This window comes from Parafrankia colletiae (assembly GCF_001854655.1).
Classification (GTDB): Bacteria; Actinomycetota; Actinomycetes; order Frankiales; family Frankiaceae; genus Parafrankia; species Parafrankia colletiae.
On sequence record NZ_MBLM01000163.1, the window covers coordinates 230,686 to 332,137 of the forward strand.

Here is a 101,452-nt window from a genome sequence, read left to right on the forward strand (position 1 = left end):
GCGCCGCCGCCGRCTCCGGCAGATCCATCAGACGGGCACCGGCACGCAGGTCACGCACACTGAGTCCACCCGTGCGCAGCGGCGTGACCGGCACGGACCCCCAGGCCGTCAGCAGCGTGGTCACCGCCCGTACCAGCGCTTCGGCGGCCAGCGCCGCGGCCGGGTCGGCAGCACCCGCACCCACCTCACGGCCGGTGACCTCGGGTGGTTCGGGATGCAGCTCGCCAGCCGGGCGATCTCCGCGCAGCAGCAGGCCCACCTCCCGCGGCAGCTCGACGGTGGCGGCGTCGATCCCGACCAGCAGCCCGCGGGCGAGCAGCTCCTCGACCGGGCTGCGCGCCGCGGCCACGTCGAGGAGCCGCTCGGCGTCGTTCGTCGCGCCGAGCGCCGGACCACCCGCAAGACGTCCGGCGACCTCCCGGGCACGCGGCGAGCACCCGTCGAGCAGCGCGGCGACCCGAGCGGGCTCGGCGAGCACGGCGGACACCATCTCGATGAGGCCTTCGCGCCGGCCCTGCTCGGCGGCCACCGACGTGTCGGCGAAGACGGCCATGGGCAGCCCCACGGCGGCGGCCACCCGCACGAGCTGGGAAAGCTGATACACCCCCAGGCACTTCCGTGCCGGTCGACCGAGGCCGAGCGGGCGGTCCCCCAACAGGTCGACAGCGACACCGACCAGCCGGATCGCCTCGTCCGGACCCCAGATCACGGCACGCTCACGCAGGGAGTCGACCGCGGTGCGCACCTCGAGACCGCCGCAGAACACAGCCAGCTCACGGTAGGACGCGGGRCTGGGCAGCACGGTGAGTGCCTGGACGATCTCGAGGGTGAACGCGTCCAGCCGTTCCAGCGCTCGGGCGACACTCCCCCGGATCTCCAGCCGGGCCGCGAGGATGTCGAAATCGGGCGGCGGTGGGGTGGCGAGGTCCGGCCGGAGGCTGAACAGCCGGGCCAGAGCGTCGTCCGGCAGCGCGCGCAGCCAGGCGGCCAGCGAGGACGAGGACATCCTGATGACGGTAGCCGCCCCACCGGGCCCGGTCAGGCCGGACGTGGCCGGGCAGGCCCGGTCAGGTCCATCCAGATCGGTCAGCGCAGATCCTGGACGGTGTCGACCACGACCGAGAGGTGGTTGTCGCGGGCCCAGCCCGCCAGCCGGGACAGGATGTCCTGATCGCCGGGCAGGGCCAGCGCACGGCCCACCGAGACCCCCACCACGAGCATCGTGCAGACCAGGAGCGCCTTGCAGACGGTCGACAGCGGCCGGCGCCGATGGTGGCGCGGCCGGGGCGCGGAGCCGGGCTGGGGGGCGGGGCGGGGCGGGGCGATCTCGCCCCACTCCTCGCCGAAACGGCGCGGAGGCTGCCGCGGCGCCGCGGGCGGGCGGGCGGCGACGCGCTCCTGGTGGCCGGTGGTGCCCACGCTCTCCAGCCCCGATGTCCGCGCGGCGGGAGGAGGCGTCGGCACCCGACCAGGGACGGGGGTGGAGTGGCGAGCACCAGGAGCTGGCTCGGTCGCCATGTCCGCCGGGTCGAAACCCGCGCGGCGGGCCGGTCCGCGAGCCGGACCGGGCCGAGGCCCCGGCGGCGGCTGACGCGTCGTCCAGGTCGGCTGCGGCTGCGGCTGGTGCGGCTGCGGCTGCGGCTGCGGCTGGTGCGCCGGCTGACCACGCAGGTCGCCGAAGGACACCAGGCGCCCTCCGGCCTGGCGGGGTCGCCCGACGACCACCGGGCGACCGGGCACCGGGCGGGCAGGCGAACCGGCCCGGCCGTCGTCAGGGCCGGAGAACGTGTCCTGGCCGTGAGTGACCACACCCGTCCCTTTCGTGCCGGACAACCGAATCCCAGGGTAGCGTGGTCGGTTCGCCAACAGGCGTTGTGGTGGACCGTCAGCGGCCGGGGATCCGGCACACCCGCTCCAGGGCCAGCCCGCCGGYGATCAGCACGGCCGTGGCCCCGAGGCCGAGGCCGGCGGCCAGGGCGTCACCGCCGGCAGTCCCGAACTCGTCGGTGCGGGGGGCCGTGTAGGCGAGCAGGGCGGTCCAGCCACCGGCCAGCGCCGCGCCGACCACGGACGTCGCCTTCGCGAGCGCGGCCAGGCGGGCGACGGTCAGCGGCAGGATCGGGCGGGTCCCGGGCCGGCCGGCGAGACGTCGCTTCGTCAGCGATGCCACCTGCAGCTCGATCAGCCCCACCAGCAGGACGGACAGGGACGTCGTCGGGGGCACCTGCGGCAGCGACTGGTACCTCCACCACAGCAGCAGGTAGACCAGCGCGCCGGCCACGACGGCGACCAGGAGAAGGTCACGTACGTGGGTGGGTCTCACCGCCGCGGTCCCGGTGTGTTCCCGGCCGGCAGGTCGAGGGCGGTCCGCCGCGGGGCGGCGGTGCCCGGCACCGCGAGCAGCCGCGCCACCAGGTCCGCCACCGGGCCATGCCCGACCAGCGAGGCCTGCGGCTCGACGTCCAGCCAGGGCACACAGACGAACAGACGCTCGTGGGCGCGCGGGTGCGGCAGCAGGATGTCGGGGTCGTCGCTGCGGGTGTCGCCGCAGGCGATGATGTCCACGTCGAGGGTCCGCGGGCCCCACCGGACGGTGCGCACCCGCGCGGCAGCCTCCTCCGCGGCCCGCGCCGCCGCCAGCAGCGACGCCGGTTCGGCGGCACCGACCAGGACGACGGCGTTGAGGTAGTCGTCCTGGTCGGGCCCACCGACCGGCTCGGTCTCGTAGACGGGTGAGGTGGCATGCACGCCGAGCGTGGCGTCGAGCTGCGCGACCGCGCCGCGCAGGAAGGCGAGCCGGTCCCCGATGTTGGAGCCGATCGCCACGACGGCATGGCCGCCGCCCGCCGGGCTCATCCGGCGAGATCCTGCCGGGAGCGGGCGACGGTCACCGCGATGTCAGTGAAGGGAAGCGGCACGGGTGCGGCCGGCTTGTGCACGGTCACCTCGGCCGTGTCGACCCGGGGGTCCGCCAGGCAGACCCGGACCAGCCGGTGCGCCAGGGTCTCGATCAGGTCGACGGGCTCGCCGGCCACGACGTCCGCCAGGGCCTGGGCGAGCTCGCCGTAGTGCACGGTCAGCGTGAGGTCGTCGGTCGCCGCGGCGGGGCCGGTGTCCAGCCAGAGGGTGGCGTCGATGACGAAGAACTGGCCGAGTTCGCGTTCCGCGGGCAGCACGCCGTGCCGCCCGTGCACCCGCAGCCCGGTCAGCGTGACCCGGTCGCGTCCGGCCCCGGCTACCGCCGTCACCGGGGCGGTCCGACCGGACAGGCCCTCGGGCGGGCCGGGCGGGCGGGGCCGGCGGCGTGCCACGCCCGGTGCACCCGGACGGCGTCCACCGCGGGGCGTACCGCGTGCACCCGCACCGCCCACACTCCGGCCGAGGCCAGCAGCACGGTCGTGGCCTGGGTCGCGGCATCCCGGTCGTCCGGCGGCCGGGGCGGTTCACCGGGGCCGCTCAGCACCGAGCCGAGGAACGACTTGCGGGAGGTGCCGACGAGCAACGGACGGCCGAGGGCGGCGAGTGCGTCCAGGTTCGCCAGCAGAGCCCAGTTGTGTGCCGCGGTCTTGGCGAACCCGATGCCCGGGTCGATGATCACCTTGTCCTCCGCCACGCCGGCGGCCAGGACCACCTCGAGCCGGGCGGACAGCTCGGTCACCACCTCGGTGACCACATCGTCGTAGACCGCCAGGGCGCCCATGTCCGCGCTGGACCCGCGCGAGTGCATCAGGACGTAGTGGACGCCCCGTTCGGCGACGATGCGCAGCAGGTCGGCGTTCGTCCCGCAGGAGACGTCGTTGACCAGCAGAGCACCGGAGTCGACCGCGGCCGCGGCGACTGACGCGCGGCTCGTGTCGATGCTGATCGGCACGCCCGAGGAGGCCAGCTTGGCGACGACGGGCAGCACCCGGCGCAGCTCCTCGCTGGCGAACACCCGGGGCGCTCCAGGGCGCGTCGACTCGCCGCCGACGTCCACGATGTCGGCCCCCTGATCGATCATGAGCTGACCGGCCCGGACGGCGTCGGCCGGGTCGGGATAGGCGCCGCCGTCCGAGAACGAGTCGGGGGTGACGTTGACGACGCCCATGATCTTGGTCGGGGCGTCGGTCGCGAACAGGTCCGCGGGGGATGCGCTCATGAGCGGGCGGCCCCGTTCCCTGCCGGGCCGGCCGGCGCCGGTGCGGGCAGTCTGCGGTAGCTGTAGCCGTAGACCGGCCGGAAACCGCGGCGGGCATAGAGCACCCGGGCGGCGATGCTGTCCCGCTCGACCTGCAGGTACGCGTGGTTGGCCCCGCCGGCGCCCGCCCACCGGGCGAGCTCGGCGAGTACCCGGCCCGCCGCGCCACGGCCACGCACGCCGGGCAGCGTGGCCATGCTGTAGATGCCCAGCCAGTCATCGTCGAGGACGCCGCGGCCGACGCCGGCCGGCACGCCGTCGACGTGGAGGGTGACGTAGCGCTGGGGCAGCGTCATCGCCCGGAGCACGGCGAGTGAACCGGCGCGCTGCGCGGCGAAGGTGGTGAGAACCCGCCCGGCGACGGCGAGCCAGCGCTCGTCGGGCAGGTCGGCGTGGGTCACCTCGACCTGCCCGTTCCCGGGACGGGCCACGAGCAGGCCTGCCACGGGTGCGACGCAGACGTCCGTGGGGCCGGCGTCGTCGTACCCGGCGGCGTCGAGGGCGTCCAGCAGGCCGGCGGGACGGGCGACGGGGGTGACCTGAAAGGTCGGTGGCAGGCCCACGGCCTCGTAGAAGGATCGGACCACGCGAAGACCATCGGCGAGGTCCGGGACGTCGTTCCGGGCCCACACCGAGTTCCCTCGGCGCGAGGAGCCGGCCGACTCCCGAAGCACCCAGCCCGCATGGGCCTCCTCCCGAAGGGGCGGCCAGGCGCGGTGCGCGAGGTCCTCGAGCCGGCAGGCAAGCGCCACATCGCCCACGGGCAGCTCCCGCCGGGGCGCCACCAGCGCGTCTTCTCCGGCGAGGCGCGCCGGATCAGCGACCACGGAAGCTCCGCGAACACCCCGCGGACACATCGACCACGGAACTGAGGCTACCGATCGCCTCCCCCGGCCGCGCGGATGCGCCCGGCCCGCCGCCGTCGCCGTCGCGAACCGCCGATCCGTCCGGGGACGACCGACATCCATACAACCCACCCACACTCGGAAACGGGAGTTCACCGCTGTCATCGACCGTCCGGCAGCGTCGTCCACCGTCCGGCAGCGGCATCGACCGGCCGGTCAGCAGCACCCCTAAACGAAGATAAACGTTACATATGCCTCAGGCGGTAAAGAAGATCCAGTGGGTAGGGATCCCACTGGAAGATCCTTCGCCGTTCCACCGCCGACCAAAATCTCATAACCRGAACACCATTGACACAACCACCGACGGGCCACATTGCTGTGACGCAAGCCCGTCACTGTCCGACATCCACRCCTCGTAGCATCGGCTGGTGCACCCGACAACCGCATCCGCCGTCCGCACGTGTCATTCGCACGAGCATCGGCATACGCACGGGGGGCCGAGGCGCCTCGCGATCACCGTGGTCCGCCCCGTGGCCGTCCAGCGGCCCGCCGGCCGCGGCGCTTTCCCGCCCCTAGCGTGAAAGCGCAAGGTCACGAACGCGCCTCGTGACACACAGGAAGGATCAGGGCATGCCGCAGTCGGACGGACCCCCGCCGCTGGCCGTGCCGGGTTTCGACGAGATCTTCATTCCCCCGGCCCGCACGCCCCCGGACGACCGGCCCGAGGACTATCCCGCCCAGCCTCCGGAGCGCCAGGCCCCGGACGACCTCACCTGGGCAGCCGGTGCCGGTGCCGCGGAACCGAACGGCACCGATCGTCGGCAGTTCCAGCTGTCCGCGGGTGCTGCCGTCGTCAGCGCGCTGCTCGCCCAGAGCCCGATCATGGAGGTGGCTGACGTGCTCGCGGCCAGCCCGGTACAGCTAGCCCTCGAGCGCGCGAACGAGGCGTTGGGCGAGCTCATGAACACACACGAGGTCGTGCCGCCCGCCCACGTGCGGGCCAGGACGGCCCGGCTGCGGCGCGGCCTGGAGCGGCTCGGGCGCCGCTCGATGGGCACCGCGGACTCGCAACAGCTGCTCGTACTCGCCGGCCGCGTCGCGGTGCTCGGCGCCGACGCGGCCTTCAAGCAGGGCGACGTCGGCTCCGCCCGCGATCTCGCCGCCGAGGGCTACCTGGCCGGCGTCGAGGCCGGCGACGGTCCACTGTGCGGCTCGGCGCGCGAGGTCGGCGCGGTCAACGAGTTCTACGTCGGGCGGCCCGGCGAGGCGCTGCGGCTCGCCCGGGACGGGATGCGCCACGTCGGCAGCGGGCCCGTCCGGGCCAGGCTGGTCTGCCAGGAGGCGCGGGCGCTCGCCGCGATGGGTGATCTGCGCGGCGCGGCGGGCAGCCTGGACCGGGCCTATGACCTGGCGGACGCCATCCCGGTGGACCAGTGGGGCCGTCCCGGGCCGAGCTTCGACACGTTCCACCCGGTCGAGGTCTCCTACAACGCGACGACGGCGCTGTGCCTGCTCGGCCGCCCCCGCGCCGCCGAGGAGCATGCCGACCTGGCCATGCCGCAGCTCGACGGGATGGACGCGCCGGGCTTCCGCTCCGTCATCCGGTTCGATCTGGCGCTCGCGATGGCGCGCCAGGGCCGGCTCGAGCTGGACCGGGTCTGTGAGCTCGCGACCGACGCGATCGGCATCTCCTGGGGCCGCACGGTCGCCTCGGTCTCCAGCCGGGCGGACCAGCTGCTGACCGCCACCTCCCCGCACAGCGAGGTGCGGGGAGTCCGGGAGCTGGCGGCGCTGGTCCGGGAGTGGCAACGCTCGGCGTCGCGCCAACGGCCCGGCCCGGGAACCGCGGTTCCCCCGCCGCCGCTGGATCTCTAGCCGCCCGTGACCGATCATGGCCACCGAACCCGCGGCTGCCGGGCCCGGCCCCGCCGGCCGTTTCACCGCGGCGCGCTCCCGGCAGGCGCTTGCCCGGCTCTGCGCCAGCGTCGGCCTTGACGATCGGGACGCCGAACCGATCAAGCTGACCGTCAACGCGGTGTACAGGCTGCCTCGCGAGGCGGCGGTCGTACGCATCGCCAGTTCCACCGCGATGAACCACCGGGTGGCGAAGGTCGTCCAGGTGGCGCGGTGGCTGGCCGAGCACGGGATGCCCGCGGTGCGGCTCCTCCCCGGCGTACCCGCACCTGTCGTGGTCGACGGCTGGCACGCCACGGTCTGGCGGGACGCCGCTCCGCCCGCGGCCGTCACCCGGCCGGCGGCGCATCCTGCCCGCAGCCTGGCGGACGTCCTGCTGCGCCTGCATGCGCTCGCGCCACCCGAGCCACCGCTGCCCGCCTGGGATCCGCTCGACGACGTCCGGCGGCGCCTCTCGGACGCCGAGGGCCTGCCGGCCGCGGACCGTGCCTTCCTGGAGGGCCTCACGCTCCGGGTCTCCGACGCGCTCAGGAGCGTCCGGTACGTGCTGCCGCGGGCCGTCATCCACGGGGACGCACATCTGGGAAACCTGATCCACACCGCTCCGGACAGCGTCGTGATCTGCGATTTCGACGCGACCTGCCTGGGTCCGGCCGAGTGGGATCTGGTGCCGGTCGCACTGGGAGCCGTGCGCTTCGGCCGGCCGCCGCAGCCGCAGGAGGAACTTGCCCGCGCCTACGGTTTCGACGTCACGGCCTGGGACGGGTTCCCGGTGCTGCGCGCGGTCCGCGAGCTGAAGCTCGTGACGAGCGTGGCGCCCGTCCTCGCCAGCAGCCCGAGCGCCGCGGCGCAGTTCGCGGTCCGTCTCCGGAGCCTGCGCGCCGGGGCCGCCGACCGGACGGTCTGGGCCCCCTACCGCTGACCGACGGCGGCAGCGGCATCGGTGGTGGCAGCATCGGCGGTATGGACCCCGAACGTCTGCGGACCCTGCTGCACGCCGTGTCCGACGGTGAGGTCACCCCGGAGGCCGCCGCCGCCGAGCTGGCCGCCGGCCCGATGGGAACCGACGGCTCGGGCTTCCGTGATCTCGGGTATGCGCGGGTCGACACGCACCGGGGCATCCGAACCGGTGATCCGGAGGTGGTCTTCGGAGCGGGCAAGACCGCGGCGGAGACCGTCGGCATCGTGGACGCCCTGCGCCGGGCCTCGGGCGAGGCGCGGCCCACCATGGTCACCCGGGCGGACGGCGCCACCGTGGCTGCGCTGCGGGCACGCTGGCCTGACGCCTGGGTTAGTTCCGGTGCCGACCCGGGCGCGGGCGGGCGTCCTGCGACGGTCGTGGTCGGCGAGCTACCTGAGCCGCGCGGTCTGGTCGCGGTGGTCGCCGCCGGCACCTCGGACGCCCACATCGCCGAGGAGGCGGCGATGACCGCCGCAGCCGCGGGCGCCGGGGTGGAGATCGTCCGGGACGTCGGCGTCGCCGGGCTGCACCGGGTGCTGGCGGCCCGGCCGGTCCTGGACCGCGCGGACTGCCTGGTCGTCGTGGCCGGGATGGAAGGTGCCCTGCCGAGCGTGATCGGCGGCCTGGTCGGGACGCCGCTGGTGGCGGTACCGACCAGCGTCGGATACGGAGCGAGCTTCGGTGGGCTCGCCGCGCTCCTCGGCATGCTCACCTCGTGCGCTCCGGGCATAGCGGTGTGCAACATCGACAACGGCTTCGGCGCGGGACTGTTCGCCGCCCGGGTGGCCCGCCGCGCGTAGTCCTCTCGTGCCCTGGTGACGCCCCGTGCCGTGCCGAGGTCCATCGAGTCGTGTCATCCTGGGTGAGGACCCATCACCGACCGCCCGAACGGAGGAGCGGGGCTGGACATTGTGCCGGGGCAGGGTCGACCGTGTGACGTCGCCACACGGCGGTCGTTCATCTCAGGCAGGATCATGAGAACGCGATCATGAGCAGGACTGACGATATCGGCGGCGGGGGCCGCCCGTCGCYGTTCGGCGGCATGTCCGTCGAGGTGACCGGCTCGCACGAGGCCGTGCGGCCGGACGAGCCGACCACCGGCCACCAGGGCTGGCTCTCCGGCGCGCCCGTGGACGCGATCGACGTGGGCGGCATCGACGTCGGGGGGATCGACGTCGGGGGGATCGACGTCGGGGGGCCAGGCACCTTCGACGGGCCAGGCACCTTCGACAGCCGGCCGAACCGGGTCACCCCGCCACCGCCACCGCCCGCGGCTGACCCGGCCGCAGCCTCGTGGCTGGCACACTGGCCGGTCAGCGATCCCCCGGCGCCTCCCGCGGCCCCTGCAGCCCCGCTCCCGCCGGCCTGGCCCGCACCGCCGCCGGTATCCCGGCCACCCGTGTCCCAGCCGCCGGTGCCGCCGCCGTCCGAGTCGGGGGGTGACACCTGGCCGTCGATCCGGCCAGGGGCGGGTGAGGCGGATCCTCCCGCGCCGCAGTCGCCCCGGCCGAACCGGATGATCGACGGTGTCCCCACCCGGACGTTCGATCCGCTGCTCGACCACGGCCTCTCCCCGGCAGCGGGGCCGGCGACCGGTGAGTACCGGCCGTCGACGCAGTACCCGGCACCACCGCCGCCACCGCTACCGCCGCCGGGCTCGGCGACCGGCCCGTACCGCTCCGGCCGGGTCGCGTCCTGGCTCCGCGACCCGCCAGCCGACGTTCCAGCCGACGTCCCGGAGGGCGTTCCGCCGGCGGAACCCGCCGGGTACGAGCGGGAGCGCGAGCAGGGCGAGGGTCCCGGCTGGGAGCCGGACGACCGGCCCTGGGAGCAGGAGCCGGGCCGTGAGCGGTCGTTCACGCCCTTCGAGGAGCGGCCGGAGCATCCGTACCCCGACCCGTACGACCCCTACGACCCGTACGACCCGTACGACCCGTACGACCCGTACGACCCGCAGCAGGCGGCCGGGCTGTCCACCGGGGCGCTGCTGCCCGCGGTGCCGGACACCGCCTCCCGCGGCTGGCGGCGGCTGGTCTACCAGGTGTCCGCCGGGGCGCTGAACCCCGGCCCGTCCCCGGACGAGGCCCGGTACCGACGCCTGCTGAGCCGGATCCGGACCCCGCTGGACGACTGCCACCGCATCGCGGTCCTGTCCCTCAAGGGCGGCGTCGGGAAGACCACGACCACGGTTTCGCTCGGATCGACACTGGCCAGCCTGCGCGGCGACCGGGTCGTCGCGATCGACGCGAACCCGGACCGGGGCACCCTGGGGGCCCGGGTGGAGAGCACCACCCGGCACACTGTCCGGGACCTGCTCGAGGCCGCCGACCAGCTGCACCGCTATGTGGACGTCCGGCGCTACCTGTCACAGGCCGAGTCGCGGCTGGAGGTGCTGGCCTCGGCGAGCGACCCGGAGATCTCGGACGCCTTCACCGACGAGGACTACCGGGCCGTCGACGACATCCTGCAGCGRCACTACTCGATCCTGCTGACCGACTGCGGGACGGGCATGGTGCACAGCGCGATGCGCGGCGTGCTCGACCTCGCCGACACACTGGTGATCGTCAGCAGCGCGAGCGCGGACGGCGGGGCCAGCGCCAGCGGCACGCTCGACTGGCTGGACGCCCACGGCTACCACCCGCACGTCAGCGAGGCCATCACCGTGATGACGATGTTCCCGCAGCACGGTGAGGCGGTGGACGTCGACGCGCTGGAGGACCATTTCGCGGCACGGACCCGCCAGGTCGTCCGGGTGCCGTTCGACCCTCATCTCGCCGCCGGCGGCCCGATCATGCTCGACGAGCTGCGTCGGGAGACCCGCCGGGCCTACGAGGAGATCGCGGGAGCGGTGGCCGAGCGCTTCCAGTAGGGCCCGCGGCTCACTTCGAGAGGGCAGCGACGGCGGCGGCGACGCCGGGGCGGCGCAGCTGCCGGGCCACCGTGGAGCGGCCGTCCACGATCCGGCTGAACAGGCCGAAGGTGCCGGGGAAGGCCGCCATCATGGCGTGCATGAGCGCCGGGCGACGGGCGAAGGCCGCCAGCACCGTCCGGCTGGCGGCGATCTCCGTGCCGAAGACGTCCAGGATCAGCCCGGGATAGCGGTCGAGGGCGGCGCGGTCGCCGGCCGCGGCCGCGGCGGCGGCGGCGCCGGCGAGCCGGCCGGAGCGCAGCGCGAAGGAGATGCCCTCTCTGGTCCACGGGTCGAGCAGCCCGGCGGCATCGCCGGCGACCAGGACCTGGCCGCGCCGCAGCGGCGAACCGTCGGCGCGCACGCGGGTCAGATGCCCGGAGTCGTGCAGCCGGGGCATGGCCGCGAGCCCGAGCCGCTCGACGAGCGCCTGGTAGTAGGCCCGCAGCGCCGGGCCTTCGGCGCGGGAGCCGATGACGCCCACGGTGAGCACCCGCCCTTTCGGGAACACCCAGCCGTAGGAGCCGGGCAGCGGCCCCCAGTCGAGCAGCATCCGCCCGGCCCAGGTCTCGGCCATCGCGGCCGGCACCTCGAACTCGCCTTCGAGCCCGAGGTCGACCTGGTCGCAGTGGACGCCGACGTAGCTGCCGGCCCGGCCCGACGTGCCGTCGGCGCCGACCACGACCCGGGCCCGCACCGCCGGAGCGGATCGAACGCCCACCGTCACCGCCCGCGCGTCCTCGCGCAGGCTGGTGACATGGGCCATGGTGCGGATCTGGGCGCCGACGGCCTTCGCCGCGCCGAGCAGCGCGGCATCCAGCTCGGAGCGCATGACCATCGACAGCAGTGGCTGGCCGTCGTGGCGCCGGCGGGTCACCGTGCGGCGGCCGTCCAGCGTCATGGTGAGTGCGTCGACCCGGGACCGTACGAGCGGGGCGAGATCGATCCGGGCGTGCTCCATCGACAGGCCGACCAGGCCGCCGCCGCAGGTCTTGTACCGGGGGACGTCCATCCGCTCCAGCACGCAGACGCTGGCGCCGGCTTCGGCCGCCGAGCGCGCGGCGGCCGCGCCCGCCGGCCCGGYGCCGAGGACGACCACGTCGTAGTCCTCGGTGTCCGGGCCGGGTTGGTGGCCCTCGGAGGCCACGATCGGACGGGCACGGATCTCGGGGGACACGTCGAACCTAACGGAGCGTAAGCGTGCGCCCGACGACGCCGGCGCGTACTCGCCGCTCCTGGGAGGTGAGCGCGCGCGGGTCGGCGAGGGCCTCCCGCAGCACCGACCAGAGCTGGGCGGCCGGCTTCTCGCAGGAGTCGGCGTCCGCGTCGGGCTCCAGATCCCACACCGGTACTACGAGGCCGTCCGCACGGAAGGACCCGACGAAGCGGGATCCGTCACCGACAGTGAGCTTGTCGGCGGCGGACACCCGGGCCAACGCGTCGAGGACGGCCTCTTCCGAGACGTCCGAGACGTCCGGGCCGGCCGAGCCCAGCGGTAGCGCCCAGCGCAGGTGGACCCGGTCACCGGGGCTGCACCAGTAGGCGGCCGGCACGGACCCCAGTCGCGCGGTCGGGACCACGGTGGCGTTCGCTCGGTCCAGGCTCGCGGTCACCTCCGCGCTGGGCTCGACGCCGTCGGACGACGGCACCCACCAGGCAAAACCCGGGTGGACGGTGATCTCCAGCGGTGCCGGGTCGAGCAGGTCGGGGAGGCGGGGCAGCGCCGCCAGCCCACCGGAGAGGCGTTCCACCGCGGCGGGAGCGGAGGCCGGCGGGCCGTCCACCACCGATCCGGGCTTCGCGTCGAGGGCCGCGAGCAGCGCGCCGGCCAGGTCGGCCGCGGGGTCGAGGCCGCTCACCAGGGTCTGCATGGCGAGCAGGATCTCGCCGTCGTCGCGGACGACCGCGGCCGCGGCCTGCGGCAGCAGGGTGCCGAGAATGATCCGCCGGTCGGCGTGATCGGGATTGTCCGCCAGGTGGGTCGCCGACAGGGTCAGCGGCGCGGTCGCGCTGGGGACGAACTCGCGCAGCGCCACCAGGTCGGGTTCGTCCACCCGGCCGGCGAAGGGCCGCAGGACCGGGGCGGGGCGGCTGCGCTCCCCGTGGCATGCCTTGTACCGCCGGCCGGAGCCGCACGGGCAGGGCTGACGGGGCCCGACGGACGGCACCGGGTCGGAGCTGGTGCCGGACCTGGCGTCGGATCTGGTTTCGTGACGGCTGGGCGTCGTACGGCGAGCGATCGGTGGGCCTCCGCGGTCGGGCCCGCGGGACGCGGGGCGCCGCGGGGCGGATCTGTAGGAGGGTAAGGCTAGGCCATCGGCCCGCGGCTCCGCGTTCGACATGCGCCGCCACCGCCCGACCGTCGGCGGTGTGCGCAGTGATAACCCTTCCCCACCCGGGAGTTTTCCCTTCGATCGGGACACGGAGCCGTTCCGCGACACCCAGTGGCCGCCGGGACGCGCACGATGGCGGGATGGTTCCCGGACTCGGGCGGGTCGGCAGTCGGCTCGTCGCCGGACAGCACAGAACGGTTTGCCCGTGGCAAAGGTCGTCGTCGCAGGCGGAGGGATCTCAGGCATCGCGTGCGCGCGGGAGCTGCGGGTCCGCGGGATCGACGCCGAGGTCCGCGACCGCGGCCGGGTGGTCGGCGGGCGGATGGCGTCACGGTGGATCGACGGCCGGATCGTCGACTCCGGAGCCTCGTACTTCACCGCCCGCGACCCCGAGTTCCTCGAGGTCGTCGAGGACTGGCTGGCTCGCGGCCTTGTCCGCCCGTGGACGTCCCGGTTCCCGGTGGTCGACGGTCCGTCGGTGACGATCAGCCCGGCGTCGCCGGGGCCGCTGCGCTACGCGGCGCCCCGCGGGATCCGCTCGCTGGTGGTCGACCTGGCGAGCCGCGGTGGTGTTCCGGTGGCGCAGTCAGCGCCCATCCGCATGGTGCGGCCCGGCCCGGTGGTCGACGGGGAGGCGGTGGACGCCGCGGTCCTGGCGATGCCCGATCCGCAGGCGCTGCGGCACCTGGCCCCCGAGCTCGGCGCCGAGCGTGCGGTGCTGCTCGGACGGGAGTGGATGCCGGTGCTCGCCCTCCTCGCCGGCTGGGGTACCCGGGGGTGGTCGCCGATCGACGGCGCCTTCGTGCACGAGGACCCGACCATCGCGTGGATCGCCGACGACGGGCGCCGGCGCGGGGACAACGCCCCGGTGCTGGTGGCCCACTCCACCAGCGACTTCGCGGTCGGCCGGCTCGCCGACCCGCCCGCCGCGGCGGCGGAGCTCACCGGTGCCCTGCGCCGCCTGCTCGCCATCCCCACCGAACCGGACTGGACCTACGTCCAGCGCTGGACGTTCGCCCGCCCTGCGTTACCGCGGGAGGAGACGTTCTTCTTCGGAGACGCCCGGGTGGGCCTGGCCGGTGACAGCTGGGGCAGGCCGCGGGTCGAGACGGCGTGGCGATCGGGCATCGATCTCGCCCGGGCCATCGTCAGCGCACTGGCCTGACCGCACGCGTTCCCGCGCGTGCGGTCAGAAGAGCGTCCTATACCCACCAGATCGACGCCGATATCACAATGGACCACCACCAGGTAGCTGTCGGCCGCCGTCGGCGCTACCGACGGAAACGGCTCCGGTTGATGCCGGAGCCGCGGGGTACACCCACCGACATGGAGATCAAACTCGGCCTGTCGCTCCCCCGGGATGAAATCTCCATTCCGATTGTCCGCCGAATATGCGCGCAGGCGCTGGAAGTCCTCGGGGTTTCCCAGGACTGCATCGATGATGTCGAGATCGCGCTGACCGAGGCGTGCGCGAACGTCCTGATTCATGCGACTGCGGACGACGAGTACGAGGTCTYGGTCGGCGTCGACAACACGGTGGCCGTGATCGAGGTCGTCGACCACGGAAGCGGCCTCACTGGTTCCTTCGACAGTGACGACGGTTCCTCGGGCAGTGACGGCGACGATGCCAACGGGCCCGACGACCCGGCCGGCCGGAAACCCGACTGGGAAGAACCTGAAGGGCCCGACCCGTCCATGCTCGGCCCTACCGAGCTGCTACCGGAACGGGGGCGCGGAATTCTTATGATGCGCGCACTGATGGACAACGTTCGGTTCGACGCCGTCGATGGCCCGCATCCGGGCACGCGGGTACATCTGGAGAAGCTTCTGACCTGGAACAAGGATCACCCCGGCCGACGCCTTCACCACGTACCCACTCGTCACGGTCCCTGGTCGGCACGGCCCCGGCAGCCACCCGACCAGCCGTAGCCCGGCCTCGTCCCTGCTCGGCGTCCCGGCTCGGAGTTTCGGGCGCTGTCCCATGGTTGTGCGCCGGTCCGGCCGGTAGGTTGAGGCCGGTTACACCGAGGTCGGACGGCGTGGGTCGAGGACGGTGGTGCGGAGATGGCGGCAGTTCCCGCCGGCGAGGCAGGTAGCGGGCGCCCGCCCAGGGTCGGCGTGGTGACGTTCCCGGGCTCGCTGGATGACCGGGATGCCGCCGCGGCCGTACGGCTCGCCGGCGCCGAGCCCGTCCCGCTCTGGCACGGTGACGAAGACCTGCACGGGGTCGACGCGATCGTGCTGCCCGGCGGTTTCTCCTACGGCGACTACCTGCGGGCGGGCGCGATCGCCCGGTTCTCACCGGTCGTCGGCGCCGTCGTCGCCGCGGCCGGGGCGGGCCTCCCGGTGCTCGGGATCTGCAACGGGTTCCAGGTCCTGTGCGAGGCCGGGCTGCTGCCCGGTGCGCTGACCCGCAACGCCGGGCTGCACTTCGTGTGCCGTGACCAGCGGCTGCGGGTGGAGACCGGCGACACTGCCTGGACCGGCTCGTTCACCGCCGGTGAGGAGATCGTCATCCCGGTGAAGCACGGTGAGGGCCGTTACGTCATCGACGCGCCGGCGCTGGCCGAGCTGACCGCCCAGGACCGGGTGGTGGTGCGCTACGCGGGGGGAAACCCGAACGGGTCGGTGGACGACATCGCCGGGGTGTGCAGTGAGAACCGGCGGGTGGTCGGGCTGATGCCCCATCCGGAGCACGCGGTGGAGGACCTGACCGGACCGGGTACGGACGGCCTGCGGATGTTCACCTCGGTGCTGGACGGCCTGCTCCGCGCGGCCGCCTGACCCGCATGGGTGGCCGAGCGTGACCGTACGTCCCAGCGCGCCGCGCGCGGCCGCGGTGGCCGCTCTCGCTGCCGTCGTCGCCCTGCTGTTGGCGATCGCGGGCTGCGCGGAGTCGACCGACGGCCAGCTCGGCTCGCTCACCGTGGCCGACGCCGGGTTCACCGAGAGCAAGATCCTCGCTGACATGTACGGCGAGCTCCTCGGCCAGGCCGGCTACCAGGTGGAGCGGACATCGGTCCAGAACACCGAGATCGCGCAGTCCGCGCTGGAGGACGGGCGGATCGACGCGATGCCGCAGTACGTGGCGACCTACGCGGGCCTGCTCAACTCCCAGCTGGGCCCAGGCCGCTCCGCCGGCGACGATACCGCCGCGGAGGCCACCGGCCCCGCCGGGTCGATCGTCTCCTCGGATCTCGACTCGACCCTGCGCCTGCTCCGCGGCCTCGCGGACGAGGTGGGACTGAGCGTCCTCGAACCGGCCGACGCCGTCGACCAGAACGCGTTCGCCGTCAGCCGGACCTTCGCCGAGAGGCACCATCTGACGTCCCTGTCGGATCTGGGGGCCAGCGGTCTCCCGGTCCGGCTCGCGGCCGGCGCCGAATGCGCCAACCGTCCCTTCTGCGAGCCCGGCCTGGTGCGGGTCTACGGCATCAGGATCTCGGGGATCATCGAGACCGGGGTGGCGACCGCCCAGACCAAGGCCGCCGTGCGGGACGACATCGCGCAGCTCGGCCTGGTGCTCACCACCGACGCCACGGTCGCCGACTACGACCTGGTCGTGCTGACGGACGACCGGAAGCTGCAGAACGCCGACAACCTCGTGCCGATCGTGCACTCCGGCTCGCTCACCCCCGAGATCGCAGACGCGCTGAACGCGCTGGCCCCGGTGCTCACCACCGCCGACCTCGCCGAGCTGAACAAGAAGGTCGACGCCGAGCGGCAGAAGTCCGAGGACGTCGCGCGCGACTACCTCACAGACAGGGGCCTGCTGGGCGCCTGACCCGGCCGGCCCGCTCATCAGCCAGGATGGGACCGTGACCGGAACCCCTTCCGCCCCCACCACCGGCCCCGCCGGGYAGGCCGCCCAGCAGCCCTACCGCGAGCTGGGCCTGACCGACGACGAGTACGAGCGGATCCTCGCGACGCTCGGCCGCGTCCCGACCGGCGCCGAACTGGCCATGTACTCGGTCATGTGGAGCGAGCACTGCTCGTACAAGTCCTCCAAGGTCCACCTCCGCCAGTTCCGGGACACCCCGGCCACCGACCGGCTTCTGGTCGGCATGGGCGAGAACGCGGGCGTGGTGGACGTCGGCGAGGGCCTGGCCGTCACGTTCAAGGTCGAGTCGCACAACCATCCGAGCTTCGTGGAGCCGTACCAGGGCGCGGCCACCGGCGTCGGCGGCATCGTCCGCGACATTCTGACGATGGGCGCCCGACCGATCGGCGTCCTCGACCCGCTGCGGTTCGGGGCGGCCGACGCGCCCGACACCGCCCGGGTGCTGCCGGGTGTGGTCGCCGGCATCGGCGGCTACGGCAACTGCCTGGGCCTGCCGAACATCGGCGGCGAGGTCGTCTTCGACCCGGTGTACGGCGGGAACCCGCTCGTCAACGCGCTGTGTGTCGGCGTGATGCCGGTCGGCCGGGTCCAGACCTCGGCGGCCACCGGAGTGGGCAACGCCGTGGTCCTCCTCGGCGCGAAGACCGGGCGGGACGGCATCGGCGGCGTGTCCGTCCTGGCGTCGGCGACGTTCGAGGCGGACGGCGGCCCGGCACGGCGCCCGTCGGTCCAGGTCGGGGACCCCTTCACCGAGAAGATCCTGATCGAGTGCTGCCTCGAGCTGTTCGACCGCGGCCTCGTCACCGGCATCCAGGACCTCGGCGGCGCCGGCCTGACCTGCGCGCTGACCGAGACGACCGCGGCCGGCATCGCCACCGGCCAGCCGGGCGGCATGGAGGTCGACCTCGACCTCGTCCCGCTCCGTGAGGCGTCGATGGAGGCCCATGAGGTCCTCGCCAGCGAGTCGCAGGAGCGGATGCTGGCCATCGTCACCCCCGACGTCCTGCCGGAGGTTCTGGCCCTCGCCGAGCGCTGGGGCGTGATCGCCACCCGGATCGGCACCGTCACCGACAGCGGCCGGCTGATCGTGCGTTGGCACGGCGAGACCGTGGTGGACGTCCCGCCCGGCTCACTGGCCGACGACGGGCCCGTCTACGAGCGTCCGCTRCGCCGGCCGGCAGATCTGGACCTGCTGCACGCGGACGTCCCGACCGCCCTGGAACGGCCGCGGACGGGCGATGCGCTGCGCGCGACACTGCTGCGCCTGATCGCCTCCCCGAACCTGTGCTCGCGGGCGTGGGTGACCGAGCAGTACGACCGGTACGTGCAGGCCAACACGGTGCTGGCTCAGCCCGAGGACGCCGGTGTGCTGCGGCTCTCCGACTCCGGGCTCGGCATCGCGCTGGCCACCGACGGCAACGGGCGCTACGCCCGGCTCGACCCGTTCGCCGGGGCCCAGCTGGCACTCGCCGAGGCGTGCCGCAACGTCGCCGCCGCCGGCGCCGAGCCGATCGCCGTCACCAACTGCCTGAACTTCGGCTCCCCCGAGGACCCGGAGGTCATGTGGCAGTTCGCGCAGGCCTGCGCCGGCCTCGCCGACGCCTGCCGGCGGCTCGGGCTGCCGGTCACCGGCGGCAACGTGTCGTTCTACAACCAGACCGGGTCGACGCCGATCCACCCGACGCCGGTCGTCGGCGTGCTCGGCCTGTTCGGCGACGTGCGCCGCCGGACGTCCATCGGCTTCACCGGCGACGGCGACACCCTGGTGCTGCTCGGTGAGACCCGGGACGAGTTCGGCGGCTCCGAGTGGTCCTGGGTCACCCACGGCCACCTCGGCGGGACGCCGCCCGCGGTCGATCTGGCCCGGGAGAAGACGCTGGCCGAGGTGCTCGTCGCCGGGGCGCAGGACGGGCTGTTCACCGCGGCCCACGACCTCTCCGAGGGCGGGCTCGCCCAGGCGCTGGTCGAGTCCTGCCTACGGGGCGGCCACGGCGCACGGATCGACCTGCCCGCCGGCGCCGACGCGTTCGTCGAGCTGTTCAGCGAGTCCGCCGGGCGCGCGGTGGTGGCGGTGCCCGGCGGGCGCCGCGACGAGCTGGCACGGCTCTGCGCCGCCCGGGACCTGCCGTGGCGGCCCCTCGGCACCGTCACCGGCAGCAGTCTCGACGTGGCGGGCCAGTTCACCGTTCCGCTGGACGAGCTGCGAACCGCCCACGAGGGCACCCTGCCCCGCCTGTTCGGCCACACCGGCTGACCCACCCGGACGCCGGGCCCCCGCCCCGGACGCCGGGCCCGGGCGTCAGGAGTGGCCGTAGGGCTCGGTGTCGGTGCCGTCGTCGGTGCGTCCGGCGGGGGCGTCCGCCACCGAGCCAGGCCCGTGCGCCCACGCGGCCACGCCGACCAGTTCGACGTCCGTCGGCATCAGGTCGGACGGGTCCTCGTCGAACGGCACCGGTTCCGGGTGCGCCGACGGCGCGACCAGCGCCTCGGAATGTGCGCCGCAGCCGTGGTCGATCGAGGTGACCCGGCTGTCGTCCGGCGCCAGCTCGTTGGCGCAGACGCCGAACACGCGCCCCAGCACACCGACGAGCCGCACGTGGAACCCACAGGTCAGGCAGGACGCGGGCGCGACCTTGGCGATGGAGGCGTCCGGGCCGGCGTCGCCGCCGTACCACCGCTGCGCCGTGTCCTCCCGGCCGGTCAGGGAGAGGATCCGGGGCCGGCCGAGCCCCAGTTCCATCCAGACGTCGGCGTCGTCGAACTCCAGCGCGTCGCCGGCCCGCAGCGTGAGGCGGGGATCGTCGACGGCGGTGGGCAGCAGGTCACCCACCCCGACGTCACCCGGCCGCAGGCGCTCCGACCACGGGACCCAGGCGGGTGCGAGGACCGCGCCCTCGCCCGGCATCAGGACCACGTCGTTGACGGTCACCTTCCGCAGGCGGGGCGCCCGCGCGACGGCCACCGTCCAGGTCCAGCCGACGTAGGCCGGGGACAGGCAGGCGAAGCGGTGCAGGACCAGCCGGTCCGCCTCCGCCTCGACGCCCAGGTGCTCACCGACCTCCGCCGGGTCGCCGGCCTCCTCTTCGGCCGCGGCCCGGGCGAGGTCCACCGCGGCGGCGCACACGGCGTCCGGCGCCGGCTCGCGCGCCGTACGGGTCGCCCGGCCGGCCCGTGCTCTCGGCGCCACCGGCTCCGGCTCCGGTGTCGCCGTCTCCGGCGGCACGATCTCCGGCGACGGTGTCTCCGGCGTCACGCGCGCGGTCACCTCATCGGGCGGGGGTGCGGGCGGGCTGGGAGTCGGGTCGGCAGCCGGCTCGGCGGCTGCCCCGGCTGCCCCGGCTGCCGGGGAGGTGCGCCGCGGCGAGCGGCGGCGGGGGGGTCGCGGTGGTGCGGGCTCGGTGACCACCGGGGGCGTGGCCTCACTGTGATCCGTCGCGGCATCGGCTGACGGCTCGCCGATACCACGCGACGACCCGCGGGACGCACGAGCCCCAGCCGACTCGGAACGAACGTCTAGTGCTTCCACGGCACGTATTCTCACTCACCGATGGCCGCCCCGCCCGATGTGGTCGTGGTCTCGGGCGGTAGGGGCGAGCAGACTCGGCAGCGTGAAGTCGGGAAGCGCACTCGCCGGGGGCCTCAACCGCCTGCGAGGGACCATTCGTCGCGACGGGGCGCAACAGTCCGGGCTTTCCTCGTTGACCGAGTTGTCGTTCGTCAACGCGGCGGGTGACGCACTCGTCACGGTGGCGCTGGCAGGTTCGCTGTTCTTCGCGGTGCCGACCGGGGAGGCCCGCTCCAAGGTCGCGCTCTACCTGCTGATCACAATGGTTCCGTTCGCGCTGCTGGCGCCGGTTGTCGGCCCGCTGCTCGACCGGGTCGCCCACGGCCGGCGGACCGCTCTCGCCGCCATCTGCCTGGGGCGGTGCCTGCTGGCCTGGCAGCTCGCCGGAGCGCTGGACGGGCTCGCCGTCTATCCACTCGCCCTGGGGCTTCTGGTTCTTTCCCGTGCCTTCGGGGTGGCCCGCAGCGCGGTCATCCCACGGGTCACCCCGCCGGAAATGACCCTGGTCAAGGTCAACTCGCGCATCTCGCTCGTCAACATCGTCGCCGGCGCGATCGTCGCGCCACTCGGCCTGGGGCTGGCCAACATCCCCTTCGTCGGCTATCCCTGGGTGCTGCGGGCGTGCGCGCTGGTCTACATGGTCGGCGTGCTGCTCGCCTTCAACCTGCCCGGCCACGTCGACTCCGCGGCCGGCGAGCGGACGCTGCGCGAGCTGACCGGGCCGCGCCGCCGCGGCAGCCTGCGCACCCGGGTCGCGGCAGTGCTCGGCGCCCTCCCGGTCGCACTGCGGGCAACGCTCGTCCTGCGCGGTCTGGTGGGCTTTCTCACCTTCTACCTCGCCTTCCTGCTGCGGACGAGCGGCGGGAACAACCTCTGGCTCGGCGCGCTCGCCGCGACAGCCGGTCTGGGCAGCGGCATCGGCGTCCTGATCGGCGGCCGGCTGGGGCGCCGGCGCCCCGAGGGCATCCTGATGCTGAGCCTGCTGCTGCCGACGGCCGGCTGCCTGCTGGCCGCAGTGACCTACACCCGGCTCACGTCGCTGGTGGCAGCGCTGCTGGCCATGACAGCGGGCTCGATGGGCAAGCTGGCGCTGGACGCGATCATCCAGCGCGACATCGTGGAGGACACCCGTGGTTCCGCCTTCGCGCGGTCGGAGACGGCCCTCCAGCTCGGCTGGGTGACGGGCGGGGCCTTCGGGCTGATCGAGATGCCGGGAGCACTCGGGTTCGCGCTCGCCGCCGCGGTTGTCGGGCTCACCCTCGCGTTTCAGTCCCGCGCCCTGCACCGGGCCCGCGAGCAGGCACGCGACCGGCACCAGCAGACGGCCTGGCCCGGCGCCGCTGGCGTCCCGACGGCCTCTGCCGCCTACACCCCGGACCCACGGGCCGACGTCCCGGTCGGATGGCGRGTGCCGGGTCCGGTGCCGGGTCCGGATGCGGATGCGGATGGGACGGGGGCCTTCCACGGTGCCGCGGCACCGGCCGCGGCAGACCCGGCACAGCCACCGGCACGGCCACCGGCACGACCGCCGGCGCTGCGGCCGACAGTGCCGGACCTGACGATCCCGGCGGCACCGGAGTCGTATGGACCGGAGTCTTATGGAGCAGTGCGGAACGTGCCGGAATTCACTGACCAGGGATCACAGGCGCCGACGTCTGAGATCATTCGACGCCGCGGACGCCGCGGGCGGCGGGATCGCTGAGCGATACGGCCGCCGAGGGCGGAAACGGGCCAATGACAGTAGCCCGGACCGACGGTCGGCGCAGCAGAAACGGAAATAGCGTAGTTATAAAATAACTCAACGTGTGCGGAACCACGGAGGGTCGACCGCGATGCTAGGGTCCGTCAACTAGTCCGGTTTGCACCATCCTCCAGGCATCGTGGCGTTACCTCGCCGTCCGGCACGGTCGCCTGAATGCGGACCGGCGCCCCATCGACACGACGGCGGAACGAGGACACGTCCAGACCATGATCTTGAGTGGGTCATGACCCGCACCCTCATCGTCACCGCGGTGAACGCCGAGGCGGACGCAGTGTGCGCAGGTCTGATGGGGAGCTGGTCACGCGGCCGCTCGCGCACCCCGTCCGGCCCCGGAGGGCTGGTCTCGCCGGACTGGGACCGGCAGCTGCTGACCACTTCCACCCTCGGCCCCTACGTGGGTCGCCGGCGGGGCCCGGTGACCGTTCTCGCCGCCGGGCCGGCCGGTCCCGCGGCGGCGGCCGGCACCGCCGTCGCGCTGTCCGTGGCCAGCGCGGCCGGCGAGCCGTTCGGGCTGGTCATCGCCATGGGTGTCGCCGGCGGGTTCCGCGGCTGGGCCGAGATCGGTGATCTCGTCATCGCCGACCGGCTGGTCGCCGCCGACCTCGGCGCCGAGTCCGGCCTGGACGAGCCGGCGGAGGCCGCCCCCCCGGTCCGGATCAGCGAGATGGACCGCAACCTGGGCTTCTACCCGCCTGGTGCACCCTCCCCGCAGACCGGGCCCCCGACCGGGCCGGTCGCCGCCGGGGCGTTCCTGACCATGGACGAGCTCGGCCTCGGCTCGTCGACCCTGCAGCCCGACGCCGGGCTGGTCCGGCGGATGACGACCGTCCTGGGTGTCACCGGGCGGCGCATCGTCAGCGGCACCGTCGTCAGCGTCTCCACCGTGACCGGGACGGAGCGGCGGGCCGCCGCGCTCACCTCCCGGCTGGACCCGGTCGCCGAGGCGATGGAGGGCTACGCCGTCGGGGTCGCCGCTGGCGCGTTCGGGGTCCCGGTGACGGAGATCCGGGCGATCAGCAACCTGGTGGGCCGCCGGGACCGGGCGTCCTGGAACATGCAGTCCGCGCTCGGCAGCCTGCGCACCGCGGCCGCGGCGCTGGTCGCGCACCCGGAGGGCCTGGTCCCCGTCCCGCAGGCCGAGAAGGGGCCGGCACACTAGGTCCGTGGACACGCTCAGCCTCGCGATCTCGCCCTGCCCGAACGACACCTTCGCCTTCCACGCGCTGGTGCACGGGCTGGTACCGGGAGCGCCGCCGGTGTCGACGACGTTCGCCGACATCGACGTGCTGAACGCACGGGCCGCCGAGGGTGTCGACGACCTCGTCAAGGTGTCCTACGCCGCCCTGCCGTGGCTGCTCGGCCGGTACAGCCTGCTCGCCGCGGGCAGCGCGCTCGGCCGCGGCTGCGGCCCGCTCGTCCTGACCGCGGGGCGCACCGACCTGCGCGGGGCGTCGGTCGCCATCCCCGGCACGCGCACCACGGCGTACCTGCTGTTCCGACTGTGGGCGGAGAAGGTCGGCGTCGGGTCGGTGGAGGTTCTGCCGTTCGACCAGATCATGCCGGCGGTCCGCGACGGCGGGTACGACGCCGGGCTGGTGATCCACGAGTCGCGGTTCACCTACCCCTCCTACGGCCTGACGGCCGTGGCCGACCTCGGGGACTGGTGGGAGGGGCACACCGGCCTCCCCATCCCGCTCGGCGCCATCCTGGCCCGCCGCGGGCTCGACGCGGCGGGCCTGTCGGACGCCGTCCGGGCGAGCGTGGCCGCGGCGTTCGCCGACCGGTCCGCGAGCGCGCCGTTCGTGATCGAGCACGCGCAGGAGATGGCACCCGACGTCGTGAACGCCCACATCGAGCTGTACGTGAACGACTTCACGCTCGACCTCGGGGACGAGGGCCGCGCCGCTGTCGGCGAGCTGCTCGGGCGGGCCGCCACCGCCGGCCTCGTCCCCGCGCTGGCGCCCGGCGCGCTCGACAGCTGGCCACCGCGCGTCTGATCCTGGACGTCTGCCCCGGTGGGCGGCCGGGTGTCACACTTGCGTCCATGCCGGAGCTTCCCGAGGTCGAGAAGCTGCACGAGGCCATCACCGGCGTGCTGCGGGAGGCGGAACGCTCTGCCCACGGCCTGGCCACCGGCGACCTCAAGGCGGAGAAGAAGCGCGGGCTGAACGTGCACGGCCGGACCGGGCTACCCTGCCCCCGCTGCGGGGACACCATCCGGGAGGTGTCGTTCTCCGACCGGTCGCTGCAGTACTGCCCCACCTGCCAGACCGACGGGCGCCCCCTCGCGGACAGGCGGATGTCAAGACTGCTGAAGTGAGCGTGACRCCGCAGCCGTCCCCCGGCGTACCGGGTGGCAGGATGGCGCTGTGAGTCCCGAGCAGATACCAACAGTCACCGTGACGGAACTTCCCGTCCAGCTGCCCGCCGAGGGCGGCCCCATGCTCGTCGACGTGCGCGAGCCCAACGAGTGGGCCGCCGGCCACATCGACGGCGCGGTCCACATCCCGATGGGTGAGATCCTCGCCCGCATCGGCGAGGTCCCCCGGGAGCGGGACGTCGTCGTCGTCTGCCGCTCCGGCGCGCGGTCCGCCAGGGTCACGGCGCACCTCGCGCGGGAGGGCTGGCAGGCCCGCAACCTGGTCGACGGCATGCTCGGCTGGCAGGCCGCCGGGCGCCCGATGGTGAGCGACAGCCCGGTCGCCCCCACCGTCATCTGACCGGCCGCTGTCCAGCCGGGCCGGCTACTCCTCCACCCGTACGACGTAGTCCTCGATCACGGGGTTCGCGAGCAGGGTCGAGGCGAGATGGTCGATGCGGGCGAGTGCGTCCGCATCGACCTCGCCGTCCAGCTCCAGCTCGAACCGCTTGCCCTGGCSCACGCCGCTGATCCCGTTCACGCCGAGCCGGGGCAGCGCCGTCAGCACGGCCTGGCCCTGCGGGTCGAGGATCTCCGGCTTGAGCATCACATCCACCACAACCCTGGTCACACTCGCGGACCCTACCGGCTTCCGGTGGCCCGCCGAGCCCGCTGGTTACGCTCACCGGGTGTCCCCCTGGAGAACATCCACCCTGGTCGTCGGTTTTGACCTGGACATGACGCTGCTGGACGCCCGCCACGGGATCGTCGCGGCCTTCGCCGCCCTGACCGCCGAGACCGGCGTGGCGATCGACGGCGAGGCCGCCGTGGCCCGTCTCGGGCCCCCGGTGGAAGACGAGATGGCGCGCTGGTTCCCGGCGGACGAGGTGGCCCGGCGTGTGGTCCGTTACCGCGAGCTGTACAGCACGCACGCGCTGCCCCTGTCCGTCGCGATGCCGCACGCCGTCRAGGCCGTGGAGGCCGTCCGGCACGCCGGCGGCCGGGTGGTGGTGGTGACGGCGAAGAGCCGCCCGCTGGCCGTGGCCAGCCTGGAACAGATCGGCCTCGCCGCGGACGAGGTGGCGGGCTGGTTGTTTGCCGAGGCCAAGGGTGCGGCGCTCCGCGAGCACGGGGTCGACATCTTCGTCGGCGACCACCTCGGGGACGTCCACGGGGCGCGATCGGGCGGCGCGCTGGCGGTCGCGGTGCCCACCGGTCCGTGCACGGCCGCCGAACTGGCCGCTGCCGGCGCGGACGTCGTCCTGGACGATCTCGCCGCCTTCCCCGCCTGGCTCGCCGACGAGGTGCTGCGCCGGCGGCTCGACCTGTTGGCGCAGCGGCTGCGCGAACTCGGCTCGGTGCTCGTCGCGTTCTCCGGCGGAGCCGATTCGGCGCTGTTGCTGGCGGCGGCCGTCCGCGCCCTCGGTGCCGGTTCCGTGGTCGCCGCCACGGCGGTGTCTCCCTCGTTGCCCGCCGCGGAACTCGAGGCCGCGCGTCGGTTCGCCGTCGACCTGGGTGTCCGGCACGTCCTGCCGGCGACGGACGAGATGAGCAGCGCCCAGTACCGCGCGAACGGCGCGGACCGCTGTTACTTCTGCAAGGCGGAGCTGCTCGACACGCTCGGCCCGCTCGCCGCCGAGCTCGGCCTGGGCCATGTGGTGACCGGCACGAACGCCGACGACGCCGTCGCCGGCTTCCGGCCGGGCATCAGCGCGGCGTCGAGCCGGGGGGCGCGTACCCCCCTGCTCGACGCCGGTCTGACGAAGTCGCAGGTCCGGGCAGCCTCTCGCCAGTGGGGTCTGTCCACCTGGGACAAGCCGGCAGCGGCCTGCCTGGCCAGTCGGATCGCCTACGGGGTGCAGGTCAGCCCCGCCCGGCTGGCCAGGGTGGAACAGGCCGAGGCGGCCCTGCGCGTGGCCGCCGCCGACGCCGGTTTCCACCTCCGCGACCTGCGTGTCCGGGACCTCGGCGGCCTCGCCCGCATCGAGGTCGACCCCGAGCACGCCCCGCGCCTGGCAGCCCGCCCCGAGGTGACGTCGGTGGTGCTGGACTGCGGCTTCGCGCGCGTCGAGGTCGACCCCCGGGGATTCCGCTCCGGATCGATGAACGAGCTGCTCCCGTCACCCGGCTCCGCGTAGTCGCGTAGCCGGACCGGGTGGCTGGGCCGGGGGCCGGCCGGGGTCAGACCTCCGGCGCGCCCTCGCCCTGCTGATGGGCGCCCCGCTCGGCATGCTCGCGGTAGGCGGCCGCCTCGGCTTCGGAGACGGACAGGCCGTCGGCCGCCGCCATCGCCTCCGGGTCGACGGGTCCGCTGGAGGTGCGTGCCACATCGTCCCGGCGGCGGCTCTCCTCCGCCTCGGCCAGAGCATCCGCGTCCCGGAAGTCGAGATCGACATCGTGGTTCTGGTCCAGCTTGGGCATCACACTCACTCCTCCGGCGATCAGATGGAACCTGTCAGGTGCGCTGATTCCCTTCCACGTCCGAACCGGGGCCGCACAGCCCATCTCCGATCCGGCGCACGGGCCTCCTGCCCCGAATGCGCCTTCTGTAACGCCGGCGGGCAGCAGAGGAACCGGTTCGCCGGGTGTTCCGGTGCTGTTCCGCGATCGTGCGCGCGTCGGACCTGCGGGTACGCGCGGCCCTTCTGGCCTGGACGTCTCCGGGCCCGCCGGCCACGCAGCGTCATCGTCCGCGAAGCCCCTACACCCGGCGCGGACGCCCGATAGCCTGGGACTCGTCACCGCGTGTCAACCCGCCGATCCGCATCGCAGAACGAGGTCGCCCGTGCCCACCGGCAGAGTCAAGTGGTTCGATGTCGAACGGGGTTTCGGATTTCTCAGCCGTGATGACGGCGAGGACGTCTTCGTCCACAAGGCCGCCCTTCCGACCGGTGTCGATCGGCTCAAGCCCGGCGACCGCGTCGAGTTCGGGGTGGCCGCCGGCCGCCGGGGCGACCAGGCTCTCTCGGTGCGGATTCTGGCGGCTCCGCCGTCCGTCGCCAAGGCCGCCGCGAACGCCAACCGGCGCAGTCCCGACGAGCTGCACAGCATGGTCGAGGACATGATCCAGATCCTGGACGACATCCAGGGCGAGTTGCGCCGCGGCCGCTACCCGGACCGGCGGGCGGCCCAGAAGGTCGCCAAGGTCGTGCACGCCGTGGCGAACGAACTCGAGCGCTGAGCCCGCCCCTGCGGCGCCGGACCACGGTGGTCACGGCCCCGGGGCGAGGGGATCGTCCGGCGGCATGATCGTGACACGGCGCCGACAGTCCGTGCAGACGCCGGCTGCGGCGCCGGGCTCCTCGTCCGACGGCGCCAGGTAGGCGAGCGGCACCCGCCCGCCGCACCAGGGGCAGTCGAGCCAGGGCCCGTGCAGGTCGCTCATCATTCATGGTCGCACGGCACACGCCACGCTCTGTTCCCACAACCCGCGCTGTCGGATCAACGACCGTGAAGTACCGGCGGAAGGCCTCCTTCGTCCTGTATCGACGAAAGGGAGGGCGGTCCGCCAGGTGAAGGTCGCGGGCGGTGCCGCGGTGTGGCCGGAAAATCCGGCCATAGCTTCGGCTCACGCGGAGCCGACCGCGCGTTGGTGCAGACTGCGAACAGGCCATGGACCATGGACGCCGCGACCCCGGCACCGAAGGTGGACGTCATCGTGGATCACAACGGGGAACACGCCCCGGCGGCGCGCGGACAGCCCGGGAGCGGCATGCCCCCGGGCGAGGTGCTGCACCCGCACGAGCCCCGAGTGATCGGCCCCTACCGCCTGCTGCGTCGCCTCGGCGCCGGCGGGATGGGAACCGTCTACCTGGCCGAGTCCGCGGGCCGGCGGGTCGCGGTCAAGATCGTCCGGYCGGACCTGGCCGCCGACGAGGAGTTCCGCCGCCGGTTCCGGCAGGAGGTGGACGCCGCACGCCGCGTCGCGCCGTTCTGCACCGCCGAGGTGCTCGACGCCGACCCCGACGCGCCCGCCCCCTATCTGGTGACCGAGTTCATCGACGGCGTCCGGCTGGACCATGCGGTCGAGAACGGGCCCATCAGCGGGTCGACCCTGACCGGGCTCGCCGTCGGGGTCGCCACGGCGCTCACCGCGATCCACAGCGCCGGCCTCGTCCACCGTGACCTCAAGCCGAGCAATGTGCTGCTCTCGATGTCCGGGCCACGGGTGATCGATTTCGGCATCGCGCAGGCGCTGGAAGGCGCCAAGGCCAAGCCGACCGCCTGGGGCTTCGGCTCCGCCGGCTGGATGGCTCCCGAGCAGGTGAACGGCCAGCCGATCGGCCCGGAGGCCGACGTCTTCACCTGGGGCATCCTGGTGGCCTTCGCCGGAACCGGCCATCACCCGTTCGGCACCGGAACCGACCTGGAGCTGAGCAYCCGCATCGTCAGCTGGGAGCCGGACCTGCTGGGCCTGCCGCCCGGCCTGAAGACGCTGGTCRCCGCCGCCCTCGCCAAGAATCCCGACGCCCGCCCGAACGCGCGCGACCTGCTGCTGAACCTCATCGCGCTGCCGCCCACCACGCCGTCGGCTGACAGCGACGACGGGAGCGCCTGGCGGCCGAGCGACGCCGCCGTCGACCAGGCCGAAGAGCTGCTGAACCTGACCCGGGGCAGCACGCTGCCCGATTTCACGCCCTCCCGCGCCCGGTCCGCGAGGCAGGCTGACCGGGTGCCGGCCGCGAGGCAGCTCCACCAGCCCGCCGCCGTGCCGCCTGCCCAGGCTGGGCCGCCCAGCCACGGTGGGCCGCCCAGCCAGGTCGGGCCACGTGGCCGAGGCGGTGCCGCGGCACCGGGTGACGGTTCCGGCCATGGCGCGCCAGCACATCCCGGTATCGCTGTGCCGACGCCGGCAGGGGCGCCGCCGTTCTCGGGTGCGCCGGCCGGCGCGGGGCCGCCCTCGGCGGGGTGGCCGGCGGCCCGTCCGCCCGGCCAGGGACCTCACCCGCCTCCGTCGACACCGACGGCGGGCACCGGTACGACTGGGCCGCCCCGCTCGACCCGGCAGCGGCTGCTCCTGTTCGGCGCCGTCGCGGTCACGGCCATCGTCGCCGCGTGGCTGATCAGTGCCGTCGCCGGCAGGGACTCCGACGGCGGCCGGCCGGCTCCCAGCGGGCAGATCCAGCCGCAGGCGACGACGGATCCCCGGACAGCCGGACTGGGCACGCCGGTGCGCGACGACCAACTGGAGTTCGTCGCGACCAAGGTCGAGTGCGGGGTGGAGAAACTGGGTGATTTCATCCCCCGCTGGGCGTCCGGCCAGTTCTGCCTGGCCGACATGAGGATCACCAACACCGGCTCGGCCGAGCGGGTGCTGAGCAACGAGGACCAGTCCCTGGTCACCACGGATGGCGAGAGCCACTCCGCGGACTTCCTCGCCCGCTTCATCCTGCAGGACGATGTCTGGTCGACGATCGGTGCCGGCGCCACGGTGACCGGCACCTTCGTCTTCGACATCCCGGCGGACAGTGAGGCCCGCGCCCTCGAGCTGCACGAACGCCCGGAAAGCCGAGGCGTCACGATCACTTTGTAGCCGGCACAGGTTACGGTGGCTGCCGCGGTGGGAATCGACCATCACGGACCACATCGGACRCAGCACGCGCTCCGGTCATGCCGGCAGATCGGGGACACGGTGGGCGGGCGCAGCACCATTGCCGACCAGGGCAGCAGGGCCGGCGCACTGCTCGCCGCTGCGGCGCTGCTGCTCGGGGTGCTCCTCGGTGGCTGCGACGAGGTGAACGAGACCCTGGACGCCGCGGCGGRCACTCCGGCGCCCACCGCCGCTGGCGCGGGCACCGACGACGCGCCCGCGGCCACCGGATCGGCCCTGGAGCTGCTCGGGACGCTGCCTGTCCGCGACGAGGACAACTCGCCCCCCTATCGGCGGGACGAGTTCGGAGCGTCCTGGTCGGACGTCGACAGAAACGGCTGCGACACCCGCAACGACATCCTGCATCGTGACCTTCGCAGTATCACCACGCGCAGGTCGGACGACTGCATCGTGCTGACCGGTGAGCTGCGGGACCCGTACACGACGCGGACGGTGCGGTTCGACCGGGGGCGCAGCGCCTCCGCCGTCCAGATCGACCACGTGATCCCGCTTGCGGATGCCTGGCGCACCGGCGCGCTGGAATGGTCGGGCCAGGAGCGGCTCGCCTTCGCGAACGACCCGGAGAACCTGCTGGCCGTGGACGGACCGACGAACCAGCGGAAGAGCGACCAGGACGCCTCCGAGTGGCTGCCCCCGAGCCCCGGTGCCCGCTGCCCGTACATCGCCCGCCAGGTGGGCCTGAAGGCCCGCTACGGCCTCTGGCTGGAGCCCGCGGAGGCCACCGCGATGCGCGAGGTCCTCCAGACCTGCCCCACCCAGCCCCCCCTGGGCAGCACCCCCACCGCGCCCCGCTAAGCCCCACCCCCCCGGCGAGCCCCGCGAGCTCGGGGGTTCGGGGGTCAAACCCGGGGGGTTCGGGGGGTCGCCCCCCCGAAAAAATTGCGGCCCGCCGCGAAGCAGACAAAGTCTGCGAACACGACGGGCCGGCTCGTGGGCGAGGGGGGAGTTGAACCCCCACGTCCGTTAAGACACACGGACCTGAACCGTGCGCGTCTGCCATTCCGCCACTCGCCCGAGTGGGACTATCAGCTTGCCGTGGCACACGCTACCACGCCGGAGATGTACTCAGGCGGCACCCCCCGCCGGGCGGGTGGCCATGTCAAGCTGCCGAGCCGTGGGACGGACCCGTCGGTGGGCATACGATCTCACAGACCGGGAGAAGGGAGGTCGGGCATGGGCGTGCTCCAGCGCTTCGAGCGGCGCCTTGGCGGCCTCGTCGAGGGCGCGTTCGCGAAGGTGTTCAAGGGCGGGGTCGAACCCGTCGAGATCGCCAGCGCACTTGCTCGGGAGACCGACGATCGGCGCGCGAACAGCTCGAACCGGGTCCTGGTCCCGAACGAGTTCGCCGTCGAGCTCGCCGGCGGCGACTTCGCCCGGCTGGCCCCGTACTCCCGGGAGCTCTGCGACGAACTGGCGGAGATGGTCCGCGAGCATGCGGCCGAGCAGCGGTACACCTTCGTCGGCCCGGTGACGGTCCGCCTTGCGGAGGCCGCCGATCTCGACATCGGGGTCTTCCGGATCCGCAGCAGTGTCGCGTCGGCCGATGCGGCGGTGGTCGGCGGCCGCCGGGCGCGTCCGCGGTCGGCCGCGCCGGGCACCCCCCACCTCCTGATCACGACCCGCGCTCCGGGCGGGTCCGGCGGCGCGGAGCGGGAGTACCCGCTGGACGCCGAGATCATCGTGATCGGCCGCAGCGTCGAATGCGACATCCGGCTCAACGACACCGGCGTGTCGCGGCGGCACGGCGAGATCCGCCGCCTGCCGGACGGGCAGTTCCTCTACGTGGATGCCGGCTCGACCAACGGCAGCCTGGTGAACGGCCGCGCGGCGACCCAGGTGAAGCTGATGAACGGCGACCGCATCGAGCTCGGGACGGCGGTGGTCGAGTTCCGCCGGGAGGATGCGCGCGCCGGTGCCACGGGCCCGCGCGGCCCGCGCACCCCGCCGCCGGCCGCGCGGTCGTCGGTTCCGCCGGGCCGCCCGGCGGATCAGCGGACCCCGCCGCCTTTCGACCCGCACCAGCCGACATCCCCGGGCCGGCGCCCCGTGACACCGGCGCCCGGGCGCGGGGATCGCGGGAACGACTACCGGGAAGGGCCGTCTCCTCGTTTCCGCGACGAGCCCGGCCCGCCCGACGGGTGGGGCCCGGGCCGCCGTGAGGAGAACTTCCGCGGCGGCCCGGCGCCCCGCTACCGCGACGAGCCCGGCCCCGGCCCCGGCCTCCGACCAGGTCCGGGCGCGGGACCCGGACCGGGACCGGGACCGGACGAGTACCGGGAGGGCCCGTCCGCCCGGTTCCGCGACGACGGCCCGCCGGCACGCGACCGGCGGCCGGCCGGTGCTCCGCCACTGCGCGGGCCGGGACGCGGCGAGCGGGAACGCCCCTCCCCCGGCCGGGATCCGCATCGGGATCCGCGGCGCGACGGCGGGCGCGGCTTCCGCGGGGAGCCGTCCCGGGCCGACGACGGGCTCGACGCGCTGGAACCACTCGACGAGCCGGACCCGTACGGCTCCGGCCGGGCCGGCGGGGCCGGCGGGCGTTACGGTGACGACAACCGCCGCAGGGACTGGTAGCCGTGGATCCCACCGAGCCCAGCGAGCTCGTCCTCCTGCTGGTCAAGATCGGCTTTCTGGCGTTGCTCTGGGGGTTCGTCCTGGTGGCGGTACGGGCTGTTCGACTGGACATGTTCGGCCCGACCCAGCGCCAGAAACGGCGGCAGCCGGTGGTGGCGAGGGCGCCGTCCCCGGCGCCGAACGCGCGGCCGGAGCGGGTCCGCTCACCCCGCCAGAACCCACGGCCGGTCCCACCGCCGGTGGCTGATCACACGCCGACCCGACTCGTGGTCACAAAGGGGCACCTTGCAGGCACAACAATCCCACTGGGCCCCGAGGTAATCACCATGGGACGGGCACCGGACTCGACTCTGGTCCTCGAGGATGACTTCGCGTCCGGCCGGCATGCGAGACTCGTTCCTCACGACGGACAGTGGTTCGTCGAGGACCTCGGCTCGACCAATGGCACATTCCTCAACCGCACGAAGGTGACGAGTCCCATGCCGGTACCTCTCGGCGCGCCGGTCAGGATCGGGAAGACCGTCCTGGAGCTGYACCGGTGAGCCTCAGGCTTCACTTCGCCGTCCGCTCGGATGTCGGGCATGTCCGAGAGGGGAACGAGGACTCCGCCTATGCGGGCGTTCRCCTGCTCGCGGTGGCYGACGGTATGGGCGGTCATGYCGCCGGGGAGGTCGCCAGTTCGACCGTGATCTCCCGGCTGGCCGAACTTGACGAGAACCTCGCACCCGCCGACCTGCTCACCGAGCTGTCCGAGGCGATTCGGGACGCGAACCGCCAGCTGCGTGACATGGCCCTGGAGAACAGCTCCCTCGACGGGATGGGCACGACGGTCACGGCGATGCTGTCCTCCGGGGAGCACCTGGGGCTGCTGCATGTCGGCGACTCCCGTGCCTACCTGCTGCGGGACGGCGAGCTGGCCCAGATCACCCACGATCACACCCTCGTCCAGGATCTGGTCGACCAGGGCCGGATCACCCCGGAGCAGGCGAACACCCATCCGCAGCGGTCGCTGCTGATGCGGGCGCTCGACGGCCGGGAGGTCGACCCGGACCTGTCGATGCGGCAGGCCGTCGTGGGTGACCGCTACCTGCTGTGCACCGACGGGCTGTCCGGGGTGGTGAGCGAGGAGACCATCCTGGAGGCTCTGCTGCTCGACCAGCCGCAGGACGCCGTCGACCGACTGGTCGAGCTGGCGCTCAAGGGCGGCGGGCCGGACAACATCACCGTGGTCGTGGCCGACGTGCTCGAGGACGGTCACGACGACGACGCACCGCTGGTGGCCGGCGCGGCCGCGGAGAAGCGCGTTGTCCCGCATGCGGCGGCGGCCCGCTCCGGCCCGAATCCACGGAACGCGGACTCGGAGTCGGCGGCCGCCAAGGCGGCCCGCATCGGCCGCACCGGGTTCTACCGCCGCGGTTCCCACGAGCCGGGGGACGACCCCGACGAGGATCCCGAACGAGCCCCTGCACGCGGTGGGGGGCGGCGGCGCCTGTTCGTCTCGACAATGGTGCTGGTGCTGGTCGTCGCGGGTGCGACGGTGGGCTGGACCTGGGTGCGGGGCCAGTACTACGTCGGTGTGGACGACGAGAAGGTCGCGGTCTTCCAGGGCCTGAAGGGGAGTATCGCCGGGGTCTCCCTGTCGACGGTGCGCTCCCGCCACCAGCCGTTGAGCGAGGTGGCCGAGCCGCAGCGCGACCGGCTGCGCGACGGCATCCGCGCCGACGACCTGGCCGACGCCAACCTGATCATCTCGGAGCTGGAGCGGCCGGACGACTCCGACGACATCGCGGACTCGGACTCCGAGCCCGAGGTCACGCCCTCACCGACTGTCCTGCCGGACGCGAAAACCTCCGGGTCCGAGGTCCCGCCCCCGGTGGCAGGCGTGTGCCCGACCGCGAGCCCTGTCCCCGTGCCGAACTGCCCTCCGCCGGCCGTGCCCCCCTCCCCGTGAGCACGATCGCCTGATGACTCTCCCCCCACTCCGCAGGCCCAGATCGGCTGACCTCACCGCCACCTTCGCCGGCTTCCCGCTGCCGAGTGGGCTCGAACTCCCGCCGTACCGCCGCCGTGAGCTGCTCCTGCTCAGCTATGCCGGCGTCCTGGCCACCGCGGCGTTAGCCGCACTGACGCTCGCCCACGACGGAGCGATCGGCTTCCAGGTCTTCACCTACGGTCTCGGTTTCTTCTCCCTGTGGGCGCTGGGGCACCTCGCCGTCCGCCGGTTCGCGCCCGCCGCGGACCCCGTGCTGCTGCCGGTGGTGGCGGCGCTCAACGGGCTCGGCCTGGTGATGATCTACCGGCTGGACCTGGCGAAGGCCGACGCGGCCCGCCGTGCCGGCCGGGCGATACCGACCGGCGCCGCGCAGACACAGCTGGTGTGGACGCTGCTCGCGATCGCCGTCTTCGTCCTCGTGCTGGCGGTCGTGCGCGACCACCGCAGCCTCGCGCGCTACGCCTACACGGCCGGGCTCGCCGGGCTGGTGTTCCTGGTCCTGCCGATCGCACCCGGCATCGGCGCCACCATCAACGGCGCCCGGCTGTGGCTGCAGGTCGGGCCGTTCTCGTTCCAGCCCAGCGAGGTCTCGAAGATCATCCTTATGATCTTCTTCGCCGCCTACCTGGTGAACAAGCGGGACGTCCTCTCGGTGGCCTCGCGGTCGTTCCTCGGCATGAAGATCCCGCGGGCCCGTGACCTGGGGCCCGTCCTGGTGGCCTGGCTGGCCAGCCTCGGCGTGCTGGTGGTCCAGAAGGACCTCGGGTCGTCGCTGCTGTTCTTCGGGATGTTCCTGGTGATCCTCTATGTGGCCACCCAGCGGGCGTCCTGGGTGGCCATCGGGCTCGCGCTGTTCATGCTCGGCGCCGTCGTGGCGCACAGCCTGTTCGGCCACGTGCAGATCCGGGTCGACGGCTGGCTGCACGCCTTCGACGGAGACAACCCGTCCGACACGTCGTTCCAGCTCGTCCAGGGCCTGTACGGGTTCGCGGCCGGCGGGATCACTGGCACCGGGATCGGCCAGGGCAGCCCGCAGCGGGTGCCGTTCGCGAACACCGACTTCGTCATGGCCAGCCTGGGCGAGGAGCTCGGGCTGACCGGCGTGATGGCGATCCTGCTGCTGTACGCCCTCGTCGCGGCCCGCGGCATCCGGGCTGCGCTCGGCGCCAAGGACCCGTTCGGCAAGCTGCTGGCCACCGGGCTCTCCGCGACCCTGGCGCTGCAGGTGTTCGTCCAGGTCGGCGGCGTGATGCGGCTGATTCCGCTGACAGGGCTGACGCTGCCGTTCGTCTCGTACGGCGGGTCGTCCATCGTCGCCAACGCCGCGATCATCGCGCTGCTGCTGCGGATCAGCGACGCCGCTCGGCGCCTGGACGAACCTGTGCCGGATGCGCCCCTGTTCGACCCGAGCGCGGTCTCCGAAAGCCCCACCCAGGTGGTGAAGACCACATGAACACCCCGGTTCGCAAGGTCGCCCTCGCCTGCATGGTGCTGTTCGCCGCGCTGCTGGTGAACGCCAACTGGATCCAGGTCGGCCAGGTCGACCGGCTCAAGACCGAGCCGACCAACGCACGCCAGATCACCGAGCGCCTCGAGCGGCAGCGCGGCGGGATCATCACCGGCGACACCCAGCTCGCGATCTCCGTACCCGTCGACGACGAGTACAAGTTCCAGCGCCAGTACCCGGCCGGCCAGCTCTATGCCAACGTGACCGGCTACTACACCCTTTTCACCGCGGCGGGTCTAGAACGCTCCGAAGACGTGTTCCTGTCGGGGGACGACGACCGCCTTCTCGCCAGCCGGGTGACCGATCTGTTCACCGGTGAGGAGCGGCGCGGCGGCACCGTCGTGACCACGATCGTGCCCCGCATCCAGCAGGTGGCGGCCGAGGCGCTCGGGGACCGCACCGGTGCCGTCGTCGCGCTCGACCCGGCGACCGGGGCGATCCTCGCCATGGTCACGAGCCCGACCTACGACCCGAACACCCTGGCCACGCACGACGAGTCAGCCGCGACCGAGGCCTACCAGGCTCTGGCCGGTGCCGGGAGCCAGCCGCTGCTGAACCGCCCGGCGCAGCAGACCTATCCGCCTGGCTCGACGTTCAAGCTGATCACCGCGGCGGCCGCGCTGGCCGCCGGGTACGAGCCGGGGACCCGGGTCCCCGCGCCCGACGAACTCACACTCCCGCAGAGCACCACAGTGCTACCCAACTTCGACGGGGAAACCTGTGGGGACGGCAGGACGGATACTCTGATCCACGCACTGACCATATCCTGCAACACCGCATTCGCCGAGCTGGGAATAGAGCTGGGAGGCGACGTTCTGCGGAACCAGGCGGAGGCTTTCGGCTTCGACTCGACGATCGAGGACTTCCCGCTCCAGCAGGCCCGCAGCATCTTCCCGGACGGCCTCGACGGAGCTCAGACGGCGCAGTCGGCAATCGGCCAGTTCAACGTCCGGGCGACCCCCTTGCAGATGGCGGAGGTGGCCGCGGCGATCGGCAACGGGGGTGTCCGGATGAAGCCCTATCTCGTCTCCGAGCTGCAGGGCCCGGATCTCAAACGGCTCAGCCGCACCGAGCCGGCCGAACTCGGCCGGCCCGTCACCCCCGAGGTCGCGGCCAAGCTCACGACGATGATGCAGAGCGTCGTGAGCTCCGGCACCGGCCGCAAGGCCCAGATCTCCGGCGTGGACGTCGCCGGGAAGACCGGCACCGCCGAGCACGGGGTCGGCGAGGCGCCGCACGCCTGGTTCGTCGGTTTCGCCCCGGCCAGCTCCCCGCGGGTGGCCGTTGCTGTGATCGTCGAGGACGGAGGCGGCGAACTCGGAACCGGCGGCGCTGTCGCAGCGCCCGTTGCCCAGAAAGTCATGCAGGCCGCATTGGACACGCAACGATGAGCACATCTGCCAACAGCCCGTCGCAGCCGTTCGCCGGCGCGGCCTCCCCCAACACCGTGCTCGACAACCGCTACCGCCTCGACGGCCGGATCGCGACCGGTGGCATGGGCGAGGTCTGGCGCGGGCTCGACCAGACGCTCGGCCGTCCCGTCGCGGTGAAGCTGCTGCGCCCTGAGTACGCCAGCGACGAGTCGTTCCTCGTCCGCTTCCGCGGTGAGGCCCGGCACGCCGCCCGGCTGTCGCACCCCGGCGTCGCCTCCGTCTACGACTACGGCGAGGTCTCCACCGCCGACGACTACCCGACCGCCTACCTGGTGATGGAGCTGGTGGAGGGCGAGCCGCTCTCCGCCGTGCTGCACCGGGAGAAGCGGCTCACCCCCGACCGGATGCTCGACGTCCTCGGGCAGGCCGCCGACGCGCTGCAGGCCGCGCACGCGCTCGGCGTCGTGCACCGGGACGTGAAGCCGGGCAACCTGCTGCTCCGCCACGACGGGGCGGTCAAGGTCACCGACTTCGGGATCGCCCGGGCGGTGGACGCGGCCCCGCTCACCGCGACCGGCATCATGATGGGGACGGCCTACTACGTGTCGCCGGAGCAGGCCTCGGGCCGCCCGGTGACACCGGCGAGTGACGTCTACTCCCTCGGCGTCGTCGCCTACGAGTGCCTGGCCGGGCGGCGCCCGTTCGACGACCGCAACCCGATCGTCGTCGTGATGGCGCACCAGCAGGACAACCCCCCGCCGCTGCCGTCCGACATCCCGTACCAGGTCAGGGCACTCGTCGAGTCCGCCATGGCGAAGGACGCCGGGCGTCGGCCGGGGTCGGCGGGCGCGTTCGCCCGGTCGGCGGCCAGCATCCGGCGCGCGCTGTGGAACGCCGAGGCCGGGCGGTGGAACGGCGCGGACGCCACCACCCGCCATCCCGCGCCGTCGGCGCCACCGAACTTCGGGCCGGGGAACTCCCGGGCCCCGAGCCTCCCCCGGACACCGTCGTGGAACCGGCCGAGCGGCCCTTCCTGGCAGCAGCCGGGTGGCGCGGATCCGGCGGCCGGCGGCGGCGCCGGCCAGGGCATGCCCGCCACCGTGCTACAGCCGTCGCCCGGAGCCGGTCCCGGGCCGGGCCCCGGTCCCGGCAGGCCGGGTGGCCAGGCGGGGCCCTCCGGGCCGGGCCGGTCGGGGCCGGGTTCCGGCGGCCCGCCGGGATCGCGCGGCGGCACCGGGCGGCTGTACAGCCCCGGCGAGTTCGCCGACTACGAGGCCAACTACCAGGGCAACAACGACTTCGGGCCGCGGGGCCAAGGCGGACACGGCGACCCGGCCGGCACCCTTTACCAGCCGTCCCCGCCCAGCTGGTCGGACGAGCCCGGCGACGCGGCGGGCGGGCGCTCGGGACGCCGCCGGCCCGTCCCGGCGAGCGGCGGGCGCCGCCGGCTGCCGCTGCCTGTTCTCATCGCGCTGCTGATCCTCACCGTGCTGGTGGTCGCTGTGATCACCCGTACGTTCGCGGAGAGGGGAGGTTCCGAGAACAACAGTGCAGCCCCAGCCAGTGTGCTGCATCTCACACCCGTGGAAGAAAAGATCGTCGGCGCGGGCGGCGAAGCGACTGGCACCGTGGTGGCCGGCGCGAGACAGCCGACGACGGGTGACAATCTGTGACCGATGTAACGGAGAGATACGACGCTCAGCCGAGGCTCGTCGGCGAGCGGTACGAGCTCGGCGGATGCATCGGCTACGGCGGCATGGCCGAGGTCTACCGGGGCCGCGACATCCGGCTGGGCCGCGAGGTCGCCGTGAAGACGCTGCGCGCCGACCTGGCACGCGACCCGACCTTCCTCGCCCGGTTCCGCCGCGAGGCGCAGTCCTCGGCGTCGCTGAACCATCCCGCGATCGTCTCGGTGTACGACACCGGCGAGGACGTCATCAACGGGACGCAGCTCCCGTACATCGTCATGGAGTTCGTCGAGGGCCAGACCCTGCGGGACATCATCCAGGCCCGGGGCCCCCTCGACGAGCGGTACGCGATGCAGGTCACCGCGGAGGTCTGCGCCGCGCTGGACTACAGCCACCGGATGGGCATCATCCACCGCGACATCAAGCCCGCGAACGTCATGGTCGGGGCGGACGGCGCGGCGAAGGTGATGGACTTCGGCATCGCCCGCGCGACGACAGCGACGTCGTCCACGATGACCGCCACCTCCGCGGTGATCGGCACGGCCCAGTACCTCTCCCCGGAGCAGGCCCGCGGCGCGCGGGTCGACTCCCGCAGCGACGTCTACTCCACCGGCGTGCTGCTCTACGAGCTGCTGACCGGCGAGCCGCCGTTCCGCGGCGACAACCCGGTCGCCGTCGCCTACCAGCACGTCCGCGAGATCCCGCCGCCGCCGTCGAGCCACGACCCGCGGATCTCCCCCGCGGCCGACGCCATCGTGCTCAAGGCCATGGAGAAGGAGCCGGACGACCGCTACGCGACCGCCGGCGAGATGCGTGACGACCTCGAGCGCGCGCTGAGCGGCCAGCGGGTGCACGCGATGATGATGGGCGGCGCCGACGAGACGATGCTCGGCGCGGGAAGCGCGGCGACGGCCGGCACCGCGCTGCTCGGTCGCTCCGGCGGCGGCTACGACAGCCGCTACGACGAGGGCTACGGCGACGACGGCTACAACGACCGCACGCAGATCCGGGGCGAGTCCTACGACCGCTTCGAGCGGACCGGCCCGGTCAACCGCTACGACGACGACGGCCGCTACGACGAGCCCGGGCGCTACGACGAGGCCGGCCGCGGCCGGCCGGACGACGACCGCGACGGCTCACCCCTCCTCAAGTTCGTGCTCGCCGGTCTCGGTGCCGTCCTCGTCTTCGTCGTGGTGGCGCTGTTCGCCACGTCCCTGTTCGGCGGCGGCGACGACGGCGGGGACACGGCCAGCGCGCAGATCACGATCCCGGGCGGCCTCATCGGCAAGCCGTACAACGACGTGATCGAAGCGCTGCAGGGCAAGGGCTGGACGGGCACGCCGGACAAGCAGACACGGGAGGACGACCGACCACCGGACACCGTGCTGGAGATGACGCCGGTCCCGGGCGCGACGATCGACACCGATGCGAGGGTGACCATCATCGTCGCGATCGCGAAGGGCCAGCAGACGGTTCCGTCGACGCTCGTCGGGATGACCGAGCAGGCCGCGACGGAGGCGTTGCGCGCCGCCGGCCTGGAGGCGGTGACGGTGCAGTACTACGACGCCGCCCAGCAGGGGGTGGGCAAGGTCGAGAAGAGCGAGCCCGCGCCCGGCGCCCTCGTCAACGCCGGGGCGACCGTCACGATCTCCGTGGTGAACCAGCAGGTCAACGTGCCGGACGTACGGAACAGGACCGCGGAGGCGGCCGCCGCCGAACTGGCCAGGTTCGGGCTCGAGGTCGCCCAGCAGCCCTCCCAGGACACGTCCCGCCAGCCCGGCTTCGTCTCCGACCAGAGCCCGAACGGCAGCAGTGTCCCCCGCGGTTCCACGGTGACGATCTTCGTCGTGCAGCAGGCCCAGCAGACGCCGACCTCACCGCCCACCACCGGGGGCACCGGGGAGCCCGAGGAGACGACGCCGCCCGAGGAGACGCCGACCGCCCCGCCGACCACGCCGCCGGTGACGACGCCGCCGGCGACGACGTCACCCACGGCCGGCGGGCCGCCGTTCAGCGGTGGGCCGGGCCAGAACGGCGGCTTCCGGAACTGACCCCGGCCGGGTCGGGGCCAGGCCAGGGGTCAGGCCAGAAGCCAGGGGTCAGGCGAAGGCGGCCAGCCGCAGTGTCTCGACCTCCGCCGCGAGCGCGGGGGCGAGGCGGCTGGCGGCCCCGCCGTCGCCGCAGGTCTCCAGCCAGCGGGCGAGCATCAGGTGCCCACCCTGGGTCAGCACCGACTCGGGGTGGAACTGGACGCCTTCCAGCGGCAGCTCGCGGTGGCGCATCGCCATCACCACCCCGCTCTCGGTGCGGGCCGTCACCTCGATCTCGGCGGGCAGCGTGGATTCCTCGACCGCCAGCGAGTGGTAGCGCGTCGCGACGAACGGCGACGGCAGGTCGGCGAGCACCCCGGCGCCGGAGTGGTGGACCACCGACGTCTTGCCGTGCAGCAGCTCCGGCGCCCGGTCGACTGTCGCGCCGTAGGCGACGCCGAGGGCCTGATGCCCCAGGCACACCCCGAACAGCGGCAGCCGGCGGTCGGCGCAGGAGTGCACCATCGGGATGCTGACCCCGGCCGCCTCGGGCGTACCCGGCCCCGGGGACAGGAGCACACCGTCGACGCCGAGACCGTCCAGCTCCGCCGGGTCGATCTCGTCGTTGCGCCGCACCAGGCACTCGGTCTCCAGCTGGCCGAGGTACTGGACCAGGTTGAACACGAACGAGTCGTAGTTGTCGACGACCAGGATCCGCATCAGGCCTCCCGGGGCACGGCACCGGGCGCGGCGCGCCCACGGGTACGGCTTCCATCCTGCCGCACGCTCAGCCGGTGCCCGGCCCGGTGCCGGTGAGCGGGTCCCCACTGTGCGCGGGCAGGAGCAGGTCGGCGTCTGCCACGACGCGGTACCCGAGGCCGTAGGCCGCCACGTAGTCCCGGTACAGCTGYACCCCGGGATCGCCGTCCAGCGCGCCGCGCAGCGCGGTCTGGTCACCGATCGCGCTGATCCGGAAGGGGGGTGAGTAGACCCGGCCCTCGAGCAGCAGCGTGTTGCCGACGCAGCGGACCGCCGTCCGGGGGGTGACCCGGTGGTTCATGATGGCCATGGCCTCGGCGCCACCCGCCCACAGCGCGTTCACCACCGCCTGGACGTCCTGCTGGTGCACGACGAGATCGTTCGGGCCCGGCGAGCGGATGCCGGCGGGCAACGGCCGGCCCCGGGTCTCCCTCGCCGCGTCGTCCAGCTCGACGGTCACCGCCGGGCCGCGTACGGCGGTGAGGCCGACCTGGGCGGCGAGCTCGGCGCGCCGCAGCCGCGGATCGTCCGCGTCCGGCACCGGCACCGGCGCCGGCGCCTCGGGCGTGGGCGCGGGCGCGGGCGGCGAAGGTGTCGGCGACGCGGACGCGGAGGGAGCCGGCCGGGCGGGGGATGCCGCCCCGCCGGGTCCCAGTGCCGCCCGCTCGCTGCGGACCCGCTCCGTCTCGGCGCTCAGCCGGCGGCGGTCCTCGGCGACGAAGCCGGCGACGCTCGCGACACCCGACCCGCCGGCACGGCCTGCCGCGGGTGTGGTCGCGACCGCACTGCAGAGGAGGGCGACCAGCACGGCGAACATCGCGGCCGCGGCCAGCCGCCAGGCACCCGGCCGGCCGGCACGCTGATGCGTCCGGCGGTCAGTGATGTCGTTCGTGGCGCCTCGGGCCCTTCCCATGTCGCGCCGTCCTCCGGCGGGCGGCGGTCGCGGTCGGCCACTGTCCGCAGCCGTGGTTGCCACCGCCGCAGGCTACGCCGCGGACCACAGCCCACATACGGCCGGCTCCGGTCGGCGTGCCGGGTACGCGCCAGGACGCGGGGACACCGGGACACCTCAGTCGGCGCCCATACGGCTTCCAGACGGTCACCCTGTCTACCCTGGTGACGAACGTCGCGATGACGTCGGCCCGGCACCCCGGCCGGCGCACCGTGCGAGCCTGGTCACGAGGAGCCCCCAGTGCCCGAATCCCGACGCCGGAAGTCGAAGAAGCCGGCGGCGACCGCCCCCCAGGGCAGCACCCGCACGCCGAAGCGCAAGCCACCGTCGCCGCCCTGGTTCGGGGCGATGATCCTGGCGTTCTTCCTGATCGGCATTGCCTATCTGCTCGTCTACTACTTCTCCGACGGCGGGGTGCTCGGGATGGAGAGCCTCGGCGGCTGGAACATCCTGGTCGGTTTCGGGTTCGTGGTCGTCGGGCTGGCCGTGTCGACCCAGTGGCGCTGAGCAGTTCAGTAGCGCTGAGCGGTCCGGTGGCGCCTCGGTGACTTCCACCGATGTCATTCATCCACAACCGTTGTCCACAATGTGGATATCCGGCATACGGAACCCTTATGCCCGACGTGCCGACGCTGTTCACGACAGGGCCGGCGCAACGGGCCCCGACCCGTTGCGCCGAGGCCCGTTGCCGATCAGCCGGCGTAGGAGGGCTGAGGGTGGGAGTCGCCACCCTCGGCCCCGATGACGTACATCACCGCGTTGATCAGGGCCAGGTGGGTGAAGGCCTGTGGGAAGTTGCCCAGGTGGCGGCCGTCCGCCGGGTCGATCTCCTCGGCGTAGAGGTCCAGCGGGCTGGCCAGGCTCAGCAGCCGCTCGCACAGCTGCCGGGCCCGGGTGACCTCCCCGATCTCCACGAGCGCCGACACCAGCCAGAACGAGCAGATGAGGAACGCGCCTTCCTCGCCCTCGGCCCCGTCATCGGTCTCGTCGGTCCGGTAGCGCAGGACAAGACCGTCCACGGTCAGCTCGTCGGCGACGGCGAGCACGGTGGCCTTCACCCGGTCGTCGGTCGGGGGCAGGAAGCCCAGCAGCGGCATCAGCAGCACCGAGGCGTCCAGCGCGGTCGACCCGTAGTACTGGGTGAACACGCCGCGGTGGTCGACTCCGTTGGCCAGCACGTCCGCATGGATCTCCTGCGCGATACCGCGCCACCGCTCGGCCGTGGTGTAGTCACCGCGCATCTGCGCCAGCTGCCGGCCGCGGTCGAGCGCCACCCAGCAGAGCATCTTGGACGCCGTGAAGTGCTGGGGTTTGCCGCGGACCTCCCACATCCCCCGGTCGGGCTCCCGCCAGTGCGTCGCCGCGGCCTCGACGAGCCGGACGAGCACCGTCCACAGCCGTTCGGACAGGTAGTCCCGCGAGCGGGTGTGCAGGTAGACCGAGTCGAGGATGACGCCCCACACGTCGTGCTGGCGCTGCTCCGCCGCCGCGTTGCCGACCCGGACGGGGGTGGCACCGTCGTAGCCGGACAGGTGCCCGAGGATCTCCTCGTCGATCCGCGGCTCGCCGCCGACCCGGTACATCACCTGGATGTCGTCGGCGTGCTCGGCGACATCCGCGATGAACGAGAAGAAGTCGTCCGCCTCGTGGTCCAGGCCGAGGGTGTAGAGGCCCCACAGGGCGAACGTCGAGTCGCGGATCCAGCTGTACCGGTAGTCCCAGTTGCGCTCGCCGTGCGGGGTCTCCGGCAGGGACGTCGTCGCGGCGGCGAGCAGCGCGCCGGTCGGTGCGTAGGTCAGGCCCTTCAGCGCGAGGGCGCTGCGCTGGAGGTGCCGGCGCCACGGGTGGTCCGGGAACCTCCCGCGGGACAGCCACTGCCGCCAGAACTCGGTGGTGCTCTCGACCGCCGCGCAGGCGTGGCGGTAGTCGGCGGGCAGCAGCGGGTCCTCCGCCCGCCAGGTCAGCGCGACGAACGCGGTGTCGCCCTCCCGCAGCGTCGTCCGGGCCAGCGCCCGGCGGCCGTCGAAGCCGAGCCGCAGGTCGGTGCGCAGCCGCAGCGAGACACCCGCGGACGGATCGGCGTCCGGGCCGGCGTGGCTGATCACACCGGTGGAGTAGTCGTCGCCTTCGTAACACCACGACTCGGGGCTGCGCCCGTAGTCGAAGTTCGGCTCACAGACGAGGCTCAGGTCGACGTCGCCGTGCTCGCACCGGGCGAGCCGCAGCAGCACGTGGTCGGCGTCCCAGTCGCCGGGGGTGCGCCGGTGCGTCTTGGAACGCCGGTGGGTGCGGTGCCACCGGCCGACGACCAGACAGTCCGTGACGATCAGCCACCCGGTGGGTGTCTGCCACGTGGTCTCCAGGACGTTGGTCCCCGGCAGGTACCGGCGGCCGGCCGGAATGAACGTCCGGTCCGGGCCGAAGCGGAACCCGCCGGCTGACCGGTCGAGCACCGCCCCGAACACGCTCGGCGCGTCGGGGCGGGGCACGCACATCCACTCGACGTTCCCACTTGGCGCTACCAGGCAGTTCGTCTCGCAGTCGGAGAGGAACCCGTACTCGGCGATCGGCGGGAACGGGCTCCCCCCGCCACGTCGCGTCGGTGTGTGCGCCACTGTTCCCCCTCCACCCGCGCCGCGGTGCCGCGGCGCCGTCGTCCGCGACCGGCCGCCTCCTCCCCGCGGATCGGACCACCGGATCGCTACTTTGAGTAAAAGTAAGAACGCGAATGGTAATCACACCCGGAGGGCGCGCAAGCCACCCGGCCGCGCCGTCGGCAAGCCGACACCGGCTGGCGGGGCCCGGGGTCAGCCGGGCGGGCGGGGGGTCCGGTAGTCGACGAACGCCTCCTCGGCGGCCCACGCCGCGTAGCGGTCCGGACCCAGCGCGGCCAGCGCGCCCGCTGTCTGCGAGGCATGCGCCCGCAGTGCCGAGATCTTGCGTTCCAGCAGGGCCCCGGTGGGCCGCAGCCGGGCCGCGAGCACCTCCTCCGCCACGACCGGGCTGTCCTCCTCACCCGCGTCGGCGCCCTCGTTCATCCGCACACCAAGGATCTCCTCCACGTCCCGGCTCTCCGCGGCACGGTCGGCGGTCGCGGCCGCGTACAGCAGGCGGGCGCCGGCCGGGGCCGCCTGCTCGAACGCGGCCGTCGCCCAGGCCGAGACGGCGCGGTGGTCCGGGTGGCCGGTGAAACCGTCCGGTCCGAAGGTCACGACAGCCGCCGGGCTGACGGCGCGTATGACCTCGGCGATCCGATGCACCGGCCCGGCCGGTGGGATCCCGGCGCAGTCVCCGTCGGGCAGGCCGAGCAGAACCTGCTCGCGGACCCCGAGGACGTCCAGCGCCTCGGCCAGTTCGGTCACCCGCAGCTGGCCGAGCGTCGTTCCCGGCGGTGAGCCGGGCGGGACCGGCCCGCCCAGCTCGCCGCGCGTGGCCGTCAGGCAGACGACCCTGGCCCCGAGCCCCGCGGCCACCGCCATCAGCGCTCCGGACAGGTAGGTCTCGTCGTCCGGATGCGCCCAGACCCCGAGCAGTGGCCCCGGCGGGGGCGGCGCCGGGGCCGTCACACCGGCGCGGCGACCGCCGAGAAGGTCGAGAACCAGCGCTCCGGCCAGCCCGGTCGGCCCGGCCAGCCCGGTCGGCCCGCGGCTCATCTCCGGGCCTCGATGACGATGTTGACCATCGTCTCCGCGGCCACCCGGACGGAGCCGAACCCGCCCGCCCGGAGGACCTCGGCGATCCGCGCCGGTCCGGCCATGCCGCCCAGGGCGTCCCGGCCAGGTGCGTCGCCGTCGGTGGCTTGATCACTGTCGGTGGCCGGCTCGGGCTGCGAGAGCGCGTCGGGCAGGCAGACGAGGGTCGATGCCGCGTAGAAGCTCTGCCCGACGACGTCGGTGTTGTCCTCCACCTTGTCCGCCGCGCGCGGCTCCACCAGCATCAGCGTGCCGCCGGGGGCGAGCGCCCGGTAGCACGCCGCGGCGGCGGCGACCGCGTCCCGAACGTGGTGGAAGGAGTCGAAGAAGCAGATGAGGCTGTAGCCGCCGCCGATGTCGCCGGTCACCGGGGCCACCGCGAACGTCGTCCAGTCGGCGACCCCGGCCCGGTGGGCGGCCGTCCGCGCGGCGTGCACCGACTGCGGGTGCGGGTCGACGCCGTGGAAAGTGGACGACGGGAAGGCCTCCGCCATGAGCAGGGTCGACGAGCCATGGCCGCAGCCGACATCGAGCACCTTCACGCCGGAGCGCAGCCGGCCGACGATCCCGTCCAGCGCGGGGAGCCACTCACTGACCAGGCTGGCCCGGTAGAGCGGACCGAAGTAGCGGTGGACGCCGCTGTACAGCCGCGGGTCGTGGCTTCCCCACTCGATGCCACCGCCGGTGCGGAACGTGTCGACCAGCCTGTCCGCGGCGGCGTAGAAACCCATGATCGACTCGTAGCCACCGGCCGAGGCCGCGGGCGAGTTCGGGTCCGCGAGCACCGCGGCCCATTCGGCCGGCAGGTGGAACTGCTCGTTCGCCGGGTCGTAGCGCAGGTTGCCGGCGGCGTACTGGGACGCGAGCCACTCCCGCAGGTAGCGCTCCACCAGGCCGGTCCGCGCCGCGAGCTCCCCACTGGTGACCGGCCCCGCGGCCGCGAGGGCCGCCCACAGGCCGAGCCTGTCGCCGAGCCACCCGAGGGCGCCCACCGTGGCAGTCGCCTGGTCCTGGGCAATCTTGAAGGCGAACCGCTCGACCTCCGCCAGGTCGAAGCCTCCCTGGGCCTCGGCGTTCCCGGCCGGAGCCGCGGGCCCGGCCAGAGTCGTGTCGTCCGCCGTCGTGTCGTCCACTGTGGTCTCGATGGTCTCGGTGGTCATGGCCGCCTCCTGGTGCCGGTGGGCTCCGGAGGGTGTCGCACACCCGTCCGGGATGAGCCCGGTGATGAACACCTCCGAGGCTGCGTGAGCCGGCTTGAATGGGAACTGCACGCCAGATGCACGCGGTTGCACGGCTCTTCCATCGCCGGGAGGGGTCGGCCGGGAGGGGAGGAGCACAGATGACCGACAGCACCATCCCCGACGACCGCACCACTCCGCGGGCGGACGTGGAGGTCGACCTCCTCGGCCCGATGCGGCTGCGCGTCGACGGGTCGGAGGTCGCCGTTCCCGGCGCCCGGCGGCGGGCCCTGCTGGCCACGCTGGCGCTGGCTCAGGCGAGGGTCGTCGGAGTCGGCGCGCTCACCGAGGCCGTCTGGGGCACGGAGCCGCCCACCTCCGCCGGCCCGACACTGCACAGCCACCTCTCGCGTATCAGAGGCCACCTCGGGGCACGGGCCGACCACCTCCTCCGGGACGGCGGCGGTTATCGGCTCGTGCTCACCGGGAACAGCCTCGACGCCGCCCGGGCGGAGGCATCCGCGGCGCGGGCCCGTGCGCTGCGCCCGACCGATCCTGCGGCCGCGGCCGACCAGCTGCGGCTGGCCCTCGGCCTGTGGCGGGGTGACGCCCTGGCGGAGTTCGGCGAGGGTGGCCCGCTCGGTGCCGAGGCCGTCCGGCTGGCCCGGCTACGCCAGACGCTCACCGATGAGCTCCTGGACGCCCGCCTCGGCTGCGAACCCGCGGCGGTGGTGATCGGGGACGCCGTGCACGCCGCGGCCGCCGACCCGTTGCGGGAGGCCGCGCACCTGCTGCTCATCCGCGCACTCGCACTGGACGGGCGGGCCCCCGAAGCACTCTCCACCGCCCGCGACTTCCGCCGCCGGCTCGCCGACGAGACGGGTCTGGCCGCGTCGGCGGCGCTGGCCGATCTCGAACGCGCGGTGGCCCGCGGCGAGCTCGTCCGTGGCGCCCCACCACCCGTCCGGGCTGCTGCCGCGGCACCGCCTTCACAGCCCGCGGAGCGGGGCACGCCCGGCGAGCGAGACCCGCGGGACCCGCGGAGCCCGCGAGTCCGCCTGCCCCGCTCCCCCACACCACTGCTGGGACGCGCCGACGAGCTGGACCGACTCGCCGAGCTGCTGCGCGCCGACCGGTGCGTGACCATCGTCGGGCCCGGCGGCGTGGGCAAGACGCGCCTCATGCTGGACCTCGTGCACCGCGCCGCCCCACTGTGGCCGGACGGGGCCACCCTGGTCGAGCTGGCACCTGTACGGGACGAGGCGACAGTGCCCTTCGCTCTCGCGCAGGCGCTGGAGGTCAGCACCCGAGGTGACCTGCTGCACACCGTGATCGACTTCCTGTCGACCCGCCGGCAGATCCTTGTGATCGACAACTGCGAGCACCTGCTGGACGCCGCCCGCGCCCTGGTGGTCGAACTGCTGCGCTGGGTGCCGCACCTCGCGGTGCTGACCACGAGCCGGGCCCCGCTGGGCGCGGCCGGCGAGTGGGTGTTCCGCCTCGGGCCACTCGCGCTGCCCGCGCCGGGCACCGACCCGGCCGACGCCGCCGACGCGGCCGCCGTCCGGTTGTTCCTCGACCGTGCGCGGCAGGCCCGCGGCGGCACCGAGCTGAGCCGCGCGGCCGTCGGCGACGCCGTGGAGATCTGCCGCGGGCTGGACGGCCTGCCGCTGGCGATCGAGCTGGCGGCGAGCCGGCTGACGGTGCTGCACCCGACCGACCTGCGCGCCCGGATGGACACCGGGCTCGATCTCGGCCGGGGTGGCGGAGGGCCCGCCGACGACCATCGCCACCAGACCCTGCGTGGCACGATCGCCTGGTCCTACCGCCTGCTCGACGCCCGCGCGCAGCGGCTTTTCCGCCATCTGGCCGCGGTCCCGGGTGTCTTCGAGCTGTCGGTCGCCGAGTTCGTCGCCACGGCGATCGCCGACGACGATCCGGTGGCCGCACTGGGGGCCCTCGTCGACACCTCGATGGTGGAGACGGTCCCGTCACCGGTCGACCCAGGCGGCGGCACAGCGTTCCGGATGTTGGACAGCATCCGGGCATACGGGACGGAGGCGGCGCGCGCGGCCGGTGAGCTCGAGGGCGCCCAGGATCTGATCGCCGCCTGGTCCTGCACGTTCAGCCGGGCCGCGGCAGCGGGCCTGACCGGTGGGGACGCGCCGTGGTGGGGCCGGCGCATCCTCGCCGCGCTGCCAGTGCTGCGAGCCAGCCGCGAACGGCTGCTGGAGCGCGGTGACGTGGCAGCCGCGGTACGGATCTGCGTCGACATCGAGGAGTACGCGATCTGGCACGACAACGCCGAGCTGTGGGCCTGGACGCTGGACAGCACCGAGCTTCCCGGAGTCGCCGACCTGCCGGACGCGGCGCAGCTTCTCGCCGCCGCCAGTCACGCGGCGTGGCGGTCGGGCAGCCTGGCACAGGCCGTCGACCTCGCCCGGCGCTCGCTCGCCTGCGCCCAGGACGAGATCGGGGTCAGTGTCGCCCGGTACGCGCTGGGCACCGTCGCGCTCTTCACGGGCGACTACGACGCCTCCGTCGAGAACCTCACCGCCTGCGCCGAGGTGGATTCGTACCGCATCCCGAACCAGCTGGCCGTCGCGGCGCTGGCGGCAGCCTACGGCGGCCGGGGCGCGCTGGCCGAGCAGCTGATCACCCGCGCCGACCGGCTCATGGCCGGCACCGCCATGGCGGTCACCCGGGCGTTCGTCCCCTACGTCCAGGCGGAGATCCACACGCACAGCGACCCCGCCCTGGCCCGTCGGCACGCCGAGCGCGCCCTGCGCGAGGCCCGTTCCAGCGCCATCACCTTCATCGTGGGGATCACGCTGGTCACGCTGGCCTCGTCCGCGACGCGCACCGGCGATCTGGCCACCGCGGCCGCCTGCTACCCGGAGGTGATCCAGCAGTGGCTGCGGACCGGAAGCTGGCCGCAGCAGTGGACCACCCTGCGTAACACGGCCGACCTGCTCGCCAGGCTGGGCCGGGAGGAGGACGCGTTGCTGATGCTGATCGCGGCGGAGGCGGACCCCGACGCCCCCGCGGTGGTGGGAGTCGACGCTGAGCAGCTCGCGGGCCTGGTCACGAGGCTGGACGCCCATCTCGGCGACGCGGTGGCGAGCCGGATCCGGCAGGACGCGGTCCGGTTGGGTCGGGTGGAGGTGGTGGAACGGGCGCTGGCCGCCGTCGCCGCCCTTCGCGCCGCGACCCCGGATGCCGCGGATGCCGCGGGCGCGGGCGCGGCGGCGAGGATCTGACCGTGGCGCCGCAGAAGCTTTCCTGGTCTCCCTCGCTACTGCGGTGCGCCGCGTACGCGGCGGGCGGCGGCGCCCTGCTCGTCGTCGCCGCCGTCGAGAGCCTGGCCTGGCGGGCGGCGTCCCTCGACAACGCGGGACGCCTGCTCGTCGGTCTGGTCGGCCTGGGGCTGGTGGGGCTGGCCGTCCGGGACGCGGCAGGCCGGCCGGCACTGCGGCTGACCGCCGGCGGACTCGACTACGTGGACGGGCTGCGCCGCCGGCACCTGCCATGGGCCGCGGTGCTCGGCGTCCGCTCCGCGGCCCTGACCCACAACCGCCGCCTCGTCCACGTGCGCACCCTGGAGATCGAGACCCTCGACGGGCCGGTACTGCTCAGCCGCCGGCAACTCGGCGCGGATCCGGAGCAGGTGGCGGAGATCATCGAGGAGCAGCGCGTCCGGCTCGGCTGAGAACGGCCGGGCCGGGTCGGGTCGGGTCGGGCGCGGTCAGGCGCCGAGAACCGGCAGGCCGAGGGACGCGGTCTTTGBGAAGGCCACAGCGAAGAACACAGCGATGAGCGCAAGCACGCCCGCCGCCTGTACCGGCGCACGCCGCGCCGGTACATAGGCGTAGATCAGCCCCACCAGCGCACCGGCGGCCAGGCCGCCGATGTGCCCCCAGCGATCGATGTTGTTCAGGGTGAACGTGATCGCGAAGTTGAGCACGATCAGGATCAGGATCTGGGTCGTGTCGGCCCGCATTCGCCGGGCGATCACGTAGAACGCACCGAAGAAGCCGAAGATGGCGGTCGACGCGCCGAGGGAGTACGCATCCAGGCCGTTCACCACGTAGCTCAGCACGTTCCCGCCGACCGCGCCGGCGAGGAAGAGCCCGACGAGCCGCACCCGCCCGATGATCGCCTCGAGCTGGTAACCCAGCACGAACAGGGCATACAGGTTCACCAGGATGTGCAGGTAGTGGCCGTGCAGGAAGGCGGCACTGACGAGGCGGTAGTACTGGCCGTGCAGGGCGACATCCACACCGCTGAGCAGAAAGTCCTGGCTGAACCGGTTGACGTCGTTCGCGTTGCGGCTGAGCCCGGGCAGGTCCTGCAGGACGTAGACGAGAACGCACAGGCCGAGGAGAACCTGGGTGACCAGCCCCTGCCGGCCGGGCCGCCGCCGCGCCCCGAAGCTCGCGCGGTCGCCGGAGCGACGGGCCGGGCCCCGCCGGTCCGAGCCGGCACCGGACTCCTCGGGGCAGTGGAAGCCGACCGCCGCCGGACGCATGCAGTCCGGGCAGATCGGCCGCCCGCACCGCTGGCAGGAGACGTAGGTTTCCCGCTCCGGGTGGCGATAGCAGTGTGGAAGGTGCGGTGGCCCCGCGGACGGCGGGCTCCCGGCCGCCGGTCCGGGCGGGCCGGGCGGGCCGGCGGACGCAGGCCCGCCCGGCTGCCCGGGCCCACCGGACTGGCCGGGCTGCCCCGGCAGAACCGGCTGTTCCGGTTGGCCGGAGAGGACCGGACCGCCCGGTGGGAGGGGTCGGCTCCACTGCCCAGGCTCGTCGGCGCGCGGCGCAGGAGCGCCGCGTTCCGCGTCACCTGCCGGCGGATGCGTCACAGCCGGCCCCGCCGCACCGCAGCACCGCGATCATGACAGGCCGCCACGCACGCCACCCCTGCCCTCATGGTCGTTTCGACGCCTCAGACGGGCCGGGTGTCGATGACGATCTCGTTGATCACCACGTCGGTCAACGGGCGGTCCTGCGCGCCCGTCTGGGCCTTGCCGATCGCGTCCACGACCTCGGTGCCCCGGGCGACCTCACCGAAGATCGTGTGCTTGCGGTTCAGCCAGTCGGTGGCGGCCGTGGTGATGAAGAACTGGGAACCGTTCGTACCCGGACCGGCGTTCGCCATCGCGAGCAGGTACGGGCGGTTGAACTGCAGGTCCGGGTGGAACTCGTCGGCGAACTTGTAGCCGGGACCGCCGCGGCCGTTGCCCAGCGGGTCACCACCCTGGATCATGAAGTTCGGGATCACGCGGTGGAAGATCGTTCCGCTGTACAGCGGAACGCCGGTCTTCTTCTCGCCGGTCTGCGGGTCGGCCCACTCCCGGCTCCCGGTGGCAAGCCCGACGAAGTTCTTGACCGTCTTCGGGGCATGATCGGGAAACAGCCTGACCTCGATGTCGCCCTGAGTCGTGCGCAGCGTCGCGTACAGCTCCTCGGCCATGAGCCTGCCTTCTCTCCGTCTTTTCGGCACGTACCTCTTGTCTCGCCCGATCGTATGCCGGGCCCACGACGGCAGCGGCCACCGCCGATCCCACCGGACGCCCTCGCCGGACAGCATCGGGCATGTGTCGCAAGCGTAGGTGACACGACCCGARGGCCCGTCACGTTGTAACGGCCAACGGACGGGGTACGGGACACTGCACAGATCTTGACGGCGCGTTTCACCCGGGTGGGGCTTCGGGCGCCTGCCGCACGGCACGACTTCACCAGGATCGCGACATCAACGACGCAGTCAGCGAAGGGAAGCCATGAGCACGACACTCAAGGACAGGCTCGCGCACGTCACAGAGGCCGCGCCGGTGAGCGGGATCCCGGGCGCCGCGCGCAACGTGGCTGATCGCGCCGGCGCCGCCGCGACGAAGGCCGCGGTGAAGGCGGGCAGTACCGCCGGATCCGCCGCACACGCGACCCGTGACGCCGGAAGCACACTGGCGCACCGGGTCTCCGACGCCTCCAGCACCGGTGGGAGCGTCGCCAGCAAGGCGGCCAGCCGGGCCGCAGGCAAGGCCTCGGAGGCGTCAGGCCGTACCGCGCGGCGGATCGAGAAGGCACGTTCGAGCGCGGAGATCTCGGCGGAGCGGGCGCGGATGGCGACCGAGCTGCGTCTGGAGAAGACACGCTCGCGCCGCGCCGTCCGCTCGGAGTCGAAGGCCCGGGCGCAGGCCGACCGGGCCCAGGAGCTGCTGGAGAAGCGGCTGGCGAAGGCGGAGCACCGGCTCGCCCGGGTCCACCGTCGGCGGCGGCGCGGGTTCGTCACTCTGCTGCTCGTCGGCAGCGGCGCCGCGGCGGCGGTCGCCGCCCGCCGTTACCTGGCCTCCGCCGATGCCGAGGAGATCACCGCCCAACCCGTCCCGCCGGTCCGGAGCAACATCACCGAGGGCGTCGGGCCGGAGGTGACGTCCGGTATGGAGGAGATGCCCGGCGTGGACGCCATGACCGAGGCTGGCCGGCACACCTGACCGAGCCGACTCTGAGAGCGGCACGGCCCCGGGGGCAGGCCTCGGGGCCGGGCCAAGGCCAGCCAGCCAGGCCAGGCCAGGCCAGGCCAGGCCACGGATCGGATCACGTCGTCATCAGGTCAGGTCACCGTGTAGTGCCCGGGCGCGCCGGCCGGCACGGCCGGGTGGGACGGTGCCACCGGGGCGACCCGCCGATACGGCGCTCCCAGCGGGGGCCGCGGGTCAGCGTCGCCCTGGTTCGGCCAGAACGCCATGGCCCGCTCGGCCATCGCTGTGATGGTCAGGGACGGGTTGACCCCCAGGTTCGCCGGCACCGCCGCGCCGTCGACGACATGCAGACCCGGATGACCGAACACCCGGTGATAGGGATCTATCACTCCACGCGACGGATCTTCGGACAGCGCCGCCCCACCGAGAATGTGCGCGGTGATCGGGACGTTCGCCAGTTCCGTGATCACCCCACCGGCGTGACCCCCCATCCGTTCGGCGACCAGCCGCGCCGCCTGGTTGCCCTCGGGAATCCAGGTCGGGCTCGGCTCACCGTGGCCGGCCCGGCTGGTCAGCCAGGAGGTCCCGAACGGGCCCCGACGCCGACGGACCGTCAGCGAGTTGTCCCGTGACTGCATCACCAGAGCGATCATGGTCCGCTCCGACCAGCGCCACGGCACCCCCAGCAGGGCGAGGTACGGACGTCGCGCCACCGTTCTCAGGAAGGCCACCCAACGAGGCAGCCGGCCACCGCCGTCCGTCATCGCGCTCGACAGCAGCGCCATGAGATTGCTGCCACGGCCATAACGGACGGGCTCCACATGCGTGTGGTCGTTCGGGTAGAACGACGACGTGATCGCCACTCCGCGGGCGATGCGGCCGTCCGGCAGCGGCCGGGTCGCACCGAGGATGGCCTCGGAGTTCGTCCTGGTCAGGTGGCCCAGGCGCGGCGACAGATCCGGCAGCTGACCGCCGTCCCGCATCGCCAGCAGCAGGCGCTGCGTACCCAGGGCACCCGCGGCGAACACGACCTGCCGCGCCGTCCAGTGGCCCGCGCCGCGGTCACCCGGACGTCGGGCGCCGGTACGTACTGTCTGGATCTCGTAGCCGCCGCGGCCGTCGGGCCGGACCCCTCGCACGGTGGTGTCCGGCACCACCCGGGCACCGCGCTGTTCGGCCAGGTAGAGGTAGTTGCGGTCGAGGGTGTTCTTGGCGCCGCGGCGGCAGCCGGTCATGCACTCGCCGCACTCCACGCAGCCGGTGCGGCTGGGCCCGGCCCCGCCGAAGTACGGGTCCGGCACAGTGACCCCGGGTTCACGCCGGCCTTCGCGGCCGAAGAAGACACCGACGTCGGTCAGGCGGAAGGTGTCGCCGACGCCCATGTCGTGCGCGACTGCCTGGAAGACCTCGTCGGCCATGGACATCGACGGGTTCCGGGTGGCGCCCAGCATGCGCTCGGCCTGGTCGTAGTACGGCGCCAGCTCGGCTCGCCAGTCCGTGACACCGGCCCACTGCGGATCCGTGTAGAAGGCGTCCAGCGGACGGTACAGCGTGTTCGCGTACACCATGGACCCACCGCCGACGGCCGCGCCGGACAGGACGAGCACCCGCCCCAGCAGCGTGATCCGCTGGATGCCGTGGCAGCCGAGGCGGGGCAGCCACAGGTACCGGCGGACGTCCCAGCTCGTCTTCGGCAGCGTCGCCGGGCTGAACCGGCGACCGGCCTCGATCACCGTGACCCGGTAGCCCTTCTCCGACAGGCGCAGCGCGGCGACGCTCCCYCCGAATCCGCTCCCGACCACGAGGACATCGCAGTCGTTCCCGGCGGCCGTGCTTCCGGAGGTGGGCTCCGTCCCGGATGTCGTCTCGCCCCGGGCTCCGGTGTCGACTCCGTTGCCGGTGGCCGCCCAGGCCCGTTCGGTGTCGTCGCCGCCCATGGAACCCATCATGCCGCTGCACACGGAGTGTCGCCGAGAGCCGGGCGGAAGGCCAAGGCAGGGCCGGGTACGGCGGCGGGCTCACGCGCCCGCTGTCGGCTCCACCTCCGGTGCTTCGGTGTCCGTGCCCTGCCCCACGCTGGCTGTCGGCACCGCCGCCACGGCCGTGTCCGCGTCCGCGGTGATCTCCGTCACCTTGACCCTCGCGGCCTGGAGCCGCACCTCCTCAAGATCACGCGCTTCCTGCCTGTCCTTCGCCTCCTGTTTCTCCCTGGCCTCCTGGGCACCCGCCGCCGCAGCAGCAGCGATGGCGGCCAGGTCGGGAGGAGGCGGAGGCGGCGGCAGATCTGCCGAAACCGTCGGCCCCGTCGGGAGTTCCGGCTCGGGCCCAGGAACAGCGGGCCCAGCCAGCTCGGGCTCGGGCTCCGGCTCGGGGAGGGCAGTCTTCGCAGGCCCGGGTTTCGAGACGGCGGATTTCGGCGGTGTCGGTGGTGTGCTGGCGCCCTGCGCCGGGGGCCCGGGCGGCTCCTGGCCGCCCGGCGGTGACGTAACCGAGGGCGCGGCCTGTTTCCTGGTCGCCGCAGTGGTCACCGATGTCACCGGGCCGAGCGGGCTGTCCGACGGTCGGGGGCCTGGCCGGGCCGGCCGGTCCGGCATGGCCTGCCAGCCCAGGCATGAACGGCAACTGCACTGGGTGACACCACGCGGCAGCCGGTCCATGCGCCAGCGGATGTTGTCCACAACCCCGTCCCCGTTGACCCACACCCCGGTCGCGACGAAGTTGACCAGGTGGGTGGCCAGCTCGACCGGAGCCCAGGTGCCGTCGGAGAGCACGTCGAAGACCTGCTGGCGCAGCGCGGCGAAATCCTCGGCTGGCCCGCGAAGCAGGTTGGCAAGCGTGTCGATCACCTGCCCGGTGGCTGTCCACAGCTCCGCGGTCTCCGGATCGAGCTCCGGCTCCGGCTCGGGCGCCGGAGTCGGTTGCGCAGCTTCCTGCGCCGGAGGCGGGCTGTCCGAGCCGACGGCGGCGTCCGGCGGAACCGCGGGTGACGGGTCCGGAGGCCGCGGGTTCTCGGCGGCCTGGTGGTTCGGCGTTGCATCCTCCCCCGCGAACCGCGGACCCGGTGTCCGCAGTGCCGTCGGCTCACCGACCGGCGCGGTCCCGCCCGATGTACCCGGGGCGGGGACTCCTCCGGCCGGGTCCTGCACGGCGAAGATCCCCTCGACGGCGATGCCCTCGACGAACCCACCGCGGGACGGCGCGGCCTCGGCTGGTGCGCTCGCCGTTGGCGCCGCGACCGAGGCCGTGGCCGCCAGCAGCGCGCCCGCGACTGGTGCGCCGCTCGCCGCAGACCCGCCGACCGAGATCCCTCCGGCCACGGTCGGCCCCGCGAGGGACACATCGGAGGCGACCGCCTGCAGGTGTGGGCCGGAGTTCCCGTGGCCCCCGCCGACCCCCGCCGGGCCGGCGGTGCCGACCACCGGGCCGAAGGGGACGTAGGGCGTCTCGCCCACAGCCATCGCGCGCTCGCCGTAGCCGACTTCGGGGCCGGCCTCGGAGGAGGCGCCGGGTACGGCGGGCCGGGAGTCGGCGGGGTTCGGCGACGTCGGCACCGCACGCATGTCCGTGTCAGCTGGCGGCGGGAGTGTGCGCGGCTTGCGACGGATCCGAATGATGCCGCGACCGCCCGCGCCGTAGGTCGGGCGCTTGCGGCGGCGGATGAGCGCCGGCCGTTCCAGCGATGCCGCGGTGAAGCAGCCATCGCCGGGGCCCGCCGGGGCCGCCGGGTCCGTCTGCTCGCCCGCCTCGGGAACGGCGGACTCGGCGCCACGGCCCGCGGCCGGGACGGCGGCGATGCCACGTGGGTCCCCGCCCTGCGGCGCGGCGGCTGTGATCGCCGTACAGGCGGCGGCCGCCGCGCCCACAACGCTGCCGTCGGGCTGCCCGCCCTGCTCGGTACCCGACCCGGCGAGCCGGTAGCCGCCTGTGCGCGCCACGGCCTCCGGCACGCTCAGCAGATAGCGCGCCGATCGGCCCGCCGCCGGGCGGTGGATCGTCACGAGCCAGCCGTTGGCGCGCAGCGCCGACAGCTGCCGCTGGGCGTGGGTGCGGCTGTAGTTGGTCTGCTCACAGAGCAGCGCCAGGCCGGGAGAGGTTATGTAGGAGCCGGCCGGCGCGGGGAGCGCCGCGGCCTCACTGTGCGTGCAGATCGTGAACGCGACGAGCTTCATCGCGGGAGTCACGCCCGACTTGGCGTTGAGGAGGGCGTCGTGCCAGTCCGCCATGCTCGCGACCGGCACTCCTCGGTCGGGAGTGCTGACCATCACTAGCGCGCCGGGAATGACTAACTGGGTCATGGTGTCGGAAGCCACGTTCCTCCTCCCTCAAGTGGCCTGATGCTCCCGGTCTCCGGAACTGCGGCCGGGCCTGCTTCGCCGCTCGCGACCGCCCGGTCACGGAGAAGCCGGCGGCGGCTGACGGTTCCAAGGTCTTTGCTACCAGTCTGGAGACCGTCCGGTGATGCTGAGATCACGTTTCTGTGCGGTCTCGTAGTTGTCCGATCGGTTCTTCCGGCGATTGGCCGGGGGTTGTGGGCATGCGGCCGGCACGCAAGACCATCATCCGGGAGCGGCGCTCGTCGAATGCACCTTTGTCATCCGTGACCGGCCGGGGCTACTCGCCGGACCCCGGGGTCGAAGGAACAAGGATACGCGGGCCTTCGTCCGGTCCCGCACGCTACTCCGCCCCGCCCCGGGACACGCCGGACGTGACCGGCGTCCGCCCACGCGGAGAACACAACCTCCTCATCAGCGACGGGTAGCTGCCGGGTCACCTGCGGCGCCGAAGGTCACCGGCGGTGTTCCACCGCAGGCTGCACAGTGCACACCCGATACCGCAGAGCACACGAAGAGCACACGGCCATCGCCGCCACAATCGCCGCGGACGTCGTGCCGTTCAGCCGGAGAGGCCCTTCCGGCGACACCCCCGACACGTCGCACACGGTGCACAGAGTTCACACGGAGCACACATCGCGCGGTGTGGACTCACCTTCACGGCACACGACGGACGTCCGAACACGTCCGATCCGAACACGTCCGATTCGAGGGAGTTTTCTCCACTACGCGGGCCTGACCGTCTCGAAACACAACGATGGAGATCCGTATCAGCAATCATCGCTGGGCCTTGAAGGTCGGCTACTACCACAAAGGCGACAACTGATTGCGGCTTGCGAGGCGCCGGGTTCCATGCACGGCCACCACCCAGCACCAACTGCCTGCTTCTGGACGGCCAGGTTCCCGCGAGGCGGGCCGGGTAGGTGCTCATCGTCGGCCGGGGCCGAGGGAGGCGCCATTGCCCCGGGGGCGGACGCGCCGGGGGCGGGGCCCGGTCGACAGYGCGTCGAGAGAAGGAGGCCGGCATGACCGACGAGGGCCGCAACGGGTCGGCAGGCAGGTCCGCGGGGGCTGACATCGTCGTCGGGATCGACGGATCGCCGGGTTCGGAGTCCGCGCTGCGGTGGGCCGTCACGGAGGCGTCCCGGCGCGGCGTCCGGGTGCGTGCCGTCCTCGGCTCGTGCCCACATGAGCAGCCGTCAGCTGTCCGCCGGTGGGCTGACGCGACCGCAGGTCCGCACGACGAGGGGACGCTCGCGCAGGCCGCCGGCCAGGTCCTGCACGAGGCACTCACCGACGTCGAGCTCCCGCCCGGGCTCGCCGTCGTCGAGGAGGTGGTTGACGCCCCGGGCAGCGAGGCCCTGCTCACGGCGGGCCGGGACGCCGAGATGATCGTGGTCGGGACGCGAGGCCGTGGCCTCCTCCACCGGCTGCGGATCGGTTCCGTCAGCGCCTCCGTCGCGGTGCACTCGCCCGTACCCGTCGTCGTCGTCCGCGCCCCCCGTACGGGGGATGACGACGATGCTGCGGAGCCGGCCGGGTCGGATGGACGGAGCGGGCCGCAGCCACACACGTCGGAGGCGCCGGCGCGTCCGGTGGTCGTCGGTGTGGACGGTTCACCGAACTCGCTGGCGGCGCTGCGCTGGGCCGCGGACGAGGCCGTACTGCGCGGAGCCCCCCTGCACGTCGTGCACGCCTGGCTTGCCGCGGTGCCCCTCCCGTTCGCCGAGACGTCCGGAGACATCGTGGCGGCCCTCGAGGACCAGGCCCGGGCCGTGCTGGACGACTCGATCGCACAGGTGATCGGCACGGCTGCCGGACCGGGCCAGGACGGTCCGTCGGCACCCACGCCCAGCATCCGACGGGTGCTGGTGGCGGCCTCGGCGACGCGGGCGCTGCTGGAGGAGAGCCGGGACGCCGATCTGCTGGTGGTCGGGGCTCGCGGCCGGGGCGGCTTCGCCGAGCTCCTGCTCGGATCGGTCAGCCACCAGACGATGCTGCACGCGACCGCGCCCGTGGCGATCGTCCACGGCCGCTGACCGCTGCCGCCACCGCCGTACCGGGGTCTGCGGAGTTCCCGGCCGACGTAAGGGGAACTCAGCCCCGCCGGCGCGTCGCTCCGCACTGGACGCCCGCCAGCTCTGCGCGGATCTCCTCCCAGCTACGCCAGTCGAGCCGGTCGTCGGATGCGGTCTGGTCCCACGGGTTGCGGAGGAGGATCCGCCCGGTGTGCTCGTCCGCGCCGAGGATCGCGTAGGCATGTGCGGGCACGAGCGCCGATCCGCCACCGGTCCGGTTCCGCGTGACCACGGTCACCACATCGCCGGCCGCCAGCCTGCCGGCGATGTCCGGCACCTCGACGTTCGCCGGCGGGACGCCGACGGCCTCGGCGCCGGTCAGCTGCCGCATCGCGGCGGCGGGGTCGCCGCCCTCGATACCCGCGTAGCTGCCCACCAGGCGGGCGTAGGCCTTCTCGTACAGGGCGGGCCACAGCTCCGGGTCACCGTCGGCGTTGTCCGTGTCGGCGCCGATCTCCTGGCCGGTCCTCCGGTCCACGGGAAGGCTCCGGGTCACCGTGATCTCGACCGCACTGCGCCCGGCGGATCCGGTGGCCGAGGCCGCGCGGAGACCGCGCCCCGTGTACAGGGTGACAGTGACCGTGCCGTTCGCGTTCTCCCGGAGGTTCTCGCGTAACAGCCCCGGATCCGCGTGGACGACACCGAGGAGGGCGGCGAGGAAGTAACAGTCGCCGAGCCGGCCTTGGCCGACGTCCGCCGCGGTCGCCCCCCGCACCCAGACGGGGCTCCTGCTGTGCCCGCGCCGGACGAAGCCCCCTGTGGAGGCGGTCGGCCCGAGCGCACGGCTCCACGACGGCCCCTGCTCGACCACCGGCGGTTCCAGCCCTGGGAACAGCCGGGCCACCTCGCTCACCATCGGCGGCGGCGCCTGACGCAGGATCAGGTCCCCGAGCGCGACGACGGCGGGCAGTCGGCGCAGCGTGCTCAGGTCCAGCCGGCTCGGTGCCAGGGCCACGGCCGCGGCCAGCACCTCCAGCGGGCGGCCACGTAGACCGCCGATCACCGACGTCAGCTCGCCCGGAGCTAACCGGGCCAGCCGTACGGCGATCTCAGCGAGCTCAGCCACCCCCAGCCGCAGCGGATCGGTGCCGATCAGCATCGCCAGCCCCGCGACGGGCCCCTCCGATGCGGCCGAACCGCGCGCGGCCGGACGGGGCACGGCGCGGTCAGCCGGCCGCCAGGCCTGGTCAGGCGACGGCGCCGGCCGGCGGGCGAGGCTCTCTGCGGCGTCGATCTCCGTCAGCCTGCGGTCGATCGCCTCGGCCATCTCACCGGCCTGCGCGGCCACGAGGTCGAGGCCGTGGCACACGCCCGCAGCCCGCCCGGTGGGCCCCAGCCGAGCCAGGAGGCGAACCGCTTCGTGCCCGGCCGCCCGCAGCCGGTGAGCGAGCTCCGCGAGCCGCTCCGCCGAGAAGCGGACATCCACCGGCCCGGCCGGCCCTGTTGGCCAGAAGCGCTCCGGCGGCCGGACGACCAGACGCTCCGGAGACACCGGAACGGCGGCGAGGTCGGCGGTGGCGGCGAGGTCGAGGACGTCGGCCCGCTCGCGGGCCAGGCGGGCGCCTGCGGCCAGTGCGGATGCCCAGGCTTCGATCCGGGCGTGGCATCGCTGCTGCCAGGGAGACCGCCACGTCAGGTCGTCGTCGAGGACGATCACCGGCCCGAGCAGCAGCAGGATCTGCTCCGCCGCCTGGCGCAGGGCGACGGCCGTCGCGTGCGGAGGGACGGCCCCGTCATCGCCGGCACCAGGCCGCGTGTATCCCACCGTCCCGGCCGTGCCGGCATGTCCCCACATGATCGCAAAGGTAGCGGTGGCAGCCGCTCAGGACCCGGGCCGACGGGGRGAGGCAACAAAGGGAACCGTCCGGGCTACAGCCCGGTGGCGGCCATCACCCGAAGGCAGCGGTCCTCCAGGTGGGTGACGATCTTCCAGTAGTCCCGGAAGGCGGGATTCGTCGTCTGGCCGTGGTGGTAACGGAAGTAGATCTGCTGCGCGATCACGGCGAGTCGGAACAGACCGAACACCTGGTAGAACGGCCACCGGCCGACATCCACGCCGCGGCGCTCGCCGTAGTACTCGACGATCTCGGCCCGGGTGGGCATACCGGGGGCGTGGCTCGGCTGCCGGCGGGTGTACCGGTAGACATCGTCATCGTCCGCCTGGATCCAGTAGGCGAGCGCGCCCCCGAGATCCATCAGCGGATCACCGATGGTCGCCATCTCCCAGTCGAGCACACCACTGATCCGCGGGAGCCCGTTCTCATCCGGACTGGACACATCGAAGACCACGTTGTCCAGCCGGAAGTCGTTGTGGATCACGCAGGCGGCGACGTCCTCCGGCGCGTACTCGGCCAGCCAGCTCATAACGGGCTCGAAGGACGGGACGTTCGGCGTGCGGGCATCCCGGTAGCGCCTCGTCCATCCACGGATCTGCCGGTCCACATACCCCTGGCCGCGCCCCAGGTCCGACAGGCCGTGGGCGGCCGGGTCGATGTCGTGCAGGGCCACCAGCAGGTCGAAGACACCGAAGGCGAGTTGGCGGGTCCGCACCGGGTCGAGAGTCAGCGACCTCGGGAACTCCGACCGCGGAATCACCCCGGCGACCCGCTCCATGACGTAGAAGTCGGAGCCGATCACCGCCGGGTCGTCACAGAAGGCGATCACCCGCGGCACGTACGGGAAGGCCGGCCGCAGGCGGGCCTGCACTCGGTACTCCCGGCCCATGTCGTGCGCCCCGGAGGCCTTCCGGCCCCGCGGCGGGCGGCGCAGGACGAGATCGACGTTCTCGTAGCGCAACAGGTAGGTCAGGTTCGAGGCGCCTCCGGAGAACTGCCGGACCTCGGGGCGCCCCGGGGCAGGAAGCACGCCGGTGTACGGTGCGGCGCTGTTGGGCGGAACGGCCCCGTTGTCGGTCGCCTCGGCGGATGCCCCGAGGTGCCGGCGGAGCCAGTCGTCCACCGCGGGTACGTCGAGCGCGTCCTCGTCCCGCACCGGGCGCGACCCAGCTAGATCATCCACGGCCATCCGTCGAGCCTAGTGCCGACGCAGTCGGGAGGATCGGGACACCGGTCCGGATAACCGTTGCGCCGTAGGCATCCGCCGGGTCACCGGCCGCCGGGTTGCCGGCCGCCGCGTCACCCCACGGCCCACGCTCTCGGCAGCGTCAGGCGGTGCGGCCGGCGGCCGGATCCGCGCCGGGCGGTCGAGCCGCTTCGCCGGGCGGGTCACCGGACACGGCGGACACCGCGGACGAGGCGGACGAGGCGGACGAGGCGGACACGGCGCGCTCGGCAGGACCGGGCAGCAGGCGCTGCTCCGGCAGACCGGTGACCGGCCTGCCACTTTCCTGGCGGGCGCGGGGCACCGATCTGATTCCGGCCGAAGCGCTGGTCAGCGCAGTCGCCGCGGTCCTGTCGCGGGTCGGCCGCAACCGCCGGCGGGAGCCAGTGGCCAGGCACGCCAGCCTGGTCCGCACCGAGGGCCGGCTCAGCTGAACCGCGATGGCTACCAGCCCGCCGCCGATGACCCCGTCCATCCAGTAGTGATTGGCAGTGATCACCACGACGATGATGGTGATCACGGGATGGGCGAGGATCACCCAGCGGGCGCGCGTCCGCAGAATCGTGATCACTCCCCAGGCGACCAGGATCGACCAGCCGACGTGCAGGCTCGGCATGGCTGCGTACTGGTTGGCCACCGTGTCGCCGGCGGTGTAGGGCGTGGGGCCGAAGACCGCGCCGGTGTCGACCAGCGTCACGTGCGGCATGACCTGGGGCAGGAACCTCGGGGGCGCCAGCGGGTACAGCATGTGGATCAGGAGTGCCGCGCTGGTGGAGGCCAGGATGACCAGCCGCACCCGGGGCCACGCGTCCCGGTGCCGGACCAGGACCCACAGCAGGAACGTGATGGACGCCGGGAAGTGGACGCCGATGTAGAAGCGGTTCGCGAGCTCCAGCAGATGCGTGGAGTGCAGCGCGAGCTGCTGGATCGCGGACTCGCTGGGCAGGTCGAGGAGCCGTTCGACGTTCCAGACATCCCTGGCGTTCGCCAGGGCCTGCGGCTCCCGGCCGACGGCCATCCGGCGCCCCATGCGATAGATCATGTAGAGCAGCGCGAGGAGCAGGACCTGACCGCCGAAGAACAGCGCGGACGAGGTCGCGCGCCCCAGCCTGGTCGCGTGTAGCCACGAACTCCTCAGCGCGACGGCGACCGGCCCGTCCCCGGACCTCGCCTRCTCACGCCAAGGAATCGGAATGCTCACCATGAGCCCCACCGGCGCATCTCACGCCCTCCCGCCGACATGCCCCGTTAACCTCCCGTTCCTACCGGCCGATCGGTAAGCAGAGCAAGGACCCRGTCTCTGTGACACCACACTCATCTCCGCTCACCCGCCGATGAGTGACGCTGCGTGACGTCTCGCCCGAGCCTGTTGGTCGGCCTGCCGCCCCTCCCGACTCGCCGGCTGGCGGTCGAGTGACAGTGAGATAAACCAACAGCGAACAACCCTCGGCTATTTCCACCACATTGGAACCTTTGTCCTACCCGCCTGTCGGATTTTCGACACAGGATGACCATGAGGGCACTCCGGCCACACCACGCCCAGACGGCTGACATGGGACTCCGGCGGACCGTAGGCGGCATATCGGCGCCTGTCACGTCCTGCCCTCCGGCCGAGACATCACCCACAGCAGCGCTCCGGACAGCCAGCCTATGTCCAATATCACATTTATCGCGGACGGCACGGCAACCATCGCGCTCTGCAGACACGTCGGTTCGCGGCGAAGCACCGCAAAATTGATGAAGCGGACCTTTGTGGCAGGGCCTCCTTCTCACCTGCCCGGGACCGCGAACCGTGTTACTCCGGAGCTACCGCACACCCAGGGCCGAAGGGAGAAACATCATGTACGCATCGGTAGGCGACCGCTTCGTCGTCCACGGCCGCACGGTGGGAGACCCGGAGCGCCACGGGGTGATCATCGAGGTCCGCGGGACGGGCGGCGGGCCGCCGTTCATGGTCCGCTGGGATGACGGGCATGAGGGGCTGTTCTTCCCCGGCGCCGATTCCACCATCGAGCTGCGGCCGGAGCGGGAGCACGTGACGGTATGAGCACGTGACGGTATGAGCACCTGAGGATGCGGTCCGCGGCCCGGGCGAAAATTCCGGGTCGTGGGGGTCGGCACCCGGATGTGATGTGCGCTATACACCTTRCAAACCGATCTCCGGGCGGTCCGAACGGCCGCCCGGGCGCCACGTTGATCCCCGGAGAGCATCCTGATGCCAAGTTCGCCAGTGCCGTCGGACGGATCCGCCCGAGGCGGCAGATCGACCCGTTTCTGGTCGGGCCTGGGTCGCGTGGTCGGACGTCGGACTGGCGTGGTCGCGGCGGTTGCCGCGCTCGTCACCGTGGTGCTGGGGTTCGGCCTGACCAGGCTGGAGTTCACCACCGGTCAGGAGAACTACCTCAACCCCGACTCCCAGGTCGCCAAGGACAACGTCGCCTACCAGCAGCTTTTCGGCGGCCAGGCGATGATCACACTCTTCACCACGAAGCCGGACGCCGACCTCGTCGACCTCTTCACGCCCGGCAACGTCCAGAAGTTCCGTGAGCTGTCCACCAGCCTGGAGAAGGATCCCGGCGTCGAGAGTGTGATCACTCCACTTACGGCKCTCGAGTTTACCGAGAATCTTGTGACCAGCCCGGACGGACAGATTCTGCACAGTCCGGCAGCCAAGATCCTGCTTGCCGCCCAGGCCCGCGATCCGGATCCGAGGTCCGCTGAACTGCGGTTGGCCGACTCGCTCCRCACACTGGAACGCATCAACAGCATTCCGGCGGATCAGCGTTCGGTTGACGACGCCGCCTGGATCGAATTCCTGCTTTACGACAACACCGGCGCGGTCCGCAAGTCGCTGCAGTCCTTCTTTCCGACCGAGCACACCGCCCAGATGATCGTGCGGCTGCAGGGCAACGCGTCGATCGAGGAGGAGGGCGAGGGCGCCACCGTCACCGAGGCCGCGATGGCTCGCATGACCTTCGACAACGCCGACGTCATGACGACCGGTGCCGCCGTGCTCCTGCGGGACATCAACGACTACCTGCGGGGCGGGTTCCTCACCCTCGGTGGCATCTCGCTGATCATCATGGCCGGTCTGCTGCTGGTCGCGTTCGCCGTCCGCTGGCGGCTGCTGCCCCTGGCCGTGGTGGGTGTCGGACTGGTCTGGGCCTTCGGTCTCGCCGGCTACCTGGGCATCCCGCTGTCGGTGGTGACGATCGCCGGCATGCCCGTCCTGCTCGGTGTCGGCATCGACTTCGCGGTGCAGCTGCACAGCCGGGTCGAGGAGGAGGCCCAGCTCGACCGGGCCCGTGATCCGGTCGCGGAGGCGCTGGCGCGGCTCATGCCCGCACTGGCGCTGGCCACCGTCGCCGGGGTCGTCGCGTTCCTCGCGCTGGAGTTCAGCGAGGTGCCGATGATCCGCGACTTCGGTGTGCTGTTGGCGATCGGACTGCCCGTCATCGTGCTCGCGACAGTGCTGCTGAGCGCCGCCTCGCTCGGGTTCCGCGAGCGCCGGGCACCGACCGCACCGAAGGACTACTCCCGCGGCCCGCTCGGGCGGACTGTGGTCTGGCTCGGGTCGCTGCCCCGCGCGGCCGCGATCCCGCTCGTCGTGCTCTCCACCGCGATCTTCGCCGGCGGTCTGGTCGTCGAGGGCGATCTGAAGGTCCAGACCGACCCGGAGAAGTGGGTCAGCCAGGACTCCCAGGTCGTGCACAACATCCAGGACCTCAAGGCGCAGACGGGCTCCAGCAGCGAGCTCGGCGTCTTTATCCAGTCCGACGACATCTTCGACGACCGGACGGTCCGGTTCGTCCACGACTTCGCCCATCAGCAGCTCGACGAGCACCCCCGCGAGCTGCTGACCGTGTCGAGTCTCGTGACCACCATCAGTTTCCTGATGGAGGTGCCCGACACCACGCTGCTCGCACCGACCGGCGAGGACATCCGGCTGGCCTACGGGGTCACTCCGGAGCCGATCAGGCAGAGCACCGTCAACACGGACGGCCGGGCGCTCAACATGATCTTCCGCACCGGGCCGGGGGCGTTGGAGGAACGCGCCGTCGTCGTGAACGACATCCGGGAGACGGTCGCACCGCCCGAGGGGATCCGCGCCACACCGTCCGGGCTTGCCGTGGTCGGCACGGGGCTGCTGGAGAACTTCGAGAAGAACCGGGTGGAGCTGACCTACTTCGCGCTGATCGGCGTCTTCCTCATCCTGCTCCTGCGCTACCTGAACATCGTCCGCGCGGTGGTCTCCGTGGTTCCGGTGCTGATCGCGGTGGKTCTCACCGCGATCGTCTCCCACCTCGCGGGCTTCGAGCTCAGMCCGCTGACGGCGGTCGGCGGCCCGCTGGTGATCGCGCTCTGCGCCGAGTTCACCACTCTGATCGTGATGCGCCACATCGAGGAGCGGCGGCGGGGACGCGACCCGCAGGCGGCCACCGAAGAGGCCGCGGCCCGGACCGGGCGGGCCTTCATGGTGTCGGCACTGGCCGCAGTGATCGGAATCGTGGTCCTCGCGTTCAGCTCGCTGCCGCTGCTGCGGGACTTCGGCCTGGTCGTGGCCCTGAACGTCGGCATCGCGCTGCTCTCCGCCCTGATCGTGCTGCCGCCGCTGCTCCTGTGGGCGGACGAGCGCGGCTGGGTCTACCGCGAGTCGCGGCGCGTGCCACCGGAGGCCGGTCCGCGGGTCGCTGCGGCCGGTGCCTCGGCCTCCCCGGCATCGACGGCCACCGAGCCCGGAGCGGGCGGGCCGTCCGGCGCCTGACACCCGGCACCTGACGCCCGGACGCCCGACGCCCGGACGCCCGACCACGGCGTCCGGGCATCCGGGCATCCGGAACCCGACAGCGGAGGCCCGACCCGACCGGTGCCCGACAGCGAACGTCCGACTGCGGGCCCGGCGGCTGATGTGACGCGACCGGACCGGGTCTTCGCCGTTCCGGTCCACTGTGGCACGCTCAACTGACTCGTACCTTCGTCTGCCGACGGCAGTCCGACAGGCGGCCGGCAGCGAAACGTGACACCGCAGTAGAGGCTCGGCAGCCATCCGAGCGCAATGAGGAGAGGGCATGACTTTCGACTTCAAGGTCGCGGATCTCGCGCTGGCCGAGTTCGGCCGCAAGGAGATCCGGCTTGCCGAGCACGAGATGCCCGGGCTGATGGYGACCCGCGCCGAATACGCGGCCAGCCAGCCCCTCAAGGGCGCCCGGATCATGGGCTCGCTGCACATGACGATCCAGACCGCGGTCCTGATCGAGACGCTGGTCGCGCTCGGCGCCGACGTGCGGTGGGTCTCCTGCAACATCTTCTCCACCCAGGACCACGCGGCGGCCGCCGTGGTCGTCGGGCGGAACGGCTCGAAGGACGACCCGCAGGGCGTACCCGTCTTCGCCTGGAAGGGCGAGACGCTGGAGGAGTACTGGTGGTGCACCGACCAGGCGCTGGCCTGGCCGGACGGCGGCGCCCCCAACATGATCCTCGACGACGGTGGTGACGCGACCCTCCTCGTCCACAAGGGCGCCGAGTTCGAGCGGGCGGGCGCGGTCCCCGCGACCGACCCCTCGGACTCCGAGGAGTACGCGATCATCCTGGACACGCTGCGCCGGACGATCTCCGAGAAGCCCGGCCGGTGGACCGCCGCCGCCTCCTCGATCAAGGGTGTCACCGAGGAGACCACGACCGGTGTGCACCGGCTGTACGAGATGGCCCGGGCGGGCACGCTGGCATTCCCGGCCATCAACGTGAACGACTCGGTCACCAAGTCGAAGTTCGACAACAAGTACGGCTGCCGCCACTCCGTCATCGACGGGCTGAACCGGGCGACCGACGTGCTCATCGGTGGCAAGGTCGCGGTCGTCGCCGGTTACGGCGACGTCRGCAAGGGCTGCGCGGACGCCCTGCGCGGCCAGGGTGCCCGGGTCATCGTCACCGAGATCGACCCGATCTGCGCCCTGCAGGCCGCGATGGACGRCTTCCAGGTCCTCACCCTCGAGGACGTCGTCTCGACCGCCGACATCTTCGTGACGACCACCGGCAACTACGACATCATCACGGCGAAGCACATGGCCGCGATGAAGCACCAGGCGATCGTCTCCAACATCGGCCACTTCGACAACGAGATCGACATGGCCGGCCTGGCGAAGATCGAGGGCATCGAGAAGATCAACATCAAGCCGCAGGTCGACGAGTGGGTGTTCCCGGACGGGCACTCGATCATCGTCCTGGCCGAGGGCCGGCTGATGAACCTCGGCTGCGCCACCGGCCACCCGAGCTTCGTCATGTCGAACAGCTTCACCAACCAGGTGATCGCGCAGATCGAGCTGTTCACCAAGACCGACCAGTACCCGCTCGGCGTGTACATCCTGCCGAAGCACCTTGACGAGAAGGTCGCCCGGCTGCACCTGGACGCGCTCGGCGTCAAGCTCACGACGCTGAGCAAGCAGCAGGCCGACTACATCGGCGTCCCGGTGGAGGGCCCGTACAAGGCGGACCACTACCGCTACTGATCGACCGGCGCGCCAGAGCGCCAGAGCGCCAGAGCGTGCGAAGGGCCGTCCCGGTCACCCGGGGCGGCCCTTCGCCGTGTCCGAACCAGCTGCCCCGCCGGCCCCGTCGGTCAGGACGTCGGCACAGGCAGGGCTCCTTCGACCGCCCCGGCCGCTGCGGCTTCGGGCGGGGCGGTGCGGAACCAGCACACAGCCGTCCAGGCCGTGCCGGACCGCGCCGCATCGCTCCCGGCAGCAGGTTCCGCCGCACCGGCAGCGGTGTCGGTGGCCTCCTCCTCCGCCGAGGCCAGCGTGTACCAGCCATCGGGTAGGTAGGCCCCCGAACGGGCCACTGTCGGGGTGTCGTAGTCGGCCGGGATCTCGTCGGGAACCACCAGCTCCCTTGCGCCTGGCGGGCACTCCAGCCCGTTGGACGCCGTGATCCGCGAGCCGGGCTGCCGACGCCCCGGCCCGGTGTCACACAGCACCGCCGACCGGGGCGGCCAGAAGGCCGCCGTCTGCGCGTAGTGGCCCGCGGTCAGATGCACCGGCGCGCCCGGATCGGGTTCCCCGGTCGGGTCCGCGACGTCGAACTGGCGGTCGCTGCGGCATTCCGCCGCCGGGGTGCCGCCCGCGTGCGCCGCGGGCTGAYCGACGATCACGAGAGAACCCACGGTGGTCAGCACGGCCGCCATCCCCACCCGGCCCGGTGCGTGTGATCGGTCCAGGCGATGCGAGCGGCCCACTCCGCGTGGTCGAGGCGATCGATGTGGCAGGCGTGATCGTGGAAATGTCATCAGCAGTACCCCTCCCTGTACGGGGAGTCAGACAAACATGTCGGACGGACGCCGACCCGCAGGTGCCGGGCAACACACGCCCTGTCGGCTTGGCGACAGCCGGTGCCCGGACCTGACACCGCGGCGATCCGTGCCGGGTATACGCGCGCGGACGTCCGCACCCGCGCGGACAGTGGGTGCTTTCTGCCCCGCCATCCAGCCAGCGAATCACGACAAAACAATGCTGATACGCCGATCGGGGCTTCAGGACGACAGCCGGCCCACAGCACGAACGACCCCAGATGAGGATGGTCCGGCCCGGAGGGGTAGGAATCCCTCAGACCCTCCGACCCTAGAGGAAAMCGTGAATCGTCCAGACCTGAGGCCACCGGACCACACGACGCCAGCCAGGATCCCGGTCCCGGCCAGCACCTCGGCCGCGGCCGGGAGCTCGGCTCCCACCAGAAACCAGCGGGGCTGACCGTGCCGGCCACCCTTTACCCACCGGCACGGTACCGCCCCGTCCGGAACACCTCGGGCAGCATGACGCAGCCGACCCGTGGCCTGATTCCCCATGTCCAGGTCGGCACGGGCTCGCTGTTCGGCTGGTTCGACAATCCGGCCAGCGAGGTGAGCTCGCACCTGTGGCTGTCGAAGGGCGGCGAGTTCGAGCAGTACGTCCCGTTCGATCGCCGTGCCTGGGCGCAGGCCGCCGGCAATCCGTTCTGGATCAGTGTCGAGTGCGAGGGGTACGACACCGAGGACTACACGCCGATCCAGATCCAGCGGCTCGGCGAGCTGTTCGCCTGGGGGATCCGCGAGTTCGGCTGGCGGGCCGAGATCACCGACGCGACCAACGGCTACGGCATCGGCACCCACCGCATGGGCGGCGCTTCCTGGGGCGGCCACTCCTGCCCGGGGAACATCCGGGCGAACCGCCGCGGTGACATCCTCGCCGCAGCGGTGGGCGCGCCCTCGTTCGCGGACCCTCGCCAACGCTATGCGGGCATGCCCACCCTGCGGGAGGGCTCTCGCGGCGCGGCCGTGGTCACGCTGCAGAACGCGCTGAACATCATCTTCGGGCACGAGGCGACGTCCGGTGACCCCTTCAGGCTCGTCCCGGACGGGGCCTACGGCCCGCAGACCGCCGCCCGGGTGGCCTCGCTGCAGCGTTACGCGACGCCCTGGTTCGGGCGCATCCCCGACGACGGCATCTGCGGCCCCGCCACCTGGCGCAAGATCGGTTACGTGCTCACCGGAATGAACCGGCAGGTCTGACGCTGCCGGGCCGGGCGGCGGGCAGACGCCGGCCGACCCACGCCCGGACCCGACCCCTCGCCCCGCGTCCGTGCTCAGGCCTGGCGCAGCGCGTCGGCGAACGAGACGCGGGCACCGGTGCGCAGCACCGCGTTGTGGTAGATCCGCCCGGTGGCCCGCAGGAGCACACCGATCAGCGCGAGCGCCAGCAGGACCGAGACGACGAGTTGCCAGACCGGCGCGACCCCGAGCGCGATCCGCATCGGCATGAGGACCGGGGAGAACAACGGCACCATCGACAGCACGGCGATGAGGCCGTTGTCAGGGTCTCCGGGCACGATCGAGATGCCCAGCACCCAGGGGACGACGAGCGCCAGGACGATGGGGCTGGAAATGCCGCCGAGGTCCTCCTGCCGGGAGACCATCGCGCCGATCGCGGCGAAGGGCAGCGCGTACAGGAAGAACCCGATCACATACCAGACCACGGACCAGACCACAGTTCCGGTCGCCTCGTTCGACGGCAGCGTGAGCGCGCCGGTGACCAACGAGGCCACCAGCCCGCCGCCGGCGAGGACCACCATCTGGATCAGCGCGACGATGCCGATGCCCAGAACCTTGCCCGCCATCAGCATCCATGGCCGGACCGTGGACAGCAGCAGTTCGACGACCCGGCTCGACTTCTCCTCCACCACACCCTGGGACACCGCAGGCCCGTACAGCATCAGCCCCATGTAGATCAGTAGTGCCGAGGCGATCCCGAGGACGAGACGCTCGCCCTGCTGGTCGGGCGCCGGATCGAGCGCGGTGACCTGGACGTCGGCGGCGGCCACCGTCTCGTTGACCCGGGCCGGGTCGCCGCCGAGCACACTGATCTCGTTGTCGAGCACCTGCTGGCGCGCCAGAACGGCCAGGACACCGCGCAGGTCGTCGCTCAGATCCTCCCGGACCGCGACCCGCAGGCCGCTCGGTGCCGCGGTGACCAGCGCGTCCAGGTCGCCGTCGGAGACCTCGCGCAGGCCGGTGGCCTCGTCGGGGACGTCCCGTGTGGTGACGTCGACGTCCAGGCTCGCGGCGACGGCCGCGAGCGGGCTGGTGAGCGCGGACTCCGCCGCGACGACGCCGACCGACTCCGAGGACTCCCGGCCGCTCACCAGATCGATCACTACCGCGGCTCCGACCAGGAGCACGAGCAGGGCACCGGTCGTGATCAGAAAGACCTTGGAGCGCAACCGCAGGCCGAGCTCACGGCCCGCGACCAGGCGCACCGTGGCCCAGGGACTCAGCGCCGGGTAGAGCCCATCGGCCYCCCCGCCCCCGCCCCCGCCCGCACCCTCGCTCCCGCTGCCGCTCCCGCCGGCCCCGCCGGCCCCGCCGGCCCCGCCAGCTGCCGGGGGCCCGCCCTGCACCGGGATGCCGGAGCCTGCCCGCGGGCCGCCGGTAGGCCCGAGATCGGGTTCCTGGTTCACGCCCTCGTCCCCTCGTCCACCGTTCTCGTCCCTTCGCCCACGGCCGTCCGGTCGTCCGGCGCACCGCTGGCACCGGCGTCGCCCGCGTTCACCGCGGAGCGGAAAAGCTCGGACAGCGACGGCCGGCGCCGCCGGAACTCCCGGACCGGCCCGGCAGCCAACGCCCGGCGCAGCAGGTCCTGGTCGTCCGCGCCGGGTGCGAGGTCGACGACCGTGCGGTCGCCCTCGGTGTGCCGGACGGTGATGCCAGGCAGGTCCAGCGCCCAGCCGGAGGGGGCTCTCGGCACCTCGACGATGATCTGCTCAATGCCGCCGGCCCGCAGCTCGTCGACCGCGCCGCACGCGACCATGCGCCCCGAGGCGACGATGCCGACGCGGTCGCAGAGCCGTTCGACGAGCTCCAGCTGATGGCTGGAGAACACCACCGGAACCCCGGCGGCGCTCCGCTCGCGCAGCACCTGGCTCATCACGTCGACGGCCACCGGGTCCAGCCCGGAGAACGGCTCGTCGAGGACGAGAACCTCCGGGTCGTGGACGAGCGCGGCGGCCAGCTGCACCCGCTGCTGGTTGCCGAGGCTGAGGTTCTGGACCTCGTCGTCGCGGCGCGCCGCGACCCCGAGACGCTCCAGCCACGCCTCGGCGCTGCGGCCGGCGGCCGCGGCCGGCATCCCGTGCAGGCGGGCGAGATAGACGATCTGGTCACGGACCTTCATCTTCGGGTAGAGGCCGCGCTCCTCCGGCATGTACCCGATACGGCGCCGCACGGCGAGGTCGACCGGCCGGCCCGCCCAGCGGACCTCGCCCGCGTCGGCGGCGAGAACCCCGAGCGCGATCCGCATGGTGGTGGTCTTGCCTGCGCCGTTGCTCCCGACGAACCCGAACAGCTCCCCGGCCCGGACGTCGAAGGTCATCCCGTCGAGGGCGATCACCTCTCCGTAGCGCTTGCGCACGCCGTCGATCTCGAGACGCCTGTCCGTCACCGGTCACCTCCACATCGCGCCCGCCCCATGGACGACGCCATAGTAACCCGTTAAAGTGATATCACTTTGATATCGGGGTCGGGGTCGCGACGCGCGTCGCGGGACACATCCGGCCAGCGCGGTCCAGCTCGCCCAGCAACACCTGGAGGCACACATGGCCACCGAGACACCACAGACCGGACCCACCCACGGCGTCGACATGCCCGCGCCGAGCGTGGGCGAACATCCCGCAAAGAACGCCTCCGGCCTCGTCGCGCTGCTGGCAGGGCTGGTCGGTCTACTGGTCGGCATCACGGTCGCGGTGCTGGGCATCGTGCTCGCGGCCGACGATCACGCCGCGCCGGGCGCCGCCCTCGTCGTCGTCGGTGTGCTCGGCGTCGTCGCCGTGCTCATCGCGCTGTGCGGCCTCACGGCGGTCTCCCCTGGTGAGGCCCGCGTCGTCACACTGTTCGGGCGGTACGTCGGAACGGTGCGGACCACCGGCCTGCGCTGGGTGAACCCGTTCACGACCCGGCGGAAGGTCTCGACCCGGATCCGCAACCACGAGAGCGGCGTAGCCAAGGTCAACGACGMGGACGGGAACCCGATCGAGATCGCGGCCGTCGTGGTCTGGCAGGTCAGGGACACCGCGCAGGCAGTGTTCGAGGTGGACGACTTCGTCGAGTTCGTGGCCATCCAGTCCGAGACGGCGGTCCGGCACATCGCGACCAGCTACCCCTACGACGCCGGGCCCGAGGTCATGTCGCTGCGCGACAACGCCGAGGAGATCACGGCGCGGCTCTCCCAGGAGATCTCGACGCGGGTCGCCTCCGCCGGTGTACGGATCATCGAGTCCCGCATCACCCGGCTCGCCTACGCGCCCGAGATCGCCCAGGCGATGCTGCGCCGTCAGCAGGCGGGCGCCGTCGTCGCGGCCCGGTCAAAGATCGTCGAAGGTGCCGTGGGGATGGTCGAGGCAGCCCTGGAGCGGCTCGACCGCGAGAACATCATCGAGCTGGACGAGGAACGGAAGGCAGCCATGGTGAGCAACCTGCTCGTGGTGCTGTGYAGCGAACAGTCCACACAACCGGTCGTGAACGCCGGAACTCTCTACTCCTGAGCCCCGGAGCCAGGAAACGCCGTGGTCGAACGCAAGAAGATTCTGCTGCGCCTCGATCCCGCCGTGCACGACGCACTGGCGCGCTGGGCGTCGGACGAGCTGCGCAGCACCAACGCCCAGATCGAGCACCTGCTGCGCGCGGCGCTCGCCGCACGCGGCCGGCTCCCCCGGGACGTCGGGGCCATCCCCCGGCGGGGCCGGCCCCGCAACGAGACCGAGACCAGGCCCGTGGCCGAGCCCGTGACCGAGACCGAGCCCGAGCCCGAGCCCGGCATCCCCGAAGGCCACATCCCCGGCTCCGACTCCGCGACACCCGAGGACCATCACCCAACGTGATCAAAACAACGCTGAAGGAAACCCGCGGCCGGCCCGCCGGGGCCGGCCGGAGCAGTAGGAGGCCCGCTGTGGAGCCACCCTCGTCCCTGCCAGGCCAGCTTTTTCTGCTGGCCTACGACCTGGACCGCGATCGCATGCGCCGATCGCCCTACCTCGGCCGTGCGCTGCGGGCGGCCGCCCTCACCGAGCTCCGGCAGCAGGGCGCGATCGCCGACGAACGGGGCCGGGTCCGGCTCGTGCCCGCGTCCGCCGCCGGTCGGCACCCCCGTCCGAAGACACCGGGCCGGGGAGCGCCCGGCCGCGACGCCCTGTCCGCGGCCGTGGCCGAGGAGATCAGCGCCCGGTCGCGGCCCCGCAAGTGGCGGCACTGGGTGGACAGGAACCAGCGGGCGGCCGTCCGGACAGTGCGGGACGAGCTCGCAGCCGGGCACTGGATCAGGGTGGAGCACCGCCGGATCCTCGCAGTCATCCCCTCGACGACCGTCACCGTGCGGGACAGGGCCATGGTGCGTCGGCTCCATGGCACGGTGGACCAGGTGCTGCGGGTCGGTTCGAGCGCCGGGGCCGATCCGGTCGCCGCCAGCCTGGCGGCGCTCCTCGGGGCGGGCGAGATCGGCGCGCTTCGCAGCTGGCGGGCCCGGCGGGCTGTCCGGCACCGGCTTGCCGCGATGGAGCCGGTGGCCGGTCCCGCCGTCGCGGCGCTGCGCGCCGCCGTGCGCTCCCAGAAATCCGAGGGTGCTTGAGCGTCCGGGCGGCAGGGATCAACTCGGATCAGGCCGGATCAGATCCGATCAGGTCGGGGAGATGAGGCCCGTTGCGAGCAGGAAGAGGAGGATCGATCCGAGGGCGAGGCGGTAGATGATGAAGACGCTGTAGCTGTGCCGCGCGACGAACTTCAGCAGCCAGGCGATCGCGACGTAGGCCGTCAGGAAACTGACCACGGTCGCGGTGATGGTGACCGTCCAGCCGACCCCGTTGGCGATGTTGGACGACTCGGTCACGACCTGGAGCAGTGCGGCGGCGAACAGCGCCGGGATCGAGAGGAAGAACGACAGCCTGGTCACCGTGACCCGGTCGATTCCACGGAACAGGCCGGCGGACATCGTCGAACCGGAACGCGAGATCCCGGGAATCAGGGCCATGCACTGGACGACACCGATCACCAGGGTGTCCTTCCAGGTGACGTCCTCCTCGTGCCGCTTCTGGGTGGCGACGTGATCGGCGTAGGCCATAACCCCGCTCCAGCCGATCAGCGCCAGGCTGACAAACCACAGGCTTCTCAGTGTGGTCTCGATCTGATCCTTGAAGAGCAGACCGACGATGCCGATCGGAATGGAGCCGACGATCACCGCCGCGCCAAACCGAAAGTCGGGGTGATCACGGTACTCTGGCCTGGTCAGGCCCCGGGCCATGGCAGCGATGATGCGCTGGAAATCGCGCCGGAGGTAGAGCAGGGTGGCGAATACCGCGCCAACCTGGATGATCGCGGTGAAAGCCGTGATGTCCGGAGAGTCGATCTCGTGGCCGAGCGCCTTCTCCAGGATCGTCAGGTGGCCGGTGCTGGAGACCGGGAGGAACTCCGTCAGCCCTTCGACCGCACCGAGAAAAACCGCTTCGACGATATTCATTCCAGCCCTTCCTCGGYACCACCTGCGACCGGCGGACCGCCAGGAGTGTATGCCGGGAAAGATCGGCAATTGACACGGGGTCTGCGGGCACGCCCCACCTGGCGGCGGCGGCCACCGGACCGCGGGCCGCACGCCGCGGCCGCCGACACGAACCCGCACACCCGCCCCGCCGGTGCATCCGTGCATCCGTCCGGGGACAGCGCAGCACCACCGTGGCGTGCCGGTCGGTTCGGCCGCCTCGCGGTCCCGACGCCGATCCACCCACCGGAACGGCGCGCAGAATATACTTCTTATCCGAGAAGAAGAACGTTCTCGCCCTGCCCGCATCCCGGACCCAGAAGGACAGCGACGTGAGCGACACTGTCGGAGTGGAATGGGAGGATGCGCCGGCTTCGGTACGCGCGGCCGTCGACCGGGCGCTGAACCGGCATCAACGGGACGCGTTGACCGAGGTCGAGCAGATCCTCAACGCCGCCCTCCGGGTGGCCGTCCGGGTCGCCCCCGCCGACCCCAAGGTCGCCGACATCGTGGCCGAGGCCGGGACGTCCAACCAGACCTTCTACCGCTACTTCGCGGGTAAGAACGATCTCATGCACGCGGTGCTCGAACGGGGCATCGTGCTGGTGCGCTCCTACCTGCGCCACCAGATGGCGAAGAAGCCCGATCCCGCCGGGCAGCTGACCGCCTGGGTGGAGGGCATGATCGCCCAGATCACCCGACCGGCGGTGGCCCAGCAGGGCATCACCGTCAACCGGCTGCTCGCCCGGGCCGGGGAGTCGATATCGGGGCGGGCGACGCTCGACGGCCAGCTCGGCGAGCTCCTCATCCCCCCGCTGACCGCGGCTGGCCGAGCCCGGCCGGATCTTGACGCGCGGGTCATCCAGGATGCGGTGCTCGGCACCATGCAGCGCCATGTCGGGCCCGGCACGATGCCCAGCGAGGACGAACAGCGCCATCTGGTCGACTTCTGTGTCTCGGTCATCAGCCCGGCGCCGCGGCCGCCCGCCGCCTGAGCCCCGGCCCAGCCTCGACGCCAAACAAACACCCTCGGTGACAATATGTGTATTTCCTGTGATCCACAGGTAGGAACTGGGGGGTGGATCGCAGCCGCCGCCCCAGGGGCGCGGCCCGGCAGGACACCGCCCGGCCGTTCGCCGCCGCAGGTCTCTCGCTCGCCGGTCTGGCCTCCGTGATCACTGGTGCGCCATGCCACGGCACCGACCGCCGCTGGCGCCTCATGGTGTCAATCATGATGTTCGCCGCGGCGATCACCGTGTTCCCCCACCGGGTCGGGCGCCACCACCGGAGCCGGAGCCGACCTGCCGGCAGCGGGYGGAAGCCCGTCCGACGACGCGCGGGATCCGCTGCCCGGCCCAGCGGACCGGGCCGACCGAGCTCGCACTCCCGGGCATATCAGCTACTGGTGTCTGATCATGCTGCTGGACTGTCTGATCATGGTCGGATGCATCGCGCTGCTCGCCGGCCCGGCGATCCTCCGCAACGCGTGGCAGAACGACGTTCTGCTGATGAACGGCCCGATCTACTMGATCATCCTGGCGGCGATCGCGYTGCTGATCACCGTGGCGTTGCTGCTGGTGGCGGTGTTCCGCCAGCCCCACAACCGCCRCCAACCGCCGCCAACCGCCGCGGTCGCCGGCTTGCGACCTCAAYGACTTCAAGCGCGTCAATGATCTTCTCGGCCACGCGGCCGGGGACGATCTGCTCCGGATCACCGCAGGACGCCTCTCGGCCGGCGTGTCCTACGCGGCCGCCCTCAGCGTCGGTCTGGTGACCGTCGACCCCGCGACCGAGGCCGTGTCCGCCGAGGCCCTGCTGCATCGCGCCGACCTKGCGATGTACGTGGCGAAGGCACAGCGCTCCGGGTCACCGGCCGTCTGCACACCGGCTCTGGGCTCCCCCGACCGGCGTCCACGAAGATCCAAAGACCCTCGTTCCAGGATATCGGAAGTTGTGTTCCGAGTATGAAGAACGTTATTCTGACGGCGTTGAGAGGAGCGCCGACGATGTCGTGGGATTTCGAGACGGAGCCCGAGTACCAGGCGCAGCTGGACTGGGCCAACACCTTCGTCCGTGAGGAGGTCGAGCCCCTCGACCTCGCCTGGCCGAACCTGCAGTTCGTGCCGCCGGACGACAATCTCCGGCGGGTCATCACCCCGCTGCGCGAACAGGTCAAGGCGCGTGGGCTGTGGGCCACCCACCTCGGGCCGGAGCTGGGCGGCCAGGGGCACGGGCAGCTCAAACTGTCGCTGCTGAACGAGATTCTCGGCCGGTCCAGCTGGGCACCGCTGATCTTCGGCTGCCAGGCGCCCGACACCGGCAACGCCGAGATCATCGCGCACTACGGCACAGAGGCGCAGAAGAAGCAGTACCTGCAGCCGCTGCTGGACGGCGAGTGCTTCTCGTCCTACTCGATGACCGAGCCCCAGGCCGGTTCCGACCCGACGCAGTTCACCTGCCGCGCGGAGCGCGACGGTGACGGCTGGGTCATCAACGGCTGGAAGTTCTTCTCCTCGAACGCCAGCACCGCGCGCTTCGTGATCGTCATGGTGGTCACCAACCCGGACGTGAGCGCCTACCACGGCATGTCGATGTTCCTGGTGCCGACCGACACGCCGGGCATCAACATCGTGCGCAACGTCGGGCTCCCGGGCGAGCCACTGGGTGAGGGCCACCACGCCCTCATCCACTACGAGAACGTGCGGGTCTCCAACGACGCGCTGCTGGGCGGCGAGGGCCAGGCGTTCGCGATCGCGCAGACCCGGCTCGGCGGCGGGCGGATCCACCACGCGATGCGCACGATCGGCCTCGCGCAGAAGGCGCTCGACATGATGTGCGAGCGGGCGCTGAGCCGTCGTACCCAGGGCAGCCTGCTGTCGGAGAAGCAGTTCGTCCAGGGCTTCATCGCCGACTCGTACGCCCAGCTCAAGCAGTTCCGGCTGCTCGTGATCCACACCGCGTGGTCGATCGACAARCACAACGACTACCGCAAGGTCCGCAAGGACATCGCCACCGTGAAGGTCGTGATGCCCTCGGTGCTGCACGACATCGCCGCGCGCTCGCTGCAGGTCCACGGCGCGCTGGGCGCCAGCAACGAGATGCCGTTCCACCAGATGATCATGGKTGGCTTCGTCATGGGCCTCGCCGACGGGCCGACCGAGGTCCACAAGGTCACCGTCGCGAAGCAGGTCCTGCGGGACTACAAGCCCAGYGACGACCTGTGGCCCACCGAGCACCTGCCCAAGCGCCTCGCCGCCGCGCGCGAGAAGTACGCCGAGTTCCTGGACACAGAGGTGGGGAACCTGTGACGATCGACGTCGACCGACTCACCCGCTGGCTCGACGAGACCGGGCTCCCCGGCAGGGGCGAGCCCCTCGAGCACCGCTACGTCTCCGGCGGCACCCAGAACGAGATCTACGAGATCCGGCGCGGTGACCTGCACGGCGCCCTGCGGATCCCGCCCGCCGGCGCCCCGGCCAGCCGCGACGCGGGCATCCTGCGGGAGTGGCGCATCATCGAGGCGCTGGACGGGACGGACGTCCCGCACACCAAGGCCATCGGCATGTGCGAGGACCCCGCGGTGCTCGGCCGCACCTTCTACATCATGGGCTTCGTCGACGGCTGGTCCCCGATGGACAAGCGCGGCGTCTGGCCCGAGCCGTTCAACTCCGACCTGGAGGCCCGCAAGGGGCTGTCCTACCAGCTCACCGAGGGCATCGCCCTGCTGTCGAAGGTGGACTGGAAGGCGCGGGGCCTGGAGGGCCTCGGCCGGCCCGACGGCTTCCACGAGCGCCAGGTCGACCGCTGGACGTCCTTCCTGGAACGAATCAAGAAGCGGGAGCTGCCCGGCTTCGACGCCGCCGCCGCCTGGCTGCGCGCGAACCGGCCGATCGACTTCATCCCCGGTCTCATGCACGGCGACTACCAGTTCGCGAACGTGATGTTCCAGCACGGCGCGCCGGCGAAGCTCGCCGCCATCGTCGACTGGGAGATGGGCACGGTCGGCGACCCCAAGCTCGACCTGGCCTGGATGCTGCAGAGCTGGCCGGAGGACACGAGCTCGCCGGAGCTGACCGGCAAGGGCTACGCCGACCTCTACGCGATGCCGACCAAGTCGCAGCTCCTCGCGCACTACGCCGAGGTGTCCGGCCGGCAGGTGGACGACTACGACTACTACCTGATCCTCGCCAAGTTCAAGATCGCCATAGTCCTGGAGCAGGGCTACCAGCGGGCCGGCGACGACGTGAAACTCCAGTCGTTCGGGCCTATCGTGCTCAGCGCCATGCAGGAAGCCGCAGACCTCGCCGAATCGACGGACTACAAATCGTGACTGAGACCCCCCAGGCTCCCGAGCTCGTCACCGAGCGCGTCGGACACACGCTGGTCATCCGGATCAACCGGCCGGAAGCCCGCAACGCGCTGACCCCCTCGCTCCTCGCCTCGATCGGCGCCGCCGTGCTGGTGGCCGAGACCGACCCGGAGATCCGGGTGGCGGTCCTCACCGGCGCCGGCGAGAAGATCTTCAGCGCGGGCATGGACCTCAGGGCGTTCGCCCAGGGCGGGAACTTCAACTCCGCCGAGGCCCCGGACAAGGAGGGTCGGGCGACCTTCGATCGGCTGGCGGCCGGGGACGTCCGCGTTCCCGTCATCGGCGCCGCGAACGGCTCAGCGGTCGGCGGTGGCTTCGAGCTGCTGCTCGCCTGTGACCTCGTAGTGGCGTCCTCCGCCGCGAAGTTCGGCCTGCCCGAGGTGAAACTGGGCCTGTTCGCCGCGGGCGGCGGGGCGGTCGCGCTCGCCGGCCGGCTTCCGCTGGCGGTCGCGCTGGAGCTCACGCTCACCGGCAGCACCTTCGACGCGGCCCGTGCCCAGCAGCTCGGGCTCGTCAACGCGGTGACGGAGCCGGCGAAGGTGCTGGAGACGGCGCTGGAGTTCGCCGCGAAGATCGCCGCAAACGGCCCGCTGGCCGTCGCCGCGACGAAGGAGATCGTCCGGCTGGCCGCGGAGGATCCCGGGCGCGGCCGGCAGCGGTCCGCCGAGCTGTCCGCCATCGTCTTCCCGAGCGAGGACGCGAAGGAGGGCGCCGCGGCCTTCATCGAGCGACGCCCCGCGCAGTGGAAGGGACGCTGATGCCGCGGCCCGGACACGCCGGGCGGGTCTGAGATGCTGGCCGCGGTCTGCCGCGAGTACGGCGGGCCGGAGGTGGTACGGGTCGAGGACTTCCCGACGCCCGTGCCCGGCCCCGGCCAGGTCGCCGTGCGGGTTCGTGCGGCGGCCGTGAACTTCTCGGACGTCCTGCTCGTCGCCGGTGAGTACCAGGTGAAGGTCCCGCCGCCGTTCGTCCCGGGCAGCGAGTTCGCCGGTGTCGTCGAGAGCGTCGGCGAGGGCGTGACCGACCTCGCGGCCGGCGACCGGGTGTTCGGCACCGGCATCGTCGGCGGCTTCGGGGAGGTGGCTCTCGGCCGCTCCGAGAGCATCACCCGCACGCCGGACGGCATTCCCGACACCGTGGCGGCCGCGTTCGGCGTGGCGCACCGCACCTCGTACCACATGCTCCGGTCGGTGGCGCGGCTCCAGCCGGGCGAGCAGCTCGTCGTGCTCGGCGCCGGCGGCGGGGTGGGGCTCGCCGCCGTCCAGCTCGGGGTGGCTCTCGGCGCCACGGTRACCGCGGTGGCGTCATCCGCGGCGAAACTGGAGGCGGCCGCGGCCAACGGTGCGACCCATCTCGTCGACCACCGTGCCTCCAACCTGCGCACGGCGCTGAAGGAGACCCTGCCCGGCGGGGCGGACGTCGTCCTCGACCCGGTCGGCGGCGACCTCGCCGAGCCGGCGCTGCGCGCACTGCGCTGGCGCGGCCGCTTCGTCACCGTCGGGTACGCCTCGGGGACGATCCCGCGGATTCCGCTCAATCTGGTGCTGCTCAAGGGCATCGAGATCGGCGGGATGCAGCTACGTGACCTGGGCATCCACGCCCCGGACGAGCTGCGGCGCAACGAGGCGGAGCTGATCGCACTGTTCGCCGCCGGAAAGGTCACCCCGCATATCGGCGCGACCTTCGCCTTCGCCGACAGCGCGGCGGCGCTGCGCCACGTCGCCGACGGCCACGCCGTCGGGAAGACCGTGCTGGAGATCGCCCCCGCGCGCTAGGCCGCGGGGCAGGACCGGGCCCGGCCCGGTGCCGCCACAACGAGGTGGGGCACCGGACCGGGCCTGCCGCGTCTCAGCCGCTGTGCGCGTGCCGCTCGGCGAAGAGCCGCGCCCACTCCTTGCGGGAGCGGATGGCGGTGTCGACGTCGGTGGCGGTGGCCCGCAGTGCCCCCACGGTGGCCCGCTCGCGAGGAAGCTCCGTGAACGGGTCCCAGTTGAAGAAGCGGCAGGCGTTCTCCCAGGTGATCTTGTTGATCTCCTCGTCGTTCGCGCCGGCCTGCTCCAGCTCGTTCAGGACGAACTCGGGCGCCTCCGGCCAGATCGAGTCGGAGTGCGGGTAGTCGCACTCCCACGCGATGTTGTCGATGCCGATCTCACGGCGGAGCTTCAGCGAGGTGGGGTCGGTGACGTAGCAGGCCAGCGAGTGCTCCCGGAACACCTCGCTGGGCAGCTTCCCGCCGAAGTCACGGCGCAGCCACTTCTGGTTGGTGTAGTGCCGGTCRCAGCGGTCCAGGTAGAACGGGATCCAGCCGATGCCGCCCTCGGAGAAGGCGAACTTCAGGTCGGGGTAGCTGCGCATCGCCGGGYCCCACAGCAGGTCCTGCRCGSMGAGCGAGGAGATCTGGCAGGCCAGGATGATGAGGTTGTCGATCGGGGCGTCCGGGGCCAGCTTGAGCGCGCCGAAGCCGGTGCCGATGTGCAGGCACATCACCATGCCGGTGTCGGACAGGGCCTCGAACACCGGCGCCCAGTAGGTGATGTCGTGGTAGCTGGGCAGCCCTTCCAGGTGCGGCAGCTCGGGCATCGTGACCGCCCGGCAGCCCTTGGCCGCGACCCGGCGGATCTCGTTCACCATCAGCTGCGGGTCCCAGGTGGGCAGCAGGGCGAGCGGGATGAACCTGCCCGGGTAGGTGCCCGCCCACTCGTCGATGTGCCAGTTGTTGTAAGCCTGGATCATGGTGACCGTGGTGTCGGTCTTGTAGTGGTTCAGGTGACCTGCCGAGAACCCGGCGAAGGTCGGGAAGCACATCGAGGCCAGGATGCCGTTGCGGTCCATGTCCCGCACCCGGTCGTGGATGTCGTACACACCCGGGCGCATCTCCGCGAACCCGGCCGGGTCCTTGCCCCACTCCTCCGCCGGCCAGGACACGACCGCGTTCAGGCCGCTCACACCGGTGACCCGACCCTGGTAGATCCACTGGTCGACGCCCTTGTCGTTACGCACGACATGGGGCGCCTGGTCCACGAGGTTCGCCGGGACGTGGTTCTTGAACATGTCCGGCGGCTCGACCACGTGGTCGTCGATGCTCACCAGGACCATGTCGTCGATGTTCATGTTCCTCCTCGACCGCCTGATTCGGGAGTGTGCTCCCGACCACACCTCTACTTCTACGCCTTCCCACCCTGGCCGTCTCCGCGCATTCGGCCAAGAAGTCTGCGTAGTCGGCCAGACCTGACTGCCGACAAGCAGCCCGTTGCCTGGCCGTGCCCATGCGTCACGCCAGCCCGCCACGCCCTGCGACACCCGCCGCCGCGGCTGCCCGCGCGGGTCATCGGCGCCGCTCGGCCTGCCGTTCCCCCTGATCAACCATGACTGACGCGCACGTCAGACGCCATCGAATCGGAGGATTGCCGTCCGGATTTCCGAGATGGAGGGCACCCGGCCGGTGCGACCGGCGTCGCACCGTGGTGGACCGCGACCGGGACGTAATCAGGGTGCTCTTTGTGAAGAGCTGATGGCAGGACGACACAGAGGCGGGCTGATGAGCAGGAAGTTGTACAGCGCGCAGGAGATCCAGGAGTTCATCGAGGAGTTCCGGGCGAACGGGGGCCGTCCGACGGGTCTCTTCGAAGGTGCCACGCTGCTGTTGCTGGACAGCGGCCCCGAGCCGGATGGTTCGCGGCACGTGTGCCCCCTGAACTTCTACCCCGCGAACGGCCGGTACTACGTCTTCGCCGCCAATGACGGCGCGGACGAGGACCCGCGTTGGCTCGGCCAGCTGCGGGCCGCGCCGAACGTGACCATCGAGGTCGAGGGCAAGGTCCTCCAGGTGACGGCCGTCGAGCTCGGGGCAGGCGAGCGTGGAATGATCTACGCGCGCCAGGCCGCCCGGAACCCGCAGTTCGAGCACTTCCAGGGGATGACGTCCAGAGTCATCCCAGTCGTGGCGCTCACCCCCACCGGCGACGCCTGACCCTGGCCGCCGCCCGGTGCCCGGGGTCCTCCACCCCGGGTGCCGGGTGTTCCGGGTGCCGGGCGTTACGCGGGAACGAGTTCTGCTCGCCCGGCCGCTGAGCCCCGCCCGGGCGCGGACGCACGTTTCGTACCTATTGGATGCTCGCATTGCGAGCCGCAAACGCCCTGCCGCGAGGGCTTCCGGATGCCTCCCTATGATCACGGATCGTGCCGGGAATGGTCGGTTCACGATGATCGCCGGGAATGTTGTCCGAGAGTCAGGCCCCAGTCGTGTTCATTGATCCGGAGCGGGTGGCGGCGGCGCTGCCCGCGTACGACCTTGGCCCGGAAGTCGGCTCGGGTGCCTTCGGGTTCGTCCTGGAGGGCCGCCACCGCGGCCTGGACCGCGTCGTCGCCATCAAGGTGATGCCGACCCGGCGCCGCCACCACACCCTCGACTCGTCGGTCGAGGCGCGGATCCTGGCCCGCTTCGATCATCCGCACATCATCCGCGTCCACGACTACGTCCAGACGGACGACCTGCATCTGATCGTCATGGAGATGATGGCCGGGGGAACCCTGGACGACCGCAAGGGCGTCCTCACCCAGCTCGATGCCTGCGCCGTCGGCCTGGCCGTGGCCGACGCCCTCACCTGCGCGCACTCCAAGGGCATCCTGCACCGCGACATCAAGCCCGAGAACATGCTGTTCGACACGACCGGCCTGGTGAAGGTGGCCGACTTCGGGATCGCGAAGCTCATGAGCGGCGCGGCGGGCCCCACCAGCACCCTGGTCGGGACGCGGCACTTCATGCCCCCCGAACAGCTCCACGGCGGCCCGCTGAGCGCGGCCACCGACGTGTACGCGCTCAGCGTGGTGCTCCACCTCCTGCTGACCGGCGAGGTGCCGCCGGGCCCCATCCCGCCTCGCCCGCTGCTGGCCTCGGACGGCCGCGAGCATCCGGTGCCGCCTGCGCTGCGCGCCGTTCCCGGGCCGGTCCGGGCAGTGATCCAGGCCGCGCTGGCCGAGGACCCCGCGGACCGCCCGCAGACCGCCCGCGGGTTCGCGCTCGCCCTCGCGGGCGCCGCCGCCGCGGCCTACGGCCCGGGCTGGCTCGCTCGGGCGGACGTGCCGGTCCATCTCCACGAGGACGTCCGCGCCGCCACGACCGCCACGACCACCCCGGCCACGACTGCCTCCCTCGCCGGGGGACAGCCGCCGGTCGTCGACGGCACGGTGCTCCCGTTCCCCGCGAGCGGCGAAGCGCCGGCGCACGGCCGGACACCCGGTCCGGCGACCTCGGCGGCCTCGGCGTCGGCCTCGGCAGCCTCGGCCGGGAAACCGGGCACAGTACCCAGGAAGCCGGGCAGCAGTGACGGTCTCGGCCAGCGGCGGCATGCCCGACCGCGCTCCCACCGGACCGCGCCGCCGCGCCGCCTTCTCGCCGCCAGCCTTGCCCTGCTGTTCATCACCGTCGTGGCCGGGGGCACCGTGCTCGCCGTCGCCCTGAGCCACGACCGGCCCCGTAGCCTCGCCGCCCCGCTGGGCGAACCGCTGACGGAACACACCGACTGGGTGGTGTCCCTCGCGTTCTCGCCCTCGCCGTCGAAGCGGATCCTCGCCAGCGGCAGCAAGGACGGGACAGCGCGTCTGTGGGACGTGTCCGACCCGGCCGCCCCGTACCCGATCGGACCGCCCCTGCCCGGCACCAGCCCCGGGGTGACGTCGGTGGCGTTCTCACCGGACGGAAGGACGCTCGCCAGCGGCAACTGGGATGGAACAGTGCGGCTCTGGGACGTCACCGACCCGAAGGCGCCGTTCTCCCTCGGCGCCCCGCTGTCCGTCGACGTCGGCGGCCCCAGGTACCCGGAAACGCTTGTCTCGGTGGTCTTCCTCGCCGACGGATCGGCTCTGGCCAGCGCGGGACCCACCCAGACCACGCTGTGGAACGTCACGGACCGGCAGCGGCCGACCCCTCTCGGCCCGCCCATACCCGGCCACACGCGGCTCGCGCGGCTGGTGGGGGCGGACGTGGGCGGCGCCGTTCTGGGGCGGGTCGGCGAGGGCTCGACGGTCCGTCTCTGGAGGGTGGCCGACCCCGCGCGGCCGGAGGCGCTCAGCGTGCTGTCCTCCGGCCACGTCGGCGATGTCAACGCGCTGGCCCTGTCTCCGGACCAGCGCACCATGGTCACCGGCGGCGCCGACACCGACCTGCGTGTGTGGGACGTCACCGACCTCCGGCACCCGCGCCTCCTCGGGAAGCCCCTCAGCCGCCACCAGAGCACCCTGTGGACGGCGCTTTTCCTGGCGGGCGGGCGCACGGTCGTCACGGCCAGCTACGACGGCACGGTGGGCGTCTGGGACGTCCGTGACCGCGAACACGCGCGCTATGTGGGCCCGATCCGCACCCGTCACACGGACTGGCTGCTGTCGATGGCACTCTCCCCGGACGGGCGGATCCTGGCGACCGGAGGCAAGGACGGGACGATCCAGCTGTGGAACGCGGCCGGGCTGACCGACGCGACGCCGCCGGAGAACAGTTGACGCCCTAGTACGGCGCGCCAGCCTCCCGCCCCGCGGGCGACGCTTCCGCAGCGGGGCGCATCCGGCCAGGCGACTGGTCGTAGAGCGCCTCGTAGCGGTCCGCGTGGAGGCGGTGGATGGCGGCGCGTCGGAGTTTGCCGGTGGCGGTGAGTTCCCCGGCCTCCTGGGAGAGATCGCGCGGGAGGATGGCGAAGTGCTTGATCTGTGCGGGCCGGGCGACCCGCTGGTTGGCAGCGTCGACGATCCCGCCGACCAGCGCCCGCACATGGGGGTGCACCGCGAGCGTGGGAAGGTCGGCGGGGAGTCCCCGCTCCCCCGCCCAGGCCGCGATCTCCTCCTCGTCCAGGGTCACCAGGCTCACCAGGTAGGGCCGGCGGTCGCCGTAGCTGACGGCGTGTGAGATCCAGCGTGACTGGCGCAGCAGGTTCTCCAGCACTGCCGGTGCGACGTTCTTGCCGCCGGCGGTGATGATGACGTCCTTGCGGCGGCCGGTGATGGTCAGGAAGCCGTCCGAATCGAGGTGCCCGATGTCCCCGCTGTGCAGCCAGCCGTCACGCAGCACCTCCGCGGTCGCCGCCGGGTCGCCCCAGTACCCGGCGAAGACGTGCGGGCCGCGCAGCAGGATCTCGCCGTCGGCGGCGATCGCCAGCCCCAGGCCGGGAACCGCCGTGCCCACCGTCCCGACCCGGTTGTCCTCGAAGCGGTTCACCGTGCCCAGTCCGGTGCTCTCCGTCATGCCGTAGCCCTCGAGCACAGGGACGCCCGCTGCCCGGAAGAACTCGAGCACGTCCGGCGAGATGGGGGCGGTGCCCGACAGGGCGAGCCGTACCCGGCCACCAAGGAGGGCGCGTACCGGTGCCAGCGCGTCATGGGCGGCGGCCTGGCTCGGAGCCTGGCTGGGGGCCTGGCTGGGGCCGAGGACCGCGGACATCCGCGCGTGGATCTTCTCGAAGACCCGGGGGACCGCGGGGAGCACGGTGGGCCGGACCTCGGCGAGCTCGCTGACCACCTGCGTGATGTCCCCGCCGAAGTACGCCAGCGTCGCCCCGAAGCGCAGGGCACCGAACTGCATCATCTGGCCGAACATGTGCGCCAGCGGGAGGAACAGGTAGACGACGTCGTCGGGGCTGAAGTAGCCGAGCTCCGCGGCCGTCCCGCAGCCCGCGACGAGGTTGCCGTGGGTGAGGACGCAGCCCTTGAGCGGGCCGGCGCTCCCCGACGTGTAGATGATCAGGCAGGGTTCGTCGACCGTGACAGCCGCTCGCCGCAGCCGCGCCACCTCGGCGTCCCGGTGCCCGCCGCGCCTGACGGCATCGCCGAGCGTCGCCACGTCGGTCACCCCGACCAGAGCCGGGGCGCAGGGAGCGCCGGGAGCGCCGACTTCGGAGCCGGCCGGCGCGTCCTCCATGGTCAGCACCGTCCGCAGGCCGGGCACCGCGCCGGCGGTCAGCCCGAGGCGCGCCAGTGCCCCGAGGTTCTCCACGACCAGCAGCACCGCGGCGGAGTCCCGCAGGATCCCGGCGCACTCCTGCGGAGAGCTGGTCGGGTAGATCGGCACGACCGCGGCCCCGGCCGCCAGCGCGGCGAACGCCACCCGGCTCCACTCGGGCCGGGAGTTCGCCAGGATGGCGATCCTGTCCCGCGGCGCCACGCCCAGGGCGACCAGGCCGGCGGCGAGGTCCGCCGTGTCGGTGGCGACGTCGGTGAAGGTCCGGTCCCGCCACGCGTCGCCGTCGCGGTACCGGACGGCGACGCGCTCGCCGAACCTCGCTGCCGCGAGGAACGGCAGGTCCGACATCACCCGCAGGTCGAACTCGGCGTCGAACTCGGACGGGACGGGCGCCGCCGGCACGGATGCCGCCGGGACGGGCAGCGGGGCGGTGTGGAGCGTCACGATGGTCCTCTYGGGTTCCGGCCGGTCAGGTCGACCGAGTACGAAGATGATCAGCGATCCCCCACCGCATGACGGCCCGCTGCCCGAGCAGGCCGACGACCGGTGCGACGACGATCGCGGCGAGCATGGGCCAGGCGAAGTCGGGCCAGGCCATGTGCACGTCCACCGCGAACCACGCCTGCCCCATCCGGGCGTTGAGGTAGCGCGCGAGCCCGAACGCCAGCGGTACGGAGAGCACGAGGGAGGCCACGAGCWGGACGACGACGCCGGTCATGATGACGGTGCGGATCCGCCGGCCGGAGAGCCCCAGCGAGCGCAGGATCGCGAACTCGCCGCGCTGCTCGACGATCTGGATGTGGATGAGTGTCGTCACGAACAGGATCGACACCCCGACGCTGAACCCGATCGCGATGTAGATGATGCTCATCATCTCGGCGATCGACGTCTCGAACGCGCTGGTGATGCTGTCCTTGCTGGTGACCCTGGCAATGGTGGTGGTCTGCGTGCGCAGGGCGTCCGCGTAGTCCGGGCCGGCGTCCACGTAGAAGCCGGAGACCGCGTCCGGAGCGGTGCCCAGCCGCTGGAGCGCCGGCAGCGTGAGGGTGGCCTGACGCAGGTAGATGTCGTTGGTGATACCGACGACCCGTACCCGCTGCGTGGCCCGTCCCTTGGCAGCGTTGATCTCGTCGCCGAGGCCGACGCCGAGCTGCCCGGCCAGGTCGTCGCTGAGGACGACCTCGTCGGCGGCGGTCGCGGCGTGCCCGCGGGCGGGGGTGACGAGGTGCATGCCCTGGGGGGACGTCAGGCCGACCAGCAGGGCGGGGGCGGCCCTGTCCCCGGCGCGCAGCTCCCCGGTGGTGCGTTGGTAGGGCTCCGCGGTGGCCAGGCCGGGGCCGTCGATCGCCGCCCGTGCCTGGCTCTCGGGCTGCGGCTGGCGCAGGTCGACCGCGTAGCGCCAGCGTTCGTCCCGGAAGGCTCCGTTGACGGTCTCCAGCGTCGAGGTCATGCCGAGCCCGTAGCTGATCGCCACCGCCACCGAGCCGGCCATCGCCAGGATCGAGGTGAGAGTGAGCAGCCGGGCCCGGGTCAGGCCGCGCAGACCGTGCCGGGCGGCGAGGGGCAGCCGCAGCAGTGTCCGGCCGCGCCCGGGGGCCCGGCTGATGGCGGGGACGGGCGACAGCAGCTGCCGCGGCGGAGTCGCCAGCGTGGGGACGCTCGCGACGAGCAGCGTGACGGCCCCGGCGGCGATGCCCATCGCGACCGCGATGGCGGCGAGGGCCGGGTCGACGGAGTGGCTGACATCGCGCAGTTCCATGCCGCTGGCGTAGACCTCGGCGAAGGCCCAGCCGACCCCGATGCCGAGGATCAGCCCGACGACCCCACCCAGCACGCCGATCACCAGACCGAGCCGGACGAGTGCGAACCGCACCCGGCGGCGCCGGTACCCCAGCGCCGCGATGATCCCGAACTCGCGCCGCTTGTCGACGGCGAACCGGTGGAACGTCAGGATCCCGAGCACGATCGACAGCCCGACCAGGGTGAGGACGATCGCCGGGCTGTAGGCGGCGAAGGCGTTCAGGTCGTCACGGACGCTGCGGTAGCTGTAGCCGTCCGTGCGGGGGGTCACGCTGACCACGCCCACGCCGGCCGATTCCAGCTGCCGGGACAGTCGCAGGCCCACAGCCGACGGATCGGCGCCGGGAGCCAGGCGCACCAGCAGGCTGTCGGTCAGCGCCGCACCGGTGATGTCGGCTGCCCGCCCCGGGTCGGCCCACAGCACGCCGAGGGAGCCTGGTTCCGCGACGACGTAGTCCGGGTTGACCGTCGTCACCATGAACTCGGCGCTGGTGCCGATACCGACGACCGCCGGGGTCCACTGTCGCCCGAACGCGGCCACTGTCAGGTGGTCGCCGACGCGCAGGCCCTGGTGCTCGGCGAGCGAGCGGTCGACGACGACCTCGTCGGCGCCCGGGGCGAAGACGCGGCCGTCGAGCAGCTTCCACTGGTTCATCCGCGGCTGTGCCGGCTGGAAGACCAGCTCACCGGCCAGCGATGTCCCGTCGGTCAGCGCGAGCGAGGCCGGCAGCAGGAGGCGCGACTCGACGTCGGCGACGTCGGCGAGGGCGCGCGCGTCGGGCAGGTTCGCGGTGGGCACCGGCTCGACCTGGACCTCCAGGTCGGCCGTGTGGAGCTGGCGGACAAGGCTGTCCTGCGTGGCGCGCAGGTCGTGCAGGGCGCTGGCGATCGCGAACTGGATGGCCACGCCGCTGCCGAGGATCAGGACCAGCGCGAGCACCCGGCCCCGGACCGACCAGAGGTCCCGCCACAGCTTGGTGTCGAGGAGTGCCATCGGGCTCACGCCGGCCCGCGGCCGGCCTGCGCCGGCGGCGACCCGGCCGGCCAGTCCACGCCGTACCGAGCCACCCACGGGGCCTCGTGCAGACGCCCGCGGGTCAGTTCGACCACCCGGTCGGCGCGGGCGGCGATCTTCGCATCATGGGTGATGAGCACCACCGCCGACCCGCTCATGCGCTGCGCCGCGACGAAGAGCTCCAGCACGGCGGCGGCCGTCTCCTCGTCCAGATTCCCGGTGGGCTCGTCGGCGAGGACCAGGGGGGTCTCCTTCGCCAGCGCCCGCGCGATCGCGACGCGCTGCTGCTCTCCGCCGGAGAGCTGCCCGGGAAAGCGGTCCCGCTTCGCCGCCAGGCCGACGCGCTCCAGCCACTGGTCGGCGCGCTGCCGGGCGTCCCGCGGCATGGGCACCATCGCCTCCAGGCCGAGCAGGACGTTCTCCCACGCCGTCAGGGTCGGCAGCAGGTTGAAGAACTGGAAGACGAACGCGACGACATGCTGGCGGAAGCTCTCCAGCTCCTTCGCCCCCAGCGTGCGCAGGTCACGGTCGGCGACCCGGATCGTGCCGGCCTGAGGCTGCTCCAGGCCGCCGAGCAGGGTCAGCAGCGTCGATTTCCCGCAGCCGGACGGCCCGACGATGGCGACGAACTCCCCGCCGCGCACGGTGAGGTCGGTGCCGCGCAGCACCGGCACCGGTCCGTCCGTGCCCTGGTAGGCGTAGGACAGATCACTGGCCTCCACCACTGGTCCGGTCACCCGGTCACTCTCCTTTCCACGCGTCCAGGGCGACGCCCTGGACGGCGCTCTGGCCGTTCCGTACGGGCAGACCGGCGCTGTTCTTCCCGCCCCCCGCGCCCCGCGGCACCGTCGGCGTCATGCCCGCGCCCGCGTCCCCGCGGGGTCGCGGACCTCCATCACGCTGCCCCGGGTGAAGAACCCGCTGCCGTAGCCGAGAAAGAGGAGCGTCTGGCCGGGACGCGGCCCGCTGCCGCGCAGTAGTTCGTCCAGCGCGTAGTACAGCGACGCCGAGGAGGTGTTCCCGTACCGGTCGAACGCCCGGAAGTTGTGGTCGACCTGCTCGGGACGCAGCGCGAGCGCTGCCGTCAGTTCACGGAGCACCTTGCTGCCCGCGGTGTGCAGCACCGCGAAGTCGACGTTGCGCTGCCACTGGGGGATCTGCCGGTCGACCAGATAACGGGCCTTCTGCGCGGTCGTGGTCAGGTGGCGGCGCACCAGCGGTTCCATGACCAGCCGCACGCCCCTGCCGGCGACCGCGGGAATGGTGTTCGCCAGCCGGATCTCGTGGTAGACGGCGTTGGGCTCGTACGTGATCGTCGACAGTGCCTCGTCGTCGGTGAGGACGCTGCCCGCGTGTCCACGGATGCGAAGCAGCGGCGTGTGGCGGTGCGGCCGGCGGGCGACGAGGAAGGCCCCGACGCCGTCGCCGAACACCGTGTTCGCCACCAGGCTTGCGGCGGTGTCGGCCAGCGGGTTGGCCATCACGGAGGTCAGCTCGCTGGACACGACCAGGCCCAGCTCGCCGGGGCGCAGCAGGTCGCCGGCAAGCTCCAGCCCCAGCAGGGCCGCGGCGCATCCCATGTAGCCCAGGTCGACGATCCGGGCGCGCGGGTGGAGGCCGAGGCTGTTGCCGACGATCGAGCTGAGGTTCGGCACCATGCCGCCGACCGTGGTGTTGGTGACAACCGCCCTGATCTTCTTCGGGTCGACGCCGGAGCGGTCGAGCAGCTCGCGCACGCACCGCACCGCCAGCTCGCCGGTGCGCCGCCGGTACCGTTCGTAGCGTTGCTGGTAGGTCTCGCTGTGGGAGTCGTCGACCGCGAAGTCCGCGAAGTACCGGCTGCGGCTGCTGGCGAGCAGCTTGTGGTWCAGCTCGACGAACTCATCCGTCAGCTTGGGCCGCAGCCGCTGGTCGACCATCGCCCGCATGTCGTCGTTGGTGACCCGGACGAGGTGGCGGTCGCCGTCGAGCGGCATGGCGGCGAGGATGTCGAGCCCGGTCACCCCGTCTTCTCCCCACCCGCCGCTGGCTTTTCTGCTGCCGCCGGGTTGCCTGGCGGTGCGCCGGTGCTGTCGCGAGTGGGCTGCCGCGGGATCCTGGGGCGGCGTGCCAGGAGATAGGGCGGCAGGTCGCGCACCGGCAGGAGCTCGACGACGACGAACAGCCCGTCGTCCCGGTTACCGGCGACGTAGTCGTCGTAGGCCCGCCCCGTGGGATGGGCCGGAGCCGGCTCCGAGCGCAGGGCGTAGCCCAGGTCACGCATACGGTCCGGGACGAGCCCGCGGTCGCTCACCGTGGTGACGCCCAGGTGGGCCGCGGTGTCGGCGTACCAGGAGCCGAACGGGTTGGCGCGCTGCGGGGCGAGCACGTCGGGAAAGCAGCGGCCGCCCACCGCGCGCATGTTCCGGTAGCTGCGCGGACTGTTCGTCACGCCGGCGAGGAACACCGGCCGCCACGGGGGGATGTGCAGGACCGCCCGCCGGATGAGGAGGTGGCCGAACCTGGCCTGGAGCCCTCGGAACCGAGGGTCGGCAAGCCTGCCGGCGAGACTGAAGTGCAGCACCGTGCGGCCGGCGACGCGCCGACGCTGGAAGAACTGGAAGCCGACCACGTCGTCTCCCTCGCGGGCGACGAAGATCTCGTCGACGGCGCGGGCATACCGGTCGATGACACGGCCGGGCTCGGCGGCCTGGAAGCTCGATGCGAACACGTGGGCGACGCCGCTGCGGGTCGGCTCGTCGAGCGACTGGCTCGGCAGAAGGTCGATCGTCGTCAAGAGAGCTCTCCAGCGGTCCTGGCCGGCGCGGCGGTGCGCGCCGCCGTGGGGGACGCCGTGGCGGGCGGCGCCGTGGCGGGCCCGGCGGCGGCACGGCCGGCGGGCAGCGGACGGGGCAGCGCGTCCCGGAAGATCTCGACGGGGTCGCGCCGACGCAGCCGCCACATGAAGCCCAGGAACGGGACCTCGAAGGGCTGCCGGTAACCCTCGCCCCGCAGGTGTCGACGGGCCTTGTTCAGGGAGTACCAGGGCACCCCGGGAAAGAGGTGATGCTCGGTGTGCCGGTTGAAGTTGAGTGCGAGCACCACGCCGAGCCAGTCGGGCAGATGTGTGGAGCGGGTGAACGCGTCCTGCTCCGCGAAGGGCACCGGCGCCGGGTGCGCGTCGGAAAGGAACGGGAAGAGCTCCGAGTGCTGCGGCAGGTTCATGTTCTCGATGACCACGTAGAACACGACCAGCATGGGGAGGAAGTAGGTCGCCCAGGCGACCGGGCCGACGATGGCGACCGCGGTCACGTGGGGTACGACGCACACCGCGTTCGAGAACCAGCCCCGCGCCGGTTTGTGGCCCGGGATCCCGGCCGGTCGCACCGGATATCCCCAGAAGACCTCGAACAGGAACTTGATGAAGGGGATCGGCAGCCACAGCCGCCAGACCAGCCGGAAAAGCGTGTTCTGGACCCGCCCCGCCTTCCACAGCGCCAGCAGGTGCGCCTGGGTGGGATCCTTGTCGATCACCCCGACCCAACGGTGGTGCAGGAAGTGGATGTGCCGCCAGGAGTAGTACGGAACGAGGCAGAACACGCTGCCCAGGTGCCCGCTGACCGAGTTGRCCCCGACCCGTGTGAACAGGGATCGGTGGCCGCTCTCGTGCAGGATGACGAACCACCGGAAGACCGAGATCCCGGCCAGGACCTCCAGGGCGAGGAAGGCCGGGCTCCAGGGCGAGGTGCGGCTGAGACCCCACGCGATCGCCAGCAGCAGCAGGCACTCCCCCAGCACCGTGGCAAGGCCCTTGACGTCACTGACCCTCAGCAGACCCGCATCGCGCAGGGCCACCCGTGAGCGGCTGAACCGCACGGTCTCCATCACGCCTCCCCAGGAGGGGCCCCCGACGGGCCCACGACCTCACCCACGCCACCCGTCGGCGTGAAGTGGGCTTCCAGTGCCGCGTGCCGCCGCCGGAACGTCGAGGCGAGCAGCACCCGGCACAGCAGACTGTCGACGAGCGGCCCGAACCGGGTGACCACCTGCAGGTGGTCGATGACCCTCGTCCCGCCACCAGGCCTCGGCTCGAACAGGTGGACGTGCCTGAACAGCCGGTAGGGCCCGCCCGCCATCTCGTCGACGAAGCGCACGTTCTCCTGGTACTCGACGACCTCTGCCCGGTGGGTGAGCCACAGGCCGGGCGCCAGCCGGTACCGGAAGTGCAGGAGGTCGCCCTTGCACCACCTGTCCAGCGAGCTGCGCCAGCGGACCCGGTAGGGGAACAGCTGCTCGAAGCCGATGCTGCTGGTGCAGTGGCGGAAGACCTCGGGCACCGGCGCGGGCAGGTCCGAGCTGTAGATCAGCATGGTCATTCCGCTGCCCTCGCGAGTGAGGTGGCGGAGACCGGCTGGCGCGGCGGGGTCGGGGACGGCTGGGGCTGCGGCTGYGGCTGCGGCGCGGCAGCCGTCGCCCATCCTGCGTYGTGCGCCCAGGCCCGCAGGATGTCCCGGTTCCCCGCACACCGTGGCAGGTAGTAGGAGGCCAGGCGTTCGGCGAGTCGGGAGCGACGTTCCGCGCCGGTGGCCACCAGACGGTCGAAACCGGCGCGCAGTGCGGCGGCGAGGTGGGGGTTGTCGTGCCCGATCGCCAGATCGGACATACCGAGTTCGCCGTAGATGCTGGCGAGCCGCTCGTCGTGGTGGAGGGCCATCTGTGGCACGGACGTCTCCATGGACAGAACGCACGCGTGGTAACGGGAGGTGACCAGGTAGTCCAGACCGCGCAGGTCGGCCACCATCTGGCGGGCCGTACGCTGCCCGGCGAAGCTGGCGTGGGTGCGGTCGAGCACCTCCGGCGGCAGCGTGTCGAGGATCTGCCGGCAGATCCGGGTGTCCAGGGCCTCCATCGCGACGAGCTGCACCTCCCAGCCACGATCCCGGACGACGTGGACGAGCAGGTCGGACCAGGCTGCCACCAGCTCCTGAGTGCGCCGGGCCCGTTCGGCGTCCCAGGAGTAGTAGTACGGCCAGTGGTAGCGGAGCTCACGGCTGCCCCACGGACGGGCCCGCACCGGCCACACATGGAAGTTCACCGGCGCCAGGCCGACGCGCGGGGCGCGGCCGGCGGGGCGAGGGGCGCTGTGCCGGTACTGGAACGCGGTGTCGGTCGTGTCGAGGACCGACCGGGTGACCCCGGCCTCGCGCAGGGTGTCGCGGGCAGCCGCCGTCCGGACGACGATCAGGTCCATCGACCGTGCGACATGCCGGGTGAGCAGACGGTTCACGGGCTTCATCCGGCCGGCGTCGACGGCGTAGGCGACGGTGGCAGCACCCGCCCGGCGCGCGGTCCAGGCTCCCCACAGGAACAGATAGAGCAGCGCACTGCTCCAGCTGTCCTTGAAAAGGCTGCCCTCCACCAGCATGACCAGGTCGTGGCGGGCGGTGAGCCGCCGCACGGCGGCCGGGTAGACGTAGGGGATCTCGACGATGGACAGTGTCGCCGACTCCGTGATCAGCCGGAGGGTGTTGGCGCGGCTCGCGGTGCCAACGGTGATCTCCACGTCCGAACCGAAGACGGCGCGAACGTCCTCGATGATGGTCAGCAGGCGGATCTCCGACCCGGTGTTCTCAGCGCCGAGGTAACCCAGCAGCAGCACACGCGGCGCGCTGCTCCTTCCCCTGGCCATGTCGTCTCCGTGGGTCACAGCACCGACTCCGCCCCGGCGGAGGAGCCGACCAGCGCGCCACTCGGAGCCGTCGCCAGCGCCGCCGTCGCCGCCCGCGCCCCGTCAGGCGCCCGCCCCCCGGAGACCACTCGCGTCTCCGCCTCGAGCTCGTCGAGGAAGGCCTGGACGAACTCGCGCATGCGGACCAGATCCAGCCAGTTACCGGCGTGCCCCTGGTCGGCCCCGCAGGCTCGTACATTGGCCCGGTCGTAGGTGCGCTCGTAGCACAGGTAAGGCAGGTAGTGACGCATCTTCCGAAGCAGGACCGCCTCGACCAGGTTGTCCCGCTGCTCGGGGGCGCCGGAGAACTCCGCCTCCAGCGCCAGCCCGATCAGCGGCGGCACCCCGTAGACGAGGTCGGYCAGGCTGAGCGGCCGTTCGTTGGTCAGGTGATACACCTGGCCCGTCGTCGCGGCTCCCTGATCGAGGATCGCCAGCATCTCGTCGACCACCACGTCGACCGGTATCAGGTTGATACTCGCGTGTCGTTTGGCGGGTAGCCGGACCGAAGGCGTGCCATCGGGGATGTGCCCCGCCGCCCGCCACAGGAGCTCGACCACCTTGTAGAGGCCGGTCCGCGAGCTCGTGCGCAGGGTGCGCGAGTGCCCGATGATGATGCTCGGGCGGAAGATCCGGACACCGACAGCATGGCTGGCCGCATGTTCCCGGACCAGCCCCTCCGCGTACCACTTGCTTTCCTCGTACACGTTGGTGAACGCCTCCGGGCAGCGGGTGTCCTCCTCGGTGATCAGACCTTCCCGGGTTCCCGAGACGTAGGCGGTGCTGATGTAGTTGACGGCCTGCAGGCCGGACGTGTCGGCCAGCTCCGCGAGCAGCCGGCGCGTGCCATCCACATTCGACGACCACACCTCGCCGCGGTCCTCCTCGCGGAAGGACAGATTGGCCGCGCCGTGCAGCACCTCGAACCCGTCTGTGGCCCGCACCCACGCCTGCCAGACCGGGTCATCCCGTAGGCGCAGCACACGCAGATCCGCGGGCAGGACAGTGATGCGGCGCGCGCACGCGCCGACGTCGAAGGCCGTCCCGCAGTCCGCGGCCGCGGTCGCCAACGCGGCCAGCACCCGCTCCCGCGGAGCGGCGTCGCGCGCCCCCCGTGCCAGACACAGCACCCGCCCGTCCGGATGGGAGTGCAACCATTCCAGCAGTACGTGAGAACCGAGGAAACCAACGGTTCCCGTGCAGAGAAGATCCACTCGCTCTCTCGTTTCTTTGCCAGTCACCAGCACCGGACCATCCGGCTAATTCTCTAGCTGCTTTCGTAGCCGAATGGCCGGCGGTAACGAACCCAGYCGGTTATATCACGGGCCTCGACTTCATTAGCGCCACCAACTTCGACCACACCCGGAGAGAATCGAAGAACATCCCGGACTTTTCATCACCAAATGGCAGTACAGCGCTTCGTCTTATTGYCTTTGTAGATTAGTTTTCTTCATAACTCCTGGCTGTGTTGACCAGTCGTCGCCAAACTCGATCTTCAATGCACGGAGGAGCGGTCTGGGAAGCAGTGAGGCGCGGGTCCGGATATGGCGCGATCACCGGCATCCGCCAGATCTGTCAAAGAAGGAGGGGGACTGGGTGCGACCGCAAGGACATCCTGAATGGTAGGGGTCTGGTATTCACCATCGACCTGTCCGGGTATCGGCAGGCCGTAATCGGGTCATACCCCGGGCACAAGCTATACGCAATCCCGGTGGCCTGTCAGAGCAGAGTCACCCGCCTGTCAAGGTGCGACCACAGGTCATGGCGGTGCGCGGGCGGCCCATCCGGCCCAGGTCGCCGGCGGCCGCGGACAAGTAGGAAGTCGGCCCACCTGCGGCGGCGGTGGTGGATGGTGGGCGCACGGCGCTGCCCTCGCCAGGTCCCGGCCGGCAATCCGTACTGCCGCCGTCTGTTATCACCGAGGCCACGTTCAGAGGGCGACTACAGGTGCCCCCGCCCGGGACCTCGTCCCGCGCCCACCGAGTCCGGGATCGGTCGGACACCGTGACGGTCGCACAGCACCTGGTCGCCGACATCGCCGCCGAGAACAACCGCCTCGTGTCTGGCCGCGTCGGCCCCGATCGGATCGGTGTTCGGCCCGACGCACGGCCCTCCGACGGACTTCGATCTCCGCGCGATGAACGGGTTGTTCCTCGCACCGGGAGTCGGTACCCAGGGCGCCGCACTCGCGACAGTCGCAGCGTGCTTCGCGGACCGTCCCGATCGCGTTCTTGCCTCCGCGTCCCGGTCGCTGCTCGCCGTCGGGCCGGACCCGCCGCGTCTGCGACACGGCGCCCAGACCCCACGGCGCGCCTCCGCGATGCACTCCGCGCCTGAAACAGCTGCTCTGCTCGGCTGGGCGCTGGCGTCCCCTCTGCTCGTTCTACCGTGCCCGCTGGCGTCTGCGGACGGCTGCCGAGGTCATGGACAGCTTCCTCAGCGGCCCGGTTTCGGGTTGGCCGAACGGTGGCCACGGTTGAAGCAGCTTGGCTACACGGTTGGCTACATAACGATCACCCGGCCCCCGCCAGGTCGGGCGAAGCCCGACACCCGGGGGCCCGGGGGACGCCCCCCGGAAAGACATAACGGCCCACCGCGAAGCTGA

Annotated in this window: 83 protein-coding genes, 1 tRNA gene and 2 pseudogenes (1 of these 86 cut by a window edge); 46 read left to right on the forward strand and 40 right to left on the reverse strand. The window is 72.4% G+C overall.

What is annotated here, in order from left to right; translation table 11 throughout:
• The 7 genes from CC117_RS30855 to CC117_RS30885 form a co-directional block, all read right to left on the reverse strand.
• Positions 1–1,006 carry the 5' end (the start) of a helicase C-terminal domain-containing protein gene (locus CC117_RS30855; RefSeq protein ID WP_071090922.1) on the reverse strand. 1,496 nt of this gene lie to the left of the window's left edge, so only the first 1,006 of its 2,502 coding nucleotides appear in the window; its start codon is at positions 1,004–1,006; its stop codon lies off the left edge, out of view.
• 80 nt (positions 1,007–1,086) lie between these two features.
• Complete coding sequence (locus CC117_RS38310) at positions 1,087–1,686, reverse strand: hypothetical protein (protein WP_198542043.1); 600 nt, start codon at positions 1,684–1,686, stop codon at positions 1,087–1,089.
• A gap of 199 nt (positions 1,687–1,885) precedes the next feature.
• Entirely contained in the window at positions 1,886–2,323 is a 438-nt protein-coding gene (locus CC117_RS30865; protein WP_071090928.1) for a DUF3180 domain-containing protein, read from the reverse strand.
• Positions 2,320–2,856, reverse strand: coding sequence for a 2-amino-4-hydroxy-6-hydroxymethyldihydropteridine diphosphokinase (gene folK, locus CC117_RS30870; protein WP_071090932.1), 537 nt, complete (start codon positions 2,854–2,856; stop codon positions 2,320–2,322). Before folK ends, CC117_RS30865 begins: the two co-directional genes overlap by 4 nt.
• Positions 2,853–3,248 carry a dihydroneopterin aldolase gene (gene folB / locus CC117_RS30875; RefSeq protein WP_071091209.1) on the reverse strand — a complete coding sequence of 132 codons (396 nt, stop codon included), beginning with the start codon at positions 3,246–3,248 and terminating at the stop codon, positions 2,853–2,855. Before folB ends, folK begins: the two co-directional genes overlap by 4 nt.
• Positions 3,245–4,138 (reverse strand): dihydropteroate synthase, encoded by an 894-nt coding sequence (folP, locus tag CC117_RS30880; protein ID WP_071090935.1) that lies wholly within the window; start codon positions 4,136–4,138, stop codon positions 3,245–3,247. Before folP ends, folB begins: the two co-directional genes overlap by 4 nt.
• Positions 4,135–5,004: a GNAT family N-acetyltransferase gene (locus CC117_RS30885; protein ID WP_084133046.1), complete on the reverse strand. Its 870-nt coding sequence runs from the start codon at positions 5,002–5,004 to the stop codon at positions 4,135–4,137. Before CC117_RS30885 ends, folP begins: the two co-directional genes overlap by 4 nt.
• 648 nt (positions 5,005–5,652) lie before the next feature.
• On the opposite strand from CC117_RS30885, the gene CC117_RS30890 reads away from it, so the two are divergent.
• The 4 genes from CC117_RS30890 (at position 5,653) to CC117_RS30905 (ending at position 10,766) form a co-directional block, all read left to right on the forward strand.
• A complete protein-coding gene (locus tag CC117_RS30890; protein WP_071090938.1) occupies positions 5,653–6,897 on the forward strand; it encodes a hypothetical protein in 1,245 nt (414 codons plus the stop codon).
• A gap of 16 nt (positions 6,898–6,913) precedes the next feature.
• The gene (locus tag CC117_RS30895) at positions 6,914–7,858 is read left to right on the forward strand and encodes a phosphotransferase (protein WP_071090941.1); all 945 of its coding nucleotides are present in this window, start codon (positions 6,914–6,916) and stop codon (positions 7,856–7,858) included.
• Positions 7,859–7,899: 41 nt separating this feature from the next.
• Positions 7,900–8,697, forward strand: a complete 798-nt coding sequence (larB, locus tag CC117_RS30900) for a nickel pincer cofactor biosynthesis protein LarB (RefSeq protein WP_071090944.1) — start codon at positions 7,900–7,902, stop codon at positions 8,695–8,697.
• Between the two features lie 188 nt (positions 8,698–8,885).
• On the forward strand, positions 8,886–10,766 hold the full coding sequence (locus CC117_RS30905) for a MinD/ParA family ATP-binding protein (protein ID WP_071090946.1): 1,881 nt from the start codon (positions 8,886–8,888) through the stop codon (positions 10,764–10,766).
• A 10-nt stretch (positions 10,767–10,776) separates the two neighbouring features.
• Here CC117_RS30905 and CC117_RS30910 read toward each other — a convergent pair whose 3' ends face one another.
• Both CC117_RS30910 and CC117_RS30915 read right to left on the reverse strand, forming a co-directional pair.
• Positions 10,777–11,952, reverse strand: coding sequence for a geranylgeranyl reductase family protein (locus CC117_RS30910; RefSeq protein ID WP_071091216.1), 1,176 nt, complete (start codon positions 11,950–11,952; stop codon positions 10,777–10,779).
• 37 nt (positions 11,953–11,989) lie between these two features.
• The gene (locus CC117_RS30915) at positions 11,990–12,973 is read right to left on the reverse strand and encodes a DUF5926 family protein (RefSeq protein ID WP_198542044.1); all 984 of its coding nucleotides are present in this window, start codon (positions 12,971–12,973) and stop codon (positions 11,990–11,992) included.
• Between the two features lie 370 nt (positions 12,974–13,343).
• Here CC117_RS30915 and CC117_RS30920 point away from each other — a divergent pair, with 370 nt between their 5' ends.
• The 5 genes from CC117_RS30920 to purL all read left to right on the forward strand — a co-directional run bounded on the left by CC117_RS30920 (position 13,344) and on the right by purL (position 19,233).
• Positions 13,344–14,303, forward strand: a complete 960-nt coding sequence (locus tag CC117_RS30920; protein WP_071090949.1) for an NAD(P)/FAD-dependent oxidoreductase — start codon at positions 13,344–13,346, stop codon at positions 14,301–14,303.
• A gap of 131 nt (positions 14,304–14,434) precedes the next feature.
• Positions 14,435–15,067, forward strand: coding sequence for an ATP-binding protein (locus CC117_RS30925; protein ID WP_241830577.1), 633 nt, complete (start codon positions 14,435–14,437; stop codon positions 15,065–15,067).
• Between the two features lie 135 nt (positions 15,068–15,202).
• On the forward strand, positions 15,203–15,922 hold the full coding sequence (purQ, locus tag CC117_RS30930) for a phosphoribosylformylglycinamidine synthase subunit PurQ (RefSeq protein ID WP_071090956.1): 720 nt from the start codon (positions 15,203–15,205) through the stop codon (positions 15,920–15,922).
• Positions 15,923–15,941: 19 nt separating this feature from the next.
• The gene (locus tag CC117_RS30935; protein ID WP_071090959.1) at positions 15,942–16,922 is read left to right on the forward strand and encodes an ABC transporter substrate-binding protein; all 981 of its coding nucleotides are present in this window, start codon (positions 15,942–15,944) and stop codon (positions 16,920–16,922) included.
• 34 nt (positions 16,923–16,956) lie between these two features.
• On the forward strand, positions 16,957–19,233 hold the full coding sequence (gene purL, locus CC117_RS30940; protein ID WP_071090963.1) for a phosphoribosylformylglycinamidine synthase subunit PurL: 2,277 nt from the start codon (positions 16,957–16,959) through the stop codon (positions 19,231–19,233).
• A gap of 45 nt (positions 19,234–19,278) precedes the next feature.
• Here purL and CC117_RS30945 read toward each other — a convergent pair whose 3' ends face one another.
• Entirely contained in the window at positions 19,279–20,232 is a 954-nt protein-coding gene (locus CC117_RS30945) for a DUF3027 domain-containing protein (protein WP_407673615.1), read from the reverse strand.
• Positions 20,233–20,542: 310 nt separating this feature from the next.
• Between CC117_RS30945 and CC117_RS30950 the strand changes: the two genes are divergently transcribed.
• From CC117_RS30950 to CC117_RS30970, 5 genes and pseudogenes are all read left to right on the forward strand, one after another.
• Positions 20,543–22,246 carry an MFS transporter gene (locus CC117_RS30950; RefSeq protein ID WP_241830578.1) on the forward strand — a complete coding sequence of 568 codons (1,704 nt, stop codon included), beginning with the start codon at positions 20,543–20,545 and terminating at the stop codon, positions 22,244–22,246.
• Positions 22,247–22,529: 283 nt separating this feature from the next.
• Positions 22,530–23,465 (forward strand): futalosine hydrolase, encoded by a 936-nt coding sequence (gene mqnB, locus CC117_RS30955; RefSeq protein ID WP_071090973.1) that lies wholly within the window; start codon positions 22,530–22,532, stop codon positions 23,463–23,465.
• A 4-nt stretch (positions 23,466–23,469) separates the two neighbouring features.
• Positions 23,470–24,303 (forward strand): 1,4-dihydroxy-6-naphthoate synthase, encoded by an 834-nt coding sequence (locus CC117_RS30960; protein WP_071090976.1) that lies wholly within the window; start codon positions 23,470–23,472, stop codon positions 24,301–24,303.
• A gap of 62 nt (positions 24,304–24,365) precedes the next feature.
• Positions 24,366–24,626: pseudogene (locus CC117_RS30965) on the forward strand (zinc finger domain-containing protein); the annotation flags it as partial.
• A gap of 49 nt (positions 24,627–24,675) precedes the next feature.
• Positions 24,676–25,026 carry a rhodanese-like domain-containing protein gene (locus CC117_RS30970; RefSeq protein ID WP_071090983.1) on the forward strand — a complete coding sequence of 117 codons (351 nt, stop codon included), beginning with the start codon at positions 24,676–24,678 and terminating at the stop codon, positions 25,024–25,026.
• 24 nt (positions 25,027–25,050) lie between these two features.
• Here CC117_RS30970 and purS read toward each other — a convergent pair whose 3' ends face one another.
• Positions 25,051–25,272 (reverse strand): phosphoribosylformylglycinamidine synthase subunit PurS, encoded by a 222-nt coding sequence (purS, locus tag CC117_RS30975; RefSeq protein ID WP_071091222.1) that lies wholly within the window; start codon positions 25,270–25,272, stop codon positions 25,051–25,053.
• 82 nt (positions 25,273–25,354) lie between these two features.
• Between purS and larE the strand changes: the two genes are divergently transcribed.
• On the forward strand, positions 25,355–26,803 hold the full coding sequence (larE, locus tag CC117_RS30980) for an ATP-dependent sacrificial sulfur transferase LarE (protein WP_265338907.1): 1,449 nt from the start codon (positions 25,355–25,357) through the stop codon (positions 26,801–26,803).
• Positions 26,804–26,846: 43 nt separating this feature from the next.
• On the opposite strand, the gene CC117_RS30985 is transcribed toward larE, so the two are convergent.
• Positions 26,847–27,086: a hypothetical protein gene (locus tag CC117_RS30985; RefSeq protein WP_071091225.1), complete on the reverse strand. Its 240-nt coding sequence runs from the start codon at positions 27,084–27,086 to the stop codon at positions 26,847–26,849.
• Between the two features lie 364 nt (positions 27,087–27,450).
• Between CC117_RS30985 and CC117_RS30990 the strand changes: the two genes are divergently transcribed.
• On the forward strand, positions 27,451–27,846 hold the full coding sequence (locus CC117_RS30990; RefSeq protein WP_071090990.1) for a cold-shock protein: 396 nt from the start codon (positions 27,451–27,453) through the stop codon (positions 27,844–27,846).
• Positions 27,847–27,876: 30 nt separating this feature from the next.
• Here the strand turns inward: CC117_RS30990 and CC117_RS38315 are convergent, their stop codons facing one another.
• Positions 27,877–28,050, reverse strand: a complete 174-nt coding sequence (locus CC117_RS38315; RefSeq protein ID WP_198542045.1) for a hypothetical protein — start codon at positions 28,048–28,050, stop codon at positions 27,877–27,879.
• 234 nt (positions 28,051–28,284) lie between these two features.
• On the opposite strand from CC117_RS38315, the gene CC117_RS30995 reads away from it, so the two are divergent.
• Positions 28,285–30,198 carry a serine/threonine-protein kinase gene (locus tag CC117_RS30995; protein ID WP_084133049.1) on the forward strand — a complete coding sequence of 638 codons (1,914 nt, stop codon included), beginning with the start codon at positions 28,285–28,287 and terminating at the stop codon, positions 30,196–30,198.
• A 99-nt stretch (positions 30,199–30,297) separates the two neighbouring features.
• Entirely contained in the window at positions 30,298–31,071 is a 774-nt protein-coding gene (locus CC117_RS31000; RefSeq protein WP_071091231.1) for an HNH endonuclease family protein, read from the forward strand.
• 136 nt (positions 31,072–31,207) lie between these two features.
• Here CC117_RS31000 and CC117_RS31005 read toward each other — a convergent pair.
• A tRNA-Leu gene (locus tag CC117_RS31005) sits at positions 31,208–31,290 on the reverse strand.
• Between the two features lie 159 nt (positions 31,291–31,449).
• On the opposite strand from CC117_RS31005, the gene CC117_RS31010 reads away from it, so the two are divergent.
• The 7 genes from CC117_RS31010 to pknB are packed head-to-tail and all read left to right on the forward strand — an operon-like array spanning position 31,450 to position 41,462.
• Positions 31,450–32,850: an FhaA domain-containing protein gene (locus tag CC117_RS31010; RefSeq protein WP_071090995.1), complete on the forward strand. Its 1,401-nt coding sequence runs from the start codon at positions 31,450–31,452 to the stop codon at positions 32,848–32,850.
• A gap of 2 nt (positions 32,851–32,852) precedes the next feature.
• Positions 32,853–33,392: an FHA domain-containing protein FhaB/FipA gene (locus CC117_RS31015; protein ID WP_071090998.1), complete on the forward strand. Its 540-nt coding sequence runs from the start codon at positions 32,853–32,855 to the stop codon at positions 33,390–33,392.
• On the forward strand, positions 33,389–34,801 hold the full coding sequence (locus CC117_RS31020; protein WP_071091001.1) for a PP2C family protein-serine/threonine phosphatase: 1,413 nt from the start codon (positions 33,389–33,391) through the stop codon (positions 34,799–34,801). The genes CC117_RS31015 and CC117_RS31020 overlap by 4 nt, the downstream gene beginning before the upstream one ends.
• 13 nt (positions 34,802–34,814) lie before the next feature.
• Positions 34,815–36,296, forward strand: coding sequence for an FtsW/RodA/SpoVE family cell cycle protein (locus CC117_RS31025; RefSeq protein WP_071091004.1), 1,482 nt, complete (start codon positions 34,815–34,817; stop codon positions 36,294–36,296).
• Positions 36,293–37,741 carry a peptidoglycan D,D-transpeptidase FtsI family protein gene (locus CC117_RS31030; protein WP_071091007.1) on the forward strand — a complete coding sequence of 483 codons (1,449 nt, stop codon included), beginning with the start codon at positions 36,293–36,295 and terminating at the stop codon, positions 37,739–37,741. Before CC117_RS31025 ends, CC117_RS31030 begins: the two co-directional genes overlap by 4 nt.
• Positions 37,738–39,396, forward strand: a complete 1,659-nt coding sequence (locus CC117_RS31035; protein ID WP_071091010.1) for a serine/threonine-protein kinase — start codon at positions 37,738–37,740, stop codon at positions 39,394–39,396. The genes CC117_RS31030 and CC117_RS31035 overlap by 4 nt, the downstream gene beginning before the upstream one ends.
• The gene (gene pknB / locus CC117_RS31040) at positions 39,393–41,462 is read left to right on the forward strand and encodes a Stk1 family PASTA domain-containing Ser/Thr kinase (RefSeq protein ID WP_071091012.1); all 2,070 of its coding nucleotides are present in this window, start codon (positions 39,393–39,395) and stop codon (positions 41,460–41,462) included. The genes CC117_RS31035 and pknB overlap by 4 nt, the downstream gene beginning before the upstream one ends.
• A gap of 48 nt (positions 41,463–41,510) precedes the next feature.
• Here the strand turns inward: pknB and CC117_RS31045 are convergent, their stop codons facing one another.
• Complete coding sequence (locus CC117_RS31045; RefSeq protein WP_071091015.1) at positions 41,511–42,161, reverse strand: aminodeoxychorismate/anthranilate synthase component II; 651 nt, start codon at positions 42,159–42,161, stop codon at positions 41,511–41,513.
• A 67-nt stretch (positions 42,162–42,228) separates the two neighbouring features.
• Positions 42,229–43,113 carry a DUF881 domain-containing protein gene (locus tag CC117_RS31050; RefSeq protein ID WP_071091018.1) on the reverse strand — a complete coding sequence of 295 codons (885 nt, stop codon included), beginning with the start codon at positions 43,111–43,113 and terminating at the stop codon, positions 42,229–42,231.
• Between the two features lie 279 nt (positions 43,114–43,392).
• Here CC117_RS31050 and CC117_RS31055 point away from each other — a divergent pair, with 279 nt between their 5' ends.
• Positions 43,393–43,659 carry a cell division protein CrgA gene (locus CC117_RS31055; protein ID WP_018636595.1) on the forward strand — a complete coding sequence of 89 codons (267 nt, stop codon included), beginning with the start codon at positions 43,393–43,395 and terminating at the stop codon, positions 43,657–43,659.
• 185 nt (positions 43,660–43,844) lie between these two features.
• On the opposite strand, the gene CC117_RS31060 is transcribed toward CC117_RS31055, so the two are convergent.
• From CC117_RS31060 to CC117_RS31070, 3 genes are all read right to left on the reverse strand, one after another.
• Entirely contained in the window at positions 43,845–45,851 is a 2,007-nt protein-coding gene (locus tag CC117_RS31060) for a glycoside hydrolase family 15 protein (RefSeq protein ID WP_407673617.1), read from the reverse strand.
• A 108-nt stretch (positions 45,852–45,959) separates the two neighbouring features.
• Complete coding sequence (locus CC117_RS39990) at positions 45,960–46,805, reverse strand: PIG-L deacetylase family protein (RefSeq protein ID WP_084133050.1); 846 nt, start codon at positions 46,803–46,805, stop codon at positions 45,960–45,962.
• Positions 46,802–48,004, reverse strand: a complete 1,203-nt coding sequence (locus CC117_RS31070; RefSeq protein WP_241830579.1) for a class I SAM-dependent methyltransferase — start codon at positions 48,002–48,004, stop codon at positions 46,802–46,804. Before CC117_RS31070 ends, CC117_RS39990 begins: the two co-directional genes overlap by 4 nt.
• Before the next feature lie 179 nt (positions 48,005–48,183).
• Between CC117_RS31070 and CC117_RS31075 the strand changes: the two genes are divergently transcribed.
• Together CC117_RS31075 and CC117_RS31080 are read left to right on the forward strand one after the other, a co-directional pair.
• Complete coding sequence (locus CC117_RS31075) at positions 48,184–51,282, forward strand: ATP-binding protein (protein WP_071091025.1); 3,099 nt, start codon at positions 48,184–48,186, stop codon at positions 51,280–51,282.
• 2 nt (positions 51,283–51,284) lie between these two features.
• Positions 51,285–51,731 carry a PH domain-containing protein gene (locus CC117_RS31080; RefSeq protein WP_071091028.1) on the forward strand — a complete coding sequence of 149 codons (447 nt, stop codon included), beginning with the start codon at positions 51,285–51,287 and terminating at the stop codon, positions 51,729–51,731.
• Between the two features lie 36 nt (positions 51,732–51,767).
• Here the strand turns inward: CC117_RS31080 and CC117_RS31085 are convergent, their stop codons facing one another.
• A complete protein-coding gene (locus CC117_RS31085; protein WP_071091031.1) occupies positions 51,768–52,550 on the reverse strand; it encodes a rhomboid family intramembrane serine protease in 783 nt (260 codons plus the stop codon).
• A gap of 413 nt (positions 52,551–52,963) precedes the next feature.
• Complete coding sequence (locus CC117_RS31090; protein WP_018636603.1) at positions 52,964–53,491, reverse strand: peptidylprolyl isomerase; 528 nt, start codon at positions 53,489–53,491, stop codon at positions 52,964–52,966.
• Between the two features lie 307 nt (positions 53,492–53,798).
• Here CC117_RS31090 and CC117_RS31095 point away from each other — a divergent pair, with 307 nt between their 5' ends.
• Positions 53,799–54,509, forward strand: a complete 711-nt coding sequence (locus CC117_RS31095; protein ID WP_071091034.1) for a hypothetical protein — start codon at positions 53,799–53,801, stop codon at positions 54,507–54,509.
• Positions 54,510–54,628: 119 nt separating this feature from the next.
• Here CC117_RS31095 and CC117_RS31100 read toward each other — a convergent pair whose 3' ends face one another.
• Both CC117_RS31100 and CC117_RS37695 read right to left on the reverse strand, forming a co-directional pair.
• A complete protein-coding gene (locus CC117_RS31100; RefSeq protein WP_084133052.1) occupies positions 54,629–56,434 on the reverse strand; it encodes a GMC oxidoreductase in 1,806 nt (601 codons plus the stop codon).
• An 81-nt stretch (positions 56,435–56,515) separates the two neighbouring features.
• Positions 56,516–58,792, reverse strand: a complete 2,277-nt coding sequence (locus tag CC117_RS37695; RefSeq protein WP_157905481.1) for a helix-turn-helix domain-containing protein — start codon at positions 58,790–58,792, stop codon at positions 56,516–56,518.
• 1,061 nt (positions 58,793–59,853) lie between these two features.
• Here CC117_RS37695 and CC117_RS31110 point away from each other — a divergent pair.
• The gene (locus CC117_RS31110) at positions 59,854–60,867 is read left to right on the forward strand and encodes a universal stress protein (protein ID WP_071091039.1); all 1,014 of its coding nucleotides are present in this window, start codon (positions 59,854–59,856) and stop codon (positions 60,865–60,867) included.
• Positions 60,868–60,925: 58 nt separating this feature from the next.
• Here CC117_RS31110 and CC117_RS31115 read toward each other — a convergent pair whose 3' ends face one another.
• The 3 genes from CC117_RS31115 to CC117_RS31125 form a co-directional block, all read right to left on the reverse strand.
• A complete protein-coding gene (locus tag CC117_RS31115) occupies positions 60,926–62,671 on the reverse strand; it encodes a C2 family cysteine protease (protein ID WP_241830580.1) in 1,746 nt (581 codons plus the stop codon).
• Between the two features lie 104 nt (positions 62,672–62,775).
• On the reverse strand, positions 62,776–63,930 hold the full coding sequence (locus tag CC117_RS31120; RefSeq protein ID WP_241830581.1) for a phosphotransferase family protein: 1,155 nt from the start codon (positions 63,928–63,930) through the stop codon (positions 62,776–62,778).
• 139 nt (positions 63,931–64,069) lie between these two features.
• The gene (locus CC117_RS31125; RefSeq protein ID WP_071091044.1) at positions 64,070–65,170 is read right to left on the reverse strand and encodes a phosphatase PAP2 family protein; all 1,101 of its coding nucleotides are present in this window, start codon (positions 65,168–65,170) and stop codon (positions 64,070–64,072) included.
• A gap of 636 nt (positions 65,171–65,806) precedes the next feature.
• Between CC117_RS31125 and CC117_RS31130 the strand changes: the two genes are divergently transcribed.
• From CC117_RS31130 to ahcY, 3 genes are all read left to right on the forward strand, one after another.
• Positions 65,807–66,013, forward strand: coding sequence for a DUF1918 domain-containing protein (locus CC117_RS31130; RefSeq protein ID WP_071091047.1), 207 nt, complete (start codon positions 65,807–65,809; stop codon positions 66,011–66,013).
• Between the two features lie 168 nt (positions 66,014–66,181).
• Positions 66,182–68,731 (forward strand): efflux RND transporter permease subunit, encoded by a 2,550-nt coding sequence (locus CC117_RS31135; protein WP_071091052.1) that lies wholly within the window; start codon positions 66,182–66,184, stop codon positions 68,729–68,731.
• A 304-nt stretch (positions 68,732–69,035) separates the two neighbouring features.
• The gene (gene ahcY, locus CC117_RS31140) at positions 69,036–70,472 is read left to right on the forward strand and encodes an adenosylhomocysteinase (protein ID WP_071091055.1); all 1,437 of its coding nucleotides are present in this window, start codon (positions 69,036–69,038) and stop codon (positions 70,470–70,472) included.
• 110 nt (positions 70,473–70,582) lie between these two features.
• Here ahcY and CC117_RS31145 read toward each other — a convergent pair whose 3' ends face one another.
• Entirely contained in the window at positions 70,583–71,146 is a 564-nt protein-coding gene (locus CC117_RS31145; protein WP_071091058.1) for a hypothetical protein, read from the reverse strand.
• Between the two features lie 564 nt (positions 71,147–71,710).
• Here CC117_RS31145 and CC117_RS31150 point away from each other — a divergent pair.
• A complete protein-coding gene (locus CC117_RS31150) occupies positions 71,711–72,505 on the forward strand; it encodes a peptidoglycan recognition protein family protein (RefSeq protein WP_071091061.1) in 795 nt (264 codons plus the stop codon).
• A gap of 74 nt (positions 72,506–72,579) precedes the next feature.
• Here the strand turns inward: CC117_RS31150 and CC117_RS31155 are convergent, their stop codons facing one another.
• Together CC117_RS31155 and CC117_RS31160 are read right to left on the reverse strand one after the other, a co-directional pair.
• Positions 72,580–73,950, reverse strand: coding sequence for an ABC transporter permease (locus CC117_RS31155; RefSeq protein ID WP_084133055.1), 1,371 nt, complete (start codon positions 73,948–73,950; stop codon positions 72,580–72,582).
• Positions 73,947–74,930: an ABC transporter ATP-binding protein gene (locus tag CC117_RS31160; RefSeq protein WP_071091064.1), complete on the reverse strand. Its 984-nt coding sequence runs from the start codon at positions 74,928–74,930 to the stop codon at positions 73,947–73,949. Before CC117_RS31160 ends, CC117_RS31155 begins: the two co-directional genes overlap by 4 nt.
• A 154-nt stretch (positions 74,931–75,084) precedes the next feature.
• On the opposite strand from CC117_RS31160, the gene CC117_RS31165 reads away from it, so the two are divergent.
• The 3 genes from CC117_RS31165 to CC117_RS31175 all read left to right on the forward strand — a co-directional run bounded on the left by CC117_RS31165 (position 75,085) and on the right by CC117_RS31175 (position 77,108).
• A complete protein-coding gene (locus CC117_RS31165; protein ID WP_071091067.1) occupies positions 75,085–76,029 on the forward strand; it encodes an SPFH domain-containing protein in 945 nt (314 codons plus the stop codon).
• Positions 76,030–76,050: 21 nt separating this feature from the next.
• Positions 76,051–76,365, forward strand: coding sequence for a hypothetical protein (locus CC117_RS39575; protein ID WP_084133056.1), 315 nt, complete (start codon positions 76,051–76,053; stop codon positions 76,363–76,365).
• Positions 76,366–76,433: 68 nt separating this feature from the next.
• Positions 76,434–77,108: a GOLPH3/VPS74 family protein gene (locus tag CC117_RS31175; protein WP_071091070.1), complete on the forward strand. Its 675-nt coding sequence runs from the start codon at positions 76,434–76,436 to the stop codon at positions 77,106–77,108.
• A gap of 48 nt (positions 77,109–77,156) precedes the next feature.
• On the opposite strand, the gene CC117_RS31180 is transcribed toward CC117_RS31175, so the two are convergent.
• Complete coding sequence (locus CC117_RS31180; protein ID WP_071091073.1) at positions 77,157–77,993, reverse strand: undecaprenyl-diphosphate phosphatase; 837 nt, start codon at positions 77,991–77,993, stop codon at positions 77,157–77,159.
• A gap of 350 nt (positions 77,994–78,343) precedes the next feature.
• On the opposite strand from CC117_RS31180, the gene CC117_RS31185 reads away from it, so the two are divergent.
• The 7 genes and pseudogenes from CC117_RS31185 (at position 78,344) to CC117_RS31210 (ending at position 84,155) form a co-directional block, all read left to right on the forward strand.
• Complete coding sequence (locus CC117_RS31185) at positions 78,344–79,006, forward strand: TetR/AcrR family transcriptional regulator (RefSeq protein ID WP_071091076.1); 663 nt, start codon at positions 78,344–78,346, stop codon at positions 79,004–79,006.
• Positions 79,007–79,426: 420 nt separating this feature from the next.
• Positions 79,427–79,684 carry a hypothetical protein gene (locus CC117_RS31190; protein ID WP_071091079.1) on the forward strand — a complete coding sequence of 86 codons (258 nt, stop codon included), beginning with the start codon at positions 79,427–79,429 and terminating at the stop codon, positions 79,682–79,684.
• A 13-nt stretch (positions 79,685–79,697) separates the two neighbouring features.
• A pseudogene (locus tag CC117_RS35560) lies at positions 79,698–79,979 on the forward strand (hypothetical protein); the annotation flags it as partial.
• 38 nt (positions 79,980–80,017) lie between these two features.
• Positions 80,018–81,319, forward strand: a complete 1,302-nt coding sequence (locus CC117_RS31195) for an acyl-CoA dehydrogenase family protein (protein ID WP_071091086.1) — start codon at positions 80,018–80,020, stop codon at positions 81,317–81,319.
• Entirely contained in the window at positions 81,316–82,341 is a 1,026-nt protein-coding gene (locus tag CC117_RS31200; protein WP_071091088.1) for a phosphotransferase family protein, read from the forward strand. The genes CC117_RS31195 and CC117_RS31200 overlap by 4 nt, the downstream gene beginning before the upstream one ends.
• Complete coding sequence (locus tag CC117_RS31205) at positions 82,338–83,138, forward strand: enoyl-CoA hydratase-related protein (RefSeq protein WP_071091091.1); 801 nt, start codon at positions 82,338–82,340, stop codon at positions 83,136–83,138. The genes CC117_RS31200 and CC117_RS31205 overlap by 4 nt, the downstream gene beginning before the upstream one ends.
• Before the next feature lie 33 nt (positions 83,139–83,171).
• On the forward strand, positions 83,172–84,155 hold the full coding sequence (locus CC117_RS31210) for an NADPH:quinone oxidoreductase family protein (protein ID WP_071091095.1): 984 nt from the start codon (positions 83,172–83,174) through the stop codon (positions 84,153–84,155).
• Positions 84,156–84,228: 73 nt separating this feature from the next.
• Here CC117_RS31210 and CC117_RS31215 read toward each other — a convergent pair whose 3' ends face one another.
• Positions 84,229–85,491: an amidohydrolase family protein gene (locus tag CC117_RS31215; RefSeq protein ID WP_071091097.1), complete on the reverse strand. Its 1,263-nt coding sequence runs from the start codon at positions 85,489–85,491 to the stop codon at positions 84,229–84,231.
• Between the two features lie 427 nt (positions 85,492–85,918).
• Here CC117_RS31215 and CC117_RS31220 point away from each other — a divergent pair, with 427 nt between their 5' ends.
• Together CC117_RS31220 and CC117_RS31225 are read left to right on the forward strand one after the other, a co-directional pair.
• Positions 85,919–86,350 (forward strand): nitroreductase/quinone reductase family protein, encoded by a 432-nt coding sequence (locus CC117_RS31220; RefSeq protein WP_071091098.1) that lies wholly within the window; start codon positions 85,919–85,921, stop codon positions 86,348–86,350.
• A gap of 272 nt (positions 86,351–86,622) precedes the next feature.
• Entirely contained in the window at positions 86,623–88,875 is a 2,253-nt protein-coding gene (locus CC117_RS31225; protein WP_071091243.1) for a WD40 repeat domain-containing serine/threonine protein kinase, read from the forward strand.
• Between the two features lie 4 nt (positions 88,876–88,879).
• Here CC117_RS31225 and CC117_RS31230 read toward each other — a convergent pair whose 3' ends face one another.
• From CC117_RS31230 to CC117_RS31270, 9 genes are all read right to left on the reverse strand, one after another.
• On the reverse strand, positions 88,880–90,769 hold the full coding sequence (locus CC117_RS31230; RefSeq protein WP_071091100.1) for an AMP-dependent synthetase/ligase: 1,890 nt from the start codon (positions 90,767–90,769) through the stop codon (positions 88,880–88,882).
• A gap of 25 nt (positions 90,770–90,794) precedes the next feature.
• Positions 90,795–93,119, reverse strand: coding sequence for an ABC transporter permease (locus tag CC117_RS31235; protein ID WP_131803164.1), 2,325 nt, complete (start codon positions 93,117–93,119; stop codon positions 90,795–90,797).
• Between the two features lie 5 nt (positions 93,120–93,124).
• The gene (locus CC117_RS31240; RefSeq protein ID WP_084133057.1) at positions 93,125–93,877 is read right to left on the reverse strand and encodes an ABC transporter ATP-binding protein; all 753 of its coding nucleotides are present in this window, start codon (positions 93,875–93,877) and stop codon (positions 93,125–93,127) included.
• A gap of 117 nt (positions 93,878–93,994) precedes the next feature.
• Complete coding sequence (locus tag CC117_RS31245) at positions 93,995–95,143, reverse strand: 3-oxoacyl-[acyl-carrier-protein] synthase III C-terminal domain-containing protein (RefSeq protein WP_071091109.1); 1,149 nt, start codon at positions 95,141–95,143, stop codon at positions 93,995–93,997.
• Positions 95,140–95,916, reverse strand: coding sequence for a hypothetical protein (locus CC117_RS31250; protein WP_071091112.1), 777 nt, complete (start codon positions 95,914–95,916; stop codon positions 95,140–95,142). Before CC117_RS31250 ends, CC117_RS31245 begins: the two co-directional genes overlap by 4 nt.
• Entirely contained in the window at positions 95,913–97,004 is a 1,092-nt protein-coding gene (locus tag CC117_RS31255) for a fatty acid desaturase family protein (protein WP_071091116.1), read from the reverse strand. Before CC117_RS31255 ends, CC117_RS31250 begins: the two co-directional genes overlap by 4 nt.
• The gene (locus tag CC117_RS31260; protein ID WP_071091119.1) at positions 97,004–97,489 is read right to left on the reverse strand and encodes an SRPBCC family protein; all 486 of its coding nucleotides are present in this window, start codon (positions 97,487–97,489) and stop codon (positions 97,004–97,006) included. The genes CC117_RS31255 and CC117_RS31260 overlap by 1 nt, the downstream gene beginning before the upstream one ends.
• Positions 97,490–97,491: 2 nt before the next feature.
• A complete protein-coding gene (locus tag CC117_RS31265; protein ID WP_131803165.1) occupies positions 97,492–98,808 on the reverse strand; it encodes a polysaccharide pyruvyl transferase family protein in 1,317 nt (438 codons plus the stop codon).
• A gap of 14 nt (positions 98,809–98,822) precedes the next feature.
• The gene (locus CC117_RS31270; RefSeq protein WP_071091125.1) at positions 98,823–100,061 is read right to left on the reverse strand and encodes an SDR family oxidoreductase; all 1,239 of its coding nucleotides are present in this window, start codon (positions 100,059–100,061) and stop codon (positions 98,823–98,825) included.
• Positions 100,062–101,452 lie beyond the last annotated feature (1,391 nt).

Excerpts from the sequence above, each read along its gene's own strand:
- folK (WP_071090932.1), bottom strand. The coding sequence starts at position 2,856 with ATGAGCCCGGCGGGCGGCGGCCATGCCGTCGTGGCGATCGGCTCCAAC.
- folP (WP_071090935.1), bottom strand. The coding sequence starts at position 4,138 with ATGAGCGCATCCCCCGCGGACCTGTTCGCGACCGACGCCCCGACCAAG.
- CC117_RS30890 (WP_071090938.1), top strand. The coding sequence starts at position 5,653 with ATGCCGCAGTCGGACGGACCCCCGCCGCTGGCCGTGCCGGGTTTCGAC.
- CC117_RS30895 (WP_071090941.1), top strand. The coding sequence starts at position 6,914 with ATGGCCACCGAACCCGCGGCTGCCGGGCCCGGCCCCGCCGGCCGTTTC.
- larB (WP_071090944.1), top strand. The coding sequence starts at position 7,900 with ATGGACCCCGAACGTCTGCGGACCCTGCTGCACGCCGTGTCCGACGGT.
- purQ (WP_071090956.1), top strand. The coding sequence starts at position 15,203 with ATGGCGGCAGTTCCCGCCGGCGAGGCAGGTAGCGGGCGCCCGCCCAGG.
- mqnB (WP_071090973.1), top strand. The coding sequence starts at position 22,530 with ATGACCCGCACCCTCATCGTCACCGCGGTGAACGCCGAGGCGGACGCA.
- CC117_RS30985 (WP_071091225.1), bottom strand. The coding sequence starts at position 27,086 with ATGCCCAAGCTGGACCAGAACCACGATGTCGATCTCGACTTCCGGGAC.
- CC117_RS38315 (WP_198542045.1), bottom strand. The coding sequence starts at position 28,050 with ATGAGCGACCTGCACGGGCCCTGGCTCGACTGCCCCTGGTGCGGCGGG.
- CC117_RS31010 (WP_071090995.1), top strand. The coding sequence starts at position 31,450 with ATGGGCGTGCTCCAGCGCTTCGAGCGGCGCCTTGGCGGCCTCGTCGAG.
- CC117_RS31025 (WP_071091004.1), top strand. The coding sequence starts at position 34,815 with ATGACTCTCCCCCCACTCCGCAGGCCCAGATCGGCTGACCTCACCGCC.
- CC117_RS31030 (WP_071091007.1), top strand. The coding sequence starts at position 36,293 with ATGAACACCCCGGTTCGCAAGGTCGCCCTCGCCTGCATGGTGCTGTTC.
- CC117_RS31035 (WP_071091010.1), top strand. The coding sequence starts at position 37,738 with ATGAGCACATCTGCCAACAGCCCGTCGCAGCCGTTCGCCGGCGCGGCC.
- CC117_RS31045 (WP_071091015.1), bottom strand. The coding sequence starts at position 42,161 with ATGCGGATCCTGGTCGTCGACAACTACGACTCGTTCGTGTTCAACCTG.
- CC117_RS31070 (WP_241830579.1), bottom strand. The coding sequence starts at position 48,004 with ATGACCACCGAGACCATCGAGACCACAGTGGACGACACGACGGCGGAC.
- CC117_RS31075 (WP_071091025.1), top strand. The coding sequence starts at position 48,184 with ATGACCGACAGCACCATCCCCGACGACCGCACCACTCCGCGGGCGGAC.
- CC117_RS31090 (WP_018636603.1), bottom strand. The coding sequence starts at position 53,491 with ATGGCCGAGGAGCTGTACGCGACGCTGCGCACGACTCAGGGCGACATC.
- CC117_RS31095 (WP_071091034.1), top strand. The coding sequence starts at position 53,799 with ATGAGCACGACACTCAAGGACAGGCTCGCGCACGTCACAGAGGCCGCG.
- CC117_RS37695 (WP_157905481.1), bottom strand. The coding sequence starts at position 58,792 with ATGACCCAGTTAGTCATTCCCGGCGCGCTAGTGATGGTCAGCACTCCC.
- CC117_RS31110 (WP_071091039.1), top strand. The coding sequence starts at position 59,854 with ATGACCGACGAGGGCCGCAACGGGTCGGCAGGCAGGTCCGCGGGGGCT.
- CC117_RS31120 (WP_241830581.1), bottom strand. The coding sequence starts at position 63,930 with ATGGCCGTGGATGATCTAGCTGGGTCGCGCCCGGTGCGGGACGAGGAC.
- CC117_RS31130 (WP_071091047.1), top strand. The coding sequence starts at position 65,807 with ATGTACGCATCGGTAGGCGACCGCTTCGTCGTCCACGGCCGCACGGTG.
- CC117_RS31180 (WP_071091073.1), bottom strand. The coding sequence starts at position 77,993 with ATGAATATCGTCGAAGCGGTTTTTCTCGGTGCGGTCGAAGGGCTGACG.
- CC117_RS31220 (WP_071091098.1), top strand. The coding sequence starts at position 85,919 with ATGAGCAGGAAGTTGTACAGCGCGCAGGAGATCCAGGAGTTCATCGAG.
- CC117_RS31260 (WP_071091119.1), bottom strand. The coding sequence starts at position 97,489 with ATGCTGATCTACAGCTCGGACCTGCCCGCGCCGGTGCCCGAGGTCTTC.